103 protein-coding genes, 3 pseudogenes and 2 riboswitches are annotated in these 112393 nt (G+C 67.4%); of the genes and pseudogenes, 48 read left to right on the forward strand and 58 right to left on the reverse strand.

Features of this window, described 5'->3' with window-relative positions; translation table 11 throughout:
• Window positions 1–148, forward strand: a pseudogene (locus ACK41U_RS03885) (IS3 family transposase); the annotation flags it as partial.
• 10 nt (window positions 149–158) lie between these two features.
• On the opposite strand, the pseudogene ACK41U_RS03890 reads toward ACK41U_RS03885, so the two are convergent.
• From ACK41U_RS03890 to ACK41U_RS03950, 13 genes and pseudogenes are all read right to left on the reverse strand, one after another.
• Window positions 159–429: pseudogene (locus tag ACK41U_RS03890) on the reverse strand (transposase); the annotation flags it as partial.
• Between the two features lie 96 nt (window positions 430–525).
• Window positions 526–1626, reverse strand: a complete 1101-nt coding sequence (locus ACK41U_RS03895) for a flagellar basal body P-ring protein FlgI (RefSeq protein WP_409676235.1) — start codon at window positions 1624–1626, stop codon at window positions 526–528.
• Window positions 1626–2642, reverse strand: a complete 1017-nt coding sequence (locus ACK41U_RS03900; protein ID WP_409676238.1) for a hypothetical protein — start codon at window positions 2640–2642, stop codon at window positions 1626–1628. The genes ACK41U_RS03895 and ACK41U_RS03900 overlap by 1 nt, the downstream gene beginning before the upstream one ends.
• Window positions 2643–2644: 2 nt before the next feature.
• Window positions 2645–4099, reverse strand: coding sequence for a flagellar hook-associated protein FlgK (gene flgK / locus ACK41U_RS03905; protein WP_409676241.1), 1455 nt, complete (start codon window positions 4097–4099; stop codon window positions 2645–2647).
• A gap of 36 nt (window positions 4100–4135) precedes the next feature.
• The gene (locus ACK41U_RS03910; protein ID WP_409676244.1) at window positions 4136–5452 is read right to left on the reverse strand and encodes a flagellar hook protein FlgE; all 1317 of its coding nucleotides are present in this window, start codon (window positions 5450–5452) and stop codon (window positions 4136–4138) included.
• An 81-nt stretch (window positions 5453–5533) separates the two neighbouring features.
• Entirely contained in the window at window positions 5534–6298 is a 765-nt protein-coding gene (locus ACK41U_RS03915) for a flagellar motor protein MotB (RefSeq protein WP_409676247.1), read from the reverse strand.
• Window positions 6299–6390: 92 nt separating this feature from the next.
• Window positions 6391–7608: a phenylacetate--CoA ligase family protein gene (locus ACK41U_RS03920; RefSeq protein WP_409676250.1), complete on the reverse strand. Its 1218-nt coding sequence runs from the start codon at window positions 7606–7608 to the stop codon at window positions 6391–6393.
• 10 nt (window positions 7609–7618) lie between these two features.
• A complete protein-coding gene (locus tag ACK41U_RS03925) occupies window positions 7619–8440 on the reverse strand; it encodes an ABC transporter ATP-binding protein (protein WP_409676253.1) in 822 nt (273 codons plus the stop codon).
• A 59-nt stretch (window positions 8441–8499) separates the two neighbouring features.
• Window positions 8500–9795 (reverse strand): ABC transporter substrate-binding protein, encoded by a 1296-nt coding sequence (locus ACK41U_RS03930; protein WP_409676256.1) that lies wholly within the window; start codon window positions 9793–9795, stop codon window positions 8500–8502.
• Between the two features lie 57 nt (window positions 9796–9852).
• Complete coding sequence (locus tag ACK41U_RS03935; RefSeq protein WP_409676259.1) at window positions 9853–10929, reverse strand: branched-chain amino acid ABC transporter permease; 1077 nt, start codon at window positions 10927–10929, stop codon at window positions 9853–9855.
• Between the two features lie 134 nt (window positions 10930–11063).
• Entirely contained in the window at window positions 11064–12047 is a 984-nt protein-coding gene (locus ACK41U_RS03940; protein ID WP_409676262.1) for a branched-chain amino acid ABC transporter permease, read from the reverse strand.
• A gap of 24 nt (window positions 12048–12071) precedes the next feature.
• Window positions 12072–12893 carry an ABC transporter ATP-binding protein gene (locus tag ACK41U_RS03945; RefSeq protein ID WP_409676265.1) on the reverse strand — a complete coding sequence of 274 codons (822 nt, stop codon included), beginning with the start codon at window positions 12891–12893 and terminating at the stop codon, window positions 12072–12074.
• Window positions 12894–13158: 265 nt separating this feature from the next.
• Window positions 13159–15159 (reverse strand): AMP-binding protein, encoded by a 2001-nt coding sequence (locus ACK41U_RS03950; RefSeq protein ID WP_409676268.1) that lies wholly within the window; start codon window positions 15157–15159, stop codon window positions 13159–13161.
• A 174-nt stretch (window positions 15160–15333) separates the two neighbouring features.
• Between ACK41U_RS03950 and ACK41U_RS03955 the strand changes: the two genes are divergently transcribed.
• On the forward strand, window positions 15334–17232 hold the full coding sequence (locus tag ACK41U_RS03955) for a PAS-domain containing protein (RefSeq protein WP_409676271.1): 1899 nt from the start codon (window positions 15334–15336) through the stop codon (window positions 17230–17232).
• Window positions 17229–17930, forward strand: coding sequence for a response regulator transcription factor (locus ACK41U_RS03960; protein WP_409676274.1), 702 nt, complete (start codon window positions 17229–17231; stop codon window positions 17928–17930). The genes ACK41U_RS03955 and ACK41U_RS03960 overlap by 4 nt, the downstream gene beginning before the upstream one ends.
• A gap of 96 nt (window positions 17931–18026) precedes the next feature.
• Here ACK41U_RS03960 and ACK41U_RS03965 read toward each other — a convergent pair whose 3' ends face one another.
• Window positions 18027–19469 (reverse strand): aldehyde dehydrogenase family protein, encoded by a 1443-nt coding sequence (locus tag ACK41U_RS03965; RefSeq protein WP_409676552.1) that lies wholly within the window; start codon window positions 19467–19469, stop codon window positions 18027–18029.
• Between the two features lie 174 nt (window positions 19470–19643).
• Here ACK41U_RS03965 and ACK41U_RS03970 point away from each other — a divergent pair, with 174 nt between their 5' ends.
• On the forward strand, window positions 19644–20300 hold the full coding sequence (locus tag ACK41U_RS03970; protein WP_409676277.1) for a peroxiredoxin: 657 nt from the start codon (window positions 19644–19646) through the stop codon (window positions 20298–20300).
• A gap of 33 nt (window positions 20301–20333) precedes the next feature.
• Here ACK41U_RS03970 and ACK41U_RS03975 read toward each other — a convergent pair whose 3' ends face one another.
• The 6 genes from ACK41U_RS03975 to ACK41U_RS04000 form a co-directional block, all read right to left on the reverse strand.
• Window positions 20334–21275, reverse strand: a complete 942-nt coding sequence (locus ACK41U_RS03975; RefSeq protein WP_409676280.1) for a glycosyltransferase family 8 protein — start codon at window positions 21273–21275, stop codon at window positions 20334–20336.
• A 24-nt stretch (window positions 21276–21299) separates the two neighbouring features.
• Window positions 21300–22103, reverse strand: a complete 804-nt coding sequence (locus ACK41U_RS03980; RefSeq protein ID WP_409676283.1) for a hypothetical protein — start codon at window positions 22101–22103, stop codon at window positions 21300–21302.
• A 20-nt stretch (window positions 22104–22123) separates the two neighbouring features.
• Window positions 22124–22996, reverse strand: coding sequence for an XdhC family protein (locus ACK41U_RS03985; RefSeq protein ID WP_409676286.1), 873 nt, complete (start codon window positions 22994–22996; stop codon window positions 22124–22126).
• Window positions 22997–23115: 119 nt separating this feature from the next.
• Window positions 23116–24126, reverse strand: coding sequence for a cytochrome d ubiquinol oxidase subunit II (locus ACK41U_RS03990; RefSeq protein WP_409676289.1), 1011 nt, complete (start codon window positions 24124–24126; stop codon window positions 23116–23118).
• A gap of 7 nt (window positions 24127–24133) precedes the next feature.
• Window positions 24134–25522: a cytochrome ubiquinol oxidase subunit I gene (locus tag ACK41U_RS03995; RefSeq protein ID WP_409676292.1), complete on the reverse strand. Its 1389-nt coding sequence runs from the start codon at window positions 25520–25522 to the stop codon at window positions 24134–24136.
• A gap of 4 nt (window positions 25523–25526) precedes the next feature.
• Window positions 25527–26081 (reverse strand): GbsR/MarR family transcriptional regulator, encoded by a 555-nt coding sequence (locus ACK41U_RS04000; protein ID WP_409676295.1) that lies wholly within the window; start codon window positions 26079–26081, stop codon window positions 25527–25529.
• Window positions 26082–26236: 155 nt separating this feature from the next.
• Here ACK41U_RS04000 and ACK41U_RS04005 point away from each other — a divergent pair, with 155 nt between their 5' ends.
• The 4 genes from ACK41U_RS04005 to queG all read left to right on the forward strand — a co-directional run bounded on the left by ACK41U_RS04005 (window position 26237) and on the right by queG (window position 29234).
• Window positions 26237–26533, forward strand: a complete 297-nt coding sequence (locus tag ACK41U_RS04005) for a PRC-barrel domain containing protein (RefSeq protein ID WP_409676298.1) — start codon at window positions 26237–26239, stop codon at window positions 26531–26533.
• Between the two features lie 80 nt (window positions 26534–26613).
• Window positions 26614–27333, forward strand: a complete 720-nt coding sequence (mtgA, locus tag ACK41U_RS04010) for a monofunctional biosynthetic peptidoglycan transglycosylase (protein ID WP_409676301.1) — start codon at window positions 26614–26616, stop codon at window positions 27331–27333.
• Between the two features lie 115 nt (window positions 27334–27448).
• Window positions 27449–28135 (forward strand): glutathione S-transferase family protein, encoded by a 687-nt coding sequence (locus tag ACK41U_RS04015; RefSeq protein ID WP_409676304.1) that lies wholly within the window; start codon window positions 27449–27451, stop codon window positions 28133–28135.
• Window positions 28136–28163: 28 nt separating this feature from the next.
• A complete protein-coding gene (gene queG / locus ACK41U_RS04020; RefSeq protein WP_409676307.1) occupies window positions 28164–29234 on the forward strand; it encodes a tRNA epoxyqueuosine(34) reductase QueG in 1071 nt (356 codons plus the stop codon).
• Here the strand turns inward: queG and ACK41U_RS04025 are convergent.
• The 3 genes and pseudogenes from ACK41U_RS04025 to ACK41U_RS04035 all read right to left on the reverse strand — a co-directional run.
• Entirely contained in the window at window positions 29231–32755 is a 3525-nt protein-coding gene (locus tag ACK41U_RS04025) for a M10 family metallopeptidase C-terminal domain-containing protein (RefSeq protein ID WP_409676310.1), read from the reverse strand. The two genes, queG and ACK41U_RS04025, sit on opposite strands and share 4 nt — an antisense overlap.
• Window positions 32756–32880: 125 nt before the next feature.
• On the reverse strand, window positions 32881–33648 hold the full coding sequence (gene cobA, locus ACK41U_RS04030) for a uroporphyrinogen-III C-methyltransferase (protein ID WP_409676313.1): 768 nt from the start codon (window positions 33646–33648) through the stop codon (window positions 32881–32883).
• A pseudogene (locus tag ACK41U_RS04035) lies at window positions 33635–33685 on the reverse strand (hypothetical protein); the annotation flags it as partial. The pseudogene ACK41U_RS04035 and the gene cobA, both read right to left, overlap by 14 nt.
• 119 nt (window positions 33686–33804) lie before the next feature.
• On the opposite strand from ACK41U_RS04035, the gene ACK41U_RS04040 reads away from it, so the two are divergent.
• Genes ACK41U_RS04040 through ACK41U_RS04050 form a run of 3 tightly spaced genes read left to right on the forward strand, consistent with a single transcriptional unit; the run spans window position 33805 to window position 36249 of the window.
• Window positions 33805–35181, forward strand: a complete 1377-nt coding sequence (locus ACK41U_RS04040; protein ID WP_409676316.1) for a cryptochrome/photolyase family protein — start codon at window positions 33805–33807, stop codon at window positions 35179–35181.
• A gap of 4 nt (window positions 35182–35185) precedes the next feature.
• On the forward strand, window positions 35186–35584 hold the full coding sequence (locus tag ACK41U_RS04045) for a DUF2177 family protein (RefSeq protein WP_409676319.1): 399 nt from the start codon (window positions 35186–35188) through the stop codon (window positions 35582–35584).
• A complete protein-coding gene (locus ACK41U_RS04050; protein WP_409676322.1) occupies window positions 35572–36249 on the forward strand; it encodes an SDR family NAD(P)-dependent oxidoreductase in 678 nt (225 codons plus the stop codon). The genes ACK41U_RS04045 and ACK41U_RS04050 overlap by 13 nt, the downstream gene beginning before the upstream one ends.
• 4 nt (window positions 36250–36253) lie before the next feature.
• Here ACK41U_RS04050 and ACK41U_RS04055 read toward each other — a convergent pair whose 3' ends face one another.
• From ACK41U_RS04055 to ACK41U_RS04085, 7 genes are read right to left on the reverse strand one after another with little or no spacing between them, the layout of a single operon-like run.
• On the reverse strand, window positions 36254–36802 hold the full coding sequence (locus ACK41U_RS04055; RefSeq protein ID WP_409676325.1) for a glutathione peroxidase: 549 nt from the start codon (window positions 36800–36802) through the stop codon (window positions 36254–36256).
• A gap of 27 nt (window positions 36803–36829) precedes the next feature.
• Window positions 36830–37537: a TspO/MBR family protein gene (locus tag ACK41U_RS04060; protein WP_409676328.1), complete on the reverse strand. Its 708-nt coding sequence runs from the start codon at window positions 37535–37537 to the stop codon at window positions 36830–36832.
• Window positions 37534–38271 (reverse strand): SDR family NAD(P)-dependent oxidoreductase, encoded by a 738-nt coding sequence (locus tag ACK41U_RS04065; RefSeq protein ID WP_409676331.1) that lies wholly within the window; start codon window positions 38269–38271, stop codon window positions 37534–37536. Before ACK41U_RS04065 ends, ACK41U_RS04060 begins: the two co-directional genes overlap by 4 nt.
• Entirely contained in the window at window positions 38268–39512 is a 1245-nt protein-coding gene (locus tag ACK41U_RS04070) for an MFS transporter (protein WP_409676334.1), read from the reverse strand. Before ACK41U_RS04070 ends, ACK41U_RS04065 begins: the two co-directional genes overlap by 4 nt.
• Window positions 39499–40659, reverse strand: coding sequence for a class I SAM-dependent methyltransferase (locus ACK41U_RS04075; protein WP_409676337.1), 1161 nt, complete (start codon window positions 40657–40659; stop codon window positions 39499–39501). The genes ACK41U_RS04070 and ACK41U_RS04075 overlap by 14 nt, the downstream gene beginning before the upstream one ends.
• Window positions 40656–41453, reverse strand: coding sequence for a DUF1365 domain-containing protein (locus ACK41U_RS04080; RefSeq protein ID WP_409676340.1), 798 nt, complete (start codon window positions 41451–41453; stop codon window positions 40656–40658). The genes ACK41U_RS04075 and ACK41U_RS04080 overlap by 4 nt, the downstream gene beginning before the upstream one ends.
• Window positions 41450–42730, reverse strand: coding sequence for an NAD(P)/FAD-dependent oxidoreductase (locus ACK41U_RS04085; RefSeq protein WP_409676343.1), 1281 nt, complete (start codon window positions 42728–42730; stop codon window positions 41450–41452). Before ACK41U_RS04085 ends, ACK41U_RS04080 begins: the two co-directional genes overlap by 4 nt.
• Before the next feature lie 307 nt (window positions 42731–43037).
• Between ACK41U_RS04085 and ACK41U_RS04090 the strand changes: the two genes are divergently transcribed.
• The gene (locus ACK41U_RS04090) at window positions 43038–44063 is read left to right on the forward strand and encodes a LacI family DNA-binding transcriptional regulator (RefSeq protein ID WP_409676346.1); all 1026 of its coding nucleotides are present in this window, start codon (window positions 43038–43040) and stop codon (window positions 44061–44063) included.
• Between the two features lie 10 nt (window positions 44064–44073).
• Here ACK41U_RS04090 and mobA read toward each other — a convergent pair whose 3' ends face one another.
• From mobA to ACK41U_RS04115, 5 genes are read right to left on the reverse strand one after another with little or no spacing between them, the layout of a single operon-like run.
• Window positions 44074–44679 carry a molybdenum cofactor guanylyltransferase MobA gene (gene mobA, locus ACK41U_RS04095; RefSeq protein WP_409676349.1) on the reverse strand — a complete coding sequence of 202 codons (606 nt, stop codon included), beginning with the start codon at window positions 44677–44679 and terminating at the stop codon, window positions 44074–44076.
• A gap of 41 nt (window positions 44680–44720) precedes the next feature.
• Window positions 44721–45518, reverse strand: a complete 798-nt coding sequence (locus tag ACK41U_RS04100; RefSeq protein WP_409676352.1) for a heme ABC transporter ATP-binding protein — start codon at window positions 45516–45518, stop codon at window positions 44721–44723.
• Window positions 45515–46579: a FecCD family ABC transporter permease gene (locus tag ACK41U_RS04105; RefSeq protein ID WP_409676355.1), complete on the reverse strand. Its 1065-nt coding sequence runs from the start codon at window positions 46577–46579 to the stop codon at window positions 45515–45517. The genes ACK41U_RS04100 and ACK41U_RS04105 overlap by 4 nt, the downstream gene beginning before the upstream one ends.
• Window positions 46579–47421 (reverse strand): hemin ABC transporter substrate-binding protein, encoded by an 843-nt coding sequence (locus ACK41U_RS04110; RefSeq protein WP_409676358.1) that lies wholly within the window; start codon window positions 47419–47421, stop codon window positions 46579–46581. The genes ACK41U_RS04105 and ACK41U_RS04110 overlap by 1 nt, the downstream gene beginning before the upstream one ends.
• Window positions 47418–48473 carry a hemin-degrading factor gene (locus ACK41U_RS04115; protein WP_409676361.1) on the reverse strand — a complete coding sequence of 352 codons (1056 nt, stop codon included), beginning with the start codon at window positions 48471–48473 and terminating at the stop codon, window positions 47418–47420. Before ACK41U_RS04115 ends, ACK41U_RS04110 begins: the two co-directional genes overlap by 4 nt.
• 142 nt (window positions 48474–48615) lie before the next feature.
• Here ACK41U_RS04115 and ACK41U_RS04120 point away from each other — a divergent pair, with 142 nt between their 5' ends.
• The 5 genes from ACK41U_RS04120 to ACK41U_RS04140 are packed head-to-tail and all read left to right on the forward strand — an operon-like array spanning window position 48616 to window position 53089.
• A complete protein-coding gene (locus ACK41U_RS04120) occupies window positions 48616–50643 on the forward strand; it encodes a TonB-dependent receptor domain-containing protein (protein WP_409676364.1) in 2028 nt (675 codons plus the stop codon).
• A gap of 44 nt (window positions 50644–50687) precedes the next feature.
• Window positions 50688–51389 (forward strand): MotA/TolQ/ExbB proton channel family protein, encoded by a 702-nt coding sequence (locus ACK41U_RS04125; RefSeq protein ID WP_409676367.1) that lies wholly within the window; start codon window positions 50688–50690, stop codon window positions 51387–51389.
• Window positions 51386–51796 carry an ExbD/TolR family protein gene (locus ACK41U_RS04130; RefSeq protein WP_409676370.1) on the forward strand — a complete coding sequence of 137 codons (411 nt, stop codon included), beginning with the start codon at window positions 51386–51388 and terminating at the stop codon, window positions 51794–51796. The genes ACK41U_RS04125 and ACK41U_RS04130 overlap by 4 nt, the downstream gene beginning before the upstream one ends.
• Before the next feature lie 4 nt (window positions 51797–51800).
• A complete protein-coding gene (locus tag ACK41U_RS04135) occupies window positions 51801–52181 on the forward strand; it encodes a biopolymer transporter ExbD (protein ID WP_409676373.1) in 381 nt (126 codons plus the stop codon).
• 2 nt (window positions 52182–52183) lie between these two features.
• Window positions 52184–53089 (forward strand): TonB family protein, encoded by a 906-nt coding sequence (locus ACK41U_RS04140; protein WP_409676376.1) that lies wholly within the window; start codon window positions 52184–52186, stop codon window positions 53087–53089.
• Window positions 53090–53230: 141 nt separating this feature from the next.
• Here ACK41U_RS04140 and ACK41U_RS04145 read toward each other — a convergent pair whose 3' ends face one another.
• From ACK41U_RS04145 to ACK41U_RS04160, 4 genes are read right to left on the reverse strand one after another with little or no spacing between them, the layout of a single operon-like run.
• The gene (locus ACK41U_RS04145; RefSeq protein ID WP_409676379.1) at window positions 53231–53989 is read right to left on the reverse strand and encodes an ABC transporter ATP-binding protein; all 759 of its coding nucleotides are present in this window, start codon (window positions 53987–53989) and stop codon (window positions 53231–53233) included.
• Complete coding sequence (locus ACK41U_RS04150) at window positions 53986–54984, reverse strand: iron chelate uptake ABC transporter family permease subunit (protein ID WP_409676382.1); 999 nt, start codon at window positions 54982–54984, stop codon at window positions 53986–53988. Before ACK41U_RS04150 ends, ACK41U_RS04145 begins: the two co-directional genes overlap by 4 nt.
• Window positions 54977–55930: an ABC transporter permease gene (locus ACK41U_RS04155; RefSeq protein WP_409676385.1), complete on the reverse strand. Its 954-nt coding sequence runs from the start codon at window positions 55928–55930 to the stop codon at window positions 54977–54979. Before ACK41U_RS04155 ends, ACK41U_RS04150 begins: the two co-directional genes overlap by 8 nt.
• Window positions 55930–56838 (reverse strand): siderophore ABC transporter substrate-binding protein, encoded by a 909-nt coding sequence (locus tag ACK41U_RS04160; RefSeq protein ID WP_409676388.1) that lies wholly within the window; start codon window positions 56836–56838, stop codon window positions 55930–55932. The genes ACK41U_RS04155 and ACK41U_RS04160 overlap by 1 nt, the downstream gene beginning before the upstream one ends.
• A gap of 193 nt (window positions 56839–57031) precedes the next feature.
• Between ACK41U_RS04160 and ACK41U_RS04165 the strand changes: the two genes are divergently transcribed.
• From ACK41U_RS04165 to ACK41U_RS04195, 7 genes are all read left to right on the forward strand, one after another.
• The gene (locus tag ACK41U_RS04165) at window positions 57032–57319 is read left to right on the forward strand and encodes a DUF2218 domain-containing protein (protein WP_409676391.1); all 288 of its coding nucleotides are present in this window, start codon (window positions 57032–57034) and stop codon (window positions 57317–57319) included.
• Window positions 57320–57495: 176 nt separating this feature from the next.
• Complete coding sequence (locus tag ACK41U_RS04170; RefSeq protein WP_409676394.1) at window positions 57496–58722, forward strand: glutathionylspermidine synthase family protein; 1227 nt, start codon at window positions 57496–57498, stop codon at window positions 58720–58722.
• Window positions 58723–58743: 21 nt separating this feature from the next.
• Window positions 58744–59328 carry a DUF1190 domain-containing protein gene (locus ACK41U_RS04175; protein ID WP_409676397.1) on the forward strand — a complete coding sequence of 195 codons (585 nt, stop codon included), beginning with the start codon at window positions 58744–58746 and terminating at the stop codon, window positions 59326–59328.
• A 126-nt stretch (window positions 59329–59454) separates the two neighbouring features.
• Window positions 59455–60366: an ABC transporter substrate-binding protein gene (locus ACK41U_RS04180; RefSeq protein WP_409676400.1), complete on the forward strand. Its 912-nt coding sequence runs from the start codon at window positions 59455–59457 to the stop codon at window positions 60364–60366.
• Complete coding sequence (locus ACK41U_RS04185) at window positions 60366–61517, forward strand: ABC transporter permease (RefSeq protein ID WP_409676403.1); 1152 nt, start codon at window positions 60366–60368, stop codon at window positions 61515–61517. Before ACK41U_RS04180 ends, ACK41U_RS04185 begins: the two co-directional genes overlap by 1 nt.
• Complete coding sequence (locus tag ACK41U_RS04190) at window positions 61514–62437, forward strand: ABC transporter ATP-binding protein (protein ID WP_409676406.1); 924 nt, start codon at window positions 61514–61516, stop codon at window positions 62435–62437. Before ACK41U_RS04185 ends, ACK41U_RS04190 begins: the two co-directional genes overlap by 4 nt.
• Window positions 62434–63171: an ABC transporter permease gene (locus tag ACK41U_RS04195; RefSeq protein WP_409676409.1), complete on the forward strand. Its 738-nt coding sequence runs from the start codon at window positions 62434–62436 to the stop codon at window positions 63169–63171. Before ACK41U_RS04190 ends, ACK41U_RS04195 begins: the two co-directional genes overlap by 4 nt.
• Here ACK41U_RS04195 and ACK41U_RS04200 read toward each other — a convergent pair.
• Window positions 63168–63845, reverse strand: coding sequence for a GntR family transcriptional regulator (locus ACK41U_RS04200; RefSeq protein ID WP_409676412.1), 678 nt, complete (start codon window positions 63843–63845; stop codon window positions 63168–63170). The genes ACK41U_RS04195 and ACK41U_RS04200 overlap by 4 nt on opposite strands.
• A 126-nt stretch (window positions 63846–63971) precedes the next feature.
• Between ACK41U_RS04200 and ACK41U_RS04205 the strand changes: the two genes are divergently transcribed.
• Both ACK41U_RS04205 and ACK41U_RS04210 read left to right on the forward strand, forming a co-directional pair.
• Window positions 63972–64670, forward strand: coding sequence for an aspartate/glutamate racemase family protein (locus tag ACK41U_RS04205; protein ID WP_409676415.1), 699 nt, complete (start codon window positions 63972–63974; stop codon window positions 64668–64670).
• A gap of 37 nt (window positions 64671–64707) precedes the next feature.
• Window positions 64708–66063, forward strand: coding sequence for an NCS1 family transporter (locus ACK41U_RS04210; protein WP_409676418.1), 1356 nt, complete (start codon window positions 64708–64710; stop codon window positions 66061–66063).
• A gap of 42 nt (window positions 66064–66105) precedes the next feature.
• Here ACK41U_RS04210 and ACK41U_RS04215 read toward each other — a convergent pair whose 3' ends face one another.
• The 5 genes from ACK41U_RS04215 to glgB form a co-directional block, all read right to left on the reverse strand.
• Window positions 66106–68493, reverse strand: coding sequence for a glycogen/starch/alpha-glucan phosphorylase (locus tag ACK41U_RS04215; RefSeq protein ID WP_409676421.1), 2388 nt, complete (start codon window positions 68491–68493; stop codon window positions 66106–66108).
• A 125-nt stretch (window positions 68494–68618) separates the two neighbouring features.
• Window positions 68619–70709: a glycogen debranching protein GlgX gene (gene glgX / locus ACK41U_RS04220; protein ID WP_409676425.1), complete on the reverse strand. Its 2091-nt coding sequence runs from the start codon at window positions 70707–70709 to the stop codon at window positions 68619–68621.
• On the reverse strand, window positions 70706–72133 hold the full coding sequence (glgA, locus tag ACK41U_RS04225; RefSeq protein WP_409676428.1) for a glycogen synthase GlgA: 1428 nt from the start codon (window positions 72131–72133) through the stop codon (window positions 70706–70708). The genes glgX and glgA overlap by 4 nt, the downstream gene beginning before the upstream one ends.
• Complete coding sequence (gene glgC, locus ACK41U_RS04230) at window positions 72133–73392, reverse strand: glucose-1-phosphate adenylyltransferase (RefSeq protein ID WP_409676431.1); 1260 nt, start codon at window positions 73390–73392, stop codon at window positions 72133–72135. Before glgC ends, glgA begins: the two co-directional genes overlap by 1 nt.
• 25 nt (window positions 73393–73417) lie before the next feature.
• A complete protein-coding gene (gene glgB / locus ACK41U_RS04235; RefSeq protein ID WP_409676556.1) occupies window positions 73418–75592 on the reverse strand; it encodes a 1,4-alpha-glucan branching protein GlgB in 2175 nt (724 codons plus the stop codon).
• Window positions 75593–75725: 133 nt separating this feature from the next.
• On the opposite strand from glgB, the gene ACK41U_RS04240 reads away from it, so the two are divergent.
• Entirely contained in the window at window positions 75726–77336 is a 1611-nt protein-coding gene (locus ACK41U_RS04240) for an alpha-glucosidase family protein (protein WP_409676434.1), read from the forward strand.
• A 25-nt stretch (window positions 77337–77361) separates the two neighbouring features.
• Here ACK41U_RS04240 and ACK41U_RS04245 read toward each other — a convergent pair whose 3' ends face one another.
• Both ACK41U_RS04245 and ACK41U_RS04250 read right to left on the reverse strand, forming a co-directional pair.
• Window positions 77362–77550 carry a hypothetical protein gene (locus tag ACK41U_RS04245; RefSeq protein WP_409676437.1) on the reverse strand — a complete coding sequence of 63 codons (189 nt, stop codon included), beginning with the start codon at window positions 77548–77550 and terminating at the stop codon, window positions 77362–77364.
• Window positions 77551–77583: 33 nt separating this feature from the next.
• Window positions 77584–78537, reverse strand: coding sequence for a LysR family transcriptional regulator (locus ACK41U_RS04250; RefSeq protein ID WP_409676440.1), 954 nt, complete (start codon window positions 78535–78537; stop codon window positions 77584–77586).
• A 124-nt stretch (window positions 78538–78661) separates the two neighbouring features.
• Between ACK41U_RS04250 and ACK41U_RS04255 the strand changes: the two genes are divergently transcribed.
• The gene (locus ACK41U_RS04255; protein ID WP_409676443.1) at window positions 78662–79594 is read left to right on the forward strand and encodes a ring-cleaving dioxygenase; all 933 of its coding nucleotides are present in this window, start codon (window positions 78662–78664) and stop codon (window positions 79592–79594) included.
• Window positions 79595–79628: 34 nt separating this feature from the next.
• Window positions 79629–80387, forward strand: coding sequence for a VOC family protein (locus ACK41U_RS04260; protein ID WP_409676446.1), 759 nt, complete (start codon window positions 79629–79631; stop codon window positions 80385–80387).
• A 39-nt stretch (window positions 80388–80426) separates the two neighbouring features.
• Here the strand turns inward: ACK41U_RS04260 and ACK41U_RS04265 are convergent, their stop codons facing one another.
• Window positions 80427–81923: a VOC family protein gene (locus ACK41U_RS04265; protein ID WP_409676449.1), complete on the reverse strand. Its 1497-nt coding sequence runs from the start codon at window positions 81921–81923 to the stop codon at window positions 80427–80429.
• 153 nt (window positions 81924–82076) lie between these two features.
• Between ACK41U_RS04265 and ACK41U_RS04270 the strand changes: the two genes are divergently transcribed.
• The 5 genes from ACK41U_RS04270 to aroQ are packed head-to-tail and all read left to right on the forward strand — an operon-like array spanning window position 82077 to window position 86609.
• Window positions 82077–83009, forward strand: a complete 933-nt coding sequence (locus ACK41U_RS04270) for a pirin family protein (RefSeq protein WP_409676452.1) — start codon at window positions 82077–82079, stop codon at window positions 83007–83009.
• A 23-nt stretch (window positions 83010–83032) separates the two neighbouring features.
• On the forward strand, window positions 83033–83575 hold the full coding sequence (locus ACK41U_RS04275; protein ID WP_409676455.1) for a DUF924 family protein: 543 nt from the start codon (window positions 83033–83035) through the stop codon (window positions 83573–83575).
• A gap of 38 nt (window positions 83576–83613) precedes the next feature.
• Window positions 83614–84645, forward strand: coding sequence for a histone deacetylase family protein (locus ACK41U_RS04280; protein ID WP_409676458.1), 1032 nt, complete (start codon window positions 83614–83616; stop codon window positions 84643–84645).
• 4 nt (window positions 84646–84649) lie between these two features.
• On the forward strand, window positions 84650–86134 hold the full coding sequence (locus tag ACK41U_RS04285) for an asparaginase (RefSeq protein ID WP_409676461.1): 1485 nt from the start codon (window positions 84650–84652) through the stop codon (window positions 86132–86134).
• A 49-nt stretch (window positions 86135–86183) separates the two neighbouring features.
• Window positions 86184–86609 (forward strand): type II 3-dehydroquinate dehydratase, encoded by a 426-nt coding sequence (gene aroQ, locus ACK41U_RS04290; RefSeq protein WP_409676464.1) that lies wholly within the window; start codon window positions 86184–86186, stop codon window positions 86607–86609.
• A 271-nt stretch (window positions 86610–86880) separates the two neighbouring features.
• Here the strand turns inward: aroQ and ACK41U_RS04295 are convergent, their stop codons facing one another.
• From ACK41U_RS04295 to cobO, 3 genes are all read right to left on the reverse strand, one after another.
• Window positions 86881–88242 (reverse strand): trehalose-6-phosphate synthase, encoded by a 1362-nt coding sequence (locus tag ACK41U_RS04295; RefSeq protein WP_409676467.1) that lies wholly within the window; start codon window positions 88240–88242, stop codon window positions 86881–86883.
• A 9-nt stretch (window positions 88243–88251) separates the two neighbouring features.
• Window positions 88252–88974, reverse strand: a complete 723-nt coding sequence (gene otsB, locus ACK41U_RS04300; protein ID WP_409676470.1) for a trehalose-phosphatase — start codon at window positions 88972–88974, stop codon at window positions 88252–88254.
• Window positions 88975–89078: 104 nt separating this feature from the next.
• A complete protein-coding gene (gene cobO / locus ACK41U_RS04305; protein WP_409676473.1) occupies window positions 89079–89720 on the reverse strand; it encodes a cob(I)yrinic acid a,c-diamide adenosyltransferase in 642 nt (213 codons plus the stop codon).
• 39 nt (window positions 89721–89759) lie between these two features.
• A riboswitch (cobalamin riboswitch) is annotated at window positions 89760–89972 on the forward strand.
• Between the two features lie 103 nt (window positions 89973–90075).
• Here cobO and ACK41U_RS04310 point away from each other — a divergent pair.
• Genes ACK41U_RS04310 through cobJ form a run of 7 tightly spaced genes read left to right on the forward strand, consistent with a single transcriptional unit; the run spans window position 90076 to window position 97947 of the window.
• Window positions 90076–90441 (forward strand): DUF1636 family protein, encoded by a 366-nt coding sequence (locus tag ACK41U_RS04310; protein WP_409676476.1) that lies wholly within the window; start codon window positions 90076–90078, stop codon window positions 90439–90441.
• A gap of 2 nt (window positions 90442–90443) precedes the next feature.
• Window positions 90444–91499 carry a cobalamin biosynthesis protein CobW gene (gene cobW / locus ACK41U_RS04315; RefSeq protein WP_409676479.1) on the forward strand — a complete coding sequence of 352 codons (1056 nt, stop codon included), beginning with the start codon at window positions 90444–90446 and terminating at the stop codon, window positions 91497–91499.
• Window positions 91499–94732, forward strand: coding sequence for a cobaltochelatase subunit CobN (gene cobN, locus ACK41U_RS04320; protein WP_409676482.1), 3234 nt, complete (start codon window positions 91499–91501; stop codon window positions 94730–94732). The genes cobW and cobN overlap by 1 nt, the downstream gene beginning before the upstream one ends.
• Entirely contained in the window at window positions 94729–95847 is a 1119-nt protein-coding gene (gene cobG / locus ACK41U_RS04325) for a precorrin-3B synthase (RefSeq protein ID WP_409676485.1), read from the forward strand. The genes cobN and cobG overlap by 4 nt, the downstream gene beginning before the upstream one ends.
• Window positions 95847–96476 carry a precorrin-8X methylmutase gene (locus ACK41U_RS04330; protein ID WP_409676488.1) on the forward strand — a complete coding sequence of 210 codons (630 nt, stop codon included), beginning with the start codon at window positions 95847–95849 and terminating at the stop codon, window positions 96474–96476. Before cobG ends, ACK41U_RS04330 begins: the two co-directional genes overlap by 1 nt.
• Window positions 96476–97216, forward strand: coding sequence for a precorrin-2 C(20)-methyltransferase (locus tag ACK41U_RS04335; protein WP_409676491.1), 741 nt, complete (start codon window positions 96476–96478; stop codon window positions 97214–97216). The genes ACK41U_RS04330 and ACK41U_RS04335 overlap by 1 nt, the downstream gene beginning before the upstream one ends.
• Window positions 97213–97947: a precorrin-3B C(17)-methyltransferase gene (cobJ, locus tag ACK41U_RS04340; protein ID WP_409676494.1), complete on the forward strand. Its 735-nt coding sequence runs from the start codon at window positions 97213–97215 to the stop codon at window positions 97945–97947. The genes ACK41U_RS04335 and cobJ overlap by 4 nt, the downstream gene beginning before the upstream one ends.
• On the opposite strand, the gene ACK41U_RS04345 is transcribed toward cobJ, so the two are convergent.
• Window positions 97917–98666 (reverse strand): cobalt-precorrin-6A reductase, encoded by a 750-nt coding sequence (locus ACK41U_RS04345; protein WP_409676497.1) that lies wholly within the window; start codon window positions 98664–98666, stop codon window positions 97917–97919. The genes cobJ and ACK41U_RS04345 overlap by 31 nt on opposite strands.
• On the opposite strand from ACK41U_RS04345, the gene cbiE reads away from it, so the two are divergent.
• The 7 genes from cbiE (at window position 98665) to ACK41U_RS04380 (ending at window position 104612) form a co-directional block, all read left to right on the forward strand.
• Window positions 98665–99861: a precorrin-6y C5,15-methyltransferase (decarboxylating) subunit CbiE gene (gene cbiE / locus ACK41U_RS04350; RefSeq protein WP_409676500.1), complete on the forward strand. Its 1197-nt coding sequence runs from the start codon at window positions 98665–98667 to the stop codon at window positions 99859–99861. The two genes, ACK41U_RS04345 and cbiE, sit on opposite strands and share 2 nt — an antisense overlap.
• A complete protein-coding gene (locus ACK41U_RS04355; protein WP_409676503.1) occupies window positions 99852–100199 on the forward strand; it encodes a cobalamin biosynthesis protein in 348 nt (115 codons plus the stop codon). Before cbiE ends, ACK41U_RS04355 begins: the two co-directional genes overlap by 10 nt.
• Complete coding sequence (gene cobM / locus ACK41U_RS04360) at window positions 100196–100969, forward strand: precorrin-4 C(11)-methyltransferase (protein WP_409676506.1); 774 nt, start codon at window positions 100196–100198, stop codon at window positions 100967–100969. The genes ACK41U_RS04355 and cobM overlap by 4 nt, the downstream gene beginning before the upstream one ends.
• On the forward strand, window positions 100966–102297 hold the full coding sequence (locus ACK41U_RS04365; protein ID WP_409676509.1) for a cobyrinate a,c-diamide synthase: 1332 nt from the start codon (window positions 100966–100968) through the stop codon (window positions 102295–102297). The genes cobM and ACK41U_RS04365 overlap by 4 nt, the downstream gene beginning before the upstream one ends.
• 20 nt (window positions 102298–102317) lie before the next feature.
• Window positions 102318–102541, forward strand: a riboswitch (cobalamin riboswitch).
• A 32-nt stretch (window positions 102542–102573) separates the two neighbouring features.
• A complete protein-coding gene (locus tag ACK41U_RS04370) occupies window positions 102574–103239 on the forward strand; it encodes an energy-coupling factor ABC transporter permease (protein ID WP_409676512.1) in 666 nt (221 codons plus the stop codon).
• Window positions 103236–103979 carry a precorrin-6A synthase (deacetylating) gene (gene cobF / locus ACK41U_RS04375; RefSeq protein WP_409676515.1) on the forward strand — a complete coding sequence of 248 codons (744 nt, stop codon included), beginning with the start codon at window positions 103236–103238 and terminating at the stop codon, window positions 103977–103979. The genes ACK41U_RS04370 and cobF overlap by 4 nt, the downstream gene beginning before the upstream one ends.
• Before the next feature lie 117 nt (window positions 103980–104096).
• The gene (locus ACK41U_RS04380; RefSeq protein WP_409676518.1) at window positions 104097–104612 is read left to right on the forward strand and encodes a BrnA antitoxin family protein; all 516 of its coding nucleotides are present in this window, start codon (window positions 104097–104099) and stop codon (window positions 104610–104612) included.
• A gap of 46 nt (window positions 104613–104658) precedes the next feature.
• On the opposite strand, the gene ACK41U_RS04385 is transcribed toward ACK41U_RS04380, so the two are convergent.
• The 6 genes from ACK41U_RS04385 to ACK41U_RS04410 form a co-directional block, all read right to left on the reverse strand.
• Window positions 104659–106356: an ATP-dependent nuclease gene (locus ACK41U_RS04385; protein ID WP_409676521.1), complete on the reverse strand. Its 1698-nt coding sequence runs from the start codon at window positions 106354–106356 to the stop codon at window positions 104659–104661.
• 18 nt (window positions 106357–106374) lie between these two features.
• Window positions 106375–109713 carry a carbamoyl-phosphate synthase large subunit gene (gene carB / locus ACK41U_RS04390; protein WP_409676524.1) on the reverse strand — a complete coding sequence of 1113 codons (3339 nt, stop codon included), beginning with the start codon at window positions 109711–109713 and terminating at the stop codon, window positions 106375–106377.
• A gap of 203 nt (window positions 109714–109916) precedes the next feature.
• Window positions 109917–110699, reverse strand: coding sequence for a DUF1217 domain-containing protein (locus ACK41U_RS04395; RefSeq protein WP_409676527.1), 783 nt, complete (start codon window positions 110697–110699; stop codon window positions 109917–109919).
• A gap of 7 nt (window positions 110700–110706) precedes the next feature.
• Window positions 110707–111111 carry a flagellar biosynthesis repressor FlbT gene (gene flbT / locus ACK41U_RS04400; protein WP_409676530.1) on the reverse strand — a complete coding sequence of 135 codons (405 nt, stop codon included), beginning with the start codon at window positions 111109–111111 and terminating at the stop codon, window positions 110707–110709.
• Window positions 111108–111479 carry a flagellar biosynthesis regulator FlaF gene (gene flaF / locus ACK41U_RS04405; protein WP_409676533.1) on the reverse strand — a complete coding sequence of 124 codons (372 nt, stop codon included), beginning with the start codon at window positions 111477–111479 and terminating at the stop codon, window positions 111108–111110. The genes flbT and flaF overlap by 4 nt, the downstream gene beginning before the upstream one ends.
• Before the next feature lie 60 nt (window positions 111480–111539).
• Window positions 111540–112370: a flagellin gene (locus ACK41U_RS04410; protein WP_409676536.1), complete on the reverse strand. Its 831-nt coding sequence runs from the start codon at window positions 112368–112370 to the stop codon at window positions 111540–111542.
• Window positions 112371–112393: the final 23 nt, after the last annotated feature.

Consider the following 112393-nt stretch of genomic DNA (forward strand, 5'->3'; position numbering starts at 1 on the left):
GCGAACCAACCGCAAGATCTACTGCACCCGCGACGAAGCGCGCGCCGACGTGTTCGACTACATCGAGCGCTTCTACAACCCGCGTAGACGGCATTCGAAACTGGGCTATCTCAGCCCCATGAAGTTCGAGACCCGCGCTATGCTAGCTGAACCCGCTGTCCACGAAACCGGCGGCAGCTCAGTTCCTTCATCGCCGCCATGTCGAGCATCTGCTCGGCGAGCAGCTTCTTCAGCTTGGCGCTCTCGTCTTCCAGTGCCTTCAGCCGCTTGGCCTCGGACACCGTCATCCCAGAATACTTCGCCTTCCACGCTGAGACACGTGCCCTCAGACATCCTGTGCTTGCGGCACAGGTCAGCGCACTTCGCGCCTGCCTCATGCTCCTGCGGGATACCAATTATCTGCTCTTCCGTCCGTCGTGCCTTCTTCATCGTCCGGCCTCTCCATGGGCCGGACTCTAATCACAGATGGAGGAAAAATCCCGTGGCAGGTCACTATCAAACCGTGGGATCAAACACCAGTAAAAATCATTCAACAATCAGATCGGCATGTAACGCTCCGGCAGAGTGGATCGACTTCAATATATCGATCATGTCTCTGGGCCGCACGCCTAGAGCATTTAAGCCATCCACTAAGTCGCTGAGATTGGTATCGCCAACAACCTCTACAAAACCTGTCCCGGCCTCCTCACGCAAATCAACCGCTGTACGAGGCACTGTGACGGTTTCTCCTGGCGCAAACGGATTTGGCTGTGACACAACAGGTGCTTCACTGACGCGCATTGTCAGGTTCCCCTGAGAGACGGCAACGCGTGAAATGCGCACTCGCTCGCCAACCACGATCGTTCCGGATTTGTGGTCGATTACGACCTTAGCCCGATCCTCAGGCTCGATGAGAAGGTTCTCTATTCTTCCGACCACTCGGGCGGGATTAACATTTCCCAGTCCTCGAAAATCAACAAGGATCGTACCGCTATCTAAAGTAACCGCCAGCGTACGGTCGAAATCCCGATTGATTGCATCTTCAACTCTTGTTGCAGTCGTAAAGTCTGCGTTGCGCAGTGCGATGCGAATGTTATCGATTCCAGAAAAGTCGAACTCCACTTCGCGCTCGATTCGCGCGCCGACTGGGATTTTTCCTGTCGTCGGTACGCCATCCACAACTCGGGCGGCATTGCCAGCAACTGACACCCCCCCCGCAATTATTGAGCCCTGCGCGACAGCGTAGATATTCCCATCGGCTGCTTTGAGTGGTGTCATCACAAGGGTGCCTCCCAAAAGGCTCTGAGCGTCGCCGATAGCCGATACATTTACGTCGACCCGGCTTCCAGACCGCGCGAAAGGCGGAAGCGTGCTCGTGACGATCACGGCTGCAACGTTCTTGGATCTCAGAGCCTCATCAGTCACGTTTACGCCCAACCGCTCTAAAAGGCTAGCAAGCATCTCTTCGGTAAATGGAGCGTTTCGGAAACCGTCTCCGGTTCCGTCCAAGCCAACCACGAGACCGTAGCCAACCAGATCATTGCCGCGCACCCCATCGAAGTCAGCAAGATCTTTTATACGCACTGGGGCCGCTAAAAGAGTGGAAGCACCAAAAAACATCAGCAATATTGCTGTCAGGAAACGCATCACCGAAGAAATTCCACCAGTTTGAGTTTTGACAGGCGCGCAGTTACCGCATAAAGTGCTTCGAGTTGGCTCTCAACCTCGGTCAATGCGGCGGTCGTCTCGAACGGATCGACTGAACGCATCTCATTTCTTGTCAGCGAGAGCACCGAAAGTGCGGCATCGTTGCTTCGGCTTGCCTGATCAGTGAACTGTTGAGTCAAGCCCACCCTGCCCACTTCTCCGATCAGTCCGCGATCTGCTTCAGAGATTGTCTGCCCTGACGCCCGCAAAAGTGTTGCACCCTGATTCACGTCAGTCGAAAGGACACCACGGTCCAAGAGCGCGGCCATAGCCAGCCCCTTTAGGACCTCCCGAATTTCGGGTGAGGCTGCAGATGTCGATAGCGCGATCGTCGTCTCCTCCCCGATTTGAATTCTCTGTGGGGAGCCAAGAGTTCCAAAATATGCCTGGTCAAGATAGCCACCAGAGCCGGGAGGCGCATCGAACCAATCCGAAACAACTTGGGCCACGTCAGCTGCCGTGGACAATCCAGACGTCGCCGCAGAAAGCCGGTCGAGAATTTCCGAAGCCGCCGCGACAGGAGGCACGTCAGTGGCAAGCCCCCCCATCATGAAACGTCCTGCAACAGCGCCATTCAGCCGCGCGATCACAGATTCAAACGCGTTGCGAATCTGTGTGGCGCGTGTCCCGACTTCCATATTCTCCATCAGAAATGGATCTGAAATCAGGTCGGTTCCTAAGCTTTTGGTATCATTTCGGATACCCTCAAGCAGGTCCTGAACTCCCTTGGACAAAATGCTTGCATCAGCCGCGTTGCGTTTGAACTGACCGATCGCCGCGATCCGCATTTCAATCCCGGACAATACACGCGTATTGCCCTGCAAACGCGAAGCGATATCGGCGCTCTCACCAGTGGCCATTTCCTTTGTGAGGGTTGCAAGAGACAGCTTTAGCCGACGGGAGGCAATCTGAAGCGCGAATGCGCGCGCTTGATCGCCGACACTTTGGATGGCCATGATCAGATCCTCAGCAGCTGGTTAATCATTTCGTCGATTGCCTTGATGATGCGGGCGTTTGCGGCATAGGCCTGTTCGTACTGCAACAGCTTTTGCATCTCGGCATCGCTGTCGACGCCGTCGGACATGATACGTGATGAAATGGTCGAGAGGCGCGCGCTCCGCATTGCCAGATCGGCTTCTGCGCCCACCCTGTCGGATGAAACAGCGCCCGCAAAATGACCGAACCGGATGCTCAGCGACGCATTTCCGTTCGGTGCGACGGGCGCTGCGACGGGCAGCGCGGCTTCGAGCGCGCGCACCGCCGCATTCAGCACGGTCGGATCCGACACCGGGTTTCCGTCAACGGCGTTCAAACCGGAACGAAGTCTCCAAAGCTGCCCGCCACGATCCGGGTCCGCGAGTGGGTTGACGCTGATACGCCCTGCCAGACCGGCAAGCTGTGCCGGATCGGCGGCCTGTCCCGCGTCAGTGAACAACCCTGCGTCACCCGCATTCAGGGTGCCGTCCACTTGTGGCGACCCGAGCCGCGCTTGAAGTTCGAAAGCCAGAACGTCCAGATCCTGCTGAAGCCTCGGCGCCAGTTCGTCGCGGATCGCGAAATGCCCGGCAAGCGAGCCGCCCGAAAGAAGACGCATCTGCCCGCTGGATAGTTCGTCATCGTCATAGACGATATAGTTGAGCGGAGCGCCTGGAACATGCCCGGACTGCACCTGCCCAATTGGCTGAAAGCCGAAGCGGGTCGGCGTCACCCCGTCCAGAAGCACGGCACCCGATCGGGTGAAAAGTGCTACCTTGCCAGCTTCCCGTGACACCTCCTGAATCGGGACGATTGCCGATATCCTGTTGATCACCTGCTGCCGCTCGTCGTGCAGCGACGACGCGTCGTGGCCTTCCGCTGAAATTGCCGCGATGCGCCGGTTCAGATAGGCGACACGCTCAAGAGAGTTGTTCAGCACGCCGATATCGGTCGCGATCGCGCGTTCGGCTTCGGTTCGTGCATCCTGAACCGCCTTGCTCGCGGTGCTCAATCGACCGGTCAAGGTTGTTGCCGTATCCAGAACCTTCGCCAGACGCAGGTCATCCTCGGGTCTGGCTGACGCAGAGCTGAGCGCGACCTGAAAATTGGACAAGGCGGTCGTCAGCGCATGCCCCTCGGCCGGCAGGCCGATCACTCCCTCCATTCGCGACAGGAAGGCGGCCTTGGTTGCAGATTCGCTTTGCTGCGAATTCGCCAGCCGCGATTCCGACACCAGCCCGGCATTTACGGCGCGGACCACCCCGTCGATGCGCACGCCTCCCATATTGCCGGCCATGCCCTGGGAACTGATGGCAAGCTCACGGCGGGCGTAGCCGGGTGTCATGGCGTTCGCGAGATTGGCGGACACCAGTTCGGTGCCTCGCGCGGTAGCGCCAAGTCCTGTCATGGCGTTGGAAAGGGCTCTGGCAATGCTCATCTGCGACCTCCTGTGGTCAACCGGTCAACCCGGACATCAGCGCTTGATGTTGGTGGTTTCCTGAAGCATCTCGTCCACCGTCTGGATGATCTTGGCGTTCGATGAATAGGCGCGCTGTGTGTTGATCAGATTGGTCAGCTCCTGCGCGATGTCGGTGGTGGAGGATTCCCGGGCATAGCCCAGAACCGACCCGGTCGGCCCGTCACCCGCATCCCACAGAAAGAAGCTGCCCGAGTCAGGCGAAATCTTGTAGGACTGGCCATCAGACGTCACCAGACCATTGGGATTGGGAACGTCGACCAGAGGGATCTGATAGAGGCGGCGCGTGAAGCCGGTATCATAGCTGGCGCGGATAAAGCCGTTCTTGTCGATCTCGACCGTCACCAGATTGCCGACCGCCGAGCCGTTCTTGATGATATTTGTGGGTGCAAAGCTGGCGTCGAGTTGCCGCAGCCCGGTGCCGCCCTGTGGCACACCGACGAACAGGTCGACCTCACCACCGCCAAGTTGCAGCCGGATATTGCCGGTGGCCGGATCATAGGGAAGGCCGGTCAGTGTCGTCACCGAGGCGATACTGCCGCCATGCGCCTGCGTCGCGTCAAAGGTGATCTGGTAGCTGGCGACCGGGTTCAGCGCCGGGGCGGTTGCCGAATCGCTGATTTCCATCGTCCAGATATTCGTTGTGCCGACCGCGGCCGTCGTTTGCGGTGTAAAGCGGAAGGTCAGCGCCTCATTCGTGCCGATATTGCCGTAATACTCGACCTTGAGCGGCAAAGGCGCCCCCGAGGCGGTTGCCAGCGTGTCGGCTGCGGGCAGGTTGACCCCCAGCGAAATGCGCGTGGTCGGATCGCCCGAGGCCTGGTTGGACTGGATCTTCACAGGCTCCAGCGCGCCCATCGTATCACGCGATGCCAAGGGCACGTTGCCGTTCTGATCGACCGGCCAGCCCAGCAGAACCAACCCGTTGCTGGTCTTGAGAATTCCGTCGGAATCGGTCCGGAACGCCCCGGTTCGCGTCATCAGAAAAGGTGTGTCGCTGAAGTTGTTGTTCAGATCGACAGCCGTGGTCACCGGCAGAAACCCCCGCCCGCCGATTGCCAGATCAAGCGGGTTGGTCGTGGTGACCGTCGGCCCGTCACTGTCAATCTCGCGCGATGTCGCGATGCGGACACCCCCGGCGGAATACAGCCCGGCCGTGCGGTGCTGGTTCAGCACGATCGAGGTGAACTCTGCCTCCATCCGCTTGTAACCAAAGGTGGACGAGTTCGCGATATTGTCCGAGATCGTGCCGAGACGGGACGAGTTCGCGGAAAGCCCGGCGACACCGGCATTCATGGCAGAGGACATGGACATGGACGTATCCTTTCAATTCAGCTTTTTCAGAGCCTGCCCGACAGAGCTTAAGATTCGGATAATTCCCGCCCGCCCCTCGGGCTATCTCAGTAAAATCACTTCAATCCGGTTGTTCCGGGGGTCCATCGGATTGGCGCTGCGGTTCTTGCGGTCGGCATAGCCCGACACCCGCTGCAACCGGCGCGCCTCAAGACCCGCCCCCTCCAGCAGCAGGCGTACGGTATGGGCGCGCCCCTCGGACAGCTCCCAGACCGGAGAGTTCAAAAGCATTTCCGGATAGGCGCGGACATGTCCGGACACTGCCAGCCGGTTGCGGGTATGGCCAAGCGCGCGCGCGATCACCGGAACCAGTTCGGTCAGACCCGGCTGCGCGGCCGCGCTGTCCTCGACAAACAGCGGCGCGTCGGTCAGGTCCGACAGTTCGATCACCAGCCCCTCATCGGTCATGCGGGTGACGACATGCTTGAGCAGGTTCGTCATCTGCATCGACTCAGCGCCTGTTCCGGTCAGCGCATCCTGCACCTGCTGTGCCACCTGATCGAACTGAGCCGCAGATTCCGTGTCGGGCAGGTCCTGTTCGATGGCCAGGCGCACCCCCTCGTCGGTGCCGTCGCCCGACGAACCGGGCGTCTTGAGAACCGACGGCGAGAAGTAATCCGCCAGCCCCGCACGCTGCGATTCCGTGGTCGCGTTCAGCAGCCACATCAGCAGAAAAAACGCCATCATTGCGGTCACAAAGTCCGCATAGGCCACCTTCCACGCGCCGCCGTGATGGCCGCCATCGCCATTGCTGACGACCCGCTTGATAATGATCCTTGCCCCGTTGGAGCCGTTACCCGCCGCCATGATCGCCACCCGTTCCACTTGTCGAGGGCAATGTCACAGCAGTCTTGGTTGCAAACAAGTTAACGGATCAAATGCGGTCTATTCAGCGATCCTCAGTCATAGCTGCGCCGGTCCTCGATGACCTTGCCGTCGTTGGGCAGGCTGCCCGGCGGCACCACCTGCACCCGGCCTTTCATCTTCAGCATCTCCACCACCGACAGGCTGATCCGGTCGGCACAATCCAAGGCCGCCTCGACCTGCACCGTCATCACATCCATCTCGCCATCGCGATCCGCAATGACGCGGGCGCGGGCGATTTCGGGATGGCGGGCGACCAGCGCCGCGACCTGTTCGGGGCGCACGAACATGCCCTTGATCTTGGTGGTCTGATCGGCCCGGCCCATCCACCCCTTGATGCGCATGTTCGTGCGACCACAAGTACTGGTGCCCGGAAGCACCGCCGACAGATCGCCGGTGGCAAACCGGATCAGCGGATAGTCGGGGTTCAGCGTCGTCACCAGAACCTCGCCCACCTCACCGTCAGGGACCGGATCGCCGGTGCCGGGGCGCACGATTTCCACGATCACGCCCTCATCGACGATCATGCCGTCCAGCGCGTCGGATTCGTAGGCGATATTGCCCAGATCGGCGGTGGCATAGCATTGCCGCGTCACGATCCCACGGTCGGCATAGAGCTGACGCAGCGAGGGAAACAGCGCGCCCCCGCCCACCACAGCCCGCGAGATCGCCAGATGCTCGCCCATCTCGTCGGCGCGGTCCAGGATCACCTTGAGGAAATCGGGCGTCCCCGCATAGCAGGTCGTGCCAATATCGACCGCAGCGCGGACCTGAAGATCGGTCTGGCCGGTGCCTGCGGGCAGAACCGTGGCCGCCACCGCCCGCGCACCGGATTCGAACATCATCCCGGCGGGCGTCAGGTGATAGCCAAAGCAGTTCTGCACGATGTCGCCGCGACCCACGCCCGACGCATGCAGGAACCGCCCCAGCCGCCACCAGTCGCCGCCGCGCATGCCCGGCTCGTAGATCGGGCCGGGGCTTTGGAAAATGTGGTGGAAATCCTGCACCGCACGGGCCGCATAGCCGCCGAACGGAGGGCGGGCCTTCTGCGCCTCGGACAGGTCGGCCTTGCGGATCACCGGCAACCGGGCCAGCGCCGCGCGCCCGGTCACGCCCGCAGGGTCGGTCCCGGCCAGCGCCGCCGCCTGCGCGGGGGCCGCCATGGCCCGCGCGATCGCAGCAGGCAGGACCGTCGCAAGGGCCGCCTCGCGCGCCTCGGGGTCCCGGGTTTCGAGGTCATCGTAATATGCCATCTGTCGTTCCTCAGGCCAGCCAGCGTTTGCGGCGGCGATAGCTGCGCACCTCGCGGAAGGATTTGCGCCCCGCATCCGACATGCCCAGATAGAATTCCTTGACGTCGGGATTCTCGCGCAGCTGTGCGGCGGGGCCGTCCATCACAACCCGACCGTTTTCAAGGATATAGCCGTAATGGGCATAGCGCAGCGCGACATTGGTGTTCTGCTCGGCCAGCAGAAAGGTCACCCCCTCGCCCTCGTTCACGGCCTTGACGATCTGAAAGATCTGCTCGACCAGCTGCGGCGCCAGACCCATGGACGGCTCGTCCAGCAGGATCATCTGGGGTCGGCTCATCAGCGCGCGGCCCATCGCGGTCATCTGCTGTTCGCCGCCCGAGGTATAGCCCGCCTGACTTTTGCGGCGTTCACGCAGGCGGGGGAAATACTCATAGACCATCTCAAGATCGCGCTTGATCGCCGCCGTGCCGTCGCGGCGGGTATAGGCGCCGGTCAGCAGGTTTTCCTCGACGGTCAGATGCTCGAAACAATGCCGCCCCTCCATCACCTGAATGACACCGCGCCGCACCAGCGCCGCCGGGTCCAGCGCGGTGATGCTCTGGCCCTCATAGGTGATGGCGCCCTTCGTCACTTCGCCCCGTTCCGAGGCCAGCAGGTTCGAAATCGCCTTGAGCGTGGTGGTCTTGCCCGCACCATTGCCGCCCAGCAGCGCGGTGATCCCGCCTTTGGGCACGGACAGGCTGACCCCCTTCAGCACGAGGATCACATGGTTATAGATCACCTCGATGTTGTTCACATCCAGCAGCGTCTCTTGGTGTTCCGCATCGAACATGGGCATCCCCCGTGAAGGTCAGGGACCGGCGGCAGCCTGCCCGCCGCCGGTCGGGTGGGTCAGTCGCAGCGCGGCGTGATGCCCGATTCCTGCGCGAATGCGGCGCTGTCGGACTCGATCAGCGCATCGAGGATTTCGGCATCCGGCTCGATGAAATCGGTGATCAGGCTCCACTGCCCGTCACCCGCGCTCCATTGCTGCAGCCGTGCCAGACCGTCGCCGCCATGGTTCTCGCAGGACAGGCTGATCGGCTGGCCGAAATCGGGCAGGCCCAGCTCGGCCATCCGCTCGGCGGTGATCTCCAGCGCCTCAAACCCGTCGCGGACCTGCGCGGCGGTCACGTCAGCGGTGCCCGCCAGTTCCTGCGCGGTGCGGATCGCCTCGGCGATGACCACTGCCGCATAGACGCCGCGCGAATAGATCACGCTGCCCAGCTGGTCACCCGCGCCCGACGCCTTGCCCGCGTCAAACACATATTGCTGCATGTCGTCATAGAGCGGATAGTCGCGCCCCACCCCGTGGAAGGTCAGCGCCTTGTAGCCATCCGCCCCGGCCCCTGCCGCGCGCACATCGTTTTCCGAGCCGGACCACCAGATGCCGATGAACTTGTCCATCGGAAAGCGGATGTTGACGGCCTCCTGAATGGCGACCTGATTCATCACGCCCCAGGCATACATGATGACGTAATCGGGCTGTTCGCGGCGGATCTGCAGCCATTGCGATTTCTGTTCCTGACCGGGCGCGTCCACGGGCAGTTCGATCAGTTGAAAACCGTGCTTTTCGCCCAGCTCCTGCAAGGTGCGGATCGGCTCCTTGCCATAGGCCGAGTTGTGATAGACCAGCGCGATCTTCTTGCCCGACAGATCGCCCCCCTCCTGATCGAGGATATGCTTGACCGCGACCGAGGCCCCGTCCCAATAGTTCGCGGGCGCGTTGAAGACCCATTCAAAGACCGAGCCGTTCTTGGCCGAGGTGCGCCCATAGCCCGGCGTATACAGCGGGATCCCGTCCACGCCCACGCGCGGGATCAGCTGATAGGTGATGCCGGTCGACAGCGGGTTCAGCACCAGCGGATTGTCGGGGCGCAGCGCCTCATAGCACTCGACGCCCTTTTCGGTGTTATAGGCAGTCTCGCATTCCGGGACGCGGACCAGTTCGCCGCCGATGCCGCCGTCACGTTCGTTCAGCAGGGTGAAATAGTCGTTGAACCCGTCGGCATAGGGAATGCCGTTGGCGGCATAGGGGCCGGTCCGATAGGACATGTTCGGCACCACCAGATCGGCCATGGCCGGGGCGGCGGCCATCATCGCGGCGGCAGTGGCTGCGAGGATGGGGGCGGGGAAAGTCAGTTTCATTGCGGGGTCTCCTCCCAAAGACGAAATTGCGCCGGTTGCCCGGTTCTTGCAGTGAAATCAGTGCGGAAACGGCCAGAGCCGCAGCTTTTCCTTGGCCAGTGTCCACAGCCGGGCCAGCCCGTGCGGCTCGACGATCAGGAAGATGATGATCAGCAGACCGACGATCATCAGCTCGACATGGGCGGCCAGATCGGTGGGCCAGCCGAGGCTGCCGACCAGCAGGTTCTTCAGCAGCACCGGCAGCAGGACAAGGAACGCCGCACCGGCAAAGCTGCCAAAGATGCTGCCCAGACCGCCGATGATGACCATGAACAGGACAAGGAAGCTCTTGTTGATGCCGAACGCCTCGCCCACCTCGGCCGCGCCCAGATAGACCGCGAACAGCAGCGCACCGGCGATGCCGATGAAAAAGCTGCTGACGGCAAAGGCCGACAGTTTCGCGCGCAGCGGGTCCACGCCGATGATCTCGGCTGCGATATCCATGTCGCGGATCGCCATCCATTTGCGCCCCAGCGTGCCGCGCGTCAGGTTCCGCGCCAGCCATGCCAGCGCAAAGGCAAAGCAAAGGCAGATCAGATATTTCGCGGGCGCGCTGGCGGTGGGGCCGGTCACGGCGATGTCGATCACCGTGCGCGTCGGCGCATTGATCTGCCCCGAGGCGGAATAGTTGTAAAACCACGGCACCTTGTTGAACAGCCAGACAAGAAAGAACTGCGCGGCCAGCGTGGCGACAGCGAGGTAAAACCCCTTGATGCGCAGACTGGGCAGGCCGAACATGACCCCCACCATGGCGGTGATGCCCCCCGCCAGCAGGATGTGGATGACGATATTGACGTCGGGGAAGCTGGTCATCAGCTTGTAGACCGCATAGGCCCCCACCGCCATGAACCCCCCGGTCCCCAGACTGACCTGCCCCGCATAGCCGGTCAGGATGTTCAGCCCGAGGGCTGCGATGGCATAGATCAGGAACGGCACCAGAACCGCATTGGCCCAGTAATCGTTGATGACGAAAGGCACGACCCCGAAGGCCACCGCCAGTGCCGCGTAATAGCCCCAGCGGTCCAGCCGGATCGGAAAGGTCTGGCTGTCGTCTCGGTAGCTGGTCTTGAAATCGCCTGCCTCACGATAGATCATCGGCCACCTCCTGCCCGGGCTGTCGCAGCGGGGGCCAGCCCCCGCACCCCCGGGATATTTGCATGAAGAAGAAGGGCATCAGGTTTTGCCTTGGTCAAAATATCCCCGCCGGAGGCATTCTTTCTGTCCATCTCTCAGACCCTCTCGATGATGCGTTCGCCGAACAGGCCCTGCGGTCGGAAGACGAGGAAGAGAAGCGCCAGAACATAGGCAAACCAGTTCTCGGTCGCGCCGCCGATCATCGGGCCGATCGAGAATTCAAAGAGTTTCTCGCCCACGCCGATGATCAGCCCGCCCACGATGGCACCGGGGATCGAGGTAAAGCCGCCCAGCATCAGCACCGGCAACGCCTTGAGCGCGATCAGCGACAGGCTGAACTGGACCCCCGATTTCGTGCCCCACATGATCCCCGCGACCAGCGCCACGAAGCCCGCGATGGACCAGACCATCACCCAGATGAAGCGCAGCGAGATGCCCACCGACATGGCGGCCTGCGGGTCATCGGCCACCGCGCGCATGGCGCGGCCCTGTTTGGTGTATTGCGCGAACATCACCAGCGAGGCGACCAGCATCGCCGCGATCACGCTGGCCCAGATGTCCAGCCGGTCGATGAAGAAGCCGTATCCGAACCAGTCGGCCGTCGCGCCCTCGACCATGTCCGAGATGCCCTGGGGCAGGCCCACATCCAGCGTCTTGATGTCAGCGCCCCACATGACGTCGCCCAGACCTTCGAGGAAATAGGCCAGACCGATGGTTGCCATGAACAGGATGATCGGCGCCTGTCCGACCAGATGTTTCAGCACCAGCCGTTCGACCAGAAAGGCCAGTCCGATCATCACCACACCGGTCAGCACGATCGCGAGGATGGCGGGCACGGTCCAGCCGAAATGGTGCAGCGAGGTGCCGAAGGTCGCGTTGATCAGATGCGCAAAGGGGATCTGGCCGCTCTGGATGCCGACCAGCGTCAGGGCCGCGAAGAGGGCCATCACCCCCTGGGCAAAGTTGAACACGCCCGAGGCCTTGAAGATCAGCACGAAGCCAAGCGCCACCAGCGCATACATCACGCCGGTCATCAGCCCGTTCAGCATCACCTCGGCGCCAAAGATAAACTGGTCCATCACAGGGTTCCTCTCGGGTCACGGTCAGTCATGGGCCACCCCCAGATAGGCGTCGATCACCGCCTGATTGCTGCGCACCTCGGCGGGCGTGCCGTCGCCGATCTTCTTGCCGTAATCCATCACGACGACCCGGTCGCTGAGGTCCATGACCACGCCCATGTCATGTTCGATCAGGCAGATCGTGGTGCCGAATTCGTCGTTCACATCGAGGATGAAGCGGGACATGTCCTCTTTCTCCTCGACGTTCATGCCGGCCATCGGCTCGTCCAGCAGCAGCAACTGAGGCTCGGCGGCCAGCGCGCGGGCCAGCTCGACGCGCTTTTTCAGCCCGTAGGGCAGACGGCCCACCGGCGTCTTGCGGATGTTCTGGATTTCCAGAAAGTCGATAATCTTCTCGACCGCCTCGCGGTTGAGGTTTTCCTCGCGCTCGGCCTTTCCCCACCAGAGGGCCTGACTGACAAACCCCGCCTTCATCTTGTTCAGGCGCCCGGTCATGATGTTGTCCAGCACCGACATGCCGTCGAACAGGGCGATGTTCTGGAAGGTGCGGGCAATCCCGAGGCGCGCCACCTGAAAAGGCTTCATCGCGGGGCGGCGTTCGCCCTTGAACCAGACCTCGCCATCCTGCGGGTGATAAAACCCCGAGATCACGTTCAGCATCGAGGATTTGCCCGCCCCGTTCGGCCCGATGATCGCCCGGATCTCGCCCTGCCGGATGTCAAAGCTGATATCCTTGATCGCCACCACGCCGCCAAAGCGCAGGGTGATGTTATTCAGCTCCATCAGCGTGCCGCCGATCTGGCGGCCATCGGGGGTGACATAGCCGTCGCTTGCCATCTGTTTCATTGCGCCCGCCCCGGATTCATGCTGCTGTTGTCCCCTAAACCGCCTGTTAGCATAGGACGTGCATGCAGGCTCCTAAATGGAGCCCCATCATGCCTGTGCAACTTGACCTTTTCCGTCACCAATTGATTACCCAATGTCTTCGCGAAGGCGACGATGCGAACACCGTGTTTCTGCTCGCTCGGCGTTGCATTGTTAACTCCGAAGTCGACAGTAACGACTTGCGCATGGATATCTGGCGCGCCTCTGGCGCCTGAGGCAAAACCACTCATTCTGCCGCCACCTTCTGCTGGGCCGTATCGCCAAAGACCGGCACGTCCTCGATCCGCAAGGTCGCCTTGATGCTGCCCTTGCGGCCATCCTCGTAGGTGACCTCGGTTTCGGTGTAGATGCTGGACGAGCCGTCATAGAGCGCGTCCACAAGGTCCGAGAACTTGTCGCTGATGACGGCGCGGCGGACCTTGCGGGTGCGGGTCATCTCACCATCGTCGGGGTCCAGTTCCTTGTGCAGCACCAGAAAGCGCTGGATCTGGCAGCCCGACAGCATCGCATCCGACGCGACCGAGCGGTTGACCGCCTCGACATGCTCGCGGAGGGTCGCATAAACCTGCGGGTGGGCGGCCAGTTCCTGATAGCTGCCATAGGCGATGTTGTTGCGCTCGGCCCAGTTGCCCACGGCGGTCAGGTCGATATTGATCATCGCGGTGCAGAAATCGCGGCCATTGCCCAGCACCACGGCTTCCAGAATGTTGGGATAGAATTTCAGCTTGTTCTCGACATATTTGGGCGCGAACATCCGGCCATCGGCCATTTTGCCGACATCCTTGGCGCGGTCGATGATGCGCAGATGGCCGGTCCCTTCCTCGAAGAACCCGGCATCGCCCGTGGCCACCCAGCCCTCGGCATCCTTGGTGGATGCGGTGCTTTCGGCGTTCTTGAAATAGGACATGAAGGTGCCGGGGCTGCGATAGAAGACCTCGCCATTCTCGGCGATCTTCACCTCGACGCCCGGCGAGGGCACGCCCACCGTATCCGAGCGCACCTGACCATCGGGCTGCTGGGTGATGAACACCGATGCCTCGGTCTGGCCATAGAGCTGTTTGAGGTTGATGCCCAGACTGCGGTAGAAATCAAAGATCTCGGGGCCGATCGCCTCGCCCGCCGTATAGCCCACGCGGATGCGGCTATAGCCGAGCGCGTTTTTCAGCGGGCCATAGACCAGCAGATTGCCAAGGCCATAGGCCAGCCGGTCCACGGCGCCGACCGGCTTGCCATCCAGCAGCGCCGGTCCCACGCGGCGGGCCACGCCCATGAAGCGGTTGAACATCCAGCGCTTGACGCGCCCCGCATCCTCCATCCGGATCATCACCGAGGTCAGTTGCCCCTCGAACACGCGCGGCGGGGCGAAGAAATAGCTGGGGCCGATCTCGCGCAGATCGGTCATCATCGTCTGCGCGCTTTCGGGGCAGTTGACGGTAAAGCCGGTCCACATCGCCTGCCCCATCGAAAAGATGAAATCGCCGACCCATGCCATCGGCAGATAGGCCACGATTTCCTCGTGCTGATCCAGATGGTCGAACTCGGCGCTGTTCTTCGCGGTTTCGATGATATTGCGGTTGGACAGGACCACGCCCTTGGGCTTGCCGGTCGTGCCGCTGGTATACAGCATGACGCAGGTGCTGTTGTAATCCAGCCCCGCGATCAGCGCGTCCAGAACCGGCCCCAGACGCTGCGCCGCCGCCCGCCCCTCGGCCTGCACATCGGCCAGCGCGTTCATGCGGGTGTGGTCGTATTTCCGCATGCCGCGCTTGTCGGTATAGACGATCTGCTCGATACCCTCGACCGTCTGGCCGACCTCCAGCACCTTGTCGACCTGCTCCTGATCGCCGCACAGCACAAAGCGCGCGCCGCAATGGCCCAGCACATAGGCCATCTCTTCGGCCACCGCGTCCTGATACAGCGGCACCGGCACCGCGCCGCACATCTGCACCGCGACCATGCCCCAGTAATGCGCCGGACGGTTGCGCCCGATGATCGCCACATGCTCGCCCGGTTTCAGGCCAAGCGCCAGCAGCCCCAGCGCCATGGCGCGGATCTCATCGGCGGCCTGGCCCCAGGTCCAGCTTTGCCAGATGCCGAATTCCTTTTCGCGATAGGCGGGCCGGTTGCCGAAACGGACCACATTCCGCGCCAGCAATGCGGGCACAGAATACAATGCGCCCAGAGGCGTCTCCGGTGGCGTCTCCGGCGGCGTCTGCGGATCCGTCATGTCTCCTCCCTCATGCGCGTGGCGCGCGCCGCCGGGGCCTCCCCGCCCCTTCGGCATGCCGCAGTGTTGGCCGCAATCTTTGCCGCAGTTTTGCCGGAGTCCAACGAAATGTTACGGCGCTTTTCCCGCAGCCCGCGCAGTGCTAGGCCAGAACAGGGGATAAGGGGGGACGCGATGCAGCAGCCGGTGTTTGACACGGCCCTGACGCCGGTGGAGATCGAGGCCGAGCTGATCCGCTCGGGGCTGAACCTGATCGGGCAGGCGCTGTCGATCTTTGACGCCGACCTGCGCCTGCGGGTCGCCAACCGGCAATATCAGGCGATGTTCGATCTGCCCGATGCGCTGACCCTGCCCGGCACCCGGTTCGAGGACACGATCCGCTTTCTGGTCCTGCGCGGCGAATACGGCCCGCAGACCGATCCCGACGCGGCGGTGGCCTTCCGCGCCGAACAGGCCCGCACCTTCCGGCCCCATTACTTTGAACGCGAACGCGCCGACGGGCGCTGGGTCGCGGTCGAGGGCGCGCCCCTGTCCCAGGGCGGCTGGGTCACCGTCTATACCGACATCACCGACATCAAGCGGCAGGAAACCCTGCTGCGCGCCCGGTCCGAGGAACTGTCCGAACAGGTGCTGCACCATGCCGAACGGCTGGCCGCCACCAACCGCAAGCTGGCCGCCACCAACGCCGCCCTGTCCGAGGCGCAGCGCGTCCTGACCCGCACCGAGGCCCGCACAAGGCAGGTGACCGAGATGGTCCCCGCCCATATCGCCCATATGAACGCGCGGTTCCGCTATACGTTTTCCAACCGCCGCCTGCCCTCGGTCTTTCCGGGCGCTGCGGGCGACATCGTGGGGATGACGGTCGAAGAGGCGCTTGGCGCCGCCACCTTCGCCACGCTGGAGCCGCACATGCTGCGCGCGCTGGCAGGCGAGCCGCAGGTGTTCGAGATCACGCACCCCATCTCGGGGCGGCGCATCCGCATCGCGCTGACGCCCGATCACGAGGGGCGCGGCGCCTATATCCTGTCGACCGATGTCTCCGCCGAGGTGCAGGCCCGCGAGGCGCTGGCCCATGCCAGCCGCCGCAGCCTGGCGGCGCAGCTGACCTCGGGCATGGCGCATGATTTCGGCAATCTGCTGACCATCATCCTGGGCCTGCAATCGCGGCTGGCCGGGCGCGATCTGCCCCCTGATGCCGCCGAGGACATTCAGGCCACGCTGGCCGCCGCCCGCCGCGGCGCGTCGCTGCTGGACCGGCTGGCCCGCATCAGCGGCACCCGCGAGCTGGCCCCCGAACCGGCGCTGCTGCCGCAGCTTCTGGCCGATCTGGCCACGCTGGCGCGCCCCAGCCTGACCGAGGGGACGGACCTGCACCTGCATCTCGACCTGCCTGCGGGCCAGACCCTGCTGGACCCCGGCGCCCTGCAGGATTCGCTGCTGAACCTGATCCTGAACGCCAATGCGGCGATCGCCGGACCGGGCCGGATCACGCTGTCCGCGCAGCGCAGCGGCGACTGGCTTGACCTCAGCGTCACCGATACCGGCCCCGGCTTCTCGCCCGAGGCGCTCAGGCGCGCGACCGAGCCGTTCTTTACCACCAAAAAGGGTCAGGGCTCGGGTCTGGGCCTGTCGATGGTCTATGACCAGACCAAGCTGGCGGGCGGCACGCTGCGGCTGGAAAACCAACCGGGCGGCGGCGCGCGGGTCACGCTGCGCCTGCCCTGGCGCCCGGTGGCGCCGCAAATGGTGCTGCTGGCCGAAGATGACGACGCCATCCGCACGCAGGTCCGCGCGCAACTGACCGGGCTGGGCCATGCCGTGATCGAGGCCGCCTCACTGGCCGAGGCGCGCGCCATGACCGACCTGCCCGGACTGACGCTGATCCTGTCCGACATCCAGCTGGGCGACGGGCTGGGCCTTGATCTGGCGGGCACATTGCCGATGGTGCTGATGACCTCGCTGCCGCCGGGCAACCCGCTGCGCGAGGCCGCCCGCGGCCCGGTCCTGACCAAACCGTTTCCCGCCGCGCGCCTTGCCGCAGCCCTGGCACAAGCCACAAAGGACATGCCATGACCGACGCGCCCCTGATCGCCATCCTCGACGACGAACCCGAAATCCGCCGCCTGCTGTCAGCGGCGCTGGAAGAGGCAGGCTTCCGCACCCGCTCCTTCGCCCGCGCCACAGAATTCGAGGCCGCCCTGCGCCGCATCACGCCGGATGCCTGCCTCATTGATCTGGGCCTGCCCGACCGCGACGGGCTGGCGCTGGTCCACCGGCTGGCCTCGCAATCGGGGGCGGCGATCATCATCATCTCGGGCCGCGCGCAGGTGCAGGACCGGGTGACGGGGCTGGAACTGGGCGCCGATGACTACATCATCAAACCCTTCGAGCCGGCCGAGGTCGTGGCCCGCATCCGCGCCCGCCTGCGCCGCCCGTCCGCGGGCCCCGCCAACCGCGCCCGGACCGTGCGCTTCGCCGGCTGGACCGCCGATTTCGACCGCTACCTGCTGACCTCCCCCGAGGGCGATGACACCCCCCTCAGCCATGCCGAGGCCGAGGTGCTGCGCATGTTCACCGACAACCCCCGCCGCCTGATCACCCGCGCCCGGATGCTGGAAACCCTGGGCGGGGCGGCAGGCGACAGCTTCGACCGCGCCATGGATGTCCGCATCTCGCGCCTGCGCACGAAACTGGGCGAAGACCCGAAAAACCCGCGCCTGATCAAGACGATCTACGGCGCGGGCTATATCTTCCTGGCAGAAACCGGCTGACCGGCCCCTGCCTGCTTTGGTCAGCAAATATCCTGCGGGGGGTCCGGGGGGCGCAAAGCCCCCCGGCTTCCGCCTGCCCCAAAGGGCAGGCCCGGATCAGGCATCCACGTCCCAGCCGCTGATGGCCTTGCTGTCCATGAACTCTTCCAGCCCCATCACGCCACCTTCGCGCGCACGGCCCGACATCTTCACGCCGCCAAAAGGCGCCCCGGCGCCGCGTGCCTCGCCGTTCATCTCGACCATCCCGGCCTGCAGCTGCCGCGCCAGACGGTTCCGGCGGGCGCCGTCCTGCGACTGGACATAGTTCGTCAGACCATAAGGCGTGTCATTGGCGATGCGCACGGCCTCGTCCTCGCTGTCAAAGGGGATGATCGACAGGACCGGGCCAAAGATCTCCTGCTGCGCGATGGCCATGTCGTTGGTCACATCCGCAAACACGGTGGGCCGCACGAAATAGCCCCGGTTCACGCCCTCGGGCAGGCCGGTGCCGCCCGCGACCAGCCGCGCGCCCTCGTCGATGCCGGTCTGGATCATGTCCTGAATCTTCTGCCACTGATCCTTGCTGACCACCGGCCCGATATGGCGCCCCGGCTGATGCGCACTGGCCACCGCCGTCTCAGAGGCCACCTGTGCCGCCACCTCGACCGCGCGGTCATAGACCGACCGCTCGACCAGCATCCGGGTCGGCGCGTTGCAGGACTGGCCGCTGTTGTTGAAGCAATGCCGCGCGCCCCGGATCACCGCCTTGTCGTCGGCATCGGCAAAGACCAGATTGGCACCCTTGCCGCCCAGCTCCAGCACCACCTTTTTCAGGCTGTCGGCCGCCGCCTTGCTGATCGCGATGCCCGCGCGGGTCGAGCCGGTAAAGCTGATCATCGCCACATCCGCATGCACTGACAGCTGCGTGCCGACCCCGGCCCCGTCGCCATTGACCAGATTGAAGACGCCCGCAGGCACGCCCGCCTCGTGAACGATCTCGGCAAACAGCATCGACGACAGCGGCGCGATTTCCGAGGGTTTCAGCACGCAGGTATCGCCCGCCAGCAGCGCCGGGATCACCTTGAGCGTCACCTGATTCATCGGCCAGTTCCACGGCGTGATCAGGCCGACCACGCCCACCGGCTCCCATGCGATCATCGTCGTCGGCGCGTGGGCGCCAAGCGGGCGGACGAACTGAAACTCCTTGAACGCGGTGATGAAATTGCGGGTATGCGAGGACCCGGCCGCGACCTGATCGCTCAGCGACATATCCTGCGGCGCGCCCATCTCGTGGCTGATCGCCCAGGCCATATCCTCGGCGCGGCGCTCGTAGATCTCAAGGATCTTCTCGACCAGCGCCAGACGCGCGGCGGGCGGCGTCGCGGCCCAGGCCGGAAAGGCCCGTTTGGCGGCGGCGACGGCGGCATCGGTATCGGCCTGATCGCCGATCGAGATCACCGCCACGGCCTCTTCGGTCGAGGGGTCGATGACCTCAAGATCGCGGGCGGCGGCAGGGGCCACCCAGGCGCCGTCGATGTAGAAGTCACGCTTGTTCAGCAAATCAGCCATGTCATTCTCCTGTGCGTCGTTGGGCAGAGCCTGTCACCCGCCAACGCCCGCCGCAAGGCCGGAGGCGCCATCAGGATCACGCGAGAGCGGGCCACCTGACGGCACTGGCATTCCGCGTGACCGTGCTTATGTTGACGCGGACGCAACCAACCGAAAGGACACCCCATGTCCCTGCGCATCAATGACATTGCCCCCGATTTCACCGCCAATTCAACCGAAGGCCAGATCCGCTTTCACGACTGGATCGGCGACAGCTATGCGATCATCTTCAGCCATCCGCGCGATTTCACGCCGGTCTGCACTACCGAATTCGGCGCCGTGGCGCAGCTGATCCCGGAATTCGAGGCCCGCAACACCAAGGTTCTGGGCGTCTCGGTCGACAGCGTCGACGACCACGCGAAATGGAAGCGCGACATCTCGCAGCTTGCGGGCGTGCCCGCCGATTTCGCGATCATCGACGACAGCGACCTGACCGTGGCCAAGGCCTATGACATGCTGCCCGCCGAATATTACCTGCCGGCCGAGGGCCGCACGCCCGCCCATTCGGCGACCGTCCGCACCGTCTTCATCATCGGCCCCGACAAGAAGGTGCGCCTGACGATGACCTATCCGATGTCGGTGGGCCGCAACTTTGCGGAAATCCTGCGGGCGCTCGACGCGGTGCGCAAGACCGACGGCAACCCGATCGCCACCCCCGCCAACTGGGTGCCGGGTCAGGACGTGATCGTGGCCCTGTCGCTGGACGACGCGGCGGCGCAGGCGAAATACGGCCCGCTGGACATCAAGCTGCCCTATCTGCGCTATGCCAAAGACCCGGCCTAGGGGTGCCCGGCGCGGGGCCGTTGCGGTCCCGCGCTATCCTGCCTGTGCGCTGGCGCGGCGCAGATAGGTCTGCGTCACGGTGCTTTCCATCATGACAAGGATCTTGCGCCGAAGCTGGTATTTCGGGCTGCGGATCACCAGCCCGACCAGCAGCTTGCGCTTGCGGTTGACCAATGAAATCCGCCGCCGCATGGTCAGCCTGCGGGCCGGGGGCATCAGCTCGGCAATCCGGGCCGCGTGAAAGCGCCAGATACGGCTAAGCGGCGTGGGCAGGTTCCACGGCTTGTTGTTGACGACAAAATGCAGCACGACCGGATCAGAGGGAAACTCTTCCAGACGCTTGTACGATGACGGATCGGTATAGACGTTATAGCGCGCATCCAGCAGCAGGATGCGCCCGCGCGTCACGGTGTTGATGGCCGACTGATCCTCGCTCAGCAGCGGGCGGTCGGGATCGGACAGCAATGCGGTGCAGGCCGCCGCCGTGTCCTCGGCCCGCCACAGGGTCAGGTTCATCACCAGCAGGCCGGAATTCACATAGCTGCCGATCACATGGCCGGTCGCCGCGACCTCGATCGGGTCGGGGCTGGGGCAGGCAACGGCGGCAATCAGGTTCTGACCCAGATCTGCGGCCTGCAAGGGCGACAGATCGCCCATCACCACCATGTCGCAATCCATATAGATCGCCCGCGTCTCGTCCGGAAACAGGCTGGGGATCAGCAGCCGCAGAAAGGCGCTGCGGGTCAGATGCGCGCGCTTGACCAGCAGCCGGTCAAAGGCATCGCCCGAGACCTCGATCCGCCGCAGTTCGACCCCCAGCCGGGGGCCAAGCGCGTCGATCCGGGCGCGGTTGGGGGCGGAAATGCCCATGTCCAGCACCGCAAAGCGCGCGCCGGGATTGTGCATCGCCGCCGAAGCGATCAGCACAAGGACGCCGGGGACGTAGTTGTCGTCAGATCCGGTAATGATAAGCATGTCTGAAATCAACCTTGAACGCGCTCAGGCGGGATGGTCCCATGCCTTGCGCAGCCACTCGATATTGCCGATGCGCCGATACCACTTGCCCCCGCGCCCGGCAAGAACGTCCGCCATCTTGGGCGCGCCCGCAAATAACACGATTCTGGCACCATCGGGGCAGGCCGGATCGCGCAGCCAGCTGGCCAGCCCGCGCCCGACGCAGTGGTTCTTGAAGCTGACGCACCAGCCCTGCGGCCAGTAGGTCAGCAGCCCCTGCCGGTCCAGCACGCCGCTGACCAGCTGCTGTTCATGCTCATAGCGGCGGGCGGCGGCGGCGGGATCGGCCAGATAGCTGTCCAGTACCTCGGGATGGGCGCCGATGCGGAAGCGAAAGACCGAGGTATTGCCGACCATATGCAGAAACCGGTCGCGCGCCGGGTTGATGCGGCGCAGCGGCTTGGGGCGGAACAGATCGTCGTCGCGCAGGATCACGAAGGCGCCCGGATGGTCGAACAGCGGCGTCAGGTCATCGACCACCACCAGATCCAGATCCAGAAACAGCGCCGTGCCCGACAGCACCGGACCCTCCGGCCCGCCCAGATCGCGGCGGAACAGCGCCAGCTTGCGCCAGCGCGTGTCGCGGCTGCCGTCGGGCAGGCCCAGCTCGGGCAGGGGCAACGCCGTTATGCGCCCGTCCAGCCCGGTGGCATCATCGGTAAAGCAGACGAAGCGGTGCGGGCGGGACAGATGCCGCGCGACCTGCGCCGCCAGCCGGTTCACATCATCCGAGGAATAGAGCGTGCCCCATTTCATCGTCAGGATCGTCACGGGCTCTGCTGCCGTCATGGCGGCTCCTTGTTCGCGGTTCAGCGCGATTCTGACGGATCGGCGCGTCCGGGTAAAGCGTGCTCGGCCCCCGCAGCGCGCGCGCGCGCATCGGCCAGCGCCTGATAGTCGCGCACCACATGGGACAGGACCGACAGGGCCAGCGTGGCCGGATCGCGGCTGGCGGGCGCCAGCCCCACCGGGCTGCGCAGGCGCGCCAGTTGCGCGGGCGGATGGCGCTGTGCCAACCGCGCGGCCCGGCGCTGGCGGATGCGGGCACCGCCGATGGCGCCGATGAAAAACGCCGGGCTGGCCAGCGCCCAGTCCAGCAGCGGCGCCTCGCGGTCATGGTCGTGATGCAGCAGCAGCACCGCCGTCCACGGGTCGGGCGGGGGAAGACCCGCAGGCAGGCCCGGCTGCGGGTGCAGGCGGCAGGCGATCCCCGATGCCGCCGCCACCCGACCCAGTGCGGTCAGTTCCGGCCCGGCGCCGAACGCCTCCAGCCGCAGCGGCGGCAGGCACAGCCGCTGCGGCAGCACCGGATCGGGCAGCGCCAGCACCGCAGGGCGCCGGGCGGCCAGCGCGCGCAGGGCGGCGCGGATCGCAGGGCGGTCGGGGGCGGGGTCGATCAGCACATCCAGCCCGCTGCCGCAGGGCAGGCGAAAGTCGATGACGGGCGAGCCGCGCCCATAGCGCAACCGGCGCGCCCCCTGCCCCCGCAACGCGCGGGCCTGCAAGGCCAGCTCGGCCTCAAGACAGCCATCGGCCAGCGATCCCGCCATGCGCCCGTCCCACGCCACCGCCAGATGGGCACCGATGGCGCGCGAAAAGCTGCCCTCGATCCCGGTCAGCGTGCACAGCGCCCCCCCGGCCCGCGCCAGCAGACGCAGCGCGGCAAGGTCAGAGGCGTTCATCGGCGGGCCGGGCAAAGAGACGGCGGGCAGAAAGGCGTCGGGACATGGGCGGCTTCCGGGCGCAAGGGCTGTGGCGCCATGCTAGGCGCCACGCCCGCGATTGGCCAGCAGGGGGCGCCTCAGTAATAGGTCAGGTTCGTGGCCTTGCCGCGGAACACGGTATAGGCAAGGATCGAATAGGCCGCGATGATCGGCAGCACGATCAGCGCCCCCACCAGAATGATGATCAGGCTTTCCGGCGCCGAGGCGGATTCGTAGATCGTCATCCGCTCGGGCACGACATAGGGGTAAAAGGAATAGGCCAGCCCGCCAAAGGCCATGATGAACAGCCCCGTGCCGATGGCAAAGGGTGCCCAGGCCAGCCGGTCACCCGGCAGCGGCAGCCGCGCCAGAATGCGCCACAGCAGATACAGCAGCACCGCCGACAGGACCGGCAGCGGCGACAGAAACACGATCTCGGGCCACGAGAACCACTTGTCCCAGATGCGCCCGCTGATCAGCGGCGTGGCCAGCGAAATCGCCCCGATCCCGCAGATCACGCCCCAGATGCCGCCGCGCGCCCAGCCCACGGCCTTGCGCTGCAGATCGCCCTCGGCCTTGGCGATGGTCCAGCTGGCGCCGATAAAGCTGTAGCCGACGGTCAGAAACAGCGCCGTCAGCACCCCAAAGCCGATGGTGGCGGGCGTGATGACCAGCCCCGTCACATACAGCCCCAGCATGAAGCCCTGCGACAGCGAGGCCATCAGGCTGCCCGCAAAGAACGCCTTGTTCCAGGCGCCCCGGTGGCGGGTCGGCGCCTTGACGCGGAACTCGAACGCGACGCCGCGCACGATCAGACCGATCAGCATCACCGCGACCGGCAGGTACAGCGCGGTCAGGATAATGCCATGCGCGACCGGAAAGGCCACCAGCAGCAACCCGATCGCCATGACCAGCCAGGTCTCGTTGGCATCCCAGAACGGCCCGATCGAGGCGACCATGCGGTCGCGTTCCTCTGGCGTGGCGAAGGGGAACAGCAGGCCCACCCCCAGATCAAAGCCGTCCAGCACGACATAGACAAGGATCGAGATGCCCATCAGCACGGCAAAGGCAAAGGGCAGCCAGATGGCCGGGTCTCCGAACAGGGTCATCATGGCATCACTCCGCAGGCTTGAGGATCTCGACACCCGCATCGCGCGGGGCCGGGTCGGGGTTCAGACGATGATCGCCGGCGCTGGCCTTGCGCGCCAGATAGGTCAGCGTGCCGATATAGGCCGCGATCAGGAAGCCATAGACCGCCAGATAGGCCAGCAGCGTGGACAGGACCATGCCGCCCGACACGTCGGCCACCGCCTCGCGCGTGGTCAGAACGCCGGTCACCAGCCAGGGCTGGCGCCCGATCTCGGTCGTGTACCAGCCCGCCAGCGTGGCGACCCAGCCGGAAAACGCCATGCCCGCAAAGCCATAGATCCACAGCCGGGGCAGCCCGTCGATGCCGCGCCCGCGCCGCATCAGCCACAGGGCCGACCACGACAGCGCCAGCATCGCAAAGCCAAGCCCCACCATCACGCGAAAGGCAAAGAACACCGGCGCGACAGGGGGATGTTCGATCACGCCATCCTCGGAGACGAAATCGTTCAGGCCGGGCACGACCCCGTCCAGATGATGCTTGAGGATGACCGAGGCCATGCCGGGGATCGCCACCTCGAAGCGGTTCTCGCGCGCCTCCTGATCCGGCAGGGCGAACAGCACCAGCGGCACGCGGGGCTGCGTCTCCCAGTTGGCCTCCATCGCGGCGACCTTGGCGGGCTGATGCTCCAGCGTGTTCAGCCCGTGGAAATCGCCCGCAAGGATCTGAAGCGGGATCAGCACCGCCGCGACGGTCGCGCCGACGCGCAGGGTGGCGCGCACCTCATCGCCCCGGTCGCCCCAGATCCAGCGCAAAGCCGACAGACCCGCGATCAGGAACGCCACCGTCAGCCCCGAGGCCAGCAGCATATGCACCAGCCGGTAGGGCATCGAGGGGTTGAAGACGATCGCGAACCAGTCGGTCGCATGAACCACGCCGTCGCGCAGCTCGAACCCGGCAGGCGTGTGCATCCAGCTGTTCAGCGCCAGAATCCAGAAGGCCGACAGGGTGGTGCCAAAGGCCACCAGCAGCGTCGCCGTGGTGTGCAGCCATCCCGGCACCCGGCGAAAGCCGAACAGCATGATGCCCAGAAACGCGGCCTCAAGAAAGAACGCGGTCATAATCTCGTAGGCCAGCAGCGGCCCCGCGACATTGCCCACCTTCTCCATGAAGCCCGGCCAGTTGGTGCCGAACTGGAACGACATGGTGATGCCCGACACGACGCCAAGCGCGAAGGACAGCGCGAACACCTTCACCCAGAAGCGATAGGCATCCATCCATTTCTCGGCGCCGGTGGCGTTGAAGCGCAGCTTGAAGAACAGCAGCACCCAGCCAAGCGCGATGGTGATGGTCGGAAACAGAATGTGGAACGAGATATTGGCCGCGAACTGGATCCGCGACAGGATCAGGGGGTCCATCGGGTTACTCCTGTGACTTGCGGAAGGGGATCAGGCGCCCGGCCCCCTCGATCATGCGGTTCAGGCGGGCGCCCATATTCAGCAGCGCAACGAGGCGTTCGGTCTCCATCCGGTTCAGTTCATCATGGAAATGTGTCATCTGTTCGATCACGCCGCGCAGCTCGTCGATGCGGGCCCGCGCGCCCTCATCACCCGCCACCGCCTCGGTCATGGCCAGTTCGCGCAGCTTGGTCAGGGTCGGGTCGATCTCGCGCTTGCGGCGCTCGGCCACCAGCGTGCGGACAATCTCCCACAGATCGTCGGGCGTGGTGAAGAAATCGCGCCGGTCGTCGGGGCGGTGGCGCAGCCGGACGAGGTTCCAGCTTTGCAGCTCTTTCAACGCCATCGACACGTTCGACCGCGAAAACCCAAGCGCGGTCACGATGTCATCGGCACAAAGCGGATCATCGGCCAGAAACAGCAGCGCATAGACCCGCCCCACCGTGCGGTTGATGCCCCAGCGAGAGCCCATCTCGCCGAAATGCAGAATGAACTCCTGTCGGAGGGGGGAAATCTTCATGCGCGCGTTCCTGAATTTTCAGTAATTCCTGAAATGACAGATAGCGCAATGCCCCTGCGGTGCCACATGGCGGATTGTCGCATTCCTCAAGTGGAATGTCGGGAACAAGCGGCGATCCCGGTGGTTGGACCATGACACCCGCAAGAGGAGACATCATGGACCATTCCACCCACCCCCGCCTTGGCGCCGAAGAACTGACCGAGGCCGTGCTGACCGGCGCACCCGTCTATGGCCCCGAAGAGCAGACTGTCGGCACCATCACCCACACCCACGGGACCGGCCCCGAGATGAGCGTCATCATTGATGTCGGCGGCTTTCTGGGCATCGGCGCCCGGTCCGTGCAGGTCGCCGTGCGCGAGCTGGACCTGATGCGCGACGAGACCGGGCTGGTCCATGGCCTGACGCGCTGGACCAAGGACGAGTTGAAAGCCCTGCCCGAACACCACCACTAGGCGGACGGACACGGCACTGACGCGCCTGACGGGGCGCCAGCGCGCTTGACGCAGATGGCGGACGCATGAGACATGCTCTCATGCGTCTTTTTGCGTCACAATCCCTGCCGTCCGAGGACGCCGCCGATCCCGCATCACGCCCGCGCGGGCTGTTGCGGGCCGGGCTGTTCTGGCTGCGCTGGCTGGCGCTGCGGCTGGTGCTGGTGCTGACCGGCTCGGTCGCGGTCTATGCCTTTGTGAACCCGCCACTCACCTGGACCATGGTTGGTGAACGCCGGACCCACCCGCTGGTGGCGCGGGAATGGGTGGCCCTGGACGACATTGCCCCGGTCATGGCGCGGTCGGTTGTGGCCGCCGAAGACGCGAATTTCTGCCTGCACTGGGGCTTTGACATGTCCGAAATCCGCAAGGTCATGGCCTCGGGCTCGCGTCGGGGCGCCTCGACCCTGACGCAGCAGACGGCCAAGAACGCGTTTCTGTGGCAAAAGCGCAGTTGGGGCCGCAAGGCCGCCGAGACCCTGCTGACCCCCATGATCGAGGCGCTGTGGTCCAAGCGCCGCATCCTTGAGGTCTATCTGAACGTCGCCGAATTCGGCCCCGGCGTCTTTGGCATCCATGCCGCGGCACGCGAACATTTCGGCACCACGCCGGACCGGCTGACCCCGGTGCAGGCGGCGCGTCTGGCCGCGGTCCTGCCGGCGCCGAAATCACGCAGCCCGCAGCGGGCGTCGGACCGCTCGCGCGCGATTGCCGATGGTGCGGCCACGATCCTGCGCGACGGGCGGGCCGCGTGTTTCTGAGCCGGTCGGGCAGGGCCTTGCAGGGCACCTTGCAGTGCGGGGGCTTGCGGTTGAAAGCCGGGGGGCGCAGGCGTATCAAGGCCGGGTTGCGAAACGAAGGGGACCCGAGCAGTCCATGAATAACAATACGCAGACCACGCGACTGTATCACACCGCCCTGTCGCCCTATTGCCGCAAGGTGCGGCTGGTGCTGGCCGAGAAGAAGATCGAGGTCGAGCTGGTCGAGGAACGCTACTGGGACAATCCGCCCGACCTGAAGCGCCGCAACCCGGCAGGCAAGCTGCCGGTGCTGCGCTATCGCGGCAATATGCTGGCGGAAAGTCAGGCGATCATCGAATATCTGGACGAGGCCGTGCCCGCGCCCTCATTGATGCCCGGAACGCCGCTGGAGCGCCACGAGGTGCGCCGCTTGTGCAGCTGGTTCGACGACAAGTTCAATACCGAGGTCACCCAGCCGATCATGAACGAACGGGTGTGGAAAAAGCTGATGCGGGCGGGCTATCCCGACAGCCGCATCGTCAAGGACGGGCTGCGCGCGATCAAGGAGCATATCGACTATCTCAGCGCGCTGCTGGAGACGCGGCGCTGGCTGGCGGGCAATACGCTGAGCCTGGCCGATTTCACCGCCGCCGCGCATTTTTCGTGCCTCGACTACATCTCGGATGTGGACTGGGACCGGTCCGAGGCGCTGCGCGACTGGTATGCGACGATCAAGTCGCGGCCGGCCTTCCGCTCGGTTCTGGCCGATCAGGTGCCGGGCATTCATCCGGCGCCGCATTATGCCGAGCTGGATTTCGGGTAAGCCGCCGGCGGGGCGGATGCGTCCCGCGATGGCCGGGGGCGCTTCGCCCCCCGGACCCCCCGAGGATATTTGGACCAAGGCAAAGGATGAGATCGCGGCCGAGGCGGTTGCGGCCGGCTTTGCGGCGATGCGGGTGACGCGGCCCGATGCGGTGCCGGAGCTGCCCGCGCGGCTGGCGGCGTTTCTGGAGGCCGGGCGGCATGGCCAGATGGGCTGGATGGCCGAGCGAACCGCATGGCGGGCCGATCCCGCCGCGCTGTGGCCCGAGGCGCAGTCGGTCATCATGCTGGCGGAACTGTATACGCCCGAGGGCGACCCGCTGGCGGTGCTGGAGCAGCCTGATCGCGCCGCTGTCAGCGTTTATGCGCAGGGGCGCGATTACCACGATCTGGTCAAGAAGCGGCTGAAGCGGCTGGGGCGCTGGATGCTGGAGCGGGCGCCGGGGCACCAGATTAAGGTGTTCGTGGACACGGCGCCGGTGATGGAAAAGCCGCTGGCGCAGGCCGCCGGGCTGGGCTGGCAGGGCAAGCACACCAATCTGCTGTCACGCGATCTGGGCAGCTGGTTCTTTCTGGGTGCGATCTTCACCACACTGCCCCTGCCCGCCGATGCGCCCGAGCGCGAGCATTGCGGGTCGTGCCGCGCCTGTCTGGACATCTGCCCGACCGCCGCCTTTCCGGCGCCGTTTCAGCTGGATGCGCGGCGCTGCATTTCCTATCTGACGATCGAGCACAAGGGGCCGGTGGAGCCTGACTTGCGCGCCCTGATGGGCAACCGCATCTATGGCTGCGACGATTGTCTGGCCGTCTGCCCGTGGAACAAGTTCGCGCAGGCGGGGGCCGAGATGCGCTATCGCGGGATCATCGACGCGCCGCCGCTGGCCGAACTGGCGGTGCTGGACGATGCCGGGTTCCGGGCGCGGTTTTCGGGCAGTCCGATCAAGCGGATCGGGCGCGACCGGTTTGTGCGCAACGTTTTGTATGCGATCGGGAATTCCGGGATGCCCGCCTTGCGGGACGTGGTGCAGGGGCTGGCGGATGATCCGGACCCGGCGGTGGCCGATGCCGCGCGATGGGCGGCACTGAGACTGGCGGGCTAGAGCAGGAAGTCATCGCTGTTCAGAGTGTAATCGCCCTGAAGGCGGATCAGCATGTCGGACCGGCGGTCGCCGTCGAGGTCGATCCAGACCTGCGTTTCGCCATTGCTGCTCTGCCAGCGGACCGAGCGGTCGCCGCTATGGCCGCTGCGCCCGACATAGCTGACCCCGCCCAGAAAGCTCAGGTCGATGCGATCTTCGCCGCGGGTGAAGTCGAGGATCAGGTCGGGGGCGTGGGGGCGGCTGTCCTCGCGGCCCAGATAGCGGAACAGATCGCGCCCCGGACCGCCGATCAGCGTGTCGGACCCCAGCCCGCCGACAAGCGTGTCATTGCCCGCGCCGCCATCCAGCCGGTCCCATCCCATCTGACCGCGCAGCAGATCATTGCCCGGACCACCCAGCAATGTGTCATGACCCGGACCGCCCTCCAGCGTGTCATTCCCCTCGCCTCCCCACAGCCAGTCATGGCCCAGACCGCCCAGCACCAGATCATTGCCCGGACCGGCATGCAGCCAGTCATGGCCCGGCCCGCCGAACATCCGGTCATCGCCCAGACCCCCTTCCAGCCGGTCATCGCCCGGACCGCCGTGCAGCGTGTCATTGCCGGGGCCGCCAAAGACGCGGTCGTTTCCTGGACCGGCAAAGATGAGATCAAAGCCGATGCCGCCGTGCAGCGTGTCATTGCCCGGACCGCCCCATACCGTGTCATGGCCCGGACCGGCAAACACCCGGTCGTCGCCGGGGCCGCCATAGATCCGGTCATCGCCGGGGCCGCCATGCAGCACATCGTTGCCATCGCCGCCAAAGATCAGATCATTGCCCGGTCCGGCAAAGACCAGATCATTGCCGGGGCCGCCCTGAATGATGTCGGCGCCGCCCCCGGCCCGGATCGTGTCATTGCCCTCGCCGCCATCGAAGGTGTTGTTGCCCACGAACGAGACCAGCAGGTCATTGCCCTCATCGCCCAGCATCGTGTCGTTGCCCGCCCCGCCCCACAGCGAATCATTGCCTGTCCCGCCCGACATCCAGTCATTCCCGTCATCGCCCCACAGCCGGTCATTGCCCGGGCCGCCGTAAAGCGTGTCATTGCCCTGCCCGCCATGCAGATCGTCATTGCCGTCTTCGCCATGCAGAATGTCGTTGCCATCATCGCCGTACAGAATGTCGCGCCCGTCCCCGCCCCAGAGCAGATCGTTGCCCCTGCCCCCGCGCAGCGTGTCATCGCCCAGCCCCCCCCACAGCGTATCGTTGCCGTCATCGCCCAGAAGCTGGTCGTTGCCCGCGTCACCATGCAGCCGGTCATTGCCGCTGCCGCCGCGCAGGGTGTCATTGCCGTCGCCGCCATGGAGGTGATCGTTGCCGGACCCGCCGTCCAGATAGTCGTTGCCGTCCTCGCCCCACAGCGTGTCGTCGCCGTCCTCGCCCAGAAGCGTGTCATTGCCCGCGCCGCCCCGCAGCAGGTCATTGCCGCTGCCGCCATTGAGGTAATCGGCCCCGATCCCGGCGATCAGCGTGTCGTTGCCCGCCCCGCCCAGCAGGCGGTTGTTTCCCGTCAGCGCTTCGAGGTAATCGTTGCCGTCCTCGCCCGACAGGGTGTCGTTGCCGCCGCCGCCGTAAAGGGCGTCATGGCCCCGGCCGCCATAGATCAGATCGTTGCCCCAGCCGCCATAAAGCGTGTCGTTGCCGTCGCCGCCATAGATCAGGTCATGGCCATCCTCGCCATGGATCACGTCGTCTCCGGCATCGCCGAACAGCGTGTCGGCGCCCGGACCGCCATAGATCAGGTCATCGCCCTCACCGCCACGGACCAGATCGTTGCCGGGTCCGGCGCGCACCGTATCATTGCCGCCCCCGGCCGAGATCGTGTCATTGCCCCCTCCGGCCTGAATCAGTTCCGGGCGCATGCCGCCGACCAGCAGATCTGCCCCCTCGGTGCCAAACAGCCATTCGGGCGCGTCCGAGGGCGTGTCTTCGGGGCGGATACGGGTCGGATCGACCTGGGGCAGCAGGTAATGCGCGACCGGAAAAAGCGACGCGTTCGAGAAGTCGCTGATGGACAGCGACCGCCCGTCGCGTGTGTGGATGTCCAGAATCGTCTCGCCGTAGAGGATCGTGATTCCGGTGTCGGTCGGGATAAAGCGCAATTGCCAGACGCTGCGGATCATGCCCAGATGCGACATGTCCAGATGATCGACGCCGTGTTCGTAATCGCTGATGGTGATGCGGCCCTGAATGCGCGAGGGCACGAAAATATCCGCCCCCTCGCCGCCCGTCAGTGTGACAGGGCTGGCGCCCGCAACCAGAATGTCGTTGCCCGCCCCGCCGTCCAGCCGGGTGGTGCCGGGGGTGGCCAGCAGCATGTCGCCCCGGCTGCCCCCCTGCTGGATGCCGCTGCCCGCCATCGCCGTGGTGCCGATGGCGCCGGGGTCAAAGGTGAACTGGGTGATCCCGGTCTCGGTCGCGCTGGTCACGAACAGCATGATCCGGCCGTCGTTCGCCACGGCCCTGATCGCGCTGACATCGGCCAGCGTGGTGGTGTTGCTGTCGGCGATCGTCGTCAGATGCACCAGCCGGCCGTTGGGCATCAGGGTAAAGACCGTGATCCCGTCATCGGCCCCGCCGACAAAGACAAAGGCGCGCCCGTCCAGCACCACCGTCTCCAGCGCGGTGGCCGACTGAAAGCGGGTCGTCAGCTCGTCGACCACATGGTCGGTGCCGGTCAGCCGTCCCTGCCCGTCCATGCGGAACACGGACAGCGAGCTTGACCCCGCGCCCGACACGATCAGATAGGTCTGCCCCCCGAACTGCACGATTTCGGCGCCGTTGGGCCGGTCATATCCCATACCCTGCGCCGACAGATGGACCGCCCCCGGCCCCAGATGCCCGCTTTCGGCCAGAAGGTGGGTCGAGACGAAATTGCCGTTCCCCGAGATGGCCACGATGATCCGCTGGCCATCCACCTCGGTCGTCATCAGTTGGTCGATCGAAGCGTTCGGCGCCGCGCCCGCAGGCGCCGGGATGGTCAGCGTCGACCGCAGCGTCAGTGCACCATCCGGTGCCATCCGGTGTACAGTCAGTGTCAGCCCGTCGCCGCGGGCCGACAGCACGAATTCGCCCTGCGGCGTCGAGACCTGCTCCAGCGCGGAAATCCTGCCCGGCGGCATCCCGGACGGAAACAGCGTCACGAACGGGGCCAGCGCGCCGGTCCCCGGCGTCAGTTCGATCCCGCGCGTGGCCACGCCGCCCAGCTCGCCCAGATGCAGCATGACGCGGTCGCCCGCCTGGACCACCGAAATGTCGGGCGTGCCCTGATAGGTATAGCTGTCCAGATAGGGGCGCGTGCCCAGCTGGGCCAGCGGCGTGTCGGGGTCGGTGATCTGATAGCTGGAGACGCCGCCGCCGATATGGGTTGCCGCGACCAGCACATAGCGCCCCCCCGATTCGACGATTGCCAGATCGGTGATATTGGACAGCCATAAAGGTTGCGTGACCCCGAAAGTGGTCACGTGATGATAGGTGATCATGCGCTCAACGGGTGTGATGTGGCCGGACAGTCCGGCACCTTCCCCGACAGAATGCCCGCCAGCCCCCCGCCTGAACACCCCCCGAATACAGCAGATTTTATGGAAATGCGATTATTTACAGAACATTAAGCATTATCAGCGGACTCGCCTGCGGGATCCGCGATGGCGAGGGGGCCATAAAGGATCAGTGCGGGCTGATCCGCGACCGCCGTTTCCATCTGCCGGGCCAGCGCCGCGATGGTGGTGTGGACCAGCCGCTGATGGGGGTGGCCCACGGCCTCGGCCAGCAGGGCGGGCGTGTCGCCCGGCAGGCCATGCGCGCGCAGCCCCGCCACCAGCGCGGGAAAGCTGCGCTGGCCCATGAAGACGGCGGTCGTCGCATGCGGATCGGCCAGCGCGGCCCAGTTCACGTCCTGCGGCAACTGCCCGGTCACATCGGCGCCGGTCACGAACTGCACCCGCCGCGCCGTCAGCCGCCGCGTCAGCGGCATCCCCGCCGCCGCCGCCGCCGCGCTGGCCGTGGTCACGCCGGGGACGATTTCGCAGGGAATTCCGGCCTTTGCCAGCGCCACCAGCTCTTCTTCCAGCCGCCCGAAAATGCCCGCATCGCCCGATTTCAGCCGCACCACCCGCCGCCCCTGCAAGGCATGTTCGACGATCAGCCGGTTCACCGCCTCCTGCCGCGCCGAGGGGCGGCCCGCGCGCTTGCCCACCGCGATCATCTCGGCCTGCGGGTTGGCATGGTCCAGCACCGACCCCGAGGCCAGATCGTCAAACAGCACCACCTCGGCCTCGGCCAGCCGCCTTGCGGCCTTCAGCGTCAGCAGCTCAGGATCGCCCGGCCCGGCAGAGACCAGTGAGACAAAGCCGGTTCGGGGCGCAGGATCGGTCACGGCGGCAGGGCTTTCGGGGGCGGGAAAGGGCTTTCAGCTATACCACCCCGCGCGGGTGTGACAATGCCGCGCATCCCCTTGCCGGAAAATGATCTGCGTTGTCATGAAACTAATCGCGGTCTGTGCGCGTGGTTCTGCACCAAGGAAAGGCACGATATGACAGTCATCTGCTGGTTTCGGCGCGCACTGCGTCTGGACGATCACCCCGCGCTGGTGGCCGCCGCACGCGCGGGCGCGGTCATTCCGCTGGTCATCCTGGACCCCGGTGAGGCCCGCGACCACCCCGCCAGCGCCGAGCGTCAGGCCCTGTCCCTGCCCCGGCTGGAGGCTGCGCTGCACCAGCGCCAAAGCCGCCTGATCGTGCGGCGCGGCGACCCGGCGACTGTGCTGGAGGCGCTGGCGCGAGAGACCGGCGCCGCCGAGATCCACACGACGACCGGCTTTCCCTTTGCCGGCGACCACGGGCTGGCCGCAGCCGCCGGACGTGGCGGCGCCGTGCTGCATCTGCACCCGCTGGCGGATCTGGTCGAACGCGCCTCGGTCCGCACGCAGACCGGGGGCCTTTACCGGGTGTTCACGCCGTTCTGGAAGGCGCTGCGCCAGCAGGACATCGCGGCGCCGCTGGACATCCCGCGCCTGTCCGCGCCCGCGCATTGGCCCGACAGCGACGGCACCGACTGGCCCGAGGCCCGCGCCGCGATGGTCCGGGGCTGGGACATCGTCGCCGCCCATACCCGCCCCGGCGAGGATGAGGCCCATGCCCGGCTGGACGAGTTTCTGGACGGCCCGCTACCCGACTATGCCGAGCATCGCAACCACCCGTTCCGCCCCCGCGCGACCTCGGGTCTGGCCGATGCGCTGGCCGTGGGCGAGATCAGCGCCCGCCGCATCTGGCACCGCGCCCTGCCCGCGCTGCATGAGGGCCGCCCCGGCACCGAGACGTTCCTGTCGGAACTGGCCTGGCGCGAATTCGCGCGCGAGTTGCTGCATGACGCGCCGCAGATGCCGGAGACCTGCTGGCGCGAGGAATGGAACCGTTTTCCATGGAAGCGCGACAATGACAGTGCCGAGCGCTGGCGTCGCGCGCAAACCGGCGTCGCAATGGTCGATGCCGGCATGCGCGAGATGTTCGTGACCGGCCAGATGCACAACCGCGTGCGGATGATCACCGCCAGCTATCTGACCAAGCATCTGCTGACCGACTGGCGCGTCGGGCTGGACTGGTTCGCCCGCTGCCTGACCGATTGGGACGCGGCCTCGAATGCGATGAACTGGCAATGGGTGGCGGGCTGCGGCCCCGATGCCTCGCCCTATTTCCGGGTCTTCAACCCCGACGGGCAGGGCGACAAGTTCGACCCCGGCTGCGGCTATCGCAATCACTGGCTGCGCGCGGATTCAGGTGGCGCGCGCGATTTCGCCGCCGCCGCCCCCCGGTCATGGCAGATCGACCTTGCGCGCCAGCCCATGCCCGTCATCTCGCTGGCCGAGGGCCGGGCGCGGGCGCTGACCGCTTACGAGCAACTGAAAGGCTGATCCGATGCAGATACTGGTTCTCTATGTCGCGACACTGGTGATCTTTCTGGCCATCGACGTGGTGGGGATCACACAGATCATCCGCCCCGTATTCGAGCGCCATGTCGGTCACCTGCTGGCCGATCCGTTCCGGCTTGGCCCCGCCGCGCTGTTTTATGCCTTCTATATCGGGGGCGTTTTGTATTTCGTATCACTTCCGGCGCTGCGGGCGAATGCGCCAATGCAGGCCCTGCTGGGCGGCGCGCTGATCGGGCTGATGTGCTATGGCACCTATGAATTCACCAACTATGCCACGCTGCGCGACTGGTCGCTGCAACAGGTCGCGCTGGATACGGCCTGGGGCGGTCTGCTGACCGGGCTGTCGGCCTGGGCCGGGGTGACGGTGACGCGGTGGCTGGCCTGACGCGCGCGCTGATACTTGGCGCCTCGGGCGGGGTCGGCGGCGCACTGGCCGCGCGACTGAGCGCGCAGGGGGCGCAGGTCACCGGTCTGTCGCGCAGCGCCGACGGGCTGGACCTGACCCGGCCCGACACGATTGCAGCCCACGCGCAGGCGCTGGAGGGGCGCAGCTTTGATCTGATCGTCAACGCCACCGGCGCATTGGTCATCGGCGGGCGCGGTCCCGAGAAATCCATGGATGCGGTGGAGGCCGATGCCATGGCCGCGCAATTCGCGCTGAACGCGACCGGGGTGGCGCTGGTGATCCGGCATTTCGCGCCGCTGCTGGCGCGTGCGGGGCGGCCGGTGCTGGCCTCACTGTCGGCGCGGGTGGGGTCGATCGGGGATAACGGGCTGGGGGGCTGGGTCGCCTATCGCGCCGCCAAGGCTGCCCAGAACCAGATCATCCGCACGGCGGCGATAGAATGGCGTCGCCGCAACCCGCGCGCGGTGCTGGTCGCGCTGCATCCCGGCACCGTGGAAACGCCGCTGACGGCGAAATACGCCAGCCGCTATCCGACCATCACCCCCGACCACAGTGCCGGGGCGCTGCTGGCCGTGATCGACACGCTGACACCCGAGGATACCGGCAGCTTTCGCGACTGGAAGGGTCAGGTGGTGCCGTGGTAGCGCCTCAGCTGGACAGGTATGGCGCAAACCCTGCGGTGATCCCGCCAGAGCCGGGGCGCGTGAACGACCCCCAGGTACCCAGAATCTGACCTTCGGGGCCCAGCAGCACCTTGGCGAAGTTCCACTTGGGCACAAAGCCGGTTTCCTGCCGCAGCCAGCCATAGAACGGGTGCACCTCGCCCTTGGCGACCGGCAGAATGTCGGTCATCGGCAGGTCGATGCCATATTCCATCTCGCAATAGGCGCGGGCCTCGGCGCCGGTCGCCAGCTCCTGATTGAAGTCATTCGAGGACACCGCCAGCACGACCAGACCGCGCGGGCCATAGGTCTCGTGCAGGGTCTGCATCTCGCGCAGCTGGCCCGAAAAGCCGCACAGCGAGGCGGTGTTGATGACCAGCACCGGACGCCCGCGCCACTGGCCGGTGTCCAGCATGCCGCCATCGACCGAGGGGAAGGTAAAGCTGGGCGCAGGTGCTGCATGGGCGCGGCGCGCACCAAGCGAGGCGGCCGCAGACAGCGCGGTCGCAAGGGACAGAAAGGCACGACGTTTCATCGACTCACCTCCAGTATGATCCATAATCTACACGCGCCGACGCGCCGTCCAGATGCGACCCAGCAGCGCAGCAGCAGAACCGGCGGCAATCGCGGTCACCAGCCAGTTCGCAGTGCCATTCTCCGCGATCACACCCAGCAGCGCCCAGATCACCGCCGCCGGATAGGCCCATTCGCGGGGCCGCATCGACTGCATCGTCAGCGCGGCGACAGCGACGCCGATCAGGCACAGCACCGCCGCCGTCTGCGGCGCCAGCCAGCCATGCCCGCCCAGCCAGACGCCGATGGACACGCCCGAGGCTGCCGTCAGCCACCCGGCATAAAGCGCGACAGGCCGCACCTGCCACCAGACATCCCGGCGCCCGGCCCACAGCATCGCCAGCACCGCACCGGCCAGCATCGCAAGAATCATCAGCGTCGCCAGCCCCGGCAGCCGGTTGGCAACAGGGATCCAGAAGAACCCGACCGCCAGACTGGCCAGCAGATACTGCCGCATCATCCGCCAGTCGTCACCCCCGGCCCGCTTCCACAGGCCAAAGGCGGCCCCCGCGATCAGCCACGCATAGATCACCCCCCAGATCGAGAACGCCCAGCCCGCAGGCTGCACCGGCGGGTTCTCTTGCGGGATCGGGAACAGATCGGGGCGATAGCCCGCGAATCCGGGAAAGATCACCGGCGACAGCGCGAAGGCGATGGCGGCGATCAGCACGGCAATGGCAAGGGCGCGGTTGGTCATCGGACCTCCTCGTCGCGGTTCAGCCGCCGGGTCAGGCGCAGCGACAGGGCATAGGGCAGCGCCCGCAGCGCCTTGAGCGTCACGGTCAGGCGGCGCGGAAAATGCACCTCGAATCCGGTGCGGTCGAGGCCCTTGAGGATCGCCTCGGCAGCCGCATCAGGGGTCACAATCGCGGGCATCCTGAAATCGTTCTGCGCGGTCAGGCGCGTGTCCACAAAACCGGGGCAGATCAGGCGGATGTCCAGATCCGGGCGCTCGGCCCGCAGGCTTTCGGCCAGATTGATGACGCCCGCCTTGGTCGCGGAATAGATCTGGCCCTGCGGCAGCCCGACATAGCCCGCGACCGATCCGGTCAGCGCCAGCTGCCCGCCCGAACACAGCAGCGGCGGGCCGATCTGCGCGATGTGAAAGCTGCCGGTCAGGTTGACGGTCACGATCTGCGCCGCCTTGTCCGGGTCCAGCGCGGCGATGCGGCCCGGATCATAGATCGCCGCCAGATGCAGGATGCGGTCCAGCGGACCACCCGCCGCGATGGTCTCTGCCGCCCGGTCCAGCGCGGCGCGGTCGGATACGTCCACGGGCACGACCTCGCCGCCGGTCAGGCGGGCCAGTTCCTGCAACGCCTCGGTCCCGCGCGCGGACAGGACCAGCCGCGCGCCGCGCTGCGCATAGGCCAGCGCCAGGGCCCGCCCGATGCCGTCACTGGCGCCGATGATCCAGATGCGTTCGCTCATATCCGACCCTTCCGGTAAAGATGCACCAGCAGCGCGATGGCCAGCAGCCGCAGCCCAAGCGGCACCCCGCCATAAAGCCAACGCAGCGCGTCCAGCGCCTGTTCCGTATTCTGCGCGCCGGGGCGGAACCCGGTCTGCGCCAGCATCGGCAACGCGATGGCGCCCGCCAGCGCCAGCGCCGCCTTGGTCAGAAAGGCCAGCCCGGCATGGGCACGGGTCGCCGCCCCCTCGGCCTGCGCGGCACCGATGCGTTCGGACAGGATCGCGGGCGGCAGGACCAGATCGGCGCCAAAGGTCAGCCCGGTCGCCAGACAGATCACCAGAAACAGCCCGGTGGCACCCGGCTGCAACGCCAATGCCCCCGCAAAGCCCGCCACCGACAGGATCAGCGCCCCCGCCCAGACCCGCGCGGCGCCATGGCGGGCGGCCAGCCGGGCCGCCAGCCACGCGCCGGGCAAAGCGGCCAGAAAATAGGCCAGCAGGAACAGGCCCGCCAGATCCTCGGCCCCCAGCAGATCGCGCACCAGCATCAGGATCAGCGCCGCAGGCAGGGCCGCCGACAACAGCACCAGCGCCGCCACCGCGTAGAACCCCGCCAGCGCGCGCCAGTCGGGCGCGGCGCCCGGTTGCGGCGTCAGCTCCAGCACCGCGGCCCGCCGCCAGCGCAGAAAGACCGGCAGGCAGACCGCCAGCCCAAGCGCCAGCACCCCGGCCAGCACCAGCAGCGCACCTTGTCGGCCCAGCACCGGCGCAAGTGCCGCAGGCAGGGTCACGGCAAGGATCAGACCGACCAGCCCCGCCCCTTCGCGCGCGCCGCTGATGCGAGCCTTGGCGGCCGGGGCCGCGCGCCAGACGCCACCATATGTCGTCAGATTGACCGAGATCAGGCTGTGCCCAAGGCTCGCCAGCAACATCATCGCCGCAAACCAAACGAGCACCGACGGCCCCGCAGGCGCGAACAGCCCCGCCACGCCCAGCACCAGGATCATCCCGCCCGCCACCATCATCGCAGGCCGCGCGCCGGGCCAGCGGTCGCCCGCCCAGCCCACCAGCGGGTCCTGCACCGCATCGGCCACCCGCAGAGCCGCCAGCACCAGCCCCAGTGCCGCCAACCCCACCCCCAGATCGGCGGCGTAGAAATCGGGCGCATGAATATACAGCGGCAGCCCGCCAAAAGCCAACGGCGCGGCCAGCGCCGCATAGGCCAGCGTCGGGCGGGTGGGCGGCTCAGGCGTGCGCAAGGCGATACTGGATCACATCGGTGCGCCCGACCTCGAACGAGGCCGCACAGGCGGCCAGATAGAACCGCCAGACCCGGATAAAGCCCTCGTCAAACCCCATCCCCCGGATCTGCGGCAGCGCCGCGTCAAAGCGGGCCAGCCAGTCGCGCAGGGTGCGGGCATAGTCGCGGCCAAAGCTGAAACTGTCCTCGACCCGCAGGTCAGCGCGCGCGGCCTCGGCCTGAAAGCGGGTGGGCGAGGGCAGCATGCCGCCGGGAAAGATAAAGCTGCGGATCATGTCGGGGCCGGCCCGATAGCGGTCGAAATAGCGGTCGGCCACGGTGATCGTCTGCACCATCGCGCGGCCCTTGTCGGCCAGAACATGGCCCATCTTCTGGAAATAGATGGGCCAGAACGTCTCGCCCACCGCCTCGAACATCTCGATGCTGACGACATGGTCATAGCGCCCGGCCTCGTCGCGATAATCCTGCAGCGCGATCTCGGCCCCCGGCCCAAGACGGGCGCGGGCATATTCGGCCTGTTCCACCGACAGGGTCAGGCCCTTGGGCGCATAATCGCCCCGCGCCAGCGCCCGTTCGGCAAAGCCACCCCACCCGCAGCCGATCTCCAGCAGGCGACCCGAGGGACCCGACAGATTGTCGATGATCCGGTCGTATTTGCGCGCCTGCGCGGCGGCCAGATCATCGCCGGGCGCGAACAGGGCCGAGGAATAGGTCATGCTGTCATCCAGCCACAGCCCATAGAAGGGATTGCCCAGATCGTAATGGGCCGAGATATTGCGCCGCGAGCCCGCCCGCGTGTTGCGGTTGAACAGATACAGCGCCCGCGTCGCCAGCGCATGCAGGCGGTTGCCATAGATATAGCCGTCCAGAATATCCTCGTTCAGCAGGGCCACGGTCAGCAGCGCCTCAAGATCGGGCGTGTCGCACCAGCCGTCGCGATAGGCCTCGGTCATGCCGATATCGCCCCTGGCGACCAGCGCGGGCACCATGCGCCAGTCGCGCACCTCCAGCACGGCATCGGGGCCGGGTTCCTGCCCGCCGAAACCGTGGCGGATGCCCTCGGGTGTGATCACATGCAGCGTGCCGCGGCGGATGCCCTCGGCGGTCTTCAGGAAATTGCGCGCCATGCGGCGTTCCAGGATCATTCGTCAAGGCTCCCTCTGCTGACCGATGCGACCGAGGCTCTGACGGCCTTCTGGTCGGGTTTTGCCAAGTAACGGACGCCGCGCCACGCAAGTTGCGCGGCCTGCCAGTGGATCAGCGCCATGATGCGCTGCGCCTGCATCGGATGGCGCCATGCCGCGCGGCGCAGGGCGCTGGCGGTCAGCGCTTGCGCAGGCCCCGCCATCGAGGTGCCAAGGCGCCGCGCGCCATCCGCACCCCGCCAGTCGACCCATGCGCCAAAGCGCCCCGGCCCGGCATCGAAGCGGAACAGATAGCGCCCCGAACGCGGCAGAAAGGGCGAGACATGGAACAGTTTTTCACCCTCCAGCCGGTCGCTGGCGGTGATCGCGCCCAGATCAGGGCGGTGGCACAGATACAGATGCCGCTCGCCGAAGGTGTTCGACACCTCGGCCAGCACCGCGCGCAGATCGCCCGCCCCGTCACGGCACAGCCAGAAGCTGACCGGGTTGAAGCCGTATCCCGTTGTGCGCGGCGTCGTCACCAGCGTCACGTCAGTGGCGCAGGCCAGCCCCGCAGGCGCCAGCAGCCCGGCGATAAAGCCCTGCAATGAGCAGCCGTCGCGGGTGCCGTAATCGCGCAGGCGCAGTGACCACAGACCGCGCCGGCCGGGGATCAGCGGCAGCGCGCCCGCTTCCAGCGCCGCCAGCGGCAGCGCCAGATAGGTGGCGCGATAGCGGAAATCGCGCGCCACATCGCCCCGCCTGCCATGCCAGATGCGGGCCGTGATCAGCGCGCCGTTCCACAGGTCGGTCATGCGGCCTCTGCCTCTGCCGCCCACGGGTCCAGACCCAAGGGCCAGTCGATCCCCATGGCCTGCGCGACGCGCAGCGCCGACAGAAGGCCATCCTCGTGGAAACCATAGCGCGTCCAGGCCCCCGCGTAATAGACCCCGCCGCGCCCCTGAATGGCGGGCAGGCGTTTCTGCGCGGCGATGGCGGCGCTGTCAAAGACCGGATGGTTCAGCATGGCCTCGTCATGGATATGGCGCGACTCGGTCTCGGGGTTCAGGGTCACGATCAGCGGCTGCGGCGTGGTCAGGTTCTGCAGGCGGTTCATCCAGTAGGACAGGCTGATCGGGCGGTCGGGATCGGGGCGCGCCGCAGCGGTGATATAGTTCCACGACGCCCACGCCGCCCGCCTGCGCGGCATCAGCACCGGGTCGGAATGCAGCACCATCCGGTTGGGCTGGGTGCGCAGACCGCCCAGAATGGCGCGTTCCTCGGCATCGGGGGCCTCCAGCATGGCGAATGATTGCGGCGCGTGGCAGGCCATCACCACGCGGTCGAACCGCTCGGGGCCGTCGGGGCTGACCACGGTGACGCCCTGCGCATCGCGGATCACCCGGAACACCGGCGCTGCCAGCCGCAGCCGCCCGCGCAGCCGCGACAGGATCGCCTGCACATAGGCGCGCGAGCCCCCCGTGACCGTGCGCCATTCAGGCTGGCCGCTGACCGACAGCAGCCCGTGATTGTCGAAGAACCGCACAAAGCTGGCCGCCGGGAAATCCAGCATGTCGCCGGTGGGCGTGGACCAGATCGCCCCCGAAATCGGCAGCAGGAACAGCTCGCGGAAATCGCGGCCAAGGCGCAGATCGTCCAGCATGGCGCGCAGGGTCATCCCGCTGTCCGCATGCAGATGCGCCTGCCGGAAGAACCGCAGGATCTGGCCCAGCATCCGCAGATGCCGCGGGTCCAGCGCCCGCCAGCGTTGCGCAAAGACCGCCCTCAGATCGCCGGTCCCGTATTCCCGCCGCCCGCCCCCGAAGCTGGCCGAGAAGGTCATATCCGAGCCCTCGGTCGCCACGCCCAGATGATCCAGCATCGGCAGGAACAAAGGATAGGTGCGCGGGTTACAGACGATGAACCCGGTATCGACGGGCGTGCCAAGCGCATCGACGGTGCGGGCATGGCCACCGGGGCGCGGCGCGGCCTCGAACAGGGTCACGTCGTGGTGGGGGTCCAGCAGCCATGCCGCGCCAAGGCCGGCGATGCCGCTGCCGATCACGGCGATGCGCAGGCGGGGGCCGGGCATGGCGGGTCGCGCAGCGCGCGCGGGAAATCTGTGGGGGGTGGGTGTCACAAGCCAGCTCCTGTCCTTTGGGACAGACACGCAGGAGGGCGGAAAAGTGATGCAGTGCGGCCCGAAAACCTTGCGACCTGTGGCGGTTGCCGGACCACCGGGACCCGGCCATGGCAGGCCCGGGACCAAGCGCCCGCTTGCGCCTTACGTAACGGCATGTCTATGATCTCTGCGCGGCGCGACATCCTGTCGCAGGCAGACGTTTTGGCGTCGGCATGTCGCAAAACCCTCACAGGCGGGCAGAACACGGCGGCATGGAATGAAGCTCAAGGAATTCGCCCGGCTGGTGGGCATGTCGCAGACAACCGTCAGCCGCGCGCTGAACGGCCATCCCGAGGTGGCCGAGCAAACCCGCCTGCGGCTGATCGCCGCGGCGCGCGACCATGGCTACAGCCCCAACGCCCACGCGCGCTTTCTGGCGATGGGGCGGGCGCCGGTTCTCAGCTGTGTGATCCCGGTCACCGGCCGCAATGAGATCGTCAGCCCGATCTACGCCGATTTTCTGGCGGGCGTGGGCGAGGAATGCGCCCTGCGCAAGTACGAGATCAACCTGACCGTCGTCCCCGACGAGGATCAGGACGCCGCCTATCGCACGCTGAAATCGCGGCAGGTCGTGGGCGGCGTGATCATGCAGTTTCCCCGCCATGACGACCCCCGCCCGGCGCTGCTGGATCAGCTGGGCCTGCCCTATGTCGTGCATGGCCGGGTCTCGGGGCGGCAGGCGCCCTATTCCTGGGTCGATGTGAACAACCAGCGCGCCTTCGAGCGGGCGACCGGCTTTCTGATCCAGCTGGGTCATCGCCGGATCGCGCTGATCAATGGCGATGAGCGGCTGGATTTCGCCCACCGGCGCCGCGAGGGTTTTCTGAAGGCCCTGCGCGAGGCCGGGCTGGCCCCCTGTGCCGCACCCTTTGCCAGCGGCGAGATGACCGTGGCCTTCGGCTATGCCTCGGCGCGCGAATTGCTGGCGGCGCAGGTGCCGCCGACGGCGATCCTCTGCGCCTCGACCATGATCGCCGAAGGGGTGCGGCAGGCGGCGGGCGAACGCGATCTGCGGCTTGGGCGCGACCTGTCGGTGGTGACCTTCGACGACGACCTGTCCTATTACAGCAACCGCGACACGGTGCCGGAATTCACCGCGATGCGGTCCTCGGTCCGGCTGGCCGGGCGCCGGATCGCCGCGCTGCTGATCGAAAAGATCGAGACCGGCAACCCCGACCCCGTCCACGAATTACTTGAGGCCGAACTGGTCGTCGGCCGCTCGACCGCGCCGCCACCCGCATAGGGGCACCGGGTCAGGACGCGGCGAGCCTCGCCCCGGCGCGGGTCAGATCCTCGGGCGTGTTGATATTGGCAAAGGGATCATCGGCGCCGCCCGGCCAGACGGCCAGCCCCGGCTGGTGGCGGGCGGTGAAATCACGCACCCGCCGCTGATCGCGGGCCAGCGTGGCCGCCAGATCACCGCGCAGGCCCACCGGCCACAGCCCGCAGGTCGGATGGTCGCGCAGCGCGTCGCCCTCGCGCGTGGCCGCCAGCGCCAGCCCCGAAAGCCCCCGCGCCGCCGCCAGCCGTGCGACCAGATCGGGCGGCAGAAAGGGCGTGTCCCCGGCCACGGTCAGCACCTGATCGGCGCCAAGTCCCACAGCCCAGTCCATCGCCGCCAGCACCCCGGCCAGCGGCCCGGGCCAGTCCGGCAGGCTGTCGCCCACCACCGGCAGGCCAAAGGCCGCATAGCGCGCCGGATCGCCGTTGGCGTTCACCGCGACCGGGCCCACCTGCGGGCCAAGCCGGTCCAGCAGCAGCGCCAGCAGCGGCCTGCCGCCCAGGGCCAGCAGCGGCTTGTCGGCGCCGTTCATCCGCGTGGCGCGGCCTCCGGCAAGGATCATGGCGGGCGGCTTCATGGCCCGATTGTGGCGCGGCCCGCGCGGCGAAGCAAGGCGCCTCAGGCCGCGCTTTGCGGCAGCAGCCAGACGCCCGTTTCCGGCGCGTGGAGGATGCGCAGCGCGCAGCCATAGGCGCGTTCCAGCAGCGGGTCGGTCAGGACCAGATCGGGCGGCCCCTCGGCCAGCACCCGGCCATCCCGCAGCAACAACACATGATCGGCGAACATGGCCGTCAGGTTCAGGTCATGCATGACCGCGACCGTCGCGCCGCCATCGGCGGCATGATCGCGCGCCAGATGCATCACCGCCAGCTGATGGGCGATGTCGAGGCTGCTGACCGGCTCGTCCAGCAGCAGCCAGCGCGGGCCACCCGCCTCGCCCATCTCGCCCGGTGGTGCCCAGATCTGGGCCAGCGCGCGGGCCAGTTGCACACGCTGCTGCTCACCGCCCGACATGGTCTGCCACAACCGGCCCGCATGGCCGGACAGCCCCACCCGCGCCAGCGCGCGGCGGATCAGGGCGGCGCGTTCGGGCTCGGGCATGGGCAGGCTTTCCAGCGCGATGCGCACCACCTCGGCCGCGGTGAAGGGAAAGCTCAGCGCGCTGTGCTGGGGCAGGACGGCGCGCTGGCGGGCCAGCGCCTGCGGCGTCTGGCCCCCGATGTCGCGCCCGTTCAGCGTCACGCCCCCGCATGCAGGCGCCACCTCGCCCGTCAGCGCCCGCAGCAGCGTGGTCTTGCCCGAGCCGTTGGGCCCGATAATCGCAGTGACGCGCCCGGCAGGGGCGGTCAGATCCACGCCATGCAGGACCGGGCGGCCCGACAGGGTGATGTGCAGGTTGCGGGCGCACAGGCTCATCCCAGCACCCGGCGGTTGGACAGCAGCACCCACAGGAAGAACGGCCCGCCGATGACGGCGGTGATGATGCCGATGGGCAGTTCGGCGGGCGCCACGATGCTGCGGCTGATCATGTCGGCGGCGATCAGCATGGTCGCGCCCAGCAGGCCGGAATTCACCAGCAGCCAGCGATGATCCGGCCCCTGCACCAGCCGCAGCAGATGCGGCGCCACGATGCCGACAAAGCCGATCCCGCCCGAGACCGCGACCGAGGCGCCGGTGGCCGCCGCCGTTCCCAATATCGCCGCCGTCTTCACGCGCTGGACGCGGATGCCGGTATGGGCCGCCGCCGCCTCGCCCAAGGCCAGCGCGTTCAGGCCGCGCGCCAGAAACGGCGCCGTGGCCAGCCCCGCGATAATCACGGGGGCCGCCGCCATCAGCTTGGCCCAGCTGGCCCCGGCCAGCGACCCCATGCCCCAGAAGGTCAGGTCGCGCAGCTGCGCATCATCGGCGGAATAGACGATCAGCCCCGACAACGCGCCGACCATCGCCGCCAGCGCAATCCCCGCCAGCAGCATGGTCGCAACCGAGGTCTGCCCGCCCCGCGTGGCAATGCCATACAGCACGATCATCGCCACCCAGCCCCCGGCAAAGGCCGCCAGCGGCACCAGATGCCAGCCCGCAAAGGCCGCCACCGCAGGCGGCAGCAGCCCACCCAGCACAATCGCCGCAATCGCGCCCAGACCCGCGCCCGCGCTGACGCCCAGCAGCCCCGGATCGGCCAGCGGGTTGCGGAACAGCCCCTGCATCACCGCCCCGGACACCGCCAGCCCGGCGCCGACCAGCAGCCCGGTCAACAGGCGCGGCAGCCGGATCTGCAACAGCACCACGCGGTCGGTCAGTTCAACCTCGCGCCCCGCCAGCAGATCGCCCAGCACCCGCAGCGCCGACACGCCCGAGGCGCCCTGCGTCAGCGACAGCGCCGACATCGCCAGCAGCGCCAGCATCAGCCACATCGCGACGGCGCGGCCCAGATGGCGGCGGTCGCCCTCCAGCCGCGCGCCTGCATCCAGCGCGACCATCAGCCCGCCCCGTAGATGGCGCGGTGCAGGTCCAGCGCCGCCTGCCCGGTGCGCGGGCCAAAGCCCAGCAGATACAATCCGTCCATCCGCACCAGCGCCCCCGATTGCGCGGCGGGCGTGGTGCTGATCGCGGGCATCGCCAGCAGCGCCGCATCCGAGGCGCCATGATCGCTGTCAGCCTCGCCCCGGTTCATCAGCACGATCACCTCGGGCGCGGCCTGCGTGATCGCCTCGTCGGTCAGGGGTTTGTAGCCGGTGAACCCCGTCACCGCGTTTTCGGCCCCCGCCATGCGCAGCATTGCATCGGCGCCGCTGTCCTGCCCGGCCGCCATCACCCGCCCGCCTTGCAGCGACAGGATGAACATGGCGCGGCGCGGGCGTTCGATCCCGCCCGTCGCCGCGCGCAGCCGGTCAAGATCGGCGCGCAGCGCGGTCAGGGTCGCATCGGCAGCCTCGGGCACGCCAAGCGCCCCGGCCACGGCCTCAATCTTGGCCGCCACCGCCGCGCCATCCTGCGCCGCCGGGATGGTGTGAAAGGGCACCCCCGCCTCGCGCAGCACGGCGATGGTTTCTGGCGGGCCTGCGCCCTCTTCCGCCAGGATCAGATCGGGGCGCACCGACAGCACGCCCTCGGGCGACAGGGCGCGGACATAGCCGACATCGGGCAGATCCGTCACCTCGGGCGGAAAGCTGGAGGTGGTGTCGCGCGCCACCAGCCGCTCGCCCTGACCCAGTGCAAAGACGATCTCGGTCACGGCGCCGCCAAGGGCCAGCACCCGGTCAGCCAGCGCCACACCCGGCAGGCCCGCCAGCACCAGCGCCAGAGAGGCCGCGCGGATCATGCCTCCAACCCCGGCAAACCCGCGACCAGACGCGCCCAAGCCTCGGGGTCGCCGCCCTTGTCGCCGCGCATGCCAAAGCACTGCCAGATCAGCTCGCCCGCCGCGTCGAACGCCTCGACCGAAATGGCGGGGCCGCGTTTGGTGGGCTTTTCGACCGCCCAGACCTCGGCCACATGATCGGCGCGCAGGTGCAGGTTGAAACGCGGGTCCATGACATTCAGCCACGGCCCGACGGGTTTCAGGCTGAGGATCGGGCCGGAATGGATCTGGATGCAGCCCATATTGCCCACGAACAGCATGACGGGCTGACCCTGATCCAGCAGCGCCCGGAACAGCGCATCCGACGCCGCCACCGCCAAGGGCCGCACATGCGGCGCGCCCACCAGCCGGTAGGCGCCAAGCCGGTTCATCTTCAGCCGCCGGACCAATGTGTTGAACTGATGCGTGTCGGTCATCGCTGCCCATTCGTCGCGCAGCGCATCGGCGCGGTCGGGCGCCATGCGGGCGCCTTCGGGCTGCGGGGCGGGCGCGAAATCGGACAGCCCCTCCTGATCCGGCAGCGCGAGGCCGGATTTCAGCGCCTCCCACGCCGCAAGGTCGCTGGTCTCGCGCAGATGCACCTTGTGGACCGCAGATCCCGCCGCATCGAACACCTGAACCGAGCGGCGCATCCCTGACGGCGTGTCCATCTCGACCGCGAAGGCGTGGCACCAGTGGCGCGGAAAGATGCGCAGGTCGATTTCCGGGTCCAGCGTCATGGCGGCGTGGTCGCCATCGTGGAAATCGTTGTAGGTGCCTATCTTTTCCGACACGCAGGACCGGTTGCGGGTCAGCGCCATCACCTCGCCCAGGCGTTGCACGGCGGGGATCAGGCGCCCCGGCGTGGGGTCGATGCGCCGCGCGCCATGGCCCAGCTCGGCCTCGACCAGCGCGGCCTCGGACAGGCCCAGCTGCGCGGCCAGATCATAGGGGCGAAGGGCGGCGTCACGCTTCAGTTCGCGCAGGCGTGCGGGGGTCAGGGCCGGGGTCTGCGCCGGGGTCAGGTCGTTCATCAGGGTGCCTCATCATGTGTCATGCGGGCATCTGGCAAATCGGCTGGACGCTATTGTTGACATCTTTAGTCGGAAACCTTAACCGGCGCAAGACGCCAGCCCAAAGCCAGCGCAGCACCTGCGACGCCGAAGGGAATTGGCCATGCGTAACCGATTGACGATGATTGCCTTGCTACTTGGAACCACACCTCTTGCCGCGCCGGGATGGGCACAGGACGCGGGTCAGGCGATTCTGCTGGACCCGATCGTGCTGCGCGCGGGCACCGAAAAGGTGGCCTCCTCGGTGCCGCAATCGGTCACCGTCGTCGGGCAAGAGCAGCTGGAAGAAATCAGCGCAGGACATATCGGCGACGTGCTGGCGCAGGTGCCGGGCGTCGCGGGCACAGGCTCGTCGGGCTTTTTCGGGCAGGGCTTCAACATCCGCGGCTTTGGCGCCAACAGCGCCGCGGCATCCGAGGCGGGGATCGTGCAGATCGTCGATGGCGAGCGCAAATACTATGAAAGCTACCGGCAGGGTTCGCTGTTCGTGGAACCCGACTTTCTGAAACGGGTCGAGGTGCTGCGCGGGCCGGGATCGTCCACGCTGTATGGTGCGGGCGCGCTTGGCGGTGTGATCGCGATGGAGACGATCGAAGCGGGCGACCTGATCGCCGAGGGGGCGACCAGCGGCGGGCGCGTGCGGCTGGGCTATGCCAGCAACCCCGACACGGGTTTTGGCAGCGTCGCATGGGGCTGGCGCCCCGCCGATGGCTTCGAGGCCGTGACCGCCTTTGCCTATCGCAAGCTGGGCGAAACCGAGGACCCGGAGGGCAACACCCTCGTCCGGGCGAATTCCGACACGCCCAACCTGCTGCTGAAAGCGCGCCAGCAACTGGGCGAGCATTATGTCGAGGCGTCCTATCTGCATATGGAAGCGCGTGGCGACGATCAGGACTTCAACCAGATCAACGGCCCGCAGCGCGGGTTGTTTCCGGGCTTTGCGGGCTGGGGCGTGGGCGACATCCTGACCCGCGACCAGACCGCGCGGCTGGTCTGGGGCTATAACCCCGCCGACAATGCGCTGATCGACGCCAAGGTCACGCTGTCCTACACCAATACCATCAAGGACGTGCAGCAGGGGTCGGACCCGTCCGAGCCGATCATGGCCAGCCTGCTGGGTCGTCGCGACTATGCGCTATGGAAACTGCGCGCCGAAAACGTCGCGGATCTGTCGGGGGCGGGCTATGAGCATTTCCTGACCGTCGGCGTCGAAACCGCGCGGCAGGACCGGTCCTCGACCAATATCTCGGCCTCGCACCCCGAGGCGTTCACGCGGCAAAGCGCGGTCTATGCCTGGTCCGAGGTGACGACCGGCGCGCTGACGGTGAACACGGGCCTGCGCCAGACCTGGCAAAAGACCGAACCCAAGGGCAGCGTGGCCAACAGCGACGACCGTGTCAGTGCCAGCGGCGCCGAGCCGCAGATCGGTGCGATCTACCGGCTGACCGACAGCTGGTCGGTCTTTGGCTCGGCGGCGCAGGTCCGTCGCATCCCCACGGTGGATGAGCTGTATGACGGTCACATGGGCGGCGCGGCATCGCCCGGCCTGCGCGAGGAAAAGGGCCGCAATCTGGAAATCGGCTTTGGCTATCGCGGCGGCGATCTGCTGTCGGCGGGCGACGAGGCGGCGGTCAAGGTCACGCTGTTCCGCAACCATATCCGCGACATGATCGTGCGCACCAATGGCCGCGCGCCCACCCCCGCCTATGCCAATATCGAGCGCGCCTATCTGCATGGCGGCGAGATCGAGGCCAGCTACGCCAGCGGCGGCTGGCAGCTTGGCGCCGCCATCTCGGTGGTCGAGGGCCGCGATCAGGACGGCACCACGCTGAACACGCTGCAAAACAACCGCGCGGTTCTGTCGGCCAGCTACCGGATCGGCGACAGCTGGAAGATCGGCGCCCGCAGCACGCTGGCCGATGGCCGCGACAAGGCCGATGGCACCGATCGCCACGGCTATGGCGTGCATGACGTCTATGCCACCTGGACCGCGCCCTCGGGTCCGGTCGCCGGGCTGGAGGTCAATCTCGGCGTCGATAACGTGACCAACCGCGAATACACCCCCGCAACCTGGCTGTCCGGCCCTGCCGCGGGCCGCAACCTCAAGCTGACCCTCACCCGGTCGTTCTGAGCCAACTGGCCGCCCCCCCTCCACCAGACCCAAGGAGCATACAGATGTTCACCCAGCTGACCGCCACGCTCTCGGCCCTGCCACTTTTTGCCGCGATCCGCGATGGCGGCTGGACGATGTGGCTGATCGCGGCGCTGTCCGTCATCACCCTGACGGTCGTGCTGTGGAAGCTGTGGTCGCTGTGGCGGCTGGGGGTCTGGGGGGGGCGCCATTCGCGCCGGGCCATCGCCCTGTGGTCGCAGGGCCAGTGGCGGGCGGCGATGGATCAGGTGCGGGGCCGCCCCTCGGCCCGCGCGCGGGTGGCGCAGGCCGCCATCGGCACCTCGCTGGACCCCGCCTTTGACGAGAAATCCGCGCGCGAGGAAACCGCCCGCATCGCGCGCCAGACCCTCTACCGGGCGCGCGAGGGGCTGCGCGCGCTGGAGCTGATCGCCACGATTGCGCCGCTTCTGGGCCTTCTGGGCACGGTTCTGGGCATGATCGCGGCGTTTCAGGTGCTGCAAAGCTCGGGCAATCAGGCCGATCCGGCGGATCTTGCGGGCGGCATCTGGGTGGCGCTGCTGACCACGGCGGCGGGCATGGCGGTGGCGATCCCGGCAGGCGTGGCGCTGTCCTGGTTCGAAAGCATCGCCGACCGACTGCAGGCCGATCTTGAGGATCTGGCGACGCGCGTGTTCATCAACGCCCCCGCCCCTGCCGCCCCCGCCCCGGCACCGGCGCGCTGGCTGGCCGAGGCCGCGGAATGAGCGTCAACGCCACCGACGGGGCGGGCTTTGACCTTGGCCCCCGACGGCATCCCCGCCGGATGTCGCTGACCCCGATGATCGACGTGGTGTTCCTGCTGCTGATCTTCTTCATGCTGGCCTCGCGCTTCGGGATCGAGGCGGTTCTGCCCATCGCAGGCGGGGCCGGGGGGGCGGCGACCGAATGGCAGGGCCCGCCCCGGCTGGTCGATGTCACCCCCGATGCGCTGCGCCTGAACGGGGCGCCGCTGCCGCTGGACGGGCTGCTGCCCGCCCTGTCGGAGCTGCTGCCGCCCGAAGGTGGCGCGGTGATCCTGCGCCCGCAGGACCAGGCCGATCTGCAACGTCTGGTCGATGTGATGGACCACCTGCGCGCGGGCGGCCTGACTGACCTGATCCTGATCGAGTAGCCCGATGCTGATCCAGATCCCCCCCAGACGCAAACGCGGCGAATCGATCATCCCGATGATCAATGTGGTGTTCCTGCTGCTGATCTTCTTCCTGCTGACCGCCCAGATCGCGCCCTCGACGCCCTTCCCGCTGACCCCGCCCGACAGCCGCTCGGACATTGCCGCCGGGGCGCGCGACGTGCTGTTCATCTCGGCCACGGGCGAGCTGGCCTGGAACGAGGCGCGCAACGAGGCCGTCTGGCCCGCCATCGCCGCGCATGCACCCGAAGGCCCGGTCGAGATCCGCGCCGATGGCGGCGCCCCTGCCGCCCGCCTTGCCGCCCATCTCAAACGCCTGCGCACCATCACTGGCCACGGCGCACGGCTTGTCGTCAGCGGAGGATGACCATGGCCCCACGTCGCATTCTGGAAACGGCCGGCTTCATCACCATCGCGGCGGCCCTGCATGTCTCGGCCGCCGCCTTCCTGCTGCCCGAACAGGTCCAGCAGGGCGAGGCGGCCGAGGCGCACGCAGCCCCCGCCGCCCTCGCCGCCGGGGGCGAAGCGGTGCAGGCCATGGTGTCGGACTGGGAAACCCCGCCCGAGCTTGAAATCCCCCCCGACATGGCCGGACCGCAGCCCGCGCCCGAACCGCAGCCTCTGCCCGTCGCCCCGGAAGCGCCGCCGGTGCAGATGGCGCTGGCGCCGCCCCTCATGGCAATGCCCGATCCGTCCCCCGCTCGCCCGAACCTGCCCGAGCCTCCGGCGCCGCACATCGCGCCTGCCGAACTGGACCCGCCGGTGACCGAGGAACCGGCCCTGACCCTTGCAGCCTCGGCCCGCCCCGAACGGCGCCCGGACCGACAGCCCAAGCCGCACCCAACCCGCCAGCAGCAGCCCGAACGGCAACAGGCGCCGCGCGAGACCCCCGCCCCCACACAACCGGCCCCGCAACGTGCGGGTCAGGGCGGGCAATCGCAGGCCAGCGCACAGGGCGGCGGAGGCGGCGGTCTCAGCGCACAGCAACAAGCCAGTCTGGTGTCGCAATGGGGCGGCCAGATCCGCAGTTGCATCAACCGCCGCGTCAGCGCGCCGCGCGGGCTGCGTCAGGGCGGGCGCGTCGTGCTGGCGCTGACAGTGGGCCGCGATGGCCGGATTCAGGGCGTCGGCGTCGCAGGCTCGTCAGGCCAGCCGCCGCTGGATCAGGCGGCTGTGCGCGGCGCCCAACGCGCCGGTCGCTGCCCCGGCGCACCTGCAGGTCTGACGGACGCAAGCTACTCGTTCCAACTGCCAATCAGCCTTGATGTCCGGTGATCCCCGCAAAGGCGCATCTTTCGCCGGGGGGCTTTGCTCACGCCGTGCATCCCGGCTCATCTCTCCTGCTTTGGTCAGGAAATATCCCACGGGGGTGTGGGGGTGTGAAACCCCCACTGCCAACGCCACCGCCCGCGCCACTCAGGCGTGGTGCAGAACCAGCGGCCGCCCCTCATGCCGGCCCACCCTGATCGGCGCATCGTAAAGCTGCGACAGCACCGCCTCGGTCAGCACCTCATCGGGCGGCCCCTCGGCCACCACGCGGCCATCTTTCATGGCGACCACATGATCGGCCCAGGCCGCGGCGTAATTCACCTCGTGCACGACGATGGCGACGCCGCGATCCTGCCGGTCGACCAACCCCCGCAGCCGCGCCATCAGCGCCCGCGCATGGGTCATGTCCAGATTGTTCAGCGGCTCGTCCAGCAGCAGCCATTCGGTGTCCTGCGCAAAGGCCATGGCGATATGGGCGCGCTGCGCCTGCCCGCCCGACACCTCATCCAGAAACCGCCCGGCAAGCGGCGTCAGGGCAAAGGCCTCCAGCGCCTCGGCCACCAGCGCCCGGTCGCGCGGACCGGGGCGCCCGCCGTGATGCGGCCAGCGCCCGAAGGCCACCAGCTCGGACAGGCGCAAGCGGCTGGCGATCGCGCTGTTCTGCCCCAGAATCGCCATCACGCGGGCCAGCTGCCCGGTCGGCGTCCGGGCCACGTCATGGCCCGCCACCGTGATCCGCCCGGCCTGCAACGGCTCCAGCCGCCCGATCAGGCGCAGCAGCGTGGACTTGCCGGCCCCGTTCGGCCCGATCAGCGCCGTCAGCCGCCGCGCGGGCAGCCGGGCCGAGATGTCATGCAGGATCGCCGTGCCACCGATATGATGGCTGACAGACTGGATCTCGATCATCGGATACGCCCTTTCAGCAGCAGATAGAGGAAGAACAGCCCGCCCGCGAACTCGACCACCACCGACAGTGTCGCGGCCTGCCCCAGCTGACGCTCGAACAGCCACTGGCCGCCGACCAGCAGGCAGGCGGCAATCAGCCCGGCGGCGGGCAACAAGACCGCGTGCGCAGCACAGCGCATCAGCCCATGGGCCAGCCCGGCCACGATCAGGCCGAAAAACGCCACCGGCCCCACCAGCGCGGTCGAGACCGAGACCAGCACCGCGACCAGCGCCAGCACCGCCAGCACCACCGCCTGATGGCGCAGCCCCAGCGACACCGCCGCATCGCGCCCCAGCGCCAGCACATCCAGCCGCGCCGACATCCGCCAGGCCAGCCCCACCGCCGCCGCGGTCACGGCCATGGCGATCGGGATCAGCCCCGCCTCGACCCGGTTGAAGCTGGCAAAGCTGACCGCCTGCACCACGGCGAACTCATTGGGGTCCATCACCCGCCCCAGAAACCCCGCCACCGAGCGGAACAGCACACCCAGGATCACCCCGGTCAGGATCATCCGGGGCACATCGCGCGCCCCGCGCAGCAGCAGGGTGCCGAACAGCAGGCAGGCCAGCACGGCCATCACCGCGATCTCGGCCAGAAACTTGCCGCCCTGCGGCAGACCGACAAAACCCGACGTGCCCAGACCCGCAATCAGCCCCGTCTGCAACAGCACATAAAGCGCATCGAACCCCATGATCGAGGGCGTCAGCACCCGGTTCGCCGCGACCGTCTGAAACAGCACCGTCGCCACGCCCACCGCGACGCCCACGACCACCAGCGCCGCCAGCTTGGTCGCGCGCAGCCCCAGGATAAACCCGCGATTGCCCGCGCCCAGCCCCTGCCACATCCACAGCGCCGACAGCCCGGCCAGCAACAGCGCCAGCCCGGCCAGCAGCCACAAAGCGCGGCGGTCCGGCCGTGCCGACGCCGCCGTCTCATGCATCGTCAGCTCAGCCATGGGCGGGCCTGCGATGCAGCAGCCACAGAAACACAACCGCGCCCAGAATGCCCAGAACCAGCCCGGCGGGCAGCTCATAGGGCGCCAGTACCAGCCGCCCGGCCAGATCGCAGGCCAGCACCAGCACCGCCCCCCCGATCGCCACCACCGGCAGCGAGGCGCGCAGATTGTCGCCCATGATCCGCGCGACCAGATTGGGCACCACCAGCCCGACAAAGGGCAACATCCCGACCGTCGTGACCACCATCGCCGTGACCACCGAGACGACGACCAGCCCCAGCCGCATGACCGCCGCCACCGACAGGCCCAGCCCCGTGGCCACCTGATCGCCCAGCCCCAGAATGGCAAACCTGTCCGCCGCCAGCCAGGCCAGCCCGGCGGCCAGCGCGGCAATCCACAGCAGCTCGTAGCGCCCCGCGATCACGCCCGAGAACTCGCCGCTGAACAGCCAGGCACCGACATATTGCATCAGATCATATTGCCAGGCGATGAAGGTCACGACCGAGCCGGTCACCCCGGACAGGACCAGCCCGGCAATCGGCACCAGCATCACCTCGCGCGGGGGCAGGCGGCGGATGACGGTGATGAACAGCGCGGTCGTGGCCATCGCGGTCACGCTGGCGGTCAGCATGCGCAGCCACAGCGCGCTTTGCGGCGCAAGGATGGTGATCGCCAGCAGGCCAAGCGCCGCCCCCTCGGCGGTGCCCGAAGTGTCGGGCCCGACAAAGCGGTTGCGCACCAGCGCCTGGATCAGCACCCCCGCCACCGCCAGCGCAGCCCCGGTCAGCGCCACGGCCAGCGTGCGCGGCAGGCGCGATTCCATCAGCACCAGCATGGCATAGGGATCGCCAAGGATCATGCGCAGATCGACCTGCGCCGCACCAACGGTCAGGCTGGCCAGCATCAGCACCGCCAGTGCCGATGTCAGGGCGGGCAACAGTCGCATCAGCTGTCAGCAGCCGTGCCGTCCAGCGCCCCGGTCAGCTGGCCGATCAGTCCCATCATCGCCTGATAGCCCCCGGCCGAGATATAGGCCGCCGCCGGGTCCAGACTGACGACCTGCCCCTGCTGCCAGGCCACCGTCCCCTCGACCAGACCTGATCGCAGGGTCGCCTCGGCACCCTGCCCCTCTTCGCCGATGGCGGCGCTGCGATCGACCACGATCAGCCAGTCGGGATTGGTCTCGGCGATGAATTCATGGCTGATCGCCTGACCATGCGTGGCCTCGTCCAGCCCGGTGGCCGCCTCGTCCAGCCCGGTCGCGGCAAAGATCCAGCCAAAGCGCGACCCGGCACCATAGGCCGACATGCGCGTGCCATTGGTCAGCACGATCAGCGCCCGGCCCTTGCCCTCGGCGGCCACGCGCAGCCCCGCCAGCGCCGCGTCCAGATCGGCGGCCAGCGCCGCCGCCTCATCCTCGCGCGCAAACAGCGTGCCATAGGCCGCGATCCGCGCGTGGGCATCGCCCAGCAGATCCTCGCCAAGCGTCATGTCGATGGCCGGCGCCACCCGCGACACCGCGCCAATCTGCGGGGCCGAGCGTCCGCCCACGATCACCAGATCGGGGGCCACCCCCGCCAGCGCCTCCAGATCGGGCTCGAACAACGTGCCGACACGGGCCGCATCCCCGACCGCATCCCGCAATGCGGGCACGGTCACCGTCTCGATCGTCGCCGCAGGCGTGACCCCAAGGGCCAGCAGCGTGTCCAGCGCGGCCATGTCATAGACCGCCACGCGCTCGGGCGCGGCGGGCAGGGTCACATCGCCCTGCGCGGTGGTGATGGTCACATCCCCGGCCCAGGCAACAGAGGCGAAAGCGATGGCAGCAAGGCCGGTCAGCGCAAGGCGACGCATGGCAATTCCTTTCCAAAAATCCGACGGCATGGGCCGCCCGTGGCACGCCGCCCCTTACCCTGCCCCCGGACCGAGGTAAAGAATGGCCATGTCTTTTTGTCAGGTTTCGCTGCCGATTTGTTGACAAATTACATCAGCAATCCTAGTCCCGGCTGGCGCGACAGAAACCACCCACCCCCGACTGGAACCCCGCATGAAGATCACCGCCTCTTTCCCCACGCAACGCGGCCCCGCCCTGATGGGCACGATGGCCAAGCATTTCGGCCACAAGATCCCGGTCATCTCATCCGACACCAGTGCCCTGTTCGACTTTCAGGACGGCACCGCGACCCTCGCCGTGACCGCCACCGGCCTCGCGCTCGACATCGAGGCGCCCACCCCCAACCTGATCGCCCGCCTGCGCGGCGTCATCGAAAGCCACCTCATCCGCTTTGCCCATCGCGAAGACCCGCAACCGCTGATCTGGACCGATCCCGCCTGATCCTATGCCTTGGGCAAAATATCCCGGGGGGAATCCCCGGCACGGGGATGGGGGGCAGCGCCCCCCTGCCCGGCCACCACCGCCGCGCGACAGATGATCCCGCGACCCGGCAGGCGACCCGGCCCGCGACCCGATGACCTCTGGTCCTTTTGCCCCTGACAGCCTATGTCAGAGCCATGCAAAAGATCGCCCTGCCCGCCCGCCCCGACCTGGCCGAAAAGGCCGCCGAAGTCGGTTTCACCTTCGCCAATATGCATGGCGAGCCCTATTGGGATGAAACCTCGGCCTATCGCTTCACGCTGGCCCAGATCGAACAGGACATCGAGGACCCCGCCACCGACCTCCACGCGATGACCCGCGAGGCCGTCGACCACATCGTGGCCTCCGAGGCGCTGATGGCGAAGCTGGGCATCCCGCCCGAACATTTCGACCTGATCGCGGACAGCTGGGCGCGCAATGAGCCCGAGATCTATGGCCGCATGGATCTGGCCTATGACGGCACCGGCCCGGCCAAGCTGCTGGAATACAACGCCGACACCCCGACCTCGCTTTATGAAAGCGCGGCCTTCCAGTGGCAATGGCTGGAAGATCAGCTGGCGGCGGGCGTGCTGCCCGAGGGCGCCGACCAGTTCAACGGCATCCATGAGGCGCTGACCGAACGCTTCCGCGAGCTGTTCGCCGCCGATACCGACATCCATTTCACCGCCCTGCCCGGCAATCCCGAGGATTACGCCACCGTCGAATCGCTGGCCTGGGCCGCGCGCGAGGCGGGCATGGGCGCCCATTACAGCGATCTCGACAAGATCGGCGTCAGCCCGGACGGGCAGTTTCTGGATGCCGATGGCCGGGTGATCGGCACGCTGTTCAAGCTCTATCCGTGGGAGGATCTGCTGGCCGACGACTATGCCCGCCATCTCGCGGGCTCGGGCTGCATGTTCCTGGAACCCGCCTGGAAGGCGCTGGTCTCGAACAAGGGCCTGCTGCCGGTTTTGTGGGAGATGTTCGAGGGCCACCCCAACCTGCTGCCCGCCTTCTTTGCCGAGGATGTGGCCGATGCGCTGGTCGGCGGCGGTCGCGCGATGCCTGCGGTGGCGGCGGCCTTCGACCGTGTCCGTGACCAGATGGCTGCGGGCCATGTCGTCAAGCCGCTCTTTTCACGCGAAGGTGCGGGCGTCAGCATCGTCGAACGCGGTGCGGTGTCCGAGGAAAGCCCGGCGGGCGATTACGATCGCCACCCGCGCATCGTGCAGGCGCTGCACCCGCTGCCCGAATTCGACGGCTTCCGCCCGGTGCTGGGCGCATGGATCGCGGGCCATGCCTGCGTGGGTCTGGGCCTGCGCGAGGACCGCTCGCGCATCACGCAGGATCTGTCGCGCTTCAAGCCACATTTCATCGCGGAGTGATCCGCGGCTCTAGGAGGGGATATGAGAAAACGTTCAAGAACCGTCGCGCTGACCATTCTCGGCGCCGCAGCCTTCACCGTCGCGGGCTGCCGCGAGGAACAGGTCGAGGCGCAGGCCTTTCCCGATCTGGCCTCCTGTCAGGCCGCCGCGACCTCGGGCGGGCTGTTCACCGCCGCCGAATGCGACGCGGCATTCGCCGAGGCCGAGACCCTGCATGTCGAGGCCGCCCCGCGATATGACAGTCTTGCGGTCTGCGAAGAACAGCACGGTGCGGGCAATTGCGGCTCCGAGGCGCAGCAGTCGGGCGGATCGGGCAGCATCTTCATGCCGCTGCTGGCGGGCTATCTGATCGGCAGCATGCTGGGCCGCGCCACCGGCGGCACGGCGGCGGCGCAACCCATGTATCGCAATGCGCAGGGCGGGTTCACGAATGCCGCGCGCACCAGCAGCTTTGGCAGCAATGCCGGGCGCGCGCAGATGGGCAGCCAGCAATTCGCCCGCCCCGCCGCCACCGCTGGACAGGCCCCCATGACCCGCGCCACCGCCGCGTCGCGCGGCGGCTTCGGGGGCACCGGCGGTTCCGCCAGCCGCGGTTTCGGCGGCTGAGGTCGCCGCCTGCGGTCTCGTGACGCAGGGAACCAAAGCGCCGCGCCGGGATTTCCTGTCTTGACCTGTCCGGCATCCGCACCGGGCCAGATACGCGCGGCCATGCCGCAGCACAGGAGACCGCTGATGACCCCCACCAAAGCCACCCTCGCCGCCGCCCTGATCGCCTGTTCGGGCACAGCCGCCTTTGCGCAGGACATCACCGTGTCCTCGAAGATCGACACCGAGGGCGGTCTGCTGGGCAACATGATCCTGATGGCCCTGCAGGCCGCCGACCTGCCGGTGCGCGACCGGCTGCAGCTGGGCGGCACGCCGATCATGCGCGACGCGATCACCTCGGGTCAGATCGACATCTACCCGGAATACACCGCCAACGGCGCCTTTTTCTTCAACGAGGCCGACAGCGAGGTCTGGCAGGACGCAAGCGCCGGGCTGGCGCGTGTGGCGGAACTGGACCTTGAGCAGAACGACATCGTCTGGCTGACCCCCTCGCCCGCCAACAACACCTGGGCCATCGCCCTGCGGCAGGATCTGGCCGAGGAACACGGCCTGACCACGATGTCCGGGATGGGCGAATGGATCGCGGGCGGCGGGGCGATCAAGCTGGCGGCCTCGACCGAATTCGTCACCTCGGCTGCGGCCCTGCCCGCCTTTCAGGACACCTACGGCTTTGCCCTGACGCCCGATCAGCTGGTGCAGCTGTCGGGCGGCGATACGGCGGCGACCATCTCGGCGGCGGCGCAGCAGACCTCGGGCGTGAATGCGGCGATGGTCTACGGCACCGATGGTGGCATCGCGCCCGCCGGGCTGGTGGTGATGGAGGATGACATGGGCGTGCAGCCCGTCTATCAGCCCGCCCCCATCGTGCGCGCCGAAATCCTTGAGGCGCACCCCCAGATCGCCGAGGTGCTGGAGCCGATCTTCCTCGCCCTCGATCTGGAGACGCTGCAAGAGCTGAACGGCCGCATTCAGGTTGGCGGCGAACCCGCCGATGCCGTCGCCCGCGAATGGCTGACGGAAGCGGGCTTTCTGGACTGATGCCCGCCCGGCTGGACCGGCCCGGCCTGCTGTTCGCGCTGATCGGGCTGGCCGGTCTGGTGCTGCCGCTGGTGCAGTTCCGCCCCAACCGCATCCTGCCCGGCGAGGGTATGGCCCTGCATAACGCCCTGCCTTGGGGCATGGCACTGACAGCCGCGCTGGCCCTGCTGCTGGTCGCGGCCCTGCGTCTGCCGCTGATCTGGCGCGTGGGCGGCGCGCTGGCCGGGATGGTCGCGCTGCTGCTGGCGCTTGGGGCTGCGGCGGGGCACCTGACGCCCGAGGGCGACCGGCTGGTCCGCGTCTCGCCCGCCAGCGGCTTCTGGCTGGTGGGGCTGGCGCTGGCGCTGATGCTGGCCGACGGGGTGGCGCGGATGCAGCCGTCGCTGCGGATGCGGTGGCTGCTGCTGGTGCTGGTCGTCGCGGGTCTGGGCGCGGTGCTGGCCTCGGGCGCGCTGGCCGAGGTGTCGGTGATGCGCGAATTTGCCGCCCGGCGCGATGTCTTCCTGCGCGAGGCGCAGGCGCATCTGGTGCTGGCCTTCGGCTCGCTGGCGCTGGCGCTGGTGGTGGGGCTGCCGCTTGGGGTGGGTCTCTATCAGTCGCGGGCTGTGCGGGGGCCGGTGCTGTCGGTGCTGAACATCCTGCAGACGATCCCCTCGCTGGCCCTGTTCGGGGTGATGATCCCGGTCTTTGGCTGGATCGCCGCCAATGTGCCGGGCGCGGCGCAGGCGGGCGTGGCGGGGATCGGTGTCTTTCCGGCGCTGGTGGCGCTGTTTCTGTATTCGCTGCTGCCGGTGGTGTCGAACACGCTGACCGGGCTGAACCGCGTCAGCCCCGCCACGCGCGAGGCCGCCATCGGGCTGGGTATGACCCGCGCGCAGGTGCTGGCCCGCGTGCTGGTGCCGCTGGCGCTGCCGGTGCTGCTGGCGGCGGTGCGGATTGTGCTGGTGCAGAATATCGGGCTGGCGGTGATCGCCGGGCTGATCGGCGGCGGCGGTTTCGGCACCTTCGTCTTTCAGGGCCTGAACCAGACTGCGATGGATCTGGTCCTGCTGGGCGCCCTGCCCACCATCGCGCTGGCGCTGATCGCCGGCATCGCGCTGGACCTGCTGGTCCGCGCCACCAGCCGCACGACCGAAAGGCCCGCCCCATGATCGAGCTCCAGCACCTGACCCGCCGCTATGACGGGGTGGCCGTCGTCGATGATGTCAGCCTGACCGTGCCCAAGGGCAGGATCGCGGCGCTGGTGGGCACATCAGGATCGGGCAAGACCACGCTGCTGCGGATGATCAACCGGCTGGTCGAGCCGTCAGCGGGCCGCGTGCTGATCGACGGGCAGGACACGCGCCAGACCGCGCCACATCTGCTGCGCCGCCGGATCGGCTATGCCATTCAGGGGCATGGGCTGTTCCCCCATCGCAGCGTGGGCGAGAATATCGCCACCGTGCCGCGCCTGCTGCGCTGGCCGCGCGACCGGATCGCGGCGCGGGTGGACGAGTTGCTGACCCTGTTCCAGCTGGACCCCGACGCCTATCGCGACCGCATGCCGCATGAATTGTCGGGCGGCCAGCAGCAGCGCGTCGGCGTCGCGCGCGCCTTGGCCGCGCGCCCAGACCTGCTGCTGATGGACGAGCCCTTCGGCGCGCTGGACCCGGTGATCCGCGCCCGCGCGCAGGCCGATCTGCGTCAGATCCAGCGCCGCCTTGGAACCACGCTGATCCTTGTGACGCATGACATGGACGAGGCGATCCGGCTGGGCGACCATATCGCGGTCATGGACAAGGGGCGGCTGGTGCAATACGCGCCGCCCGCGCAGATCCTGACCGCCCCCGCGACGCCCTTTGTCCGCGACCTGATCGGGACCGAGCAGCGGCCCTTTTACCTGCTGTCGCTGACCCCCGCCCGCGACGCCACCCAACCCGGAGAGGCGTCCGGTGCGCCCCTGCCCGAGGGCGCCACCCTGCGCGACGCGCTGTCGGAATGCCTGTGGCGCGGCACCGATGCCCTGCCATTGCAGGGCGGCGGCATCGTGACGCTGACCGCCTTGCGCCGCGCAGCAGGGCCGGGCGCATGACCGGTCGGCTGGCCCTTGGGGCGGCAGTGGTGCTGTTGCTGGCCTTTCTGCTCAGCCCCGACAGTTTCGCGCCGGTCTTTCAGCCCTTCACCCGCAACAACGCGCCCGCGATCTATCAGCAGACGCCGCTTGTGTCGCTGACGCTGGCGCATCTGGGGCTGGTGGCGGTCGCGGTGCTGGCCTCGACCGCGCTGGCGCTGCTGCTGGCGGTGCTGGTCACCCGGCCTGCGGGGCGCGAGTTTCTGCCGCTGGCGCGCACCATCACCAGCGTCGGACAGACCTTTCCGCCGGTGGCGGTGCTGGCGCTGGCGGTGCCGCTGATGGGGTTCGGCACCGGGCCGACGCTGCTGGCGCTGTTCCTATACGGCCTGCTGCCGGTGTTCGAGAATGCGCTGGCCGGGCTGACCAACCTGCCGCCACAGGTGAACGAGGCCGCGCGCGGCATGGGCCTGACCCCGCGCCAGAGGCTGTGGCAGGTGGAACTGCCGCTGGCCTTGCCGGTGATTCTGACCGGCATGCGGCTGACGGCGGTGATCTCGCTTGGCACGGCCACGATCGGCTCGACCGTGGCGGCGCGGACCCTGGGCGAGGTGATCATCGCGGGGCTGTTGTCGGCCAATACCGCCTTTGTGCTGCAAGGCGGGCTGATCGTGGGCATCATCGCGGTCCTGATCCACGAGGGCTTTCAGGCGGCCGAGAGGGCGGCCAGCCGCCGGGCGGGCCTGTCGCCCTAATCGGGCGCGTGCAGCACCGCAGACAGCGCGCCGGTCAGCGGCGGGCGGTCATCGAACTGCACACCAGCCTCGATATGGCGCAGATGCTCATCCAGCAGCGACAGCGCGCGGGCCTCGTCACGGGCCTCGATGGCGTCGGTGATCAGCGCATGCTCGTCTTCGGCGCATAACGTCGCATGACCGGTCGCATACAGCCCGATGATCAGCGAACTCTGCATCGTGAGGTCGTTCAGATACCGCGCCAGCACCCGGTTGCGCCCGATCCGTGCCAGCAGCGTGTGAAACCCGCGCGACAGCCGGATCGCGGCGGGGCGGTTCTCATGCCCGCGCGCGGCGGTTTCCTGCGCGAGATGGGCGCGCAGATCGGCAAGATCCTCTGGCGTGGCCAGCCGCACGGCGTTGCGGCAGATCGTGACCTCGATGGTGCGGCGGGCCTGAAAGACATTGCGTGCGTCCTCGGGCGTGGGCGTGGCGACAAAGGCGCCCCGGTTCGGCTGGTGATCCACCACATGCCAGGCGCTGAGCATCGACAGCGCGCGGCGCACATTCGCGCGGTTGCAGCCAAAGATATCCGACAGCGCCTGTTCGCCCAGTTTGGTACCAGCATGCAGACGCTGATCAGCGATCGCGTCCAGAATGCTGTCGACAATGATGCTTTCCAGGGGCCGGTCCATTGCGCTTGGATTGCAGCTTTTTCGGGCGTTCGCAATAATATTCGGCCTTAATCGCAGGCATATTAAAATGATTATTGATTGTTAACAATTAATGCTAACAATAATCGACTCAGGAGGAGAACGGCGATGAAGCTGACGGTGATCAACCCCAATTCCACGGTCTCGATGACCGACAAGATCCTGGCCTCGGCCCGTGCCGTCGCCGCAGCCGGGGTCGAGGTGACGGGCCGTACCGCCCATGGCGCCCCCGCCAGCATCGAGGGCCATTTCGACGAGGTGATGTGCGCCGCCCACCTGTTGCGCGAAGTGCGCGAGGCGCAGGCCGAGGGCGCGGATGCTATCGTCGTTGCCTGTTTCGACGACCCCGCCATCGGCGCCTGCCGCGAGGTGGCGACCGGCCCGGTCATCGGCATCTGCGAGGCGGGCATCAAGGCCGCCAGCATGATCGCCACCTCGTTTTCGGTGGTGACCACCCTGCCCCGCTCGGTCCCGGTGATCGAGGAACTGGTGCGCCGCTATGGCCTTGCCCATCAGTGCCGCCGTGTCCGGTCCGCCGAAATCCCGGTGCTGGCGCTGGAGGAACCCGGCTCGAACGCGCGTCAGCTGGTCCGGGCCGAGATCCTGCGTGCCATCGAAGAAGACCGCTGCGAGGCGGTGGTGCTGGGCTGCGCGGGCATGTCCGACCTGACCGAATGGCTGAGCCATGAGACCGGCATTCCGGTCATCGACGGCGTGACCGTCGCCACGAAATTCGCCGAGGCGCTTGTGGGCGCCGGGCTGAAGACCTCCAAGATCGGTGCCTATGCGCCACCGATCCAAAAATAAGAAAAACCGCCACATTCATCAGACAGGGAGTCTGACAATGACCCATATCGGAACGGCTGACGACCACGCGCCGCTGGCGGCGCATGACAAGGGACTGGGCGAGGAATCGCTGGCCCCGCAACAGGTGCGGATCATGGGGCCGTGGTCCTACCTGTTCGCATGGCTGGGCGGCTGCGTCAGCATCGGCACCTTCACCGTCGGATCGGGGCTGGTGGGCACACTGAACCTGCTGCAGACGGTTCTGGCCATCGCCATCGGCTGCACGGTGATCGGCGTCGCGCTGATGATCAACGGCCGCGCGGGCCACAAATACGGCATCCCCTTCATGGTGCAGGCCCGCTCGGCCTATGGCTTTTCCGGGACGCGGGTGCCGGCGCTGGTCCGTTCGGTCCCGGCCATCGTCTGGTACGGGTTTCAAAGCTGGATCGGGGCCGGGGCGCTGAATCTCGTGTCGGAAACCATGTTCGGATACTCGAATATCTGGGTGTTCTTCATCGGCTTCCAGTTTCTGCAGATCGGCCTGTCGGTGCTGGGCTTTCACGGCATCAAATGGCTTGAGAACATCGGTGCCGTCTTCATCATCGGCGCGCTGGTTTATATGTTCGGCAGCGTGATCAGCCGCTATGGCGACCAGATCAGCACCAACCTCATTCAGGCCGAAGGCACCTGGGGCGCACCCTTCTGGGGGGCCACGATGCTGTTTCTGGGCGTCTATTCGACGATGATGCTGAACGTGTCGGACTACTCGCGCGAACTGACGCCCGAAGTCGGGCGGGTGCGGCAGGTGGCGATCTATGCCAATTCGATCCTGCCCGCGACGCTGTTCATGGGGCTGATCGGGCTGATGGTGTCCTCGGCCACGGGCGAGGTCGATCCGATCCGCGTCTTCTCCAGCGCGGTCGACAACAAGGTTCTGCTGGTGGTGACGCTGCTGTTCATCGCATTCGCGCAGGTCACGACGAACATCCTGAACAACGTGGTGCCGCCCGCCTATGCGATGATGGATGTGTTCAAGCTGCCGTTCAAGGCGGCGGCGGTGATCGTGGGCCTGCTGGCCTTTGCCACGTTCCCGTGGCTGCTGGTGCGTGATGAATCCGCCGCCGGGCTGGGGCTGTTCATCCGCACCTACAGCGCGTTTCTGGGGCCGATCTTTGCGGTGCTGGTCGTGGACTATTACATCATCCGCCGCCAGACGCTGAACCTGACCCATCTTTACGACGCGGACGGGCCCTATCGTGGGGTGAACCCGGCAGCGCTGATCGCCACCGTGATCGGGGTCGTGGTGGCGCTGATCTTCTCGGGGATCAGCTGGTATGCCAGCCTGATCCCCGCCGGTCTCAGCTATTACCTGCTGATGCAGTATCTGCCAGCCGCCCGCCGCTTCCGCGACTAGGCGCCAAAGCAAAGCCCCCGCCGCCGCGGGGGCTTTCGCATGTCAGCCGGGCACCACCGGCACCGCGTGCCAGATGTCGCGCATATAGCCCCGGATCGTGCGGTCCGACGAAAAGAACCCCGAGCGCGCGATGTTCAGGGCCGCCATCCGGTCCCAGCCCGCCGTATCGGCATAGGCCCGGTCCACCGCCCTCTGCGCCGCGAAATAGGCATCGAAATCCGAGGCGACGAGGAACGGATCGTCGTTCCACGTCCGGTCCAGCAACGCAAAACAGCTTTCCGCACGGCCAAAGCGCCCCTCGGCGATCAGTTGCAGGGCGATCTTCATATCCTCGCTGCGCTCGATCGCACGGCGGGCATGGCCGGGGCGGGCGACCTCGGCTGAGGCCTCGGCGGCGGTCAGGCCGAACAGGAAGAAGTTCTCAGCCCCCACCTGTTCGCGGATTTCCACATTGGCGCCGTCCAGCGTGCCGATGGTCAGCGCGCCGTTCATGGTGAATTTCATGTTGCCGGTGCCCGAGGCCTCTTTGCCCGCCGTGCTGATCTGTTCGGACAGATCGGCGGCGGGGATCAGATCCTCGGCCATCGAGACGTTGTAGTTCGGGGGATAGGCCACCTGCAGGAATTTCGCGGTCACCGGGTCGTTGTTGATCGTCGCGGCCACGTCGTTGATCAGATGGATCACCGATTTCGCCAGCCAGTATCCGGGCGCGGCCTTGCCGCCGAAGATCTTGACGCGCGGGGTCCAGTTGCCGTTCGGGTGGTCATGGATGCGGCTCCACAGCGCGATGGTTTCCAGCACGTTCAGCAGCTGCCGCTTGTATTCGTGGATGCGCTTGATCTGCACGTCGAACATGGCGTCGGGATCGGCCTTGACGCCCAGACCGGCCAGCAGCCCGTTGGACAGCCAGACCTTGTTGGTCCGCTTGGCCGCGCGCAGATGCTGCTGAAAGCCCGCATCCCCGGCATGGGGTTCCAGCCCGGTCAGCAGGTCCAGATCAGCGGTCCAGCCGGTGCCGATCGTGTCGTCCAGCAGCCCCGCCAGCGCCGGGTTCGCCATGCGCAGCCAGCGGCGCGGGGTCACGCCATTGGTCTGGTTCACGATCCGGTCGGGATGCAGGCGGTGCAGCCCCTCGAACACGGTATCCTTGACCAGATCGGTATGCAGCGCCGAGACGCCATTGACGCGCCCCGCCATGATAAAGGCCAGCTCGCCCATATGGACCTGATCGCCATGCACGATGCCGATATGGGCGGGGCGCTTTGTCGCCTTGCGGTGGTGGTCGTCGATCATCTGGATGATCTGCATGTGGCGCGGCAGAACGCGGCCCATCAGCCAGGTCGACCACCGCTCCAGCGCCTCGGGCAGCAGGGTGTGGTTGGTGTAGTTCAGCGACCCGCGCGCCAGCTCCTGCGCCCGCTCGAAGGGCAGGCCGTGGATGTCCATCAGCAGCCGGATCAGTTCCGGCCCGGCAATGGCGGGATGCGTGTCGTTCAGCTGGATTGCCACCTTTTCGGGCAGCAAGGCCAGATCGCCATGTTCGGCCAGAAAGCGGCGCAGAATGTCCTGCAGCGCCGCCGAGGTCAGGAAATACTCCTGCTTCAGCCGCAATTCCTTGCCCGATTCGGTGGTGTCGTCGGGGTAGAGCACCCGCGACAGCGTCCGCGCCAGCGCCTCGGGTTCGGCTGCTGCCGCGTGATCGCCGGCGTTGAAGCGCGCCAGATCAAGCAGCGTCGTGGGATGCGCGCCCCACAGGCGCAGGCTGTTGGCCCAGCCCCCGCCCCAGCCGATCACCGGCGTATCATAGGCCCGCGCCAGAACGCTTTCGCCCGGATGCCAGACCGCATGGCCGTCAACCGTCTCGACATGGCCCTTGAAGCCAATCTCATAGCTATAGTCGATGCGCACGAATTCCCACGGATGGGGCTGGTTCAGCCAGTCCTCGGGGGTTTCGATCTGCTGACCACCCTCGAACCGCTGGCGGAACAACCCGTGCTCATAGCGGATACCATAGCCGAAGGCCGGGCAGTTCAGCGAGGACAGCGATTCCATGAAACAGGCCGCCAGCCGCCCCAGACCCCCATTGCCAAGGGCTGCGTCGGGTTCGTCATCCAGAATCGTCTGGCGGTCCAGATCCAGCATGTCCAGCGCCTGCGTCATCTGCTGATCGAGGCCCAGATTGATGATCGCATCGCCAAGGATGCGGCCGATCAGGAACTCCATCGACAGGTAATAGACCCGCTTGGCCCCCTGATCGCGGGCCGAACGGATCGCGCCGACCCATGGCCCGACCATCAGGTCGCGCACCGTATAGCTGACGGCAAGCCGCCAGTCGAAGGTGGTGGCGAATTCCGGGCCACGCCCCTGCGTGTGGGTCAGGTGATGCAGGATCTGGTCGCGCAATTGCTGCGCCGAGGGAAGGTCAGACAAAATGGGCCTCGCGGGCTGGACATGATGACAGACCCTCCGGGCCGCTGTGACGCGGGGGTCCGTCTTGTGTTGCCAGCTTTGGCGCAGCTTGGAAAGGGCGCAGCGCCGCCTGCCGGGGGGCCTGCCTATCCGGCAGGCGCATCCGGGCAAAGCTGATAGGCCACGACGCTGTCGGCGGCGACCCGTTCGATCGCGGCTGCGGGCAGGTCGAGATCGCCGTCGCTGGCGCTGTCCAGCTGCCGCCGCCACTGGCCGCCCTGCGCCGTGTCAGGCAGCCGCACCCCGGCCTCGGGGCCGTTGTTGAAGACGATGAACACCGCGCCCGGCAGCGCCGCATAATGCGGCGTCCCCGAGGCCATGCGCATCTCGACCGCCATCTGCCGCAGGTCAGGGTTGTTCCAGTCGTCGGTCGTCATCGCCTCGCCGTCGAAGCGGCGCCAGAACAGGTCGGGCAGCCCGTCCTGCTGGCGCGGCTGGCTGTGCAGGAACCGCTTTTGCCGCAGGATGGGATGGGCGCGCCGGAACGCGATCACGCGGTGCACGAAATCCAGAAAGGCCGGATCGGCGCCCTGCCAGTCGACCCAGCCGATGGGGTTGTCCTGCGCATAGGCGTTGTTGTTGCCGCCTTGGCTGTTGCCCAGCTCATCCCCCGCCAGCATCATCGGCGTGCCTTGCGAAAGCATCAGCGTGGCGATCAGGTTGCGGCGCCTGCGGTCGCGGCGGGCATCGATGCCGGGATCATCCGTCGGCCCCTCGGCGCCCATATTGTCGGACAGGTTGTGGTTGTGGCCGTCGCGGTTGTCCTCGCCATTGGCGCCGTTGTGCTTGTCGTTGTAGCTGACCGTGTCCATCAGCGTGAACCCGTCATGGGCCGAGATGAAGTTGACCGAGGATGTCGCGGGCCGCCCGTCATGGTCGAACCGCGCCGCCGACCCGGCGATGCGCTTGGCCAGCTTGCCGGTCAGACCCGGATCGCCACGCCAGAAGCCCCGGACCTGATCGCGGAAGCGGTCGTTCCATTCGGCAAAGGGCGCCGGGCAGGCGCCCAGCTGATAGCCGCCCTCGCCCACATCCCACGGCTCGGCGATCAACTTGACGCGGTTCAGGACCGGGTCCTGACGGACCGCACGAAAGAACGGCCCGTCGCGGTCAAAGACGCCGCCGGTGCGCCCCAGAACGGAACACAGATCAAAGCGGAAGCCATCGACATGCATCACCTCGACCCAGTAGCGCAGGCTGTCCATCACCAGCCGCAGCGTGAACGGGCTGTCCAGATCCAGCACATTGCCGGTGCCCGCATCGTTGACGTAATAGCGCGGATCCTCGGCCAGCCGGTAATAGGCGGCATTGTCCAGACCCCGGAAGCACAGGGTCGGCCCCAGCTCATTGCCCTCGGCGGTGTGGTTGTAGACCACGTCCAGGATCACCTCGATCCCGGCCTGATGGAAGCGGGCGACCATCTGCTGGAACTCGGCTATATCGCCGTCGCGCATATAGCGCGGCTCGGGCGCGAAGAAGCCATAGGACATATAGCCCCAGTAATTGCTGAGGCCCTTGTCGGTCAGAAAGCGGTCATCAGTGAAAGCGTGGACCGGCAGCAGTTCGACCGCCGTCACGCCAAGCCGGTTCAGGTGATCGAGGATCGGGTCCGAGGCCATGGCCAGATAGGTGCCCGGATGGGGAATGTCGGCGCGGCCTGCGGTCAGGCCCTTCACATGCGCCTCGTAGATGACGGTATCGGTCAGGGGGCGGCGGATCGGACGATCCTCGCCCCAGGTAAAGGCGGGGTCCACGACGACGCAGCGGGGCATATGCGGCGCGCTGTCGCGACGATCAAAGGACAGATCGGCATCGGAATGGCCCGCACGATAGCCCATCAGCGCGTCATGGGCGCCCGGCCTGCCGGTCAGACGCCGGGCATAGGGGTCGATCAGCAGCTTGTTGTGGTTAAAGCGGTGCCCCTCGGCCGGGCGATAGGGGCCATGGGCGCGGAAACCATAGCGCTGACCGGGGCGCAGACCGGCGATATAGCCGTGCCAGACATGACCCTCGCGTTCGGGCAGGTCCAGCCGGGTCTCGCGGTTCCGCTCATCGAAGATGCACAGCACGACCCGTTCGGCATGCTGCGAAAAGACGGCAAAGTTGACGCCGGCGCCATCAAATGTGGCGCCCAGAGGCGTGGGCAGCCCTGCCGTCACGGCATATGTGGTGGTCATTTTGCTTGTGTCAGCCTGCTGTAAAGGGCGGCGTAGGCGCGCGCCGACCGGTTCCAGCCGACGGGTTGCGCCATGGCGTTTCGCTGCATTCGGGACCACGTTCTGCGGTCTTTGTAAAGCGCGCAAAGCCGGACCAACGCGTTTGTCAGCGCCTCGGCGGTGACGGGGGCGAATTGCAGGCCGGTTGCAACGCCGCGTGCCAGTGCGGCGGGCGATGCGTTGATGACCGTATCGGCCAGCCCGCCGGTCAGCGCCACGACCGGAATCGTGCCATAGCGCAGCCCGTAAAGCTGGGTCAGCCCGCAAGGCTCGAACCGCGAGGGCACGAGGATCGCATCCCCCCCGGCGATCATGCGATGCGACATCGCCTCGTCATAGCCGATGCGGACGGCGATATCAGGGTAATCCTGCGCAAGCTCGGCAAACGCCCCCTCAAGCCCACGGTCGCCCGAGCCAAGCAGCGCCAGCTGCCCGCCTCCCGCCAGCAGCGCGGGCAGCGCCTGCGCCAGAAGGTCCAGCCCCTTCTGATGGGTCATGCGCGAGATCACGACACATAGCGGCCCCTCGGCAGGCGGCAGGCCCAGCTCCTCGCGCAGCGCCGCCTTGTTGGCAGCCTTGCCCCCCGGAGCGTCATAAGGGGTGATCGCGGTATCGGTTGCGGGGTTCCAGATCGCGGTGTCGATGCCGTTCAGGATGCCATGCAGCGCCTCGCGGCGGTGGCGCATCACCCCGTCCAGCCCCATGCCGAATTCGGTCGTCATCAGTTCCTCGGCATAGCGCGGCGATACGGTGGTCAGCACATCTGCCCCGATCAGCCCCGCTTTCAGGGCCGAGATTGCGCCCCAGAACTCGTACCCCTCGCTGTGAAAGCGGTTCGGGTCCAGCCGCAGCGCATCGACAAGGCCCGGATCGGCGGGGCCGGTAAAGGCGATATTGTGGATGGTCAGCACAAAGGGCGGCACGGGGCCGTCGATGCGGCGCAGGTATTCCGGCACCAGCCCGGCCTGCCAGTCATGCCCGTGCAGCAGGTCGGGCCGCCAGTCAGCCACGCCCTGCGTGCCGACCTGCGCCGCGACCCAGCACAGCGCGGCAAAGCGCTGCGGGTTGTCGGGCCAGTCGCGGCCATTGGGCGCCAGATAGGGGTTGCCGGGCCGGTCATACAGATGCGGCGCGTCGATCGCCAGCAGCTCCAGCCCCGATGCCTGCCCGGCCAGCAGCCGCGCAGGCCCGCCGAACAGATCGTCCCATCCGGCGACCTGCCGGGCATCCGGCATCGCCGCCAGAATCGCCGGATAGCCCGGCAGCAGGCTGCGCATATCGACATCCGCCGCCGCCAACGCCGTGGGCAGGGCGCCGGTCACATCGGCCAGCCCCCCGGTCTTGACCAGCGGCGCGATTTCCGAGGCGACCGACAGCACCCGCATCACAGGGACGCCGCCCGCCGGTCCAGCATGTCCTGCGTGATCAGCGTGACCCCGCCCTCGCTCACCCGGAACCAGCGGGCATCGGCCTGCGGGTCCTCGCCCACGATCAGCCCCTCGGGGATCACCACGCGGCTGTCGATCACCACATTTCGCAGCCGGGCATGGCGATGCACCGTCACATAGGGCAGCACCACCGCATGATCGAGGATCGCATAGCTGTTCGTCTGCACCTGCGTGAACAGCAGCGAGTTGCGAATCTCGGTCCCCGAGATGATGCAGCCCCCCGACACCATCGACGAGGTCGCAACCCCGCGCCGGTCCTTTTCGTCATGGATGAACTTGGCGGGCGGCACGCTTTCGGAATAGGTCCAGATCGGCCAGTCGCGGTCCCACAGGTTCAGGTCGGGCACGAAATCGGTCAGGTCGATATTGGCCTGCCAGAAGGCATCGACCGTGCCGACATCCTTCCAATAGGCAGGCGCACCGGGTGCGCGCACGCAGGAGGTGTCAAAGCGATGCGCCATGGCCTTGCCGTGTTTCACGATCTCGGGGATCAGGTCGGTGCCGAAATCATGGCTGGAATTGCTGTCCTCGGCGTCGCGCAGCAGCAGGTCGCGCAGGAAGGCCCAGTTGAAGACATAGATCCCCATCGAGGCCAGCGCGTGATCGGGATCGCCGGGGATCGGGGGCGGGTCGGCGGGCTTTTCCAGAAACGAGGTGATCTGCCCCGCCTCATCGACATGCATGACGCCAAAGGCCGTGGCCTCCATCCGGGGCACCGTCAGACAGCCGATGGTCACATCGGCGCCGTTCCTGACATGCTCGCGCAGCATGATCTCGTAATCCATCTTGTAGATGTGATCACCGGCCAGAATGATGATATAGTCGACGCCATAGTCATCCACGATATCAATGTTCTGCGTGACCGCATCGGCCGTGCCGCGATACCAGTGCCCTTCCGAGGTGCGCTGGCTGGCGGGCAGGATGTCCAGAAACTCGTTCCGCTCGGCGCGGAAAAAGTTCCAGCCGCGCTGGCAGTGCCGGATCAGGCTGTGCGCCTTGTATTGCGTGGCGATCGCCATCTTGCGGATGCCGGAATTCATCGCGTTCGACAGCGCGAAATCGACGATCCGCGCCTTGCCGCCGAAATAGACGGCGGGCTTGACGCGCCGGTCGGTCAGTTCCTGCAAGCGCGAGCCGCGCCCCCCCGCCAGCACGAAGGCCATCGCCCGCCGTGTCAGTCTTTGTGTTTCCGCCATGACCTTTTCCTCCCCAAATGATTGTTCAGTCCCCGGCCACCAGAATCACGACCGACAAAGGCGGCAATGTCACCGCGATCGAGGCAGGCTGCCCGTCCTGTGCGCCGCCATCCGCCATGACACCGCCCAGATTGCCCATGCCGCTGCCGCCATAGATCGCCGCATCGGTGTTCAGCGCCTCGCGCCATGGCCCCGCCTGCGGCACGCCCATGCGGAACCCCGGTCGCGGGACCGGCGTGAAATTGCAGATCACCACGACCGGCGCATCGCCCGCCTCGCCATAGCGCGCCCAGGCCAGCACCGACTGCGCCGGATCGCTGGCGATCCACTGGAACCCCTCGGGCACGCAGTCGCGCACATGCAGGGCGGGTGTGGCGCGATACAGATGGTTCAGATCGCGCACCAGCGCCTGCACGCCCGCATGCAGCGGCTGCCCCGCCGCATGCCAGTCGAGTTCGCCGTCATGGTCCCATTCGCCGGGCTGACCGAACTCGCAGCCCATGAAGATCAGCTTCTTGCCCGGATGGCCCCACATATAGCCGTAATAGGCGCGCAGATTGGCGAATTTCTGCCAGTCGTCCCCCGGCATCCGGTCCAGCATGCTGCCCTTGCCATGGACCACCTCGTCATGGCTGATCGGCAGGATGAAATTCTCGGAAAACGCATAGCTGATGGAATGGCTCATCAGATGGTGGTGCCAGGGCCGGTGCACCGGGTCGTGCGCCATATAGCGCAGCGTGTCGTTCATCCAGCCCATGTTCCATTTGAAGCCAAAGCCCAGCCCCCCCGCATTCACCGGCGAGGACACGCCGGGAAACGAGGTGCTTTCCTCGGCCACGGTCATGATGCCGGGGCATTCGCCATAGGCGGCGATATTCATCTGCTGCATGAAGGCGATGGCCTCGTAATTCTCGCGCCCGCCATCCTTGTTGGGCAGCCATTCGCCATCCTTGCGCGAATAATCGCGATACAGCATCGAGGCCACGGCATCGACCCGCAGCCCGTCGACATGATATTCCTTGAGCCAATACAGCGCGTTGGCGGTCAGGAAATTGGCAACCTCGGTGCGGCCGAAATTGTAGATCAGCGTGTTCCAGTCCTGATGGAACCCCTCGCGCGGGTCGGCATGTTCATAAAGCGGCGTGCCGTCAAACTGCGCCAGCCCGTGCGGATCGGTCGGGAAATGGCCCGGCACCCAGTCCAGCAACACGCCCAGCCCCGCCGCGTGCGCGGCATCGACCAGATCGCGGAATTCATGCGGCGGGCCGAACCGGATCGTGGGCGCATACAGACCCACCGGCTGATAGCCCCATGACCCGTCAAAGGGAAATTCGCTGACCGGCATCAGCTCCAGATGGGTAAAGCCCATATCGCGGGCATAATTCACCAGATCGCGGGCATGTTCGCGATAGGACAGAGGCCGCCCGCCCTGATCCCACCGGCGCCGCCAGCTGCCCAGATGCACCTCATAGACCGAAATCGGCGCGCGCCGGTCCTGCGCCCCCGACCGCGCCGCCATCCATGCGTCGTCATGCCAGCCATAACCCGCGATGTCGCGCACGATGCTGGCCTTTTCGGGCGGGTGCTGGCTGCCGAAGCCGACCGGATCGGCCTTGAGCAGCAGCGCCCCCTGCCCGTCGAGAATCTCGTATTTATACAGCGCACCCTCGGCGATGCCGGGCAGAAAAATCTCCCACACGCCGCCCGACAGGCGCCGCATCGGATGGCGCCGCCCGTCCCAGCCGTTGAACGCCCCCACGACCGAGACCCGCCGCGCATTCGGCGCCCAGACCGCGAAATGCGTGCCCTGCGCGCCCTCATGCGTGATCACATGGGCGCCAAGCGCATCCCACAACCGGCGATGCGTGCCCTCGCCCATCAGGTGCAGGTCCAGATCGCCCAGCACCGGGCCAAAGCGATACGGATCGTCGAAATCCCAGGTCACGCCGCCGCCGCTTTCGGCGCGCAAGCGGTAGGGGCCATCCGGCGCAGGCCCGCCGAACAGATCCCCCGACAGGCGCGGCAATTCGGTCACCCGCCCCCCGCTGACCACGCTGAGGCACGCCAGATCGGGGTGAAAGACCGTCAGCCTGCGCCCCTCCGGCCCCTCATGCGGACCCAGCAGATCAAAGGGCCGGTCACAGCGCCCCGAGGTCAGCTCAAGCAGTCCCGCATCACCTGTCATCAGCGTGCCCGTCATCTGTGCCACCCCTCACCTTAACGCGACTGAACCGCAGGGCAATCGCCTAGTTAACGCTAACGCAGGGTTGCACAGGCCGCTATAGTTTAGATGAATGAATCGCAAACACAGGTCAGAACAGGCAGGAGGCTTCATGCAGGAATGGTGGCGCGACGCGGTGATTTACCAGATCTATCCCCGCAGCTTTCAGGACAGCGACGGCGACGGGGTCGGCGATCTGCCCGGCATCACGCAGCGTCTGGACCATGTGGCGGGGCTGGGGGTGGACGCGATCTGGCTGTCCCCCTTCTTCACCTCGCCGCAAAAGGACATGGGCTATGACGTGTCCGACTATACCGATGTGGACCCGCTGTTCGGCAGCCTCGCCGATTTCGACACCATGGTCGCGCGCGCGCATGAACTGGGCCTGAAGGTCATCATTGATCAGGTCATCAGCCATTCCAGCGACAAGCATCCGTGGTTCGAGGAAAGCCGCCAGAACCGCACCAACCCCAAGGCCGACTGGTATGTCTGGGCCGATCCCAACCCGGACGGCACACCGCCCAACAACTGGCCCTCGGTCTTCGGCGGCCCGGCCTGGGAATGGGAGCCGCGGCGGCGCCAGTATTACCTGCACAACTTTCTGGCCGAGCAGCCCGACCTGAACCTGTGGAACCCCGAGGTGCAGGACGCGCTGCTGGACACGATGCGCTTCTGGCTGGAACGCGGCACCGACGGCTTCCGGCTGGACACGGTGAACTACTATTTCCACGACGCAAAACTGCGCGACAACCCGCCCAATCCCGACCATACCGGCCCGGAAACCTACGGCTTCCAGCGCCACACCCGGTCCAAGAACCAGCCCGAAAACATCGCCTTCCTGAAACGGATGCGGGCGCTGACGGATGAATATGACGCCCGGATGATGGTGGGCGAGGTGGGCGACGGCGGCCAGACCGCCATCGACATCATGGCCGAATACACCGCAGGCAGCGACCGGCTGCATATGTGCTACAGCTTCGAGATGCTCAGCCCCGACTACACCGCCGCGCATTTCCGCCGCAGCATCGAGGGCGTGCAACAGGGTGCCCCCGACGGCCACAGCTGCTGGAGCTTTTCCAACCATGACGTGCTCCGCCACGTCACCCGCTGGCGCGATCATGCCACGGGTCAGGACGCGCTGGCCCGCCAGTCGGCGGCCATGCTGCTGTCGTTTCCGGGCACGATCTGCCTCTATCAGGGCGAAGAGATGGGGCTGACCGAAACCACGCTGGTCTATGCCGAACTGACCGACCCCCCGGCCCTGCGCTTCTGGCCCGAGGTCAAGGGCCGCGACGGATGCCGCACGCCGATGGTCTGGGACGCGGCGCTGCCCCATGCGGGCTTTTCCGACGCCACACCCTGGCTGCCGGTCAAAGAGCCGCAGGCCGCCCGCGCCGTGGCCGCACAAGAGGCCGCCAATGACAGCACCCTGTCAGCCTATCGCCAGCTGCTCGCGTGGCGCAAATCCCAGCCCGCCCTGCGCTGGGGTCAGACGCAGTTTCTGGACCTGCCCGAACCCGTGCTGGCCTTCCGGCGCGATCACGAGGGGCAGGTGCTGACCTGCATCTTCAACCTCTCGCCCAAGCCGCTGAAACTGAAGGTCTCGGGCGCCGCCCCCCTGTCCGGCCCGTCCTTCGCCAGCCTTGGCAGCGACATGCTCGCCCTGCCCGGCAACGGCTTTGCATGGCTCGATGGCGCGGCAGATCTGACTCCCACCACCTGACCAGTAAGGGCGCCGCGCAGCGCCCTTACCCCTCGGGCCTGCGCCAGACGAACAGCGCCAGTCCCAGATAGACCCCGGCCCCGCCAAAGATCATCGCCCAGACCGGGCTGTCCATCCAGAACTCGAATCCGGCCCAGACCAGCGGCAGCACCACACACAGCACCCGCACCCAAAGCGGGCGGAAAAACGGCGCATCCGGATCAACAAGTTTCATGGCAGCACTCCCGGCCTTGCCCTGCTTTGGTCGCTAAATATCCTGGGGGGTCCGGGGGGCAAGCCCCCCGGCGCCCGCGGGACGCAACACCCCCCGCTGCCAGGGCGGATCTTCGGCAAAAGCCGCCGCGATATGGTCGATAAAGGCCCGCGTCTTGCGCGGCAAGGGCCGCACCGGCGGCCAGACCACGCTGATGGGCAGGGGGTCCTGCGGCAGACCGGGCAGCAACCGCACCAGCCGCCCGTCGCGCAGCGCGTCATGCACGATGAACAGCGGCAGCAGCGCCAGCCCCAGCCCGCCAATGGCCATGTCGCGGATCGCCTCGCCGTTATTGGCCGCGATCCGGCCCGGACGCGGCGGCTCGATTTCGGGACCAAAGGGCCATGTCTCGCCAAGCCGCGCGTTCAGATAGCCGATGGCCTCATGCCGGGCCAGATCCGCGGGCATCTCGACGCCGCCGCGCATCGCCAGATAATCCGGGCTGGCCACCAGCACGCGCGGGTCCTCGCACAACCGCCGCGCCATCAGGCTGCTGTCCTTCAGATGCCCGATCCGCAGCCCCAGATCGAACCCCGCCCGGCCCAGATCGGTCTGCCGGTCGTCGTAATCCAGCACGATCTCCAGCCCCGGATGCGCCCGCGCGAAGCCTGCGATCACCGGCCCCAGATGGCGGATGCCGAAACTCATCGGCGCCGCAATCGCCAGCCGCCCGCGCAGGCCCGCCTCGGCCCCCGCCACGCTTTCGGTCGCGGCGACCAACTCGGCCAGCGCCGGGCGCAACCGCTCGGCCAGTGCCAGCGCGCTGTCGGTGGGCGCGATTCGGCCCGCATGGCGCGTGAACAGCGCCACCCCCAACGCAGCCTCGAAATCGCTGATCCGCTTGCTGACGACCGATTTCGACAGATCCGCCCGCGCCGCCGCCCCCGAGATGCTGCCCGCATCCAGCACCGCCAGAAACGTCTGAATATCGCTGATCGTCCATCCCATGCGCGCAGTCTAGCGAGCCCCACACCGTTCGCAAGAACCGAACGCGGCGTTGCCCCGCGCGTGGGTGCCGCGAACGGGACGCCTGCGCCATATTGGGGGCAAGCCATATGGAAAGGACCGCACCATGCAACTGACCGGCATTCACCACCTGACCGCCATCACCGCCGATGCGCCGGGCAATAACCGCTTCTACACCGAAACGCTTGGCCTGCGCCGGGTGAAGAAAACCGTCAACCAGGACGACACCTCGGCCTATCACCTGTTCTTTGCCGATGGTGCGGGCAGCCCCGGCACCGACATCACCTTTTTCGACTGGCCCGCAGCCCCCGAACGGCGCGGCACCAATGCGATCACCCGCACCGGGCTGCGCGTGGGCGAAGACAGCCTTGATTACTGGGCGGACCGCCTGAACGGGCTGGCGGGCAAGATCACCACGCTGGACGGACGCCCCAGCCTCGATGTCGAGGACCCCGAGGGCCAGCGCCTGCGCCTGATCGCAGCCCCCATCCCGGAAGGTCAGCCGTGGGAGCGCAGCGATGTCCCCGCCGAACACCAGATCCGTGGCCTTGGCCCGATCACGATCTCGGTCCCCGACCTGAAGCCGACCGAGGCGGTGCTGACGCAGGTGATGAACATGCGCCGGGTCCGCGATTACGCCAGCCCCGACGGCCACGGACAGGTCCATGTCTTCGAGATGGGCGAGGGCGGCGCCGCAGCCGAGCTGCACGTCGCCGTCCAGCCCGGCCTGCCGCAGGCCCGTCAGGGCGCGGGCGGGGTGCATCACGTCGCCTTCCGCGTGCCCGACACCGCGGCGCTGACCGCATGGACCGACCGCGTCGCGGGCTTCCGCGTGCCCAGTTCGGGCGAGGTCGAGCGTTACTACTTCCGCTCGCTTTACTTCCGCGAGCCGGGGGGCAATCTGTTCGAGCTGGCCACCGACGGGCCGGGCTTTGACGTGGACGAACCGCGCGAGACCATGGGCGAGGCGCTGTCCCTGCCGCCCTTCCTCGAGGGCAAGCGCGCGCAGATCGAGGCCGGGCTGAAGCCGCTTGTGTGAAGGCGCCCGAAAAGGCACGCAAAGGAGCAACGCCATGACCCGCCACATTGACCACATCGCCCTGACCGTGCGCGATCTGCCGGGCATGGCTGCGTTCTACGAAACCGCCCTTGGGCTGCGGCCCATGGGCGGGGACGGCGCCACGCGACTGCTTGGCACCGGCCAGCAGATGCTGCTGGAACTGCGCGGCGAGCCTGCCGCGCGGCCCCGCGATCCGCGTCAGGCGGGGCTGTATCACACCGCCTTTCTGCTGCCCTCGCGCGGCGATCTGGGCCGCTGGCTGCGCCATGCCGCCGAGGCTGGCGTGCGGCTGACCGGCGCCTCGGACCACGGCGTCAGCGAGGCGATCTATCTGGACGACCCCGAGGGCAACGGCATCGAGATCTATCGCGACCGCCCCGCCACCGAATGGGTCCGCACCGGCGACCGGGTCACGATGGTCACCGCGCGGCTGGACCTGAACGAGCTGGCAGCGGATAGCCCCGACGCATGGGATAGCGCGCCGCTTGGCACCACCATCGGCCATGTGCATCTGCAGGTGGGCGATCTGGCGCAGGCCGACAGCTTTCTGACCGGCCCGCTTGGCCTGACCCGCAGCTTCGATGTGCCGGGCGGGGCGTGGTATGGCTGGAACGGCTATCACCATCACATCGCGGGCAATGTCTGGCACAGTCCGGGCGCAGGCCCGCGCGAGGCGGCGATGACCGGGCTGGCCCATGTCGCGCTGCATGCGCCCGACCGCGCGGGCGAGGTGCTGACCGATCCCTGGGGCACGCGGTTCGTGATGCAATGACAGCAAAGGCCCCCGCCAGACCGGCGGGGGCCGCTTGCATTACCGGGCCGCCAGCCAGCCCTGCGCGGCGGTCAGATCATCGGGCGACAATTCGTGCCCTGCCGCGATCACGCGGGCGTCCAGATCGGCACCGCTGGCCGCCAGCCAGTCGTTCAGCGCGGGCGCATGGGCGCCATAGGGATCGCGCGCGCCCTGCAGCGTCAGGACCGACACCCCCGACAGATCGACCGCCGCAGGCGCCTCCAGCGCCAGCATGGGCCGCATCAGGATCGCGCGCCGGATCAGGCCGGGATGCAGCGCCATGACCGCGCCCGCGAAATTCGCACCGTTGGAATAGCCCAGCACCGTCAGCCGCGACGGGTCCAGATCGTATGCCGCCAGCGCACCCTCCCAGAACCCGGCAAAGGCGTCGGCCTCGGCGCGGATGTCGTTCTGATCGAACCGCGTCATCGACAGGCGGCGGAAGAACCGCGCGATGCCTTCCTCGGTCGAGCGTCCGCGCAGGCCAATGGCCGTAGCACGGGGCGCTGTGCGATGGGCCAGCGGCATCAGGTCCGCCTCATCCCCGCCGGTGCCATGCAGCAGCATGAGGGTCGAGCCATCGGCATCCCTGGGGGTGTGGATGCGGTGGACAAAGGGCAGGTCTCGCATAGGTCTCCTTTCCTCGCCGGGTCGGGCGAATTGCGGCAGGCGCAGCCGCAGGTCGATGTCATCGGTGAAATGCGGCGGGACCATCAGGGTCCGGCCAAGGGCACCCGGCGCCTCGTCCACGGCCATGCCGGGGCCGTCGGTCGCCAGTTCGATCAGCGTGCCCGCAGGCTCGCGCACATAGAGCGAGGTGAAATACAGCCGGTCATGCACGGTCACATCGCTCAGGTTCGCCTGATGCGCGGCGATCGCCGCGACATCCGGCACCCGCAGCGCCACATGGTCGATGACCCCGGTGCCGGGAATGCCGGGCACGAAGCCCGACGCATCGCGGATGTCCAGCACGTCGCGGTCGGACACGAGCCGCGTCACCCCGCCCTCGGCCCCGCCGGGCTGATAGCCAAAGCGCGACAGAAAACCGACGGTGCCCGGCGCATCCCCGGACCAGATCGTGACGCCGTGCAGATGCGCGGGCGCTGCGGGCCAGCCGGTGTCGGGCGTGTCGGTGCCCACCAGCTTGACGATGATCCCGTCGGGATCGCGCAGCCGCAGGACCGGCGCGCCGAATTCGCGGCCCGGCCCCTCGATCCGCAATCCGCGCTGCATGGCGCGGGTCAGCCAGTCACCGATGCGCGCGCGGGGGATCGCCAGCGCGATCTCGGCCACCTGCGCATGACCCACGCGGCCCGGCGCACCGTCCTGCCAGACCAGAAAACTGACCAGCGAACCGGGCGCGCCCTGCGCATCGCCATAAAACAGGTGCAGCTGGCGGGCATCCTCGAACCCCGCCGTCTGCTTGACCAGCGACAGGCCCAGAAAGCCCATCCAGAAATCGACATTTGCCTGCACGTCGCGCGTGATGGCCGTCACATGGTGAAGTCCCGTCATGGCGACCTCCTTTCGCTGCCCAAGATGGCGCGGGCGCGGGTGCGGTGCCACAGGGTTGCGGACCAACCCGGTGTTCGCCCCTGCCGAACGCCTGCCCCCTTGCCCGACCGGCATCCGGGGCGCACCTTGTCCCCAGCACCAAGGAGGAACGCCATGAGCTGGAACCCCGCTTTGACCCCCGGCTGCCCCGACGATATCGGGCTGGACGCCATCGAGACCGTCATCATCCCCCGCGCCCGCGACATCGGCGGGTTCGAGGTGCGCCGCGCCCTGCCCGCGCCCCAGCGGCAGATGGTCGGGCCGTTCATCTTTTTCGATCAGGCAGGCCCGGCCGAATTTCTGACCGGGCAGGGCATCGACGTGCGCCCGCACCCTCATATCGGGCTGGGCACGGTCACCTACCTTTATCGCGGCGATTTCCACCACCGCGACAGCATCGGCAGCGACCAGATCATCCGCCCCGGCGCGCTGAACTGGATGGTGGCGGGCCGGGGCGTGACCCATTCCGAACGCACCTCGGACGAGGCACGGCAGGGGCCCAACAGCCTGTTCGGCATCCAGACCTGGATCGCCCTGCCCGAAACGCATGAGGACATGGCCCCCAGCTTCGAACACCACGCCCAGACCGCCCTGCCCGAGATCCGCGACACCGGCATTTCGGCACGGCTGATCCTTGGCCATGCCTATGGCGAGGTGGCGCCCGCGACGATGTATTCGGACACCTTCTATCTGGACGTGGTGCTGGACCCGCGCGCGCGCTTTCCCCTGCCCACCGATCACGAGGATCGCGGCCTCTATATCACCCAAGGGTCGGTCAGCATCGCGGGCCAGAGCTTTGAGGCGGGGCAGATGATGGTCTTCCGCCCCGGCGATGCGATCACCGTGCAGGCGGGCGATCAGGGCGCGCGGCTGATGGCGCTTGGCGGCGCGACGCTGAACGGGCCGCGCCATATCTGGTGGAATTTCGTGGCATCAACGCGCGAACGCATCGAAGAGGCGAAACGCGAATGGCGCGAGGCACGTTGGGGACAGGGTCGCTTTGACCTGCCCACAGGTGACCGCGACGAATTCATTCCCCTGCCCTGACCCCTGCCCTGAAGAGGACCGACATGCCCAAGACCCCCGAAGACGTGCTGGACTTCTGGTTTTCGGACCAGATGCAGCCCTATTGGTTCGCCAAATCCGACGATATCGACCGCGACATCACCGCCCGGTTCGCCGACACCTACGAGGCCGCGCAGGCGGGCCATCTGGACGCGTGGTCGGGACAGGCCGACACCGCGCTGGCGCTGGTGATCACGCTGGACCAGTTCCCGCGCAATATCTATCGCGGCGGCCCGCGCGCGTTTGAAAGCGACGATCTGGCCCTGCGCCACGCCAGGGCCGCGCTGGACGCGGGCCATGATCAGATGCAGCCCCCCGACCGGCGGCAGTTCTTCTATCTTCCCTTCATGCACAGCGAGGATCTGGCCGACCAGACCCGCGCGGTCGAACTGTATGAGGTGCTGGGCAACGAGAACGCGCTGCATTTCGCGCGCGAACATCGCGACATCGTGGCCCGCTTTGGCCGCTTTCCGCATCGCAACGCGATCCTAGGCCGCGACAGCACGGATGAGGAAACCGAATTCCTCAAGACGCATTCCGGCTTCTGATCTTGCCCCTGCCGCGCGGGCCTTCTAGCCTGCGCGGCATGACCGACCTGCCCTGCTTTTACGCGCCCGACACCGCCGCCCATGATCCGCAGTTCTGGATGCTGCGGGGTGTGCCCATGCGCAACAAGGAAACCGCCGAACGCGCGGATCGCCTGCTGGCGGGCATTGCGCTGGCGGGGCTGGACGTGTCCGATGCGCCCCCCACCGACCGCGCCGCGATGCGGCAGGTGCACACGGCGCGCTATCTGAGCTTTCTGGAAACCGCATGGGCCGAATGGCAGACAGCCCCCGGCGCCGGGCCCGAGGTGGTGGCGAACCTGCACCCGCAGAAAGCCACGCAGACCTATCCGTCGGGCCTCACCGGGCGGGCGGGGTGGCACATGGCCGATACCGGCTGCCCGCTTGGGCAACATACCTTTGCCGCCGCGCTGCGCGGGGTCGATACCGCGCTGGCAGCGGTGGCGGCGGTGCAGGGCGGCGCGCGTGCGGGTTATGCGCTGTGCCGTCCGCCGGGCCATCACGCCGATGCCGATACGGCGGCGGGGCATTGCTTTCTGAACAATTCCGCCATTGCCGCGCAGGCGTTGCGGGCGGCGCATCCGCGCGTGGCGATCCTCGACATCGACGTGCATCACGGCAACGGTACGCAAGAGATTTTCTATGACCGCGCCGATGTGTTGACCGTTTCGGTCCATGCCGACCCGGATGCGTTCTATCCCTTCTATCTGGGCCACGCGCATGAAACCGGGCGCGGCGCGGGCGCGGGTGCGAACCTCAATCTGCCGCTGCCGCTTGGTTCGGGCGATGACCTCTGGCTGGCCGCCATCGACACAAGCCTCGCACGCATCCGCGATTTCGCGCCCGGTGCGCTGGTGCTGGCGCTGGGGCTGGACGCGCATGAAAACGACCCCTTCCGCGGGCTGCGCGTGACCACGCCCGGCTTTGCGCAGGCGGCGGCGCGGATCAAGGCCACGGGCCTGCCCACCGTGATCGTGCAGGAGGGCGGCTATATGTCCGACGACCTGACGCAGAACATCGCCAGCTTCCTGCGCGGCTGGACCGGGGGCTAGGCCGATGCGGATCTGCGTCATCAACACCGGCGGCACGATTTCCTGCGTGGGCCAGCCGCTGGCGCCCATGCCTGCGGCGCGCTTTGCGCAGGCCGCGCGCGATCTGCTGGGCGAGGCGCTGGCCGCCGCCCTGCCCGGCTGCCAGCTGCATTTCGACACCGGGCTGCGGTTCTCCGATCAGGAGCCGGGCACGCTGGACAGCACCGATCTGCGCCCCTCGGACTGGTGCCGGATGGCGCGGCGGGTGCTGGAGCTCTATGCCGATCACGACGCCTTCGTGATCCTGCACGGCACCGACACGATGGATTATTCGGGCGCCGCCCTGCCCCTGCTGCTGAATGTCTTTGACGATCAGGGCTTTGCCCGCGCCGCCCTGTCCAGGCCCGTCATCCTGACCGGCGCGCAGTTGCCGCTGTTCCGCGAGACGCCGCAGGGGCTGGTGCTGAACGCGGGCAGCGACGGGCTGGCGAACCTGACCGGCGCGCTGGCCAGCGCCCGGCTGCGCCTGCCCGAGGTGGCGATCTTCTTTGACGGCAGGCTGATGCGCGGCAACCGGGCGCTGAAGGTCTCGACCACGCGCTTTGCCGCCTTTGACAGCCCGCATCTGCCGCCGCTGGCCGAGGCGGGCATCGGCATCCGCCATGGCGCGGCGACCCCGTGGCCCGGCCCCGCCGCGCCCGGATGCGCGCTGGATCACCCGGCGGCCCATGCGCTGGCCCGCGCGCAGCTGGACGCCATCGCCGCGCGGATCGACGCGCAGCGGGTGGTGCAGATCCCTGCCGTGCCCGCCGATCATGCCGCAACCGCCCCCCTTCTGGCGCAGATGATCGGGGCGGCGCTGGATCAGGGCGCCACCGGGTTGCTGCTGGAGGGCTATGGCGCGGGCAATATCCCGGCAGGCACAGGCGCGATCCGCGCGGCCCTGGAGCGTGCGCGTGACAGCGGCGTGCCGGTGTTGATCGCCAGCCGGGCGATCGGCGGGCAGGTCGGCGCCTTCGACTATGCGGCGGGCGCGTGGATTGCCGCCACGGGCGCGCAGGCGGTGGGCGACATGACCCCGGTGGCGGCGCTGGCCAAGCTGATGATCCTGAACGCCGCCGCCCCGCATCACGGCTGGGACCGCCGGGCGCAGGCAGCCCTGATGGCGCGCAGCCTTGCGGGGGAATGCGCCAGCCCCGACCGGCTGGAGGGCACGCTGCTGCCGGGGCAAAGCCTGCGCGCCGCCGATGGTGACGCGGTGCTGCTGAACGACCCCGACACCGGCCCGCGCCTGAGCGCCGCAGGCCGCCTGCTGTGGCAGGCCCCCGGCGCCGGGCGGTTGCAGATGCGCGGTGGTCGGCTGGCGCTGATCGCGCATGACGGTGCCGTGCTGTGGACCAGCCCGCCCGCCGCTGCGGATGCGGTGGCGGTGCTGACCGCCCACCCGTCCGCGCTTCGGCTGATCGACCCGTCGGGCGCGCAGGCGCCCGTGCAGGCGCTGCCCTGCTGACAGACCGCGCCGCTTGCCCTAGGAAGAGACGTCAAACCGGGGAATCCTGATGCCGCTGATCTATGTCCTGAACGGCCCGAACCTGAACCTGCTGGGCCAGCGCCAGCCCGACATCTATGGCCACGAGACGCTGGCCGATGTCGAGGCCCTGTGCCGCGCCGCCGCCGCCCCCCACGCGATCCGGTTTCTGCAATCCAACTGGGAGGGGCAGCTGATCGACTGGATCCACGAGGCGCGGCAGGACGGGGCGGGCATCGTCATCAACCCCGCCGCGCTGACCCATACCTCGGTCGCGGTGCTGGATGCGCTGAACACGTTCGACGGCCCGGTGATCGAGGTGCATCTGAGCCAGGTCCACAAACGCGAGGCGTTCCGGCACCATTCCTATGTCTCGCAGCGGGCGGATGGGGTGATCGCGGGCCTGGGCCCCGAGGGCTATGCCGCCGCCCTGCGCCGTATCTGCCAGCTGATCTGACCCAAAAAAGCCGCCGGTTCACCTGCCGAGGGAGGAGGAGGGCGGCAGGGACCAGCGGCTTTCTCAAGATCCGATCGAGGGGGGATCGGGGGGATGCTGCGAAACGCGCGTCCCGCAAGTCCAATCTGCACCTTGCGGGCGGCACCGTCACGCAGAGAGGCGTCCGCCGATGCCGCGCCGCAGAAACTGCCTGTTGATCGGGCAGTTTCTGGCGAGAATGCCGCACGGGCGGGCCGGTTCTGGATGCGGACGGCCCGCCAACTGCCTTCGGTCAGGCCGATTCGGTGGCGTCGGTCAGCGCATCCAGATAGGTGGCCGACCACCAGCCGACATCCTGTTCGATCACGCCCTGCAGCAGCGCGGAATGGCGGCGACGGCGCTCGTTCGGGGTCATGCGGGTGGCCTCGGCCATGGCCTGCGCCATCTCGTGCGGGTCGTGGGGGTTGACGATCAGCGCCTCGGTCATGGTCTCGGCGGCGCCGGCAAAGCGCGACAGGATCAGCACGCCCGGATCGGTGGGGTCCTGGGCTGCGACATATTCCTTGGCCACAAGGTTCATCCCGTCCGCCAGCGGCGTCACCAGCCCGATCCGCGCCTGCCGGTACAGACCCGCCAGAACCGGGCGCGGGAAGGGGCGGTGAATGAACCGGATCGGCGTCCAGTTCAGCGTCGCGAACTGGCCGTTGATGCGGCCCGCCAGATGCTCGGTTTCCTCGCGGATGTCCTGATACGCCTCGACCTCGCCGCGCGTGGGGGGCGCGATCTGCAGGAATGAGACCCGCTCGATCAGGTCGGGATGGGTGTCCAGCAGCATCTGATAGGCCCGGAACCGCTGCGGCAGGCCCTTGGAATAGTCCAGCCGGTCCACGCCGATCATCATGCGGGCGCCGGTCAGGCTGCGCATCCGGTCCTCGTCCGGGGCGTGGCGGGCCTCGGCGATGAACGAGGCCGCGTCGATGCCGATGGGAAACACCCCGGCCCGCAGCTCGCGCCCGCACAGGCGCAGCCGGTCGCCGGGAAGGTTGTCCAGATCGCTCAGCTGGCGCGCGCTTTCGGTAAAGCTGTGCAGGTCGCGATGGGCCTGAAAGCCCAGCAGATCGTAATGCGACAGCCAGTCGAACAGCTCGGCCGGGTTGGGCAGGGCGGCACAATCGGCGGGTCCCGGAAAGGGGATATGCAGGAAATGCCCGATCGCCGCCGTGACGCCCCGCGCACGCAAAGATGCGGCCAGCGCGAACAGCTGGTAATCCTGCACCCAGATCCGGTCTCCGGGGCGCAGATGGGGCAGCATCAGATCGGCGATCCGGTCCGAGACGCGGCGGTACCCCTCCAGGTATTCCGGCGCGATCCGCATCAGGTCGATGCGCCCGTGGCACAACGGCCAGAGGATCGAGTTGGAATATCCGGCATAGTAATCGTCGTAATCCTGCTGGGACAGGTCAAAGGACAGCCGCTGGAAGGCGGCGCCGGGATGGTCGTGCAACTGGTCGGCGGGCTGTTCGGACGGCTCGCCCGAAAAGCCGATCCAGACGCCCCCCGAACTGCGCAGCGCATCCTCCAGCGCGACGACCAGCCCACCCGAGGGGCTGTCGCCAAGGGGCAGGCGGTTCGAAACAACAATCAGACGCGACATGGGGATACCTCAGACAAGGGCCGCGTCCAGCCACAGGGCCAGCGCAGCGGGATCGGGCAGGCGGTGGCGGGCGACGGTCGGGCCGTCGCCGATCTTGATGGCAAACCCGCCCTGCGCCTGCGCCTCGGCCATGGCGGGTTCGTCGGTGGTGTCATCCCCGGCATAGACCGGAACGCGGCCCGCAAAGGGCGCCATGGTCATCATCCGGGCCAGCGCGTCGTTCTTGCCCACGCCCTGCGGGCGCAGCTCGACCGCCATCTTGGCCGGTTGCAGCGCCAGACCGGGATTGTCGGCGGCCAGCCGGGCCATCGTCTCTTCGACAAAGCCCCGCAGCGCGGGGTCGCTGCGATAGTGCATCGCGACGCCATGGGGTTTGTCCTCGACCAGCACGGCGGGGTGCGGGGCGGCCAGATCGCGGGCGGCGCGATGCAGGGCCCCGACGTCGAAATCCGCCTCGTGCGCGGCGTCGATCCGGCCCGGTCGGGGCGAGAACTCGGCGCCGTGGCTGCCCGCGACGATGCCCGGAAAGCCCGGCATATGCCCGCGCAGATCAGCGACATTGCGCCCCGAGATCAGCGCCAGCGCGCCGTCAAGCCGGTCATGCAGCCGCAAAAGCCGGTCGGTCAGGGCGGGCGTGACCACAACCGCATCGGGGCGGTGGGCAATCTCGACAAGGCAGCCGTCGAAATCCAGAAACAGCGCGGCATTATCGGGCAGAGGGGGCAGGGTCATCAGACAGGGATTCCTTGGTTCGGTCGGAGTTTCGGGCGGGAGTTCGGGCGGGGCCATCATCTCAACCCCCGGCAGGGCGAAAGGGTTCACGCGCAGCGACAGCCTCAGAACTCGACACCGGCCTGCGCCTTGATCCCGGCGCGGAACGGGTGCTTGATCTGCGCCATCTCGGTGACCAGATCGGCCGCCTCGATCAGCGCCTCGGGGGCGCCGCGCCCGGTCAGGATCACATGAGTCATAGGCGGTTTCTCGGCCTCGAGGAAGGCCAGCACCTGCGCCACATCCAGATAACCGTAGCGAAAGGCGATATTTATCTCGTCCAGCAGCACCATGCGGATGGCAGGGTCGCGGATCAGATCCTGCGCGCGCGCCCATCCCGCCTCGGCTGCGGCAATGTCGCGGGCCTTGTCCTGGGTTTCCCAGGTAAACCCCTCGCCCATGCTGTGAAACTGGCAGACATCGGCGAAATGCGTGGTCAGCAGGCGGCGTTCGCCCGTGTCCCAGGCGCCCTTGATGAACTGCACCACCGCGCAGGGCATCTGATGCGCAATGGCGCGCATGATCATGCCGAACCCGCTGGAGGATTTGCCCTTTCCCGGCCCGGTATGAACGATGATCAGCCCCTTTTCGCCGGTCTTGGTCTCCATCATCCGGTCGCGCGCGGCCTTTTTCTTCGCCATTTTCGCGCTGTGGCGGGCCTCATCCTCGGCCAGGGTCGGTGGCGGGATCGTGTCGGGTGGCGTCATCGGATCGCTCCTTGCGGTTGACAAACGGGGCGGGCAGCCCTTTGGTAACCCCGCGCTGGTTCCTGCCGCAAGGCAGGCGAAGAGGGAATGTGAACGGGTGGCCCAAAAGCACCCCGAATGCAGCCGCCCCCGCGACCGTGACCGGAAAGGTCGCCCGATGCCACTGGCAATCTGCCGGGAAGGTGGGGCGAGCGTTGGGCGTCTGCCCTGAATCCGCAAGCCGGGAGACCTGCCAGCGCCGGATGAAGACGGGCGAACGGGGTGTTTCGCAACCGGCAGTCGGCGGCGGGCACGGTCCTGTCGCGCTGTTGGCCTGCGCGCGCCCCGGATGCCCCTGACGAAAGGACCGGCCGCGATGCGCGCCATTCTGCATGTCTGCACCACCTGCCGGGGCCCGGACCCTGCGGCAGATCCCGATGCGCCCCGCCCCGGCGCCGCGCTGATGGACGCGCTGCGCACGGATGTCCCCGAGGGCGTCGAGATCCGCGCCGTCGAATGCCTGTCGGCCTGTTCGCAGGGCTGCGCCGTCGCGCTGACCGGCACCGGCAAATGGTCCTATGTCTATGGCCGCCTGACGCCCGGTGACGCCGCCGACATCCTGACCGGCGCCTCGGCCTATGCCACGGCCTCTGACGGTATCGTGCCATGGCGCGAACGCCCCGCTATCTTCCGCAAGCAGAGCCTTGCCCGAATCCCTCCACATATTCCCCCGCAGGAGTGAGCATGACCGATCTGACCAAAACCCCCGTGACCGTCATCACCGGCTTTCTGGGCTCGGGGAAAACCACGCTGATCCGGCATCTGATGGCCAATCCGCAGGGTCTGCGGCTGGCCGTGCTGGTCAATGAATTCGGCACGATGGGGGTCGATGGCGACATCCTCAAGGGCTGCGCCGACGACAACTGCCCGGCCGAGAACATCGTCGAACTGTCGAACGGTTGCATCTGCTGCACGGTCGCCGACGATTTCATCCCGACGCTGGAGGCGCTGATGGCGCTGCCGCGCAAGCCCGACCATATCCTGATCGAGACCTCGGGGCTGGCGCTGCCCAAGCCGCTGCTGAAGGCCTTCGACTGGCCCGCGATCCGCTCGCGCATCAGCGTGGACGGGGTGATCGCGCTGGCCGATGCCGAGGCGGTGGCGGCGGGCCGCTTCGCGCCCGACGTGGCGGCGGTGGATGCGCAGCGCGCCGCCGATGACAGCCTTGACCACGAAACGCCGCTGTCCGAGGTGTTCGAGGATCAGATCGCCTGCGCCGACGTGATCCTGCTGACCAAAGCCGATCTGGCCGGTGAGGCGGGCGTGGCCGCAGCCCGCGCCGTGATCGAGGCCGAACTGCCCCGCAAGCGGCCCATCCTGACCGTGACCGAGGGGCAGATCGACCCCCGCCTGATCCTTGGGCTGGGCGCCGCCGCCGAGGATGACATCGACGCCCGCCCCAGCCACCATGACGGCGAAGGCGATCACGAGCACGAGGATTTCGACACGATCGTCATTGAGCTGCCCGAGATCACCGACCCCGCCGATCTGGGCGCCCGCATCGCCCGGCTGGCGGCTGAGCAGAACATCCTGCGCGTCAAGGGCCATGTCGCCGTGGCGGGCAAGCCCATGCGCCTTCTGGTGCAGGCCGTGGGCGCGCGGGTCCGCCATCAGTATGACCGGCCCTGGGGCAGCCAGCCGCGCGTCTCGCGCCTGGTGGTGATCGCGGAACATGACGACGTGAGCCCGGATGCGATCCGCGCCGTGCTGGTGCCAAACCCTGCAGACGTGCCCGCCTGATGCATGTCATCTTCCGCGAACAGGTCGGGCTGGACCAGACCGACACCCCCTTTGATCCCGGCCAGACGCCCGGCGATCTGGTGGTCCTGTCGTTTTCCGACAGCGATCTGGGGGCGTTTGCGGCGGGATGGAAACGGGCCGCGGGCGGGCTGCCGTCGCTGCGGTTGTGCAATCTGGTGGCGCTGCGGCATCCGGTCTCGGTCGATACCTATCTGGACCAGACCCTGTCGGGCGCGCGCGGCATCCTGATCCGCCTGATCGGGGGCGAGGCGTATTGGCCCTATGGTCTGGCCTCGGTCGCCGATCTGGCGCGGCGGCGGGGCATCGCTTTGGCCGTGCTGCCCGCCGACGGGCGCGCGGATGCACGGCTTGAGGCGGAGTCCACCGTGCCGCCCTCGGTGCTGCGCCTGTTGCAGCGGCATTGCGATCAGGGCGGAGCTGTCGCCGCGCAGGCGGCGCTGGCGCAGATGGCCATCGCCTCGGGGCTGGAGGCGGCGCCGGTGCCGGGGATCAAGACGCTGCCCGAGATGGGGTTTTATGACCCCGATCATGGGGTGATCGCCGCGCCGGACCGGCCCGAGGCGCTGGTGACCTTCTATCGCAGTTGGCTGGCAGCGGCCGATGTGGCGCCCGTCGATGCGCTGATCCGGGCGTTGCGGGAGCGGGGGATTTCCGCAGTCGGGGCGTTTGCGCGGTCGCTGAAGGCACCGGGGGTTGCCGGATGGCTGGCGGGCGCGCTGCCGGGGGGGCCGGGGCTGGTCGTCAATGCGACGGGGTTTTCGGGCGGCGGCGTCGATGGGCATTCGGGCAACGAAGAAATGGCGGGGGTCGCGCCGTTTGGCGGCTGGCCCTGTCCGGTGTTTCAGGTGGCGCTGTCCACCAACCGCCGCCGCGAATGGGCGGTGGCCGAGCGGGGGCTGTCGCCCTCGGATCTGGCGATGAACGTGGTGCTGCCCGAGGTGGACGGGCGCATCTTTGCGGGGCTGATCAGCTTCAAGTCGCCCGAGCCGCGCGACCCCGACCTGCAATATTCGCGCTTTGCGCATCGGGTGGACCGGGGCCTGCTGGACGCGGCGGTTGGGCGGATCGCGGCGTGGCGGCGGCTGGCGCAGGTGCCCGCGCGGGACCGGCGCGTGGCGCTGGTGCTGTCCACCTATCCGGGGCGCGCGTGGCAGGTGGCGCATGCGGTGGGGCTGGACGCACCCGCCTCGGCGGTTGCCGTGGCGGGGATGCTGGCGGGGGCGGGATATGACGTGCCCCCCGGCCCGGCCATGCCCGAGGGCACCGTGACTTGGCCACTGGAGGCGTATCGCGCCGCGCTGACCCGCCTGCCGCAGGCGTTGCAGGACGATCTGCACGCGGCCTGGGGGCCGCCCGAGACGGACCCGGATTGCCGCGATGGCGCCTTTCATCTGCGCGTCACCCGGCGCGGCGCCCTGCTGCTGGCGCTGCAGCCCGAGCGCAGCCACCGCGAGGGGCGCGAGGACAGCTATCACGACCTGACCCGCGTGCCGCGTCATGCCTATGTCGCGTTTTATCTGTGGCTGGCGCAGCAGGACCCGCATGCCCTGATCCATATGGGCGCGCATGGCACGCTGGAATGGCTGCCGGGCAAGGCGGTGGCGCTGTCGGGCGCGTGCTGGCCTGCCGCTTTGACGGGGGCGCTGCCGGTCATCTATCCCTTCATCGTCAACGATCCGGGCGAGGCCGCGCAGGCCAAGCGCCGCATCGGCGCGGTGACGCTTGGCCATCTGCCGCCCCCCATGCGGGCCAGCGCCCTGCCCCCCGGCATGGCGGGGCTGGAGCGCAGCTTGGACGAATACTCCACCGCCGACGGTATGGACCCGGCGCGGCGCGACCGGCTGATCGCGTCGATCCGCGACGAGGCGCGCGCGCTGGGTGTCGAGGCCGATCTGGGCATTCCGCCGGATGCAAGTGCGGCCGAGGCGATCACCCGCATCGACCGCTTTGTCTGCGACATCAAGGAAAGCCAGTATGGCGAGGGACTGCACATCTGGGGTCAGGGCGTGTGTGGCGAGGCCGAGCGCGCGGGCCTGATGGCGGCGCTGGACGGGCGCTTCGTGGCGCCGGGGCCCTCGGGCTCGCCCAACCGGGGGCGCGCGGATGTGATGCCCACCGGGCGCAATCTGTTCAGCGTCGATCCGCGCGCCGTGCCCACGCCCTCGGCCCATGCGCAAGGCGTCAAGCTGGCCGAGGAACTGCTGCGCCGCCACTTGCAGGATCACGGCGACTGGCCGCAGGGTCTGGTCGTCGATCTGTGGGGCAGCGCCACCATGCGCACCGCCGGAGAGGAATTCGCCATGGCGCTGCATCTGGCCGGGCTGAAGCCCGTGTGGGACGCCGGATCGGGCCGCGTCTCGGGCGTCGAGGTGATCCCGCTGGCGCTGCTGGACCGCCCGAGGATCGACGTGACGCTGCGGGTCTCGGGCCTCTTTCGCGACGTGTTTCCCGCGCTGGCGCAGCTGTTTCAGACCGGCGCGGCCACGCTGGCGGATCGCGGTGAGGCGCCGGACATGAACCCCTATGCGGCGGGGGCGCGGGTCTTTGGGCCGCAGCCCGGCCAGTACGGTCTGGGCATGGGCACCGCGCCCGACCAGTTCACCGAGGCCGCGCGGGCGGCGGCGGGCGAGGCGTGGCTGGCGGCGTCCAGCTGGGCAATCGGCGCGGATGGCACCGCGCGCGAGGCCCGCGCCCAGCTGGAAACGCGTCTGAGCCGCGCCGACAGTTTCGTCCATGCGCAGGACCTGCCGGAAAGCGACCTGCTGCTGGCCGCCGATTATGCCGCGCATGAGGCGGGCTTTGCCGCCGCCATGGCACGGATCGGGGCGCCCGCGCCCGCGATGTATCATCTGGACGCCACGCAGCCCGACCGCCCCCGTGCCCGCACCCTGACCGAGGAAATCGCCCGCACGGTGCGCGCCCGCGCCGCAGACCCCGCATGGGCCGATGCGATGACCGCCCACGGATACCGCGGCGCCGCCGAGATCGCCGCCACGCTGGACCATCTGGCGGCCTTTGCGCATCTGGCGGGCGCGGTGCCTGCGCATCTGTTCGATCTGTATCACGACGCCACGCTTGGCCGCCCCGAGATCGTGGCCTTCATGGCGGACGCCAACCCTCAGGCGCTGGCCGCCCTGCGCGACCTGTTCCGCCGTCTGGCCGAGGCCGGGCTGTGGGTGACGCGCCGCAACTCGATCGCGGCGGCGCTATGAGCGTGGTGAACGGCCAGATCAAAGGCTGGTGCCCCGGCGCCTTGCAACCGATGGAATCGGGCGATGGCTGGGTCCTGCGCCTCCGCCCGCCCGGCGGGCGGCTGGATGCGGGGCAGGCGGCGGCCATTGCAGATGCGGCGCAGGCCCATGGCAACGGCGTGATCGAGCTGACCGGGCGGGCCAACCTGCAGCTGCGTGGCGTGACACCCGCCAGCCATACACCCCTGATCGCGGCCCTGCGCGCGGTCGGCCTGATCGACGCGGATGCCGCCACCGAGGCGCGGCGCAATATCATGGTCACGCCCTTTGCCGATGCCGAAGCCGACGCTCTGGCAACTGCGCTGGCGCAGGCGCTGGCCGCAAGTGACCTGACCCTGCCCGCGAAATTCGGCTTTGCCGTCGATACCGGCGCAGCCCCGGTTCTGACCCGCGACCCCGCCGACATCCGCATCGAGCGGGGCGCGCAGGGCCTGATCCTGCGGGCCGAGGGCATGGCGCAGGGCACGCCGTTCAAGGCCCCGGAACAGGCGCTGAACCTTGCCCGCTGGTTTCTGGATCAGGGCGGCACGGTGCAGGGCCGGGGCCGGATGGCGGCGCTGATCGCGCGCGGTGCCGTGCCGCCCGGCGCCACCTTGCCCGCGCCTGCGCCCGGCGCGCCGCCCGCCCCCGGCCCGACCCCGCAGGGGATGCTGGCGGCGCTGGAATTCGGGCAGATCCCGCCCGATACGCTGCGCCGTCTGGCCCGCCTTGGCCCGCTGCGGATGACGCCGTGGCGGATGGTGCTGGTGACGGGCACCCGCAGCCTGCCCGCCCTGCCCGGCGTGATCCTTGACCCCCGCGACCCGGCGCTGCGGCTGCGCGCCTGCCCCGGCGCGCCCGCCTGCCCGCAGGCCCATGCCGCCACCCGGTCCGTGGCGCGCGATCTGGCGGCGCTTGTGCCCCCGGACGCGGTGCTGCATGTGTCGGGCTGCGCCAAGGGCTGCGGCTGGCCCCACAGCGCCGATCTGACCCTGACCGCGACGCCTGCGGGGTTCGATCTGATCCGCCATGGCCGCGCCTGCGATCCGGCAGCCCTGCGCGGGCTGCACGCCCTCCAACTGCCGAAGGTTCTGTGATGCCCCACATTTACGAAATGGACGGCGCCGCGATCTATCGCCAGTCCTTCGCCATGATCCGGGCCGAGGCCGACCTTGCGCGCTTTGATCCCGACGAGGAACCCGTCGTCGTGCGCATGATCCATGCGGCGGGGCTGGTGGGGCTGGAACGCGACGTGGCCTTTACCCCCGGCATGGCCACCGCCGCCCGTGCCGCGCTGGCGGCGGGCGCGCCGATCCTGTGCGATGCTCGCATGGTCAGCGAGGGGATCACAAGGCCGCGCCTGCCCGCCGGAAATCAGGTCATCTGCACCCTGAACGACCCCCGCGTGCCCGACATGGCGCATCAGGCCCGCAACACCCGCAGCGCCACCGCGCTGGAACTGTGGCGCCCGCATCTGGCGGGCGCGGTGGTGGCGATCGGCAATGCGCCCACCGCGCTGTTTCACCTGCTGAACATGCTCGACGACCCCGCCTGCCCCCGCCCCGCCGCAATCATCGGCTGCCCGGTGGGCTTTGTGGGGGCCGCCGAATCCAAGGCGGCGCTGATGGCCGCACCCCCCTGCCCCTCGCTGATCGTGCGGGGCCGTCTGGGCGGATCGGCGATCACCGTGGCCGCGATCAACGCGCTGGCCAGCCGGAGGGAATGATGGGCCGGATCATCTGCGCGGGGCTGGGGCCGGGCGATCCCGACCTGATCTCGGTCCGGGCCGACCGGGCGGTGCGGGGGGCGCGCCATATCGCCTATTTCCGCAAGCCCGGACGGCAGGGACAGGCCCGCCGCATCGTCGAGGGGATGCTGGCCCGCGATGCGGTCGAATACCCGATGGAATACCCGGTCACGACCGAGATCCCCTTTGACAGCCCGGCCTATAACGACCTGCTGTCGCGCTTTTACGATGACTGGGCCGACCGGCTGGCGGCGCTGGCGGCGCAGGCCGATGTGGTGGTTTTGTGCGAGGGCGATCCGTTCTTTTACGGCTCGTTCATGCATCTTTATGTGCGGCTGCGGGACCGGGTGCCGATGCAGGTGATCCCCGGCATCACCGGCATGGCCGGGTGCTGGCATGCCAGCGGCACGCCGATCACCTGGGGCGACGATGTGCTGACCGTGCTGATGGGCACCCTGCCCGAGGCCGATCTGATCCGCCATATGGCCAGCAGCGACGCGCTGGTGGTGATGAAGACGGGCCGCAACCTGCCCCGCGTGCGCCGCGCCCTGGCCGCAACGGGTCGGCTGGACGCGGCCTGGCTGATCGAGCGCGGCACCATGCCCGGCCAGCGCATCGCCCGGCTGGCCGAGGTGGGCGACGCCGACTGCCCCTATTTCGCCATCGTGCTGGTCCACGGGCAGGGCCGCCGCCCCGTTGCGGGCGAGGCAGACGCATGAGCGGCTGGATCACCGTCGCGGGGCTTGGCCCCGGCGCCGAGGCGCTGATCACGCCCGAGGTGACGGCGGCGCTGGATCAGGCGACCGACATCGTGGGCTATATCCCCTATGTCGCGCGGGTGGCGGCTAGGGACGGGCTGGTCCTGCACCCCTCGGACAACCGGGTCGAGCTGGACCGGGCGCGGCTGGCGCTGGATCTGGCCGCAGCGGGGCGGCGGGTGGTGATCGTGTCCTCGGGCGATCCGGGCGTCTTTGCCATGGCCTCGGCCCTGTTCGAGGCGGTGGAGGAGGCGCAGACGGACCCCGACATCCGCATCCTGCCCGGCATCACGGCGATGCTGGCGGCGGCGGCGCGGGCGGGGGCGCCTCTGGGCCATGATTTCTGCGCCATCAACCTGTCGGACAATCTCAAGCCCTTTGCGCTGATCGAGAAACGCCTGCGCCATGCCGCGCGGGGCGATTTCGCGATGGCCTTCTACAACCCCCGCTCGGCCAGCCGCCCCGAGGGTTTTGCCCGCGTGCTGGACATCCTGCGCGAGGAATGCGGCCCCGACCGGCTGATGATCTTTGCCCGCGCCGTGACCACAGCCGAGGAATCGCTGCGCGTCGTGACACTGGCCGAGGCCCGCCCCGAGATGGCCGATATGCGCACCGTCGTCATCCTCGGCAATGCCGCCACGCGACGGGTCGGGCGGTGGGTCTATGCGCCGCGCCGGGCGGGGCCGGTCTGATGCAGCCAGTCCAGCACAAGCGCCGGATCAGCCAGCATCTCGCGCGGCGGCAGCACGGGCCGGTCGATCATCACCACACGCACGCCCAGGGCCCGCGCGGCCAGCAGCTTGGCCCGCGCACCCGTGCCCCCGCTGTTCTTGGCGACCAGATGGGTGATCCCGTGGGCCTGCATCAGCGCGGTATCGCCCGCGACGGTGAAGGGGCCACGCGCCACCACCACCCGCGCGCGCGGCAGGGGCGGCGCCTCGGGCGGATCGACCAGCCGCAGCAGCCAGTCATGCGGCAGATGCGCAAAAGCCGTCAGGTTCTGGCGCCCGATGGCCAGAAACACCCGCGCGGGCCGGGCGGGCAGAGCCGCCACGGCGCCCGCCATATCGGGCACGCGCTGCCAGTCATCCTCGGGGGCGGGCTGCCATTCGGGGCGCTGCAACCCCAGCAGCGGCAGGCGCAGGGTCGCGCAGGCGGCGCAGGCATTGGCGCTGATCTGCGCGGCAAAGGGATGGGTCGCGTCGATGACATGGGTGATGCGCTGCGCCCGCAGCCAGTCGGCCAGCCCCCCGGCCCCGCCAAAGCCGCCCACCCGCACCGGCAGCGGCTGGGCCAGCGGCGCGGCGGTGCGCCCGGCATAGGAAAACACGGCATCGACCCCCGCACCGGCCAGCAGGCGGGCGGCGTGGCTGGCCTCGGTCGTGCCACCCAGCAAAAGGACGCGCCGCATGTCTGACCCCTGGCTGACGATCATCGGTCTGGGCGAAGATGGCGCGTGCGGGCTGCCGGATGCAAGCCGTGATGCGCTGGCCCGCGCGCAGGTGATCTTTGGCGGGCCGCGTCATCTGGCGCTGGCGGGCGCGGGCGCGCGGGGGCAGCCATGGCCGGTGCCCTTCGACATCGCGCCGGTGCTGGCGCTGCGGGGGCAACGGGTCGCGGTGCTGGCCTCGGGCGATCCGTTCTGGTTCGGCGCGGGGGGGGCGCTGGCCGCCACGCTGGCGCCCGGTGAATGGCGCGCCCTGCCCGCGCCGGGGGTCGTCTCGCTGGCCGCCGCCCGGCTGGGCTGGCGGCTGGAGGACTGCGTGACGCTTGGCCTGCACGCCGCGCCTTTTGAGGGGCTGCGCCCGCATCTGGCGCGCGGCTGCCGCATCATCACCACGCTGCGCGACGGGCAGGCCCCCGCCGCGCTGGCGGGGTGGCTGTGCGCGCAGGGGGCGGGGGCGGCGCGGCTGGTGGTGCTGGAACGTCTGGGAGGCCCCACCGAGCGGCTGCGCCGGGCGCAGGCGGCGGGCTTTGCGCTGGAGGGGATCGCGGCCCCGGTCGCGGTGGCCATCGACGGCGCCGATCTGCCGCGCGGCTTTGGCCTGTCGGCGGTGCCGGGGCGCGAGGATGCGCTGTTCGACCATGCGGGCCAGATCACCAAATCGCCGGTCCGCGCGCTGACGCTGGCGGCGCTGACGCCCCGGCCCGGTGCGCTGCTGTGGGACATTGGCGGCGGCTCGGGGGCGGTGTCGGTCGAATGGGCGCTGGCCGGGGGCCGCGCGATCTGCATCGAGCCGCGCGCCGACCGGCTGGCGCTGATCGCGGAAAACACCGCCCGCTTTGGCGTGGCCGCGCGGGTGACGGCGATGCAGGGCACCGCCCCGCAGGCGCTGGCGGGCCTGCCGGTGCCCGATGCGGTCTTTGTCGGCGGCGGCGCCTCGGACGCGCTGTTCGGGGCGCTGTGGCCGCTGCTGCCGCCCGGCGCGCGGCTGGTGGCCAATGCCGTCACGCTGGAGACCGAGGCGCTGCTGGCCGCCCTGCACGCCCGGTATGGCGGCAACCTGATGCGGGTGCAGATCGAGCACGCCACCCCTCTGGGCGGGATGCGCGGCTGGCAGCCCGCCCGCCCCGTCACCCAATGGGCGTTCAGCACATGCGCATAGCAGGCATCGGCTGCCGCCCCGGCACCCCGCCCGAGGCCATTATCGCCGCCCTGCACGACGCAGGCGGCGCCGGGGCGCTGGCCACGATCCCCGACCGCGCGCCCGAGGTGGGCGCCGCCGCCCGCGCCCTTGGCCTGCCGCTGCATCTGGTGGCGGTCGCGGGCATCGACACGCCGACGCAATCGCCCCGCATCCTTGCCGCCCATGGCACCGGATCGGTGGCCGAGGCCGCAGCCATCGCCGCAGCCATCGCCATGGGCGGGCGCCTGATCGCGCCCCGCCGCATCTGCGGCACCACCCGCTTTCCCGTCACCATCGCCATCGCCGAGGTTCCATGACCGTCTATTTCATCGGCGCCGGACCCGGCGCGCCCGACCTGATCACGCTGCGCGGCCGCGACCTGATCGCCGCCTGCCCGGTCTGTCTTTACGCGGGCAGCCTGATACCGCCCGCCCTGCTGCGCCATTGCCCGCCGGGCGCGCGGGTGGTGAACACGGCACCCCTCAGCCTCGACCAGATCATCGACGAGATCGCGCAGGCCCATGCGCAGGGCCAGGATGTCGCGCGGCTGCATTCGGGCGACCTGTCGGTCTGGTCCGCCATGGGCGAGCAGCTGCGCCGCTTGCGCGCGCTGGACATCCCGGTGCAGATCACGCCCGGCGTGCCGTCCTTTGCCGCCGCCGCCGCCGCCCTGCAGGCCGAGCTGACCCTGCCTGGCCTTGCGCAATCGGTGGTGCTGACCCGCACGCCGGGCCGCGCCTCGGCCATGCCGCCGGGCGAGACCCTCGGCGCCTTTGCCGCCACCGGCGCGACGCTGGCCATTCACCTGTCGATCCACGCGCTGGACCGTGTGGTCGCGGATCTGACCCCCCATTACGGCCCCGACTGCCCGGTCGCGGTGGTCTGGCGCGCCAGCTGGCCCGACCAGCGGGTGATCCGCGCCACGCTGGCCACGATCGAGGCGCAGGCGCAGGGCATCGACCGCACCGCGCTGATCCTTGCAGGCCCGGCGCTGGCGGGCGAGGGGTTCGACGACAGCCGCCTTTACGCAGCCGATTACGACCGCCGCTATCGCCCCGTGGGCGCCGATCCGAGGTTTCCCGAATGACCGCGACACCGGGTCTGATGATTTCGGCCCCCGCCTCGGGGACGGGCAAGACGATGCTGATGCTGGGCCTGCTGAATGCGCTGCGGCGGCGGGGGCTGGCGGTGCAGCCCTTCAAGTCGGGGCCGGACTATATCGACCCCGGATTTCACCGCGCGGCCTCGGGGCGGGCCTCGTTCAATCTGGATGCCTGGGCGATGGAGCCGGGGCGGATCGCCGCCCATGTGACCGGCCAGCCGCCCGCCGATCTGGTGCTGGCCGAGGGCTCGATGGGCCTGTTCGACGGGGTGGCGCGGGCGGGCGAGACGGGCATCGGCTCCAGCGCGGAAATCGCCATGATGATGGGCTGGCCGGTGCTGCTGATCCTCGATGTGGGCGGGCAGGCGCAGTCGGCGGCGGCCACTGCGCGGGGCTTTGCGACGCTGCGGCCCGACCTGCCCTTTGCGGGGGTGGTGCTGAACCGCGTCGCCTCGCCCCGCCACGAGGCGCTGATCCGCGAGGGCATGGCCGAGGCGGGCATCCGCGTGCTGGGCGCCCTGCCCCGGCAGGGCAACATCACCCTGCCCGAGCGGCATCTGGGGCTGGTGCAGGCCGAGGAAACGGCGGATTTGCAGGCGGTTCTGGACCATGCGGGCGATTTCGTCGGCGCCCATTGCGATCTGGACGCGATCACCGCCGCCGCCGCATCCCGCGCCCTGCCCGAGGCCGCGCCGCCCCTGCCCCTGCCCCCGCCGGGCGCCCGTATCGCGCTGGCCCGCGACGCGGCCTTCAGCTTTGTCTATCCGCATGTGACGGCGGCCTGGCGGCGCGCGGGGGCGACGATCCTGCCCTTTTCGCCGCTGGCCGATGAGGCGCCCGATGACAGCGCCGATTGCTGCTGGCTGCCCGGCGGCTATCCCGAACTGCACGCGCCCCGGCTGGCCGCCGCGCAGGGCTTTCGCGCCGCCATGCACCGCTTTGCGCAGACCCGCCCGGTGCATGGCGAATGCGGCGGCTATATGGCACTTGGGGCAGGTCTGGTGGATGCGGGGGGCGTACGCCACCAGATGCTGGGCCTGCTGGGGCTGGAGACCAGCTATGCCAAACGCCGCATGCATCTGGGCTATCGCCGCGCCGAGCCTGTGGCGCCGCTACCGGGCCTTGGCCTGCGGCCGCTGCGGGGGCACGAGTTCCACTATGCCTCGATCCTGTCGCAGCCCGATGCGGCGCTGGCCCGCGTCACCGATGCCAATGGCGCCGAAGTGCCCGAGACCGGCAGCCACCGCGCCCAGCCCGGCGGCGGGCGCGTGACGGGCACCTTCTTTCACCTGATCGCGCCCGCGACCGCTTGACCTGTGCGCGCGCCTCACGTCTATGTGAGGGTCTGTGTGGTGCCCGCCAGAACGCCAAGCGTCGGGCTTCATCGGGAATGAGGAAAGGGCGGACCCAGTCGCGGCGCCCCCGGCCTCAGCCGCCCCCGCGACTGTAAGCGGCGAGCGCGCGTCACCCAAGGCCACTGGGGGTCCGCCCCCGGGAAGGCCGACGCCGCGCCCTGACCCGCAAGCCAGGAGACCGGCCATGCAGGCAACTTCACCGCCGTCGGGTGTGACGGCCACAGGAGACTGACCATGCATATCGAACCCGGCATCGTGACCGGCGCGAAACTCGTGCTGAGCTACGCCACTGCCGCCGCCGCAGGCGGCTATACACTGAAGCTGGCGCTGGACACGGCGCGGCGCAGCACTGCGGGGTCGCTGGCCCTGCGCGCGGCGCTGGCCACCCTTGCCACATTCGTCTTTTTCGAGGTTCTGCCGACCTTCCCCGTCGGCGTCTCAGAGGTGCATCTGATCCTCGGCTCGACGCTGTTTCTGCTGTTCGGCGCGGCCCCTGCCGCCATCGGTCTGGCGGCGGGGCTGGCGCTGCAAAGCCTGTTCTTCGCCCCCGATGACCTGCCCCAATACGCGATGAACGTGACCACGCTGCTGGTGCCGCTGTTCGCCCTGTCGGCGCTGGCGCGGCGGATCATTGCGCCGGGCACGGCCTATGTCGATCTGCGCTATGGGCAGGTGCTGGCGCTGTCCGGGGCGTTTCAGGGCGGCGTCGTCGCATGGGTCGCGTTCTGGGCGCTGTATGGGCAGGGGGTCGGGGCGATGCCGGGCATTCTGACCTTCGGCGCGGCCTATCTGCTGATCATCGTGCTGGAGCCTCTGGTCGATCTGGCGGTGCTGGCGGGGGCCAAGGCGGCGCGCGGCTTGCGGGGCAGCGGGCTGGTCACACAGCGCCTCTACGCATGATCCGTCTGACCCTGATCGGGATCGGCACGGGCCATCCTGACCACCTGACCCTGCAGGGCGCCCGCGCCCTGCAAGAGGCTGATCTTGTTCTGATTCCCCGCAAGGGCGAGGCCAAGGAAGACCTTGCCCATCTGCGGCTGGCGCTGCTGGAGCGGCACCGGCCCGGCGGCGCTGTGGCGGCCTTCGATCTGCCGCTCAGAGAGGCGGCGGGCGGCTATCTGGCGGGGGTGGAACGCTGGCATGACGCGATTGCCGGGGTCTGGCGGGCCGAGGTGGCGCGGCATCTGCCGCAGGGGGGCACGGTGGCGCTGCTGGTCTGGGGCGATCCGTCGCTTTATGACAGCAGCCTGCGGATCGCGGCGCGGCTGGACTGGCCCGCCCGCGTCATCCCCGGCATCACCGCCATTCAGGCCCTCTGCGCCGCCCATGCCATCCCCTTGAATTCGCTGGGGTCTCCGGTGCTGATCACGACGGGCCGACAGCTGCGCGACCACGGCTGGCCCGCGGAATGCGACCGCGTTCTGGTGATGCTGGACGGCGCCTGCGCATTCGCCGAGCTGCCGCCCGAGGGGCTGTTCATCTGGTGGGGCGCCTATCTGGGCATGCCGGAAGAGGTGCTGGAGGCCGGGCCTCTGGCCGACACGGCGCCGCGGATCCGGGCGGCGCGGGCGGCGGCGCGGGCGGCGCATGGCTGGATCATGGATTGCTACCTGCTGGCCCGCGAGGCCCCGCACCGCTGATGCACCGGCGCGGCACCGGGCGTGCACCGCGCGTACACCGACAACGCCCGCCCCGTTAAGCCGCCATTAACCCCGCCCGCCGATGCTGATCGCCGGGTGACACGAGAGGGGCGGCAGATGGCGATCACCAGGGCCGAAGGGGCGCGGCGGGCGAATTACCACTATATGGCCGACGCGATGCGGATGCTGGAATGGGATCTGCACAGCACGGTCATGGCGCGGATGCGCATCCCCGAGGAATGGCACCGGATCGCGCAGGCCAAGGGCACGGCGCCCAAGACGCGGGTGACGCTGCGGCTGGATGCGGATCTGGTGGCCTTCTTCCGGTCCATGGGGCCGGACTGGCAAATTCGGGTCAACCGGCTGATGTCGGTCTGGATGCACGCGCGGCTGGCGGGGCTGATCGAGGGGGCCGAAACGATGGACTATCTGGCGCGGCGCGACGAGGCCGCGCTGGACGGCGCCCGCCCCGAATTCGGGGATCTGCAACGCGAGTGGGACCGGGCGATGGGGGCCGAGGGCGCGCCGGTCGGGGATGGCACGCCGGGCGTGCCGATGGAGGCACGGCGTGAGATGTCAGAGGCGGGGAAGCGGGCGCTGTTGGAGGAGATGCGGAAGAGGAATGGGTTGTGAGGGGAGGAACTCTATTAGGACAAAAGCAATACTTCCTCAATGCTACCTACTGAGTATCGGCTTTAACAACCAGATCCACAAAATCAATAAGTCCCTTCAGTTTTTCATCATCAAATGAATAGTCGTTTAAAACTGAAGTAACGAATTTTGGCCCATGACCACCAACCTCCGGACAAAATCCTTCAATTTCGCCCACAGGAACAATAAAAATCCCATACTCTTGCAGGTACTCGATTAAACTTTCAAAGTACCTTCGAACATCTCCCTTTGGCAATCCCGAAGCACCATGCTCTTTTAGCGCGGCCCACGCGGAGCGAGATTTAACCAAACTAGCAGCACGATTTGCCCTAAACTCTACAGACGACACCGACACAACGTAACTCAATAAATCGTCGTACATCTCCGCTTCTGATTTCGTTTTGTGCTTTGACTTTAGTTCAGAGTTTACTCTGCTCCAGTGCACCTTAGCTTGCTCAGGATCCGCGCCAAAAGCGATCAAGAGCTTCGACAGGAATGTCCAATCGGAAAGTGCATCAATGTCAAGAATAGTTTTTACTGGAACACCAACTTCACGAAGCGTCTTGGCGACTTTAGGAACAGAGTCCTTCCCCCCTGACGGGATAAATGAGATGTCGTCGCCATGAGAAACTCTATTCTTCTGAATATGCTTACTCGCGGAATTATACAAAAGACAGTCACTATGATCTTCGCAAATTATCGCTTGATCATGAAATATCGCATCGATGGCGTTCGAATACTTAAGCGACGGAGTTTTCCACAAAGACGATATAGAAGCGGTTGACGCCTCGTGAATGGAGTTCAGGTTTCCATCACGTATAACGCGCAGAATCCGAACGGCCCCCTGCGTACCTTCGAGAAAGCCGCGAACAAAATCGCCACTGTGGGTCGCGACAAAGATTTGACCGCTTATTTTGTCGCCAAGAAGTTCACCTAGCAATTTTTTTTGCGGAGGATGCAGAAACGCTTCTGGTTCATCTATAAGCGTAATAGACCTTGGCACTGACATTGCCTTGAGTACGGTTCCAGCAAAGCTCTTAATACCATCACCTTGCTTATCGAGTCGAGGGTTATCCCTCACAATCTTGACGTACTCATCAGAGGCCTGATTGGGGAAGAGCGCCTCATCTGGGCGCGATCCAAGATAAGCTATTATCAGGCCGCCAGATCGATAATCAAAAAGCAATTCTTTTCCAAATGAAGCCTTCATTATTTCATTAACTTCAGTCAACATAGCTTGACTATCGTACATAAACTGCAAGGGGTGAGAGTGTGGCTGCTCCCCCTCGCTATGTGATACAGGACCAACACCGCCCAAACGTGACATGGCGTCGAGCACACTCAAAAATGCTGCACTGAGCCCACCAGAGAGCCTACCACCGGCTTGCCATCCGTTATATGCTCCGGCCTGCAAGCCAGTAGAGTTAAAAACAACATGGTCGCTGCCAAACTCTATGGAATTCCGTAAAAAATACTCCGCAAAATCTTCACGACTACAGGAAAATCCAAAACTTGCATTGGTCGCCACCAGCCGAGCTTTAGGATTCACAGACGATAAATGATCTCTTATATCCCGAAGACTTTGCGATTTACCACTATTGTTAGCGCCGACAATTAATACCTTTTCATTTGGAGAAAACTCGAACTTTTGTCCAGACGAGAAAGTAAGTGAGGAAACCCATACGTGTGGGGAATCGATGCTCTTACTAAGATCGTCGCTTATCATGCCGCTCCCTCCAACAAACTAAGCCTGCAACGACCTCACGCCCACTTCCCCTTCCTCACGCGACTTGATCGCCGCCACTGCAGCAATACTCCCCGCCGCCGTGGTGAAATAGGGGATCTTGTCATAGAGGGCGACGGCGCGGATCTCGCGCGAGTCGGCGATGGCCTGCACGCCCTCGGTCGTGTTCAGGACCATCGCGATTTCGTCATTCTTCAGGCGGTCAACGATGTTCGGGCGCCCCTCATAAACCTTGTTCACGCGGGTCGAGGCCACGCCGTGGGCGTCGAGGAAATCCGCCGTGCCCGAGGTGGCGATCAGGTCAAAGCCCATGCCGACCAGATCGCGGGCGGCCTGCGCCAGCGCGTCGGATTTGTCGGCATCCTTGACCGACAGGAAGACGCGGCCCGTGGTCGGCAGGTTGGTGCCCGCGCCCATCTGCGCCTTGAGGAAGGCGCGGGCAAAGTTGCGGTCCCAGCCCATCACCTCGCCGGTCGAGCGCATTTCCGGCCCCAGCAGCGTGTCGACGCCGGGGAAGCGGGCAAAGGGCAGCACCGCCTCTTTGACCGAAAACCAGGGCGTGATCGGGTCGGCCAGCGTCATCGGGTCGGCAAAGGGCAGGTCATCCTCGGGGCCGACGCCTTCGGGATAGGGCGCGCGGGCGGGGAAGTTCGACATCGGCTCACCGGCCATCAGACGGGCGGCGATGCTGGCAATGGCGCTGTCGGTGGCCTTGGCGACAAAGGGCACGGTGCGCGAGGCGCGGGGATTGACCTCGAGGACATAGATCTCGTTGTCTTTCAGCGCGAACTGCACGTTCATGAGGCCCTTGACCTTGAGCGCGCGGGCCATCGCCTCGGTCTGGACCTTGAGTTCCGCGATGGTGGCGGCGTCCAGCGTGTGGGGCGGCAGCGAACAGGCCGAGTCGCCGGAATGGACGCCCGCCTCTTCGATATGTTCCATGATTCCAGCGACATGGACGTTGTGGCCGTCGCAGAGCGCATCGACATCCACCTCGATCGCGCCGGACAGGTAGCTGTCCAGCAGGACGGGATTCTTGCCGCTGACGGTCACAGCCTCGGTGATATAGCGACGCAGGTGGTCCATGTCGCGCACGATCTCCATCGCGCGGCCGCCGAGGACGTAAGAGGGGCGGATGACCAGCGGAAAGCCGATGCGTTCGGCGATGGTGATCGCCTCGGCGTCGCTATGGGCGATGCCGTTGATGGGCTGCTTGAGGCCCAGATCCTGCAGCAGATGCTGGAACCGTTCGCGGTCTTCGGCCAGGTCGATGGCGTCGGGGGTGGTGCCCAGGATCGGGATGCCTTCGTCCTGCAGGGCGTTGGCCAGTTTCAGGGGCGTCTGGCCGCCGAACTGGACGATGACGCCGTGCAGGGTGCCGTTACTCTGTTCGGTGTGCAGGATTTCCAGCACATGTTCGAAGGTCAGCGGCTCGAAATACAGCCGGTCCGAGGTGTCATAATCGGTGCTGACCGTTTCCGGGTTGCAGTTGATCATGATCGTCTCATAGCCCGCATCGGTCAGCGCATAGCAGGCGTGGCAGCAGCAATAGTCGAACTCGATCCCCTGTCCGATGCGGTTGGGGCCGCCGCCGAGGATGACGACCTTTTTCGCATCGGTGGGGCGGGATTCGCATTCCACATCGCCCATCGCCGGGGCCTCGTAGGTGGAATACATATAGGGGGTCTGGGCCTCGAATTCCGCGGCGCAGGTGTCGATGCGCTTGAAGACGGGGCGGATGTCGAGGGCGCGGCGGGCGCGGCGGATGTCGGATTCGTCGCGCTTGGTCAGGTGGGCCAGACGGGCATCGGTGAAGCCCATCATCTTGATGCGGCGCACCCCGTCGGCATCAGAGGGCAGGCCGTTTTCGCGGATGACATGCTCGGCGTCGATGATCTCGCGGATGCGGGCGAGGAACCACGGATCAAAGCTGGTGACGCGGTGGATCTCGTCGTCGGTGAGGCCGAAACGCATGGCCTCGGCGATGACACGGATGCGGTCGGGGGTGGCCCTGGACAGGGCGGCGATGACGGCGGGCTTGCCCTGTTCGCTGGCGCCCTCGATGGCGATTTCGTCAAGGCCGGTCAGGCCGTTCTCCATCGAGGCCAGCGCCTTTTGCAGCGATTCATGGAAGCTGCGGCCGATGGCCATCACCTCGCCCACGGATTTCATCGCGGTGGTCAGTTCCGGCTTCGATCCGGGGAACTTTTCAAAGGCGAAACGCGGGATCTTGGTGACGACATAGTCGATGCTGGGCTCGAAACTGGCCGGCGTGACCTTGGTGATGTCATTGTCCAGCTCGTCCAGCGTATAGCCCACGGCCAGCTTCGCGGCGATCTTGGCGATCGGGAAACCGGTGGCCTTGGAGGCCAGCGCGGAGGAGCGGCTGACGCGGGGGTTCATCTCGATCACGACCATGCGGCCATCGGCGGGGTTCACGGCCCATTGCACGTTCGAGCCGCCGGTCTCGACCCCGATTTCGCGCAGAACGGCGATGCTGGCGGTGCGCATCATCTGATATTCGCGGTCGGTCAGGGTCAGCGCCGGGGCCACGGTGATGCTGTCGCCGGTATGCACGCCCATCGGGTCGATATTCTCGATGGCGCAGACGATGATGGCATTGTCGTTGCGATCCCGCACGACCTCCATCTCGTATTCCTTCCAGCCCAGCAGCGATTCGTCGATCAGCACCTGCGCCATGGGCGAGGCGTCGAGACCCGAGCGCACGATGCGTTCGTAATCGTCGCGGTTATAGGCCACGCCGCCGCCGGTCCCGCCCAGTGTGAAGGCGGGGCGGATGATGGCGGGCAGGCCGATTTCCTCCAACGCCTCCATCGCCTGGGTCACGCCGGCATTGATGTCGTATCTGCCATTCGCGCCCCTGGGGGCGGCGATGATGGTGGCCTTGGGATTTTCCAGACCGATGCGGTCCATCGCCTCGCGGAACAGCTTGCGGTCTTCGGCCATTTCGATGGCGGCGCGCTGCGCGCCGATCAGCTCGACCCCGTAGCGGTTCAGCACGCCCGCATCGGCCAGCGCCAGCGCGGTGTTCAGCCCGGTCTGCCCGCCCATGGTGGGCAGCAGCGCGTCGGGGCGTTCCTTGGCGATGATCTTTTCGACGATCTCGGGGGTGATCGGCTCGATATAGGTGGCATCGGCCATCTGCGGATCGGTCATGATCGTGGCCGGGTTCGAGTTGACCAGAATGACCCGATACCCTTCCTCGCGCAGCGCCTTGCAGGCCTGCGCCCCGGAATAGTCGAACTCGCAGGCCTGCCCGATGACAATGGGGCCTGCGCCGATGATCAGGATAGATTTGATATCGGTTCTCTTCGGCATGGTGCTGCCCCCGGCTGTGATGAATATGCGCAAATCGACCGGGGTTATAGTCAAGACCGCCTTGGGCGCAAGGTCCGGCGGGGGGTCGGATCAACGAAAAGGCATCATCGCGCCTTTACCGGCAGGTCGGTGGCAGGTCGGCGTCAGGTCGGTGGCAGGTCACGGGCGGGTCGGGGACAGCTCGCCAGAAGGTCGGGGGTGGCTTACTGACGGGTCAGCAATGTCAGCGCCGCGCTGTAGCGGTTCTGGCTGACGGACTGGGTCAGTTGCGCGCGCGCCAGATATTTGCGGATCACCCCCTCGATCGCCTCGGGGCTGGACAGATCGGCCAGCGAGGCCGTGCCCAGCTGCCGCTCGGCCGCCTTGATGAAATCGGCGTTCTGACGTTCGACCGGCAGCCTGCCGAAGGACTTGCTGAAGCCCAGCGCCACCTCGAACAGCTTGCGCAGGGGCGGGTTGCCCATGACCTCGTACCATTGTGTGCGGGTGGTGGACTCGGACCCCGCATAGCGCTGCAATTCGCGCCGGGCGTTGAGGGCGATGCGCAGATCCTCATCGCCCGCCCCGACACGCCGTTCGTATTCGCGTTCGATCAGGGCGGTGCCAAGGGTGTCGGCCAGACCGGCGGGCGGGCCGTCCTTGCGGCCCAGGCCCAGCGTCTCGGCCATGCGCAGATAGCGCTTGTCACTGAGCCGGTTGACCAGCGCGCGGTCATCGGTGACATCGGATTCCAGAATCTTGCGGATGAAGGCCTTGTTCGGGATGTCGTTTTCCAGACCAAAGGCCGACAGGACGGCGGACAGCATCCGGTAATCACCCACCAGCGCCTCGGCCGAGGTGGTCTGGCCGATATTGTCGCGCAGGTAGCCGACCGAGCGCTGGACCATCGCATCCTTGCGCAGCATGTCGATCTGCCGCGCCTCGGTCCGTTGCAGGACCTGCCAGCCCAGAAGGCCGGTGACGCCGGTGAGGATGGGGCGGATCATGGGAACCTCACTGGCGCGCCGCCGCGAACAGGCGCGCCTCGCGGGGCAACAGGTCGCGCAGCTTGCGCAGCGCCTGATAGGCGTTGTCGCCGATCACGTTCCGGGTCGCCTCGGCCAGAAGCAGCCTGCTGTCGCGGTCGTCGAACACCTGACTGAGCTGTTCGATGGCGCGCAAAAGCTGTTGGCGACCCTCGGCCGGGTCGGCATCGCCTGACAGGACAAGCTGGGCGATATAGCAGGCCCGCGAGACCGGGGTCTGCGCCTCGTCGGGGTGGATCGCGTCGCGCAACCGCAGCACCTTCACATTCGGGGTCTTGATCGAGATGCGCGACCTGCGGTCGCCGTTTTCGATCACCGCGCCGTTGATCAGGATGCGTTCATTCGGGGCCAGCTTCAGGACAAGTCCGCTCATGCCGGGACCTCGCCCCGCAGGCCCTTCATGATGGACATGTTGATGTCGATCAGCACGTCGGTCGATGCCTCGCCGGTCATCGCCTTGTGGCCGTGGCGGATGCAGAACCCGGCCAGCGAGATCAGCCCGGCGCGGGTTTCGTCCGGCAGCGCATTTCCCGGCTCGGCCAGATCGGCGGCCAGAAGCGTCCAGAGTTCGGTGTTCAGATGGACCGCCTGAACGGCCTGGGGCGTGGTGCACCGGCGCCCGCACTGGCGCAGCATGCGCGTCACGCGCGAAAATGCGTCATATTCAATATCGCGCGCGCAGCGCAGCGCGCCGTTATTGTAGCCATGCTGTGAGAGTGGCGTTACCGCGTTCAATGGCATGTTCCCGTTCTGGTGGAATGTCGTGGGGGATCGGGGCGCCGATGGGCGCCCCGCCTGTCATCAGCGGAACAGGGCCATGATGGCCGACGGCGCCTGATTGGCGATCGACAGCGCCTGAATGCCAAGCTGCTGCTGGGTTTGCAGCGCCTGCAGACGGGCCGAGGCCTCTTCCATATCGGCATCGACCAGCGCGCCGACACCGACCTTGAGCGAATCGGCCAGCTTGCCGACAAAGTTCGACTGATCGGCGATCCGTTTGCCGGTCGAGCCCAGGGTGGCGGCGCCGGTCAGAACGGTGTTCAGCGCGGTATCCACGGCGGCCAGCGCGGTTGCCGCATCTGCGGTCGTGCCAATCGGCAGCACACCCATCGTGGTCATGGTGGCGGTGATGTTGATCCCGGTCACCCCGACATAAGCGCCCGCCGCAACCGCGACGCCGGCATTGGCCGAGCCGAGGAACTGACGCGCCGTGTCGTTGGCCAGCAGGTTCACGCCGTTCATCTGGGTGGTGGAGGTGATCGAGGTGATCTGCTCGATTTTCCGGGTGATCTCTTGCGTGATCTTGGTGCGGGCCGGGGCATCCATCAGATCCGAGGTCGCGCCGGTGACCAGGGTCTTGATCTCTTTCAGGACTTCGGCAACGCCTTCGGCACCGGTCTGGGCCGTGGCCACGACCGCGCCCGCCGCGTTCAGGTTGTTCTGGATCGTCTTGAAGGCCGCCTGTTCACCCTCCATCACCTTCGAGATCGCCCAGACTGCGGCATTGTCCTTGGCCGACGCAACCGTCTTGCCCGACGAAATCTCGGCCTGGGTCTTGCCGAGGTTGTGGTTGATCGACTTGAGGGTCTGAAGTGCGACAATCGCGCTGTTATTGGTCAGAATGCTGGACATATTGTCCTCCAATGAAAGGACGC

It is taken from the genome of Paracoccus sp. (in: a-proteobacteria) (assembly GCF_046289755.1).
GTDB lineage: Bacteria > Pseudomonadota > Alphaproteobacteria > Rhodobacterales > Rhodobacteraceae > Paracoccus.

Excerpts from the sequence above, each read along its gene's own strand:
- queG (WP_409676307.1), top strand. The coding sequence starts at position 28,164 with ATGGCCGGGGGCGCTTCGCCCCCCGGACCCCCCGAGGATATTTGGACC.
- carB (WP_409676524.1), bottom strand. The coding sequence starts at position 109,713 with ATGCCGAAGAGAACCGATATCAAATCTATCCTGATCATCGGCGCAGGC.
- ACK41U_RS03955 (WP_409676271.1), top strand. The coding sequence starts at position 15,334 with ATGCAGCAGCCGGTGTTTGACACGGCCCTGACGCCGGTGGAGATCGAG.
- ACK41U_RS03930 (WP_409676256.1), bottom strand. The coding sequence starts at position 9,795 with ATGAAACTGACTTTCCCCGCCCCCATCCTCGCAGCCACTGCCGCCGCG.
- glgC (WP_409676431.1), bottom strand. The coding sequence starts at position 73,392 with ATGGCGGAAACACAAAGACTGACACGGCGGGCGATGGCCTTCGTGCTG.
- ACK41U_RS04125 (WP_409676367.1), top strand. The coding sequence starts at position 50,688 with ATGTTCACCCAGCTGACCGCCACGCTCTCGGCCCTGCCACTTTTTGCC.
- ACK41U_RS04105 (WP_409676355.1), bottom strand. The coding sequence starts at position 46,579 with ATGGTCGCGCTGGATGCAGGCGCGCGGCTGGAGGGCGACCGCCGCCAT.
- cobF (WP_409676515.1), top strand. The coding sequence starts at position 103,236 with ATGATCCGTCTGACCCTGATCGGGATCGGCACGGGCCATCCTGACCAC.
- ACK41U_RS04055 (WP_409676325.1), bottom strand. The coding sequence starts at position 36,802 with ATGAAACGTCGTGCCTTTCTGTCCCTTGCGACCGCGCTGTCTGCGGCC.
- ACK41U_RS03895 (WP_409676235.1), bottom strand. The coding sequence starts at position 1,626 with ATGCGTTTCCTGACAGCAATATTGCTGATGTTTTTTGGTGCTTCCACT.
- ACK41U_RS04270 (WP_409676452.1), top strand. The coding sequence starts at position 82,077 with ATGAGCTGGAACCCCGCTTTGACCCCCGGCTGCCCCGACGATATCGGG.
- ACK41U_RS04130 (WP_409676370.1), top strand. The coding sequence starts at position 51,386 with ATGAGCGTCAACGCCACCGACGGGGCGGGCTTTGACCTTGGCCCCCGA.
- ACK41U_RS04045 (WP_409676319.1), top strand. The coding sequence starts at position 35,186 with ATGCAGATACTGGTTCTCTATGTCGCGACACTGGTGATCTTTCTGGCC.
- ACK41U_RS04115 (WP_409676361.1), bottom strand. The coding sequence starts at position 48,473 with ATGAACGACCTGACCCCGGCGCAGACCCCGGCCCTGACCCCCGCACGC.
- ACK41U_RS04005 (WP_409676298.1), top strand. The coding sequence starts at position 26,237 with ATGGACCATTCCACCCACCCCCGCCTTGGCGCCGAAGAACTGACCGAG.
- ACK41U_RS04165 (WP_409676391.1), top strand. The coding sequence starts at position 57,032 with ATGAAGATCACCGCCTCTTTCCCCACGCAACGCGGCCCCGCCCTGATG.
- ACK41U_RS04365 (WP_409676509.1), top strand. The coding sequence starts at position 100,966 with ATGACCGCGACACCGGGTCTGATGATTTCGGCCCCCGCCTCGGGGACG.
- ACK41U_RS04100 (WP_409676352.1), bottom strand. The coding sequence starts at position 45,518 with ATGAGCCTGTGCGCCCGCAACCTGCACATCACCCTGTCGGGCCGCCCG.
- ACK41U_RS04335 (WP_409676491.1), top strand. The coding sequence starts at position 96,476 with ATGGGCCGGATCATCTGCGCGGGGCTGGGGCCGGGCGATCCCGACCTG.
- ACK41U_RS04210 (WP_409676418.1), top strand. The coding sequence starts at position 64,708 with ATGACCCATATCGGAACGGCTGACGACCACGCGCCGCTGGCGGCGCAT.
- glgX (WP_409676425.1), bottom strand. The coding sequence starts at position 70,709 with ATGACCACCACATATGCCGTGACGGCAGGGCTGCCCACGCCTCTGGGC.
- ACK41U_RS04150 (WP_409676382.1), bottom strand. The coding sequence starts at position 54,984 with ATGGCTGAGCTGACGATGCATGAGACGGCGGCGTCGGCACGGCCGGAC.
- ACK41U_RS04295 (WP_409676467.1), bottom strand. The coding sequence starts at position 88,242 with ATGTCGCGTCTGATTGTTGTTTCGAACCGCCTGCCCCTTGGCGACAGC.
- ACK41U_RS04200 (WP_409676412.1), bottom strand. The coding sequence starts at position 63,845 with ATGGACCGGCCCCTGGAAAGCATCATTGTCGACAGCATTCTGGACGCG.
- ACK41U_RS03920 (WP_409676250.1), bottom strand. The coding sequence starts at position 7,608 with ATGGCATATTACGATGACCTCGAAACCCGGGACCCCGAGGCGCGCGAG.
- ACK41U_RS03985 (WP_409676286.1), bottom strand. The coding sequence starts at position 22,996 with ATGAACGCCTCTGACCTTGCCGCGCTGCGTCTGCTGGCGCGGGCCGGG.
- ACK41U_RS04025 (WP_409676310.1), bottom strand. The coding sequence starts at position 32,755 with ATGATCACCTATCATCACGTGACCACTTTCGGGGTCACGCAACCTTTA.
- ACK41U_RS04085 (WP_409676343.1), bottom strand. The coding sequence starts at position 42,730 with ATGCCCGGCCCCCGCCTGCGCATCGCCGTGATCGGCAGCGGCATCGCC.
- ACK41U_RS04240 (WP_409676434.1), top strand. The coding sequence starts at position 75,726 with ATGCAGGAATGGTGGCGCGACGCGGTGATTTACCAGATCTATCCCCGC.
- ACK41U_RS04275 (WP_409676455.1), top strand. The coding sequence starts at position 83,033 with ATGCCCAAGACCCCCGAAGACGTGCTGGACTTCTGGTTTTCGGACCAG.
- aroQ (WP_409676464.1), top strand. The coding sequence starts at position 86,184 with ATGCCGCTGATCTATGTCCTGAACGGCCCGAACCTGAACCTGCTGGGC.
- flbT (WP_409676530.1), bottom strand. The coding sequence starts at position 111,111 with ATGAGCGGACTTGTCCTGAAGCTGGCCCCGAATGAACGCATCCTGATC.
- ACK41U_RS04185 (WP_409676403.1), top strand. The coding sequence starts at position 60,366 with ATGCCCGCCCGGCTGGACCGGCCCGGCCTGCTGTTCGCGCTGATCGGG.
- cobJ (WP_409676494.1), top strand. The coding sequence starts at position 97,213 with ATGAGCGGCTGGATCACCGTCGCGGGGCTTGGCCCCGGCGCCGAGGCG.
- flaF (WP_409676533.1), bottom strand. The coding sequence starts at position 111,479 with ATGCCATTGAACGCGGTAACGCCACTCTCACAGCATGGCTACAATAAC.
- ACK41U_RS03935 (WP_409676259.1), bottom strand. The coding sequence starts at position 10,929 with ATGATCTATCGTGAGGCAGGCGATTTCAAGACCAGCTACCGAGACGAC.
- ACK41U_RS04175 (WP_409676397.1), top strand. The coding sequence starts at position 58,744 with ATGAGAAAACGTTCAAGAACCGTCGCGCTGACCATTCTCGGCGCCGCA.
- ACK41U_RS04140 (WP_409676376.1), top strand. The coding sequence starts at position 52,184 with ATGGCCCCACGTCGCATTCTGGAAACGGCCGGCTTCATCACCATCGCG.
- ACK41U_RS03900 (WP_409676238.1), bottom strand. The coding sequence starts at position 2,642 with ATGGCCATCCAAAGTGTCGGCGATCAAGCGCGCGCATTCGCGCTTCAG.
- cobN (WP_409676482.1), top strand. The coding sequence starts at position 91,499 with ATGCATGTCATCTTCCGCGAACAGGTCGGGCTGGACCAGACCGACACC.
- ACK41U_RS04410 (WP_409676536.1), bottom strand. The coding sequence starts at position 112,370 with ATGTCCAGCATTCTGACCAATAACAGCGCGATTGTCGCACTTCAGACC.
- ACK41U_RS04385 (WP_409676521.1), bottom strand. The coding sequence starts at position 106,356 with ATGATAAGCGACGATCTTAGTAAGAGCATCGATTCCCCACACGTATGG.
- ACK41U_RS03915 (WP_409676247.1), bottom strand. The coding sequence starts at position 6,298 with ATGGCGGCGGGTAACGGCTCCAACGGGGCAAGGATCATTATCAAGCGG.
- ACK41U_RS04345 (WP_409676497.1), bottom strand. The coding sequence starts at position 98,666 with ATGCGGCGCGTCCTTTTGCTGGGTGGCACGACCGAGGCCAGCCACGCC.
- ACK41U_RS04355 (WP_409676503.1), top strand. The coding sequence starts at position 99,852 with ATGCGCATAGCAGGCATCGGCTGCCGCCCCGGCACCCCGCCCGAGGCC.
- ACK41U_RS04170 (WP_409676394.1), top strand. The coding sequence starts at position 57,496 with ATGCAAAAGATCGCCCTGCCCGCCCGCCCCGACCTGGCCGAAAAGGCC.
- ACK41U_RS04260 (WP_409676446.1), top strand. The coding sequence starts at position 79,629 with ATGACCCGCCACATTGACCACATCGCCCTGACCGTGCGCGATCTGCCG.
- ACK41U_RS04015 (WP_409676304.1), top strand. The coding sequence starts at position 27,449 with ATGAATAACAATACGCAGACCACGCGACTGTATCACACCGCCCTGTCG.
- ACK41U_RS03910 (WP_409676244.1), bottom strand. The coding sequence starts at position 5,452 with ATGTCCATGTCCTCTGCCATGAATGCCGGTGTCGCCGGGCTTTCCGCG.
- cbiE (WP_409676500.1), top strand. The coding sequence starts at position 98,665 with ATGTCTGACCCCTGGCTGACGATCATCGGTCTGGGCGAAGATGGCGCG.
- ACK41U_RS04190 (WP_409676406.1), top strand. The coding sequence starts at position 61,514 with ATGATCGAGCTCCAGCACCTGACCCGCCGCTATGACGGGGTGGCCGTC.
- mobA (WP_409676349.1), bottom strand. The coding sequence starts at position 44,679 with ATGAAGCCGCCCGCCATGATCCTTGCCGGAGGCCGCGCCACGCGGATG.
- ACK41U_RS04180 (WP_409676400.1), top strand. The coding sequence starts at position 59,455 with ATGACCCCCACCAAAGCCACCCTCGCCGCCGCCCTGATCGCCTGTTCG.
- cobW (WP_409676479.1), top strand. The coding sequence starts at position 90,444 with ATGACCGATCTGACCAAAACCCCCGTGACCGTCATCACCGGCTTTCTG.
- ACK41U_RS04370 (WP_409676512.1), top strand. The coding sequence starts at position 102,574 with ATGCATATCGAACCCGGCATCGTGACCGGCGCGAAACTCGTGCTGAGC.
- ACK41U_RS04395 (WP_409676527.1), bottom strand. The coding sequence starts at position 110,699 with ATGATCCGCCCCATCCTCACCGGCGTCACCGGCCTTCTGGGCTGGCAG.
- ACK41U_RS04160 (WP_409676388.1), bottom strand. The coding sequence starts at position 56,838 with ATGCGTCGCCTTGCGCTGACCGGCCTTGCTGCCATCGCTTTCGCCTCT.
- mtgA (WP_409676301.1), top strand. The coding sequence starts at position 26,614 with ATGCGTCTTTTTGCGTCACAATCCCTGCCGTCCGAGGACGCCGCCGAT.
- ACK41U_RS04040 (WP_409676316.1), top strand. The coding sequence starts at position 33,805 with ATGACAGTCATCTGCTGGTTTCGGCGCGCACTGCGTCTGGACGATCAC.
- ACK41U_RS03960 (WP_409676274.1), top strand. The coding sequence starts at position 17,229 with ATGACCGACGCGCCCCTGATCGCCATCCTCGACGACGAACCCGAAATC.
- ACK41U_RS04065 (WP_409676331.1), bottom strand. The coding sequence starts at position 38,271 with ATGAGCGAACGCATCTGGATCATCGGCGCCAGTGACGGCATCGGGCGG.
- ACK41U_RS04195 (WP_409676409.1), top strand. The coding sequence starts at position 62,434 with ATGACCGGTCGGCTGGCCCTTGGGGCGGCAGTGGTGCTGTTGCTGGCC.
- ACK41U_RS03990 (WP_409676289.1), bottom strand. The coding sequence starts at position 24,126 with ATGACCCTGTTCGGAGACCCGGCCATCTGGCTGCCCTTTGCCTTTGCC.
- ACK41U_RS04310 (WP_409676476.1), top strand. The coding sequence starts at position 90,076 with ATGCGCGCCATTCTGCATGTCTGCACCACCTGCCGGGGCCCGGACCCT.
- glgB (WP_409676556.1), bottom strand. The coding sequence starts at position 75,592 with ATGACGGGCACGCTGATGACAGGTGATGCGGGACTGCTTGAGCTGACC.
- ACK41U_RS04110 (WP_409676358.1), bottom strand. The coding sequence starts at position 47,421 with ATGATCCGCGCGGCCTCTCTGGCGCTGGTGCTGGCGGGCCTGCCGGGT.
- ACK41U_RS04155 (WP_409676385.1), bottom strand. The coding sequence starts at position 55,930 with ATGCGACTGTTGCCCGCCCTGACATCGGCACTGGCGGTGCTGATGCTG.
- ACK41U_RS03940 (WP_409676262.1), bottom strand. The coding sequence starts at position 12,047 with ATGGACCAGTTTATCTTTGGCGCCGAGGTGATGCTGAACGGGCTGATG.
- ACK41U_RS04090 (WP_409676346.1), top strand. The coding sequence starts at position 43,038 with ATGAAGCTCAAGGAATTCGCCCGGCTGGTGGGCATGTCGCAGACAACC.
- ACK41U_RS03970 (WP_409676277.1), top strand. The coding sequence starts at position 19,644 with ATGTCCCTGCGCATCAATGACATTGCCCCCGATTTCACCGCCAATTCA.
- ACK41U_RS04245 (WP_409676437.1), bottom strand. The coding sequence starts at position 77,550 with ATGAAACTTGTTGATCCGGATGCGCCGTTTTTCCGCCCGCTTTGGGTG.
- ACK41U_RS04060 (WP_409676328.1), bottom strand. The coding sequence starts at position 37,537 with ATGACCAACCGCGCCCTTGCCATTGCCGTGCTGATCGCCGCCATCGCC.
- ACK41U_RS04120 (WP_409676364.1), top strand. The coding sequence starts at position 48,616 with ATGCGTAACCGATTGACGATGATTGCCTTGCTACTTGGAACCACACCT.
- ACK41U_RS03975 (WP_409676280.1), bottom strand. The coding sequence starts at position 21,275 with ATGCTTATCATTACCGGATCTGACGACAACTACGTCCCCGGCGTCCTT.
- ACK41U_RS04255 (WP_409676443.1), top strand. The coding sequence starts at position 78,662 with ATGCAACTGACCGGCATTCACCACCTGACCGCCATCACCGCCGATGCG.
- ACK41U_RS04380 (WP_409676518.1), top strand. The coding sequence starts at position 104,097 with ATGGCGATCACCAGGGCCGAAGGGGCGCGGCGGGCGAATTACCACTAT.
- otsB (WP_409676470.1), bottom strand. The coding sequence starts at position 88,974 with ATGACCCTGCCCCCTCTGCCCGATAATGCCGCGCTGTTTCTGGATTTC.
- flgK (WP_409676241.1), bottom strand. The coding sequence starts at position 4,099 with ATGAGCATTGCCAGAGCCCTTTCCAACGCCATGACAGGACTTGGCGCT.
- glgA (WP_409676428.1), bottom strand. The coding sequence starts at position 72,133 with ATGCGGGTGCTGTCGGTCGCCTCGGAAATCGCGCCGCTGGTCAAGACC.
- ACK41U_RS03925 (WP_409676253.1), bottom strand. The coding sequence starts at position 8,440 with ATGTTCGATGCGGAACACCAAGAGACGCTGCTGGATGTGAACAACATC.
- ACK41U_RS04250 (WP_409676440.1), bottom strand. The coding sequence starts at position 78,537 with ATGGGATGGACGATCAGCGATATTCAGACGTTTCTGGCGGTGCTGGAT.
- ACK41U_RS03980 (WP_409676283.1), bottom strand. The coding sequence starts at position 22,103 with ATGACGGCAGCAGAGCCCGTGACGATCCTGACGATGAAATGGGGCACG.
- ACK41U_RS04285 (WP_409676461.1), top strand. The coding sequence starts at position 84,650 with ATGCGGATCTGCGTCATCAACACCGGCGGCACGATTTCCTGCGTGGGC.
- ACK41U_RS04265 (WP_409676449.1), bottom strand. The coding sequence starts at position 81,923 with ATGACGGGACTTCACCATGTGACGGCCATCACGCGCGACGTGCAGGCA.
- ACK41U_RS04000 (WP_409676295.1), bottom strand. The coding sequence starts at position 26,081 with ATGAAGATTTCCCCCCTCCGACAGGAGTTCATTCTGCATTTCGGCGAG.
- ACK41U_RS03950 (WP_409676268.1), bottom strand. The coding sequence starts at position 15,159 with ATGACGGATCCGCAGACGCCGCCGGAGACGCCACCGGAGACGCCTCTG.
- cobO (WP_409676473.1), bottom strand. The coding sequence starts at position 89,720 with ATGACGCCACCCGACACGATCCCGCCACCGACCCTGGCCGAGGATGAG.
- ACK41U_RS04075 (WP_409676337.1), bottom strand. The coding sequence starts at position 40,659 with ATGATCCTGGAACGCCGCATGGCGCGCAATTTCCTGAAGACCGCCGAG.
- ACK41U_RS03945 (WP_409676265.1), bottom strand. The coding sequence starts at position 12,893 with ATGAAACAGATGGCAAGCGACGGCTATGTCACCCCCGATGGCCGCCAG.
- cobG (WP_409676485.1), top strand. The coding sequence starts at position 94,729 with ATGAGCGTGGTGAACGGCCAGATCAAAGGCTGGTGCCCCGGCGCCTTG.
- ACK41U_RS04205 (WP_409676415.1), top strand. The coding sequence starts at position 63,972 with ATGAAGCTGACGGTGATCAACCCCAATTCCACGGTCTCGATGACCGAC.
- ACK41U_RS04135 (WP_409676373.1), top strand. The coding sequence starts at position 51,801 with ATGCTGATCCAGATCCCCCCCAGACGCAAACGCGGCGAATCGATCATC.
- ACK41U_RS04280 (WP_409676458.1), top strand. The coding sequence starts at position 83,614 with ATGACCGACCTGCCCTGCTTTTACGCGCCCGACACCGCCGCCCATGAT.
- ACK41U_RS03995 (WP_409676292.1), bottom strand. The coding sequence starts at position 25,522 with ATGGACCCCCTGATCCTGTCGCGGATCCAGTTCGCGGCCAATATCTCG.
- ACK41U_RS04330 (WP_409676488.1), top strand. The coding sequence starts at position 95,847 with ATGCCCCACATTTACGAAATGGACGGCGCCGCGATCTATCGCCAGTCC.
- ACK41U_RS04145 (WP_409676379.1), bottom strand. The coding sequence starts at position 53,989 with ATGATCGAGATCCAGTCTGTCAGCCATCATATCGGTGGCACGGCGATC.
- ACK41U_RS04080 (WP_409676340.1), bottom strand. The coding sequence starts at position 41,453 with ATGACCGACCTGTGGAACGGCGCGCTGATCACGGCCCGCATCTGGCAT.
- cobM (WP_409676506.1), top strand. The coding sequence starts at position 100,196 with ATGACCGTCTATTTCATCGGCGCCGGACCCGGCGCGCCCGACCTGATC.